The sequence below is a fragment of the Acinetobacter sp. 1207_04 genome (assembly GCF_052850415.1).
In genome coordinates this window covers 1-115,343 of record NZ_VXCQ01000004.1, presented here as the reverse complement: position 1 = coordinate 115,343, position 115,343 = coordinate 1, and the positions used below count along the sequence as shown (strand labels likewise).

The 115,343-nt window shown below is 37.7% G+C and carries 103 protein-coding genes, 9 tRNA genes, 1 other RNA gene and 1 riboswitch (1 of these 114 running past the window's edge); of the genes, 52 read left to right on the top strand and 61 right to left on the bottom strand.

Translation table 11 applies throughout. The features are described 5' to 3' along the window. Nucleotides 1–519, bottom strand: the 5' portion of a protein-coding gene (locus FW754_RS05065; protein WP_409512373.1) for a histone deacetylase. Its footprint begins 357 nt before the window's first position; the window shows 519 of its 876 coding nt (coding positions 1–519); it begins with the start codon at nt 517–519; its stop codon lies off the left edge, out of view. A 15-nt stretch (nt 520–534) separates the two neighbouring features. Then, nucleotides 535–1,506 (bottom strand): hypothetical protein, encoded by a 972-nt coding sequence (locus tag FW754_RS05060; protein WP_446324037.1) that lies wholly within the window; start codon nt 1,504–1,506, stop codon nt 535–537. A gap of 436 nt (nt 1,507–1,942) precedes the next feature. Here FW754_RS05060 and FW754_RS05055 point away from each other — a divergent pair, with 436 nt between their 5' ends. Then, on the top strand, nt 1,943–3,598 hold the full coding sequence (locus FW754_RS05055; RefSeq protein ID WP_446324036.1) for a poly alpha-glucosyltransferase: 1,656 nt from the start codon (nt 1,943–1,945) through the stop codon (nt 3,596–3,598). Between the two features lie 25 nt (nt 3,599–3,623). After that, nucleotides 3,624–4,688: a YheC/YheD family protein gene (locus FW754_RS05050; protein WP_409512376.1), complete on the top strand. Its 1,065-nt coding sequence runs from the start codon at nt 3,624–3,626 to the stop codon at nt 4,686–4,688. A gap of 216 nt (nt 4,689–4,904) precedes the next feature. Here the strand turns inward: FW754_RS05050 and FW754_RS05045 are convergent, their stop codons facing one another. Further along, nucleotides 4,905–5,879 carry an alpha/beta fold hydrolase gene (locus FW754_RS05045; protein WP_446324035.1) on the bottom strand — a complete coding sequence of 325 codons (975 nt, stop codon included), beginning with the start codon at nt 5,877–5,879 and terminating at the stop codon, nt 4,905–4,907. A 121-nt stretch (nt 5,880–6,000) separates the two neighbouring features. On the opposite strand from FW754_RS05045, the gene FW754_RS05040 reads away from it, so the two are divergent. Continuing rightward, nucleotides 6,001–6,312, top strand: coding sequence for an MGMT family protein (locus tag FW754_RS05040; RefSeq protein ID WP_419348880.1), 312 nt, complete (start codon nt 6,001–6,003; stop codon nt 6,310–6,312). Nucleotides 6,313–6,393: 81 nt separating this feature from the next. On the opposite strand, the gene FW754_RS05035 is transcribed toward FW754_RS05040, so the two are convergent. Continuing rightward, entirely contained in the window at nt 6,394–6,840 is a 447-nt protein-coding gene (locus FW754_RS05035) for a universal stress protein (RefSeq protein ID WP_409512379.1), read from the bottom strand. 360 nt (nt 6,841–7,200) lie between these two features. Here FW754_RS05035 and FW754_RS05030 point away from each other — a divergent pair, with 360 nt between their 5' ends. Then, the gene (locus FW754_RS05030; RefSeq protein ID WP_446324034.1) at nt 7,201–8,604 is read left to right on the top strand and encodes a KAP family P-loop NTPase fold protein; all 1,404 of its coding nucleotides are present in this window, start codon (nt 7,201–7,203) and stop codon (nt 8,602–8,604) included. Here the strand turns inward: FW754_RS05030 and FW754_RS05025 are convergent. From FW754_RS05025 to carA, 5 genes are all read right to left on the bottom strand, one after another. Continuing rightward, the gene (locus FW754_RS05025) at nt 8,552–9,202 is read right to left on the bottom strand and encodes a CatB-related O-acetyltransferase (RefSeq protein WP_446324033.1); all 651 of its coding nucleotides are present in this window, start codon (nt 9,200–9,202) and stop codon (nt 8,552–8,554) included. The two genes, FW754_RS05030 and FW754_RS05025, sit on opposite strands and share 53 nt — an antisense overlap. Before the next feature lie 54 nt (nt 9,203–9,256). After that, on the bottom strand, nt 9,257–10,132 hold the full coding sequence (locus FW754_RS05020) for a class I SAM-dependent methyltransferase (protein WP_446324032.1): 876 nt from the start codon (nt 10,130–10,132) through the stop codon (nt 9,257–9,259). A gap of 153 nt (nt 10,133–10,285) precedes the next feature. Further along, complete coding sequence (greA, locus tag FW754_RS05015; protein WP_409512382.1) at nt 10,286–10,762, bottom strand: transcription elongation factor GreA; 477 nt, start codon at nt 10,760–10,762, stop codon at nt 10,286–10,288. A 94-nt stretch (nt 10,763–10,856) separates the two neighbouring features. Then, a complete protein-coding gene (carB, locus tag FW754_RS05010; RefSeq protein ID WP_409512383.1) occupies nt 10,857–14,090 on the bottom strand; it encodes a carbamoyl-phosphate synthase large subunit in 3,234 nt (1,077 codons plus the stop codon). Nucleotides 14,091–14,104: 14 nt separating this feature from the next. Then, a complete protein-coding gene (gene carA / locus FW754_RS05005; RefSeq protein WP_409512384.1) occupies nt 14,105–15,247 on the bottom strand; it encodes a glutamine-hydrolyzing carbamoyl-phosphate synthase small subunit in 1,143 nt (380 codons plus the stop codon). 316 nt (nt 15,248–15,563) lie between these two features. On the opposite strand from carA, the gene FW754_RS05000 reads away from it, so the two are divergent. Next, nucleotides 15,564–16,082, top strand: a complete 519-nt coding sequence (locus FW754_RS05000) for a hypothetical protein (RefSeq protein ID WP_446324031.1) — start codon at nt 15,564–15,566, stop codon at nt 16,080–16,082. An 81-nt stretch (nt 16,083–16,163) separates the two neighbouring features. On the opposite strand, the gene FW754_RS04995 is transcribed toward FW754_RS05000, so the two are convergent. Both FW754_RS04995 and yhbY read right to left on the bottom strand, forming a co-directional pair. Beyond that, complete coding sequence (locus tag FW754_RS04995) at nt 16,164–16,703, bottom strand: DOMON-like domain-containing protein (RefSeq protein ID WP_409512386.1); 540 nt, start codon at nt 16,701–16,703, stop codon at nt 16,164–16,166. A 21-nt stretch (nt 16,704–16,724) separates the two neighbouring features. After that, nucleotides 16,725–17,048, bottom strand: coding sequence for a ribosome assembly RNA-binding protein YhbY (gene yhbY, locus FW754_RS04990; protein ID WP_409512387.1), 324 nt, complete (start codon nt 17,046–17,048; stop codon nt 16,725–16,727). 199 nt (nt 17,049–17,247) lie between these two features. On the opposite strand from yhbY, the gene rlmE reads away from it, so the two are divergent. From rlmE to FW754_RS04965, 5 genes are all read left to right on the top strand, one after another. Continuing rightward, nucleotides 17,248–17,898, top strand: a complete 651-nt coding sequence (gene rlmE / locus FW754_RS04985; RefSeq protein ID WP_419348894.1) for a 23S rRNA (uridine(2552)-2'-O)-methyltransferase RlmE — start codon at nt 17,248–17,250, stop codon at nt 17,896–17,898. Between the two features lie 134 nt (nt 17,899–18,032). Further along, nucleotides 18,033–19,922, top strand: coding sequence for an ATP-dependent zinc metalloprotease FtsH (gene ftsH / locus FW754_RS04980; RefSeq protein WP_409512389.1), 1,890 nt, complete (start codon nt 18,033–18,035; stop codon nt 19,920–19,922). 151 nt (nt 19,923–20,073) lie between these two features. After that, a complete protein-coding gene (gene folP, locus FW754_RS04975) occupies nt 20,074–20,946 on the top strand; it encodes a dihydropteroate synthase (RefSeq protein ID WP_446324030.1) in 873 nt (290 codons plus the stop codon). Nucleotides 20,947–21,249: 303 nt separating this feature from the next. Then, nucleotides 21,250–22,905, top strand: coding sequence for a vWA domain-containing protein (locus FW754_RS04970; RefSeq protein ID WP_446324029.1), 1,656 nt, complete (start codon nt 21,250–21,252; stop codon nt 22,903–22,905). An 89-nt stretch (nt 22,906–22,994) separates the two neighbouring features. Further along, entirely contained in the window at nt 22,995–23,309 is a 315-nt protein-coding gene (locus FW754_RS04965; protein ID WP_409512392.1) for a DUF5713 family protein, read from the top strand. Nucleotides 23,310–23,513: 204 nt separating this feature from the next. Here FW754_RS04965 and FW754_RS04960 read toward each other — a convergent pair. The 4 genes from FW754_RS04960 to FW754_RS04945 form a co-directional block, all read right to left on the bottom strand. Then, nucleotides 23,514–23,599, bottom strand: a tRNA-Leu gene (locus FW754_RS04960). Nucleotides 23,600–23,723: 124 nt separating this feature from the next. Continuing rightward, nucleotides 23,724–24,455 carry a hypothetical protein gene (locus FW754_RS04955; RefSeq protein WP_446324028.1) on the bottom strand — a complete coding sequence of 244 codons (732 nt, stop codon included), beginning with the start codon at nt 24,453–24,455 and terminating at the stop codon, nt 23,724–23,726. Between the two features lie 833 nt (nt 24,456–25,288). Then, nucleotides 25,289–25,374: transfer RNA gene (locus tag FW754_RS04950), tRNA-Leu, on the bottom strand. A gap of 11 nt (nt 25,375–25,385) precedes the next feature. Then, nucleotides 25,386–25,459: transfer RNA gene (locus tag FW754_RS04945), tRNA-Cys, on the bottom strand. 152 nt (nt 25,460–25,611) lie between these two features. On the opposite strand from FW754_RS04945, the gene folD reads away from it, so the two are divergent. Further along, the gene (gene folD, locus FW754_RS04940) at nt 25,612–26,460 is read left to right on the top strand and encodes a bifunctional methylenetetrahydrofolate dehydrogenase/methenyltetrahydrofolate cyclohydrolase FolD (RefSeq protein WP_446324027.1); all 849 of its coding nucleotides are present in this window, start codon (nt 25,612–25,614) and stop codon (nt 26,458–26,460) included. Between the two features lie 142 nt (nt 26,461–26,602). After that, complete coding sequence (locus FW754_RS04935; RefSeq protein ID WP_419348912.1) at nt 26,603–27,283, top strand: class I SAM-dependent methyltransferase; 681 nt, start codon at nt 26,603–26,605, stop codon at nt 27,281–27,283. 33 nt (nt 27,284–27,316) lie between these two features. Here FW754_RS04935 and FW754_RS04930 read toward each other — a convergent pair whose 3' ends face one another. Beyond that, nucleotides 27,317–27,745 (bottom strand): hypothetical protein, encoded by a 429-nt coding sequence (locus tag FW754_RS04930; protein WP_419348915.1) that lies wholly within the window; start codon nt 27,743–27,745, stop codon nt 27,317–27,319. Between the two features lie 233 nt (nt 27,746–27,978). Next, complete coding sequence (locus tag FW754_RS04925) at nt 27,979–29,313, bottom strand: MFS transporter (RefSeq protein ID WP_446324026.1); 1,335 nt, start codon at nt 29,311–29,313, stop codon at nt 27,979–27,981. Between the two features lie 770 nt (nt 29,314–30,083). Here FW754_RS04925 and glpD point away from each other — a divergent pair. Continuing rightward, nucleotides 30,084–31,613 carry a glycerol-3-phosphate dehydrogenase gene (gene glpD / locus FW754_RS04920; protein ID WP_446324025.1) on the top strand — a complete coding sequence of 510 codons (1,530 nt, stop codon included), beginning with the start codon at nt 30,084–30,086 and terminating at the stop codon, nt 31,611–31,613. 76 nt (nt 31,614–31,689) lie between these two features. Here the strand turns inward: glpD and FW754_RS04915 are convergent, their stop codons facing one another. From FW754_RS04915 to rpoD, 7 genes are all read right to left on the bottom strand, one after another. Further along, nucleotides 31,690–33,075 (bottom strand): APC family permease, encoded by a 1,386-nt coding sequence (locus FW754_RS04915; protein ID WP_409512400.1) that lies wholly within the window; start codon nt 33,073–33,075, stop codon nt 31,690–31,692. Between the two features lie 262 nt (nt 33,076–33,337). Then, the gene (locus FW754_RS04910; protein WP_446324024.1) at nt 33,338–34,522 is read right to left on the bottom strand and encodes an iron-containing alcohol dehydrogenase; all 1,185 of its coding nucleotides are present in this window, start codon (nt 34,520–34,522) and stop codon (nt 33,338–33,340) included. Nucleotides 34,523–34,525: 3 nt separating this feature from the next. Then, on the bottom strand, nt 34,526–35,059 hold the full coding sequence (locus FW754_RS04905; RefSeq protein ID WP_409512402.1) for a hypothetical protein: 534 nt from the start codon (nt 35,057–35,059) through the stop codon (nt 34,526–34,528). Between the two features lie 79 nt (nt 35,060–35,138). Next, nucleotides 35,139–35,798, bottom strand: a complete 660-nt coding sequence (gene lipB / locus FW754_RS04900) for a lipoyl(octanoyl) transferase LipB (protein WP_446324023.1) — start codon at nt 35,796–35,798, stop codon at nt 35,139–35,141. Nucleotides 35,799–36,081: 283 nt separating this feature from the next. Continuing rightward, nucleotides 36,082–36,369, bottom strand: a complete 288-nt coding sequence (locus FW754_RS04895) for a YbeD family protein (protein WP_409512421.1) — start codon at nt 36,367–36,369, stop codon at nt 36,082–36,084. Between the two features lie 151 nt (nt 36,370–36,520). Next, nucleotides 36,521–36,808: a YbeD family protein gene (locus FW754_RS04890; RefSeq protein ID WP_409512422.1), complete on the bottom strand. Its 288-nt coding sequence runs from the start codon at nt 36,806–36,808 to the stop codon at nt 36,521–36,523. Nucleotides 36,809–36,934: 126 nt separating this feature from the next. Continuing rightward, entirely contained in the window at nt 36,935–38,866 is a 1,932-nt protein-coding gene (rpoD, locus tag FW754_RS04885) for an RNA polymerase sigma factor RpoD (protein WP_409512404.1), read from the bottom strand. 344 nt (nt 38,867–39,210) lie between these two features. Here rpoD and FW754_RS04880 point away from each other — a divergent pair, with 344 nt between their 5' ends. Together FW754_RS04880 and FW754_RS04875 are read left to right on the top strand one after the other, a co-directional pair. Beyond that, nucleotides 39,211–39,420: a PA3496 family putative envelope integrity protein gene (locus FW754_RS04880; RefSeq protein ID WP_409512405.1), complete on the top strand. Its 210-nt coding sequence runs from the start codon at nt 39,211–39,213 to the stop codon at nt 39,418–39,420. A 66-nt stretch (nt 39,421–39,486) separates the two neighbouring features. Next, on the top strand, nt 39,487–40,011 hold the full coding sequence (locus FW754_RS04875; protein WP_409512406.1) for a YecA/YgfB family protein: 525 nt from the start codon (nt 39,487–39,489) through the stop codon (nt 40,009–40,011). A gap of 56 nt (nt 40,012–40,067) precedes the next feature. Here FW754_RS04875 and FW754_RS04870 read toward each other — a convergent pair whose 3' ends face one another. The 3 genes from FW754_RS04870 to FW754_RS04860 all read right to left on the bottom strand — a co-directional run bounded on the left by FW754_RS04870 (nt 40,068) and on the right by FW754_RS04860 (nt 41,827). Beyond that, nucleotides 40,068–40,493, bottom strand: coding sequence for an ABZJ_00895 family protein (locus FW754_RS04870; protein WP_446324022.1), 426 nt, complete (start codon nt 40,491–40,493; stop codon nt 40,068–40,070). Nucleotides 40,494–40,595: 102 nt separating this feature from the next. Further along, nucleotides 40,596–41,204, bottom strand: coding sequence for a DedA family protein (locus tag FW754_RS04865; protein ID WP_409512408.1), 609 nt, complete (start codon nt 41,202–41,204; stop codon nt 40,596–40,598). Between the two features lie 128 nt (nt 41,205–41,332). Beyond that, nucleotides 41,333–41,827 (bottom strand): DUF2938 domain-containing protein, encoded by a 495-nt coding sequence (locus FW754_RS04860; protein WP_419348939.1) that lies wholly within the window; start codon nt 41,825–41,827, stop codon nt 41,333–41,335. A 63-nt stretch (nt 41,828–41,890) separates the two neighbouring features. On the opposite strand from FW754_RS04860, the gene FW754_RS04855 reads away from it, so the two are divergent. Next, entirely contained in the window at nt 41,891–42,316 is a 426-nt protein-coding gene (locus tag FW754_RS04855; RefSeq protein WP_409512410.1) for a helix-turn-helix domain-containing protein, read from the top strand. Between the two features lie 31 nt (nt 42,317–42,347). Here the strand turns inward: FW754_RS04855 and trhO are convergent, their stop codons facing one another. Next, nucleotides 42,348–43,280 (bottom strand): oxygen-dependent tRNA uridine(34) hydroxylase TrhO, encoded by a 933-nt coding sequence (gene trhO, locus FW754_RS04850; RefSeq protein ID WP_419348942.1) that lies wholly within the window; start codon nt 43,278–43,280, stop codon nt 42,348–42,350. Nucleotides 43,281–43,394: 114 nt separating this feature from the next. Between trhO and FW754_RS04845 the strand changes: the two genes are divergently transcribed. The 3 genes from FW754_RS04845 (at nt 43,395) to FW754_RS04835 (ending at nt 45,059) form a co-directional block, all read left to right on the top strand. Beyond that, nucleotides 43,395–43,880: a DUF1289 domain-containing protein gene (locus FW754_RS04845; RefSeq protein WP_409512412.1), complete on the top strand. Its 486-nt coding sequence runs from the start codon at nt 43,395–43,397 to the stop codon at nt 43,878–43,880. An 18-nt stretch (nt 43,881–43,898) separates the two neighbouring features. Then, a complete protein-coding gene (locus FW754_RS04840) occupies nt 43,899–44,519 on the top strand; it encodes a LysE family translocator (RefSeq protein WP_409512413.1) in 621 nt (206 codons plus the stop codon). 141 nt (nt 44,520–44,660) lie between these two features. After that, nucleotides 44,661–45,059 carry a DUF2750 domain-containing protein gene (locus FW754_RS04835; RefSeq protein WP_446324021.1) on the top strand — a complete coding sequence of 133 codons (399 nt, stop codon included), beginning with the start codon at nt 44,661–44,663 and terminating at the stop codon, nt 45,057–45,059. A gap of 118 nt (nt 45,060–45,177) precedes the next feature. Here the strand turns inward: FW754_RS04835 and ribB are convergent, their stop codons facing one another. Next, complete coding sequence (gene ribB, locus FW754_RS04830) at nt 45,178–45,837, bottom strand: 3,4-dihydroxy-2-butanone-4-phosphate synthase (RefSeq protein ID WP_446324020.1); 660 nt, start codon at nt 45,835–45,837, stop codon at nt 45,178–45,180. Nucleotides 45,838–45,942: 105 nt separating this feature from the next. Then, a riboswitch (FMN riboswitch) is annotated at nt 45,943–46,100 on the bottom strand. Between the two features lie 130 nt (nt 46,101–46,230). Here ribB and FW754_RS04825 point away from each other — a divergent pair. Next, the gene (locus FW754_RS04825; RefSeq protein ID WP_446324019.1) at nt 46,231–48,015 is read left to right on the top strand and encodes a DUF2157 domain-containing protein; all 1,785 of its coding nucleotides are present in this window, start codon (nt 46,231–46,233) and stop codon (nt 48,013–48,015) included. Continuing rightward, complete coding sequence (locus tag FW754_RS04820; protein ID WP_446324018.1) at nt 48,012–48,587, top strand: GDYXXLXY domain-containing protein; 576 nt, start codon at nt 48,012–48,014, stop codon at nt 48,585–48,587. Before FW754_RS04825 ends, FW754_RS04820 begins: the two co-directional genes overlap by 4 nt. A 49-nt stretch (nt 48,588–48,636) precedes the next feature. Here the strand turns inward: FW754_RS04820 and panD are convergent, their stop codons facing one another. From panD to FW754_RS04765, 11 genes are all read right to left on the bottom strand, one after another. Beyond that, entirely contained in the window at nt 48,637–49,017 is a 381-nt protein-coding gene (gene panD / locus FW754_RS04815; protein WP_004722504.1) for an aspartate 1-decarboxylase, read from the bottom strand. A 149-nt stretch (nt 49,018–49,166) separates the two neighbouring features. Next, nucleotides 49,167–49,745, bottom strand: coding sequence for an aminoacyl-tRNA hydrolase (pth, locus tag FW754_RS04810; RefSeq protein ID WP_409512418.1), 579 nt, complete (start codon nt 49,743–49,745; stop codon nt 49,167–49,169). A gap of 20 nt (nt 49,746–49,765) precedes the next feature. Then, nucleotides 49,766–50,062: a 50S ribosomal protein L25 gene (gene rplY, locus FW754_RS04805; RefSeq protein WP_409512419.1), complete on the bottom strand. Its 297-nt coding sequence runs from the start codon at nt 50,060–50,062 to the stop codon at nt 49,766–49,768. A 98-nt stretch (nt 50,063–50,160) separates the two neighbouring features. Beyond that, entirely contained in the window at nt 50,161–51,114 is a 954-nt protein-coding gene (locus FW754_RS04800) for a ribose-phosphate pyrophosphokinase (RefSeq protein WP_409512423.1), read from the bottom strand. 37 nt (nt 51,115–51,151) lie between these two features. After that, nucleotides 51,152–51,226: transfer RNA gene (locus tag FW754_RS04795), tRNA-Gln, on the bottom strand. Between the two features lie 91 nt (nt 51,227–51,317). Beyond that, nucleotides 51,318–51,392: transfer RNA gene (locus tag FW754_RS04790), tRNA-Gln, on the bottom strand. Nucleotides 51,393–51,420: 28 nt separating this feature from the next. Next, nucleotides 51,421–51,495: transfer RNA gene (locus FW754_RS04785), tRNA-Gln, on the bottom strand. Between the two features lie 38 nt (nt 51,496–51,533). Beyond that, nucleotides 51,534–51,608 (bottom strand) — tRNA-Gln (locus FW754_RS04780). A 4-nt stretch (nt 51,609–51,612) separates the two neighbouring features. After that, a complete protein-coding gene (gene ispE / locus FW754_RS04775) occupies nt 51,613–52,452 on the bottom strand; it encodes a 4-(cytidine 5'-diphospho)-2-C-methyl-D-erythritol kinase (RefSeq protein WP_446324017.1) in 840 nt (279 codons plus the stop codon). 27 nt (nt 52,453–52,479) lie between these two features. Next, nucleotides 52,480–53,085 carry a lipoprotein insertase outer membrane protein LolB gene (lolB, locus tag FW754_RS04770; protein ID WP_446324016.1) on the bottom strand — a complete coding sequence of 202 codons (606 nt, stop codon included), beginning with the start codon at nt 53,083–53,085 and terminating at the stop codon, nt 52,480–52,482. 8 nt (nt 53,086–53,093) lie between these two features. Next, nucleotides 53,094–54,806 (bottom strand): tetratricopeptide repeat protein, encoded by a 1,713-nt coding sequence (locus FW754_RS04765; RefSeq protein ID WP_446324015.1) that lies wholly within the window; start codon nt 54,804–54,806, stop codon nt 53,094–53,096. A 78-nt stretch (nt 54,807–54,884) separates the two neighbouring features. On the opposite strand from FW754_RS04765, the gene hemA reads away from it, so the two are divergent. Further along, a complete protein-coding gene (gene hemA, locus FW754_RS04760) occupies nt 54,885–56,171 on the top strand; it encodes a glutamyl-tRNA reductase (RefSeq protein ID WP_446324014.1) in 1,287 nt (428 codons plus the stop codon). Nucleotides 56,172–56,302: 131 nt separating this feature from the next. On the opposite strand, the gene FW754_RS04755 is transcribed toward hemA, so the two are convergent. Both FW754_RS04755 and FW754_RS04750 read right to left on the bottom strand, forming a co-directional pair. Further along, nucleotides 56,303–58,222 (bottom strand): DNA primase, encoded by a 1,920-nt coding sequence (locus FW754_RS04755; protein ID WP_446324013.1) that lies wholly within the window; start codon nt 58,220–58,222, stop codon nt 56,303–56,305. A gap of 158 nt (nt 58,223–58,380) precedes the next feature. Next, entirely contained in the window at nt 58,381–59,424 is a 1,044-nt protein-coding gene (locus FW754_RS04750) for an outer membrane protein assembly factor BamD (RefSeq protein ID WP_409512069.1), read from the bottom strand. A 71-nt stretch (nt 59,425–59,495) separates the two neighbouring features. On the opposite strand from FW754_RS04750, the gene rluD reads away from it, so the two are divergent. The 4 genes from rluD (at nt 59,496) to FW754_RS04730 (ending at nt 63,891) form a co-directional block, all read left to right on the top strand. Next, nucleotides 59,496–60,545, top strand: coding sequence for a 23S rRNA pseudouridine(1911/1915/1917) synthase RluD (gene rluD, locus FW754_RS04745; protein WP_419348149.1), 1,050 nt, complete (start codon nt 59,496–59,498; stop codon nt 60,543–60,545). Nucleotides 60,546–60,654: 109 nt separating this feature from the next. Further along, the gene (pgeF, locus tag FW754_RS04740) at nt 60,655–61,395 is read left to right on the top strand and encodes a peptidoglycan editing factor PgeF (protein WP_409512071.1); all 741 of its coding nucleotides are present in this window, start codon (nt 60,655–60,657) and stop codon (nt 61,393–61,395) included. A 40-nt stretch (nt 61,396–61,435) separates the two neighbouring features. Continuing rightward, a complete protein-coding gene (locus FW754_RS04735; RefSeq protein ID WP_446324012.1) occupies nt 61,436–61,993 on the top strand; it encodes a flavodoxin family protein in 558 nt (185 codons plus the stop codon). A gap of 407 nt (nt 61,994–62,400) precedes the next feature. Continuing rightward, a complete protein-coding gene (locus FW754_RS04730; RefSeq protein ID WP_446324011.1) occupies nt 62,401–63,891 on the top strand; it encodes a hypothetical protein in 1,491 nt (496 codons plus the stop codon). Nucleotides 63,892–63,958: 67 nt separating this feature from the next. On the opposite strand, the gene smpB is transcribed toward FW754_RS04730, so the two are convergent. Further along, nucleotides 63,959–64,435, bottom strand: coding sequence for an SsrA-binding protein SmpB (gene smpB, locus FW754_RS04725; protein ID WP_446324010.1), 477 nt, complete (start codon nt 64,433–64,435; stop codon nt 63,959–63,961). Nucleotides 64,436–64,574: 139 nt separating this feature from the next. Here smpB and coaD point away from each other — a divergent pair, with 139 nt between their 5' ends. The 4 genes from coaD (at nt 64,575) to FW754_RS04705 (ending at nt 65,882) form a co-directional block, all read left to right on the top strand. Continuing rightward, nucleotides 64,575–65,066: a pantetheine-phosphate adenylyltransferase gene (gene coaD, locus FW754_RS04720; protein WP_409512075.1), complete on the top strand. Its 492-nt coding sequence runs from the start codon at nt 64,575–64,577 to the stop codon at nt 65,064–65,066. A gap of 1 nt (nt 65,067) precedes the next feature. Next, on the top strand, nt 65,068–65,331 hold the full coding sequence (locus tag FW754_RS04715) for a YfhL family 4Fe-4S dicluster ferredoxin (protein WP_409512076.1): 264 nt from the start codon (nt 65,068–65,070) through the stop codon (nt 65,329–65,331). A 26-nt stretch (nt 65,332–65,357) separates the two neighbouring features. Next, nucleotides 65,358–65,733: RNase P RNA component class A (gene rnpB, locus FW754_RS04710), an RNA gene on the top strand. Between the two features lie 72 nt (nt 65,734–65,805). Next, a tRNA-Met gene (locus FW754_RS04705) sits at nt 65,806–65,882 on the top strand. Nucleotides 65,883–65,989: 107 nt separating this feature from the next. Here FW754_RS04705 and FW754_RS04700 read toward each other — a convergent pair. Then, complete coding sequence (locus FW754_RS04700; protein ID WP_446324009.1) at nt 65,990–66,394, bottom strand: hypothetical protein; 405 nt, start codon at nt 66,392–66,394, stop codon at nt 65,990–65,992. A 161-nt stretch (nt 66,395–66,555) separates the two neighbouring features. On the opposite strand from FW754_RS04700, the gene FW754_RS04695 reads away from it, so the two are divergent. Beyond that, nucleotides 66,556–66,632: transfer RNA gene (locus FW754_RS04695), tRNA-Met, on the top strand. Between the two features lie 353 nt (nt 66,633–66,985). Here FW754_RS04695 and FW754_RS04690 read toward each other — a convergent pair. The 4 genes from FW754_RS04690 to FW754_RS04675 form a co-directional block, all read right to left on the bottom strand. Then, nucleotides 66,986–68,050, bottom strand: coding sequence for a hypothetical protein (locus tag FW754_RS04690; RefSeq protein WP_446324008.1), 1,065 nt, complete (start codon nt 68,048–68,050; stop codon nt 66,986–66,988). 5 nt (nt 68,051–68,055) lie between these two features. Next, the gene (locus tag FW754_RS04685; protein ID WP_446324007.1) at nt 68,056–69,681 is read right to left on the bottom strand and encodes an NAD+ synthase; all 1,626 of its coding nucleotides are present in this window, start codon (nt 69,679–69,681) and stop codon (nt 68,056–68,058) included. A gap of 418 nt (nt 69,682–70,099) precedes the next feature. Further along, nucleotides 70,100–70,612, bottom strand: coding sequence for a hypothetical protein (locus FW754_RS04680; protein ID WP_409512080.1), 513 nt, complete (start codon nt 70,610–70,612; stop codon nt 70,100–70,102). Between the two features lie 78 nt (nt 70,613–70,690). Then, nucleotides 70,691–71,518 (bottom strand): alpha/beta fold hydrolase, encoded by an 828-nt coding sequence (locus FW754_RS04675; protein ID WP_446324006.1) that lies wholly within the window; start codon nt 71,516–71,518, stop codon nt 70,691–70,693. 327 nt (nt 71,519–71,845) lie between these two features. Here FW754_RS04675 and FW754_RS04670 point away from each other — a divergent pair, with 327 nt between their 5' ends. From FW754_RS04670 to FW754_RS04655, 4 genes are all read left to right on the top strand, one after another. After that, complete coding sequence (locus tag FW754_RS04670; protein WP_446324005.1) at nt 71,846–72,805, top strand: metal-dependent hydrolase; 960 nt, start codon at nt 71,846–71,848, stop codon at nt 72,803–72,805. 489 nt (nt 72,806–73,294) lie between these two features. Next, nucleotides 73,295–74,251, top strand: a complete 957-nt coding sequence (locus tag FW754_RS04665) for a metal-dependent hydrolase (protein WP_419348172.1) — start codon at nt 73,295–73,297, stop codon at nt 74,249–74,251. 27 nt (nt 74,252–74,278) lie between these two features. Further along, nucleotides 74,279–75,124, top strand: coding sequence for an SDR family NAD(P)-dependent oxidoreductase (locus FW754_RS04660; protein ID WP_446324004.1), 846 nt, complete (start codon nt 74,279–74,281; stop codon nt 75,122–75,124). A 92-nt stretch (nt 75,125–75,216) separates the two neighbouring features. Further along, the gene (locus FW754_RS04655) at nt 75,217–76,911 is read left to right on the top strand and encodes a flavin-containing monooxygenase (RefSeq protein ID WP_446324003.1); all 1,695 of its coding nucleotides are present in this window, start codon (nt 75,217–75,219) and stop codon (nt 76,909–76,911) included. Between the two features lie 64 nt (nt 76,912–76,975). Here the strand turns inward: FW754_RS04655 and FW754_RS04650 are convergent, their stop codons facing one another. Further along, entirely contained in the window at nt 76,976–77,584 is a 609-nt protein-coding gene (locus tag FW754_RS04650) for a DUF2306 domain-containing protein (protein WP_409512086.1), read from the bottom strand. A gap of 166 nt (nt 77,585–77,750) precedes the next feature. Here FW754_RS04650 and FW754_RS04645 point away from each other — a divergent pair, with 166 nt between their 5' ends. After that, nucleotides 77,751–78,389 (top strand): YARHG domain-containing protein, encoded by a 639-nt coding sequence (locus FW754_RS04645; protein ID WP_446324079.1) that lies wholly within the window; start codon nt 77,751–77,753, stop codon nt 78,387–78,389. Nucleotides 78,390–78,440: 51 nt separating this feature from the next. Beyond that, complete coding sequence (locus FW754_RS04640; RefSeq protein WP_446324002.1) at nt 78,441–79,091, top strand: hypothetical protein; 651 nt, start codon at nt 78,441–78,443, stop codon at nt 79,089–79,091. A gap of 77 nt (nt 79,092–79,168) precedes the next feature. Here FW754_RS04640 and FW754_RS04635 read toward each other — a convergent pair whose 3' ends face one another. Next, a complete protein-coding gene (locus FW754_RS04635) occupies nt 79,169–80,971 on the bottom strand; it encodes an aminopeptidase P family protein (protein ID WP_446324001.1) in 1,803 nt (600 codons plus the stop codon). Nucleotides 80,972–81,068: 97 nt separating this feature from the next. Then, a complete protein-coding gene (gene gltA, locus FW754_RS04630; RefSeq protein WP_409512089.1) occupies nt 81,069–82,343 on the bottom strand; it encodes a citrate synthase in 1,275 nt (424 codons plus the stop codon). Between the two features lie 1,088 nt (nt 82,344–83,431). On the opposite strand from gltA, the gene sdhC reads away from it, so the two are divergent. The 9 genes from sdhC to sucD all read left to right on the top strand — a co-directional run bounded on the left by sdhC (nt 83,432) and on the right by sucD (nt 95,210). After that, a complete protein-coding gene (sdhC, locus tag FW754_RS04625; RefSeq protein ID WP_409512090.1) occupies nt 83,432–83,821 on the top strand; it encodes a succinate dehydrogenase, cytochrome b556 subunit in 390 nt (129 codons plus the stop codon). Next, nucleotides 83,821–84,186: a succinate dehydrogenase, hydrophobic membrane anchor protein gene (gene sdhD, locus FW754_RS04620; protein WP_409512091.1), complete on the top strand. Its 366-nt coding sequence runs from the start codon at nt 83,821–83,823 to the stop codon at nt 84,184–84,186. The genes sdhC and sdhD overlap by 1 nt, the downstream gene beginning before the upstream one ends. A 12-nt stretch (nt 84,187–84,198) precedes the next feature. Continuing rightward, on the top strand, nt 84,199–86,097 hold the full coding sequence (gene sdhA / locus FW754_RS04615; RefSeq protein ID WP_409512092.1) for a succinate dehydrogenase flavoprotein subunit: 1,899 nt from the start codon (nt 84,199–84,201) through the stop codon (nt 86,095–86,097). Nucleotides 86,098–86,111: 14 nt separating this feature from the next. Beyond that, entirely contained in the window at nt 86,112–86,822 is a 711-nt protein-coding gene (locus FW754_RS04610) for a succinate dehydrogenase iron-sulfur subunit (RefSeq protein ID WP_409512093.1), read from the top strand. Nucleotides 86,823–87,386: 564 nt separating this feature from the next. Beyond that, nucleotides 87,387–90,224 (top strand): 2-oxoglutarate dehydrogenase E1 component, encoded by a 2,838-nt coding sequence (locus tag FW754_RS04605; RefSeq protein WP_409512094.1) that lies wholly within the window; start codon nt 87,387–87,389, stop codon nt 90,222–90,224. Beyond that, a complete protein-coding gene (gene odhB / locus FW754_RS04600; RefSeq protein ID WP_446324000.1) occupies nt 90,224–91,438 on the top strand; it encodes a 2-oxoglutarate dehydrogenase complex dihydrolipoyllysine-residue succinyltransferase in 1,215 nt (404 codons plus the stop codon). The genes FW754_RS04605 and odhB overlap by 1 nt, the downstream gene beginning before the upstream one ends. 99 nt (nt 91,439–91,537) lie before the next feature. Next, a complete protein-coding gene (gene lpdA, locus FW754_RS04595) occupies nt 91,538–92,971 on the top strand; it encodes a dihydrolipoyl dehydrogenase (protein ID WP_409512096.1) in 1,434 nt (477 codons plus the stop codon). 169 nt (nt 92,972–93,140) lie between these two features. Beyond that, nucleotides 93,141–94,307 carry an ADP-forming succinate--CoA ligase subunit beta gene (gene sucC, locus FW754_RS04590; protein WP_446323999.1) on the top strand — a complete coding sequence of 389 codons (1,167 nt, stop codon included), beginning with the start codon at nt 93,141–93,143 and terminating at the stop codon, nt 94,305–94,307. A gap of 12 nt (nt 94,308–94,319) precedes the next feature. Continuing rightward, nucleotides 94,320–95,210 carry a succinate--CoA ligase subunit alpha gene (gene sucD / locus FW754_RS04585; protein ID WP_446323998.1) on the top strand — a complete coding sequence of 297 codons (891 nt, stop codon included), beginning with the start codon at nt 94,320–94,322 and terminating at the stop codon, nt 95,208–95,210. A 93-nt stretch (nt 95,211–95,303) separates the two neighbouring features. Here sucD and rsmD read toward each other — a convergent pair whose 3' ends face one another. Together rsmD and mrdA are read right to left on the bottom strand one after the other, a co-directional pair. After that, complete coding sequence (gene rsmD, locus FW754_RS04580) at nt 95,304–95,852, bottom strand: 16S rRNA (guanine(966)-N(2))-methyltransferase RsmD (protein WP_409512099.1); 549 nt, start codon at nt 95,850–95,852, stop codon at nt 95,304–95,306. Next, on the bottom strand, nt 95,852–97,894 hold the full coding sequence (mrdA, locus tag FW754_RS04575; RefSeq protein WP_409512100.1) for a penicillin-binding protein 2: 2,043 nt from the start codon (nt 97,892–97,894) through the stop codon (nt 95,852–95,854). The genes rsmD and mrdA overlap by 1 nt, the downstream gene beginning before the upstream one ends. Nucleotides 97,895–98,150: 256 nt before the next feature. Here mrdA and FW754_RS04570 point away from each other — a divergent pair, with 256 nt between their 5' ends. From FW754_RS04570 to FW754_RS04555, 4 genes are all read left to right on the top strand, one after another. Further along, complete coding sequence (locus FW754_RS04570) at nt 98,151–98,669, top strand: hypothetical protein (protein ID WP_419348197.1); 519 nt, start codon at nt 98,151–98,153, stop codon at nt 98,667–98,669. Nucleotides 98,670–98,729: 60 nt separating this feature from the next. After that, a complete protein-coding gene (locus FW754_RS04565; protein ID WP_409512102.1) occupies nt 98,730–100,046 on the top strand; it encodes a hypothetical protein in 1,317 nt (438 codons plus the stop codon). 80 nt (nt 100,047–100,126) lie between these two features. Continuing rightward, nucleotides 100,127–100,780, top strand: a complete 654-nt coding sequence (gene adk, locus FW754_RS04560; protein WP_409512103.1) for an adenylate kinase — start codon at nt 100,127–100,129, stop codon at nt 100,778–100,780. A gap of 104 nt (nt 100,781–100,884) precedes the next feature. After that, nucleotides 100,885–101,157: a hypothetical protein gene (locus FW754_RS04555; protein ID WP_446323997.1), complete on the top strand. Its 273-nt coding sequence runs from the start codon at nt 100,885–100,887 to the stop codon at nt 101,155–101,157. Nucleotides 101,158–101,258: 101 nt separating this feature from the next. Here FW754_RS04555 and nth read toward each other — a convergent pair whose 3' ends face one another. Together nth and FW754_RS04545 are read right to left on the bottom strand one after the other, a co-directional pair. Next, on the bottom strand, nt 101,259–101,966 hold the full coding sequence (gene nth / locus FW754_RS04550; protein WP_446323996.1) for an endonuclease III: 708 nt from the start codon (nt 101,964–101,966) through the stop codon (nt 101,259–101,261). Nucleotide 101,967: 1 nt separating this feature from the next. Next, nucleotides 101,968–102,762: an RnfABCDGE type electron transport complex subunit B gene (locus tag FW754_RS04545; RefSeq protein WP_409512106.1), complete on the bottom strand. Its 795-nt coding sequence runs from the start codon at nt 102,760–102,762 to the stop codon at nt 101,968–101,970. Nucleotides 102,763–103,106: 344 nt separating this feature from the next. Between FW754_RS04545 and gdhA the strand changes: the two genes are divergently transcribed. Beyond that, entirely contained in the window at nt 103,107–104,450 is a 1,344-nt protein-coding gene (gene gdhA, locus FW754_RS04540; RefSeq protein WP_409512107.1) for an NADP-specific glutamate dehydrogenase, read from the top strand. A gap of 62 nt (nt 104,451–104,512) precedes the next feature. Here the strand turns inward: gdhA and FW754_RS04535 are convergent, their stop codons facing one another. The 6 genes from FW754_RS04535 to FW754_RS04510 form a co-directional block, all read right to left on the bottom strand. Further along, nucleotides 104,513–105,280, bottom strand: coding sequence for a DUF4377 domain-containing protein (locus tag FW754_RS04535; RefSeq protein ID WP_446323995.1), 768 nt, complete (start codon nt 105,278–105,280; stop codon nt 104,513–104,515). A gap of 156 nt (nt 105,281–105,436) precedes the next feature. Beyond that, nucleotides 105,437–106,213 carry a dioxygenase family protein gene (locus FW754_RS04530; RefSeq protein WP_446324078.1) on the bottom strand — a complete coding sequence of 259 codons (777 nt, stop codon included), beginning with the start codon at nt 106,211–106,213 and terminating at the stop codon, nt 105,437–105,439. Between the two features lie 101 nt (nt 106,214–106,314). Next, a complete protein-coding gene (gene rlmH, locus FW754_RS04525; protein WP_446323994.1) occupies nt 106,315–106,797 on the bottom strand; it encodes a 23S rRNA (pseudouridine(1915)-N(3))-methyltransferase RlmH in 483 nt (160 codons plus the stop codon). Nucleotides 106,798–107,341: 544 nt separating this feature from the next. Then, entirely contained in the window at nt 107,342–109,771 is a 2,430-nt protein-coding gene (gene lon / locus FW754_RS04520; protein WP_446323993.1) for an endopeptidase La, read from the bottom strand. Nucleotides 109,772–109,897: 126 nt separating this feature from the next. Next, nucleotides 109,898–110,503, bottom strand: a complete 606-nt coding sequence (locus FW754_RS04515; RefSeq protein WP_446323992.1) for a 5-formyltetrahydrofolate cyclo-ligase — start codon at nt 110,501–110,503, stop codon at nt 109,898–109,900. Between the two features lie 342 nt (nt 110,504–110,845). Next, a complete protein-coding gene (locus FW754_RS04510; protein ID WP_446323991.1) occupies nt 110,846–111,265 on the bottom strand; it encodes a hypothetical protein in 420 nt (139 codons plus the stop codon). A 155-nt stretch (nt 111,266–111,420) separates the two neighbouring features. On the opposite strand from FW754_RS04510, the gene FW754_RS04505 reads away from it, so the two are divergent. Continuing rightward, nucleotides 111,421–115,343 (top strand): Ig-like domain-containing protein (locus tag FW754_RS04505; RefSeq protein WP_446323990.1); only part of this gene is annotated, 3,923 nt, incomplete at its 3' end.

Below are 115,343 nucleotides of genomic sequence, written 5' to 3'. Positions count from 1 at the left end.
AAAAGCTAAACCATAAATACTAAAATTATAGAGGTTTTTCATGGTCAGTGAATATTCGGCTGTACCATTACCGCCATGTTGATCGCAATCGAGAATAAAGATTTTTTTATGCGGGAATTGTTTAGCGATTAAAGCTAAACCATTAAACGTACAATAGGCATTGCCGTGGGCATAGACGGCATGATGAAATCCTTGAGCGATATTCGCTGAAATACCATTTTTGAGTGCCAAACTCGTTGCCAATAATTGACCTGCTTGAATGGATAAAATGGCTTCCCGAAATTGTGGTGACCAATTTTTAAAACCTTGCATAGTCGCAAGTGGGCGTTTTCCTGTTAAAAATGCGCGAACATAAGCTGGATCATGAATTGAGTATAAAATACGTGGATCAATACTTTCAGGGTCGACCAAATCAGCTAGTTGATCTTGTTCAAGTACTTCGGCAACAGCAGTGAGCTTTTCCATGCTATTTGTGTGCGTAGTCGCATAATATCGTGAGGAATAACATGCTTTCAGCATAAGAGGGCACCTACATTAAATTTGTTCTTCAGCAATTTTCGTTAACTGTTCTAGCAGCGTTGTACCTGGGCTAAAAAGTCCATTATCAACTTGCTGTTTATAATGTGCATTGAATGCTCTTGCACGATTTTCTGGAGAAATAGACAGAGTAGTTAATCTTAAGAACCAAAAACCATCGACTTCAGAAATGGGTATAATATAACCTTTATAATGTTTATTTGCATTTTTGTGAAGTAGTTCCTCATTGTATTGTACTGAAAAAAGGCTACCAGATGGAATTCGAATCCCATTCATCATAACAGGAACGAGGTTAATGCATGAATGATCATCACCCATTTTGAGTTTTTCCATCAAAATAGGTCGATTATTATCATCAGTAAAAATATTGATTAACCCTTGACGTAATAGACGACCATGTGCGATTTTTAAGAAAAAATTTTCCGCCATTGGGCAGGAACCAACTTTGGGTTTTTCATTTAAATTCTTAAGTTCAAGTAAACCAGTTTCTTTTTGTGTTTTTCTTAAAATAATATCTTCTAAAAAGTTACACAGTAATTTGCTTTCTTCAAACTCAACACATTGATGAATATTATTCAAATCTTGTTGAAACTTAAACTCTTTTTGCAGAGCGTCAGTGAAAAAATCTTGCTTGGGATATGTGTTTAGAAAATTGATTACATTTGCTTGTAAATGTAGATTGCGCCAACCATTTAATTCTAAGTCATATGATTTTGCTGAGGATGTTATCGTTCTTAGTGCACGAGTATCATAATCTTGAAACATACGAAAATCTTTAAAATCAGTTTCTTCACGTTCCTGATTGATAAATTCAGCAATCACACGAGTTGCTTGTGTGAAACCACATCCGCGCCTTTCAGTTTGATGACTGAAGTGTTCGTTGAGCATTTCTGTTAAATTATTAGAAAGTGGAATAAGTTTATTTTTAAAACACGTTAAAATTTCATGATTTGTGATTTGTTGTGACATCCCTTTATCCCCATAATTTTTTAGATTTTTATTGTTCATCTTTGAAAAATAATTATAGTGAATTAACATCAAAAATAAAGTATTTTTCAATAATAACAAAGGATATATTGAATTTGCATAAATATATGTGAAATAAGAAAAGCGATAAAAATTAAAGATGTAAGTATATTCTTGTGTTAAGCCGAATGAGCAAATTGAATGAGTGTACTGGCGTAGGTCTTAAAGGTAAGACGTATAATTTTGCGAATTTTTTAATATCAGAAATGATGAAGGTAACACTAAAAAAGTTTTAAACGATAAGAAATTGTTTTTTATGATGAAAAACATATAAGAGAATATGATTTGTTAAATCATTTTTATATGTGAAAAAAATATAAATGAAAAAATGTGATATATTTAACATTATTTAATAAAACCATGTGAAATGGCGAAAACAATGACACTGAAATATTTAGAACAAATTGAATTTAAAAGAAAACTAGTTGAGTGGATTGAACAGAGATTCACAAACAATAATACGTTTAAAACATTATTTATTTCACTCGGCAATGCTGAAACTCGTTGCAAGGTTTGGTCAACAACTGATGTGGATTTAACCAAAGTAATAAAAAGAGCAATTGTTTATATTGATAAATCATTTTCAAAAAGTAATGCGAGTATTGAATACATTAAACTTGATCTTGTTCAAAATATAAAAGAAAAGGAATGGGGGGATGTTGTTACAGAAATTGAAACTCAAGTACATAATAATCATTTTCGTAAAGGGATTAGCTTTGATGCGCAGTTTGGAATTTGCTTACTTGAACAAGAAATATATGGAAGATCCGTAATTCGTGGAGTTATTTATAATGAGCCTAATTTTATTGACGAAAAAAATTTAAAAACGACTCTAGATAAAAAATATGGAAAATTAACTGAAAAATTTGATTTTAAAAAAATAAAAAAAGTTTACTTATTTGATACTCAATCTGCTATTTACGAAAAGCAGCAGTTTATTGAGCTTCAAACAGGTGGTTGCCAAAATGGTGTACGTTATATTGATGAAAATAATAATAAAGATCATATTATCCAAATGATTGAAAAAAATGCAGCATTTCTACATGATCAAATTAAGGATAATGGTCGCTTTATTTATGGGTACTTTCCTGCATATAACCGTGAAATTAAAAGTTATAATACAGTACGCCATTGTACTTCTTTATATGCACTTATTGAGACATTTGAGATAAATAAGCAAGAACAATACTGGTTTAAAATTCATCAATCGATAGATTATGCTTTAACGCATTTTTATAAAGAGCCACAATTGGGTACAGCATACATGATCGATGGGTTAGATGATGAACCTGAGATTAAGTTGGGTTCTAATGCTGCCGCTATTTTAATGCTGACAAAATATCAAGAAATTACACAAGATAATCGTTATCAAAAATATGCTGAATCACTTGCAAAAGGTATTCAGACGATGATTGATGAGCAAGGTGAAACGACTCATATTTTGAATTATCCATCATTAGAAATAAAAGATAAATTTCGAATCGTGTATTACGATGGTGAAGCAGCATTAGCATTGTTACGATTGTATCAAATCAATAAGAACACAGTTTTATTAGATACAGTTAAATTGATGTTTGAACATTTTATTTCGAAAAATTATGATAAATATCATGATCATTGGTTAAGTTATTGTACTAATGAGCTGACAAAAATATGTCCTGAAGAAAAATATTTTCAATTCGGTTTAAACAATTATTTAAAGCATATGGATTTTATACGTAATCGTCAAACTGTATATGCGACACTCTTAGAAATGATGATGTCTGCTTATAAAATGCTAGTACGTATGGAAGAGCAGGGTTTTACTGAGTTATTGAAGTCAGCAAAATTTGAAGAATTAAAAGAGTTAATTCAATTACGCGTTGAATTTCAGAGAAATGGTTTCTTCTATCCAGAAGTTGCAATGTATATGCAAAAACCTAAAAATATATTACATGGCTTTTATGTTCGGCATGATCGTTTACGTACACGTATAGATGATCAAGAGCATAACTTGTCGGGTTATGTGGCGTATATTAATTATTTTGATATTTAAAATAAAATTAATTAAGGAAATAAAAATGATTTTTGGTATTTTAAAGCCGAATAGAGCTGTAACAGAAGTTGAACGTATATTTATTAATGTTGCACATGAACATGGACATGAAGCTTATATTTTTACGGCCGCTGATGTTGACTTTGAAAATAAAAAAATAAAAGGTATTACTTTAGAAAAAAATGAAATAATCAAAGGTTTTTTTGACTTTCCTGTAGTTATTCAAAATAGGCTTGCTGTAAAAAAAGAAGATGTAGCTATATATAATAAACTTTCTGAAATAATACCATTTACAAATCACCGTATAGGAACAAAGCAGCAAGTTTATGACAGAATGAAACGAGTAGATAATTTTAAAAAATATTTACTACAAGTAATTAATATCACAACATTAGAACATTTTATTGAATTTATTACATTACATAAAAAAATTATTGCTAAGCCAGGAGCAAGTAATCAGGGCAAAGGAATATATACTATTGAATTACAAGAACAAGGATATTTAGTTAAACATTTGTCTGAAGAAAAAAATATTAAAAATGAAGGTATTGAGAGTTTTTTTAATGATATCTTGAAAAAAGGTAAAAGTTTTAATTTTAGTCCATATTTTTTAAGTGAAACAAATTTAGGACATGGGACAGTCTTTAGAATGCATATAACTCGTGGTCAAAATGGGCAATGGCAATTAATTAAAATATTTCCGTATGTTAATTTAAGCAAGGCATCAGATATTACAAATGGTATGCAAGGTGCATTAATTACGACAAGAGAACAACTTTTTTTAGAGCAGTTTTATCCTAAATGTTTTAAGGAAATTAATGAAGAATTAAAAAACTTATTCAAAGTATTTACTAACCAATTTCAAAAACTTTATGCATGGCGTCTTGATTCGCTTGGTTTAGATTTAGGGATTTCACAAGATGGTGAAGTTATGATCTATGAAGTGAATTCTGGCCCTGGTATTGGTTTTATGGCTTATCCGGTGGCTTGTGCTCAAGTGAAATACTATGAATGGTTAGCTGTTAATGCAAAATTACCATTCTTGAATAATTTTCTTCCACTTAATTTGAAAGATGAAAAGTCCTTATGAGCAGATCATGGGCTGTGATATGCGGTAATATTCGTGATGAATTAAATTTTAAACTTACGTTTCAAAAATTATTACCGTTACTAAAAGATAAAAAAATGATCATATTTTATTGTCTATTTGGAAAATGCAACATTACAAGGTACTAGTTTTTATTATCATATGAATGGAATCCAACAAAATCCCGTTGGCTAAAAATCAACGGGATTTATCATAATATTATTTAACCGTACTCAAAAAATCTAAATACGGCTTAACCAGCAATTGTTCTTGTTCCAATAATGGCATATGACCTACACCTTTTAAGATAATTGGGTCTTTTGAATTTTTGAGTAAGCCTTTTAGTTCTGTAGCAGCTTCAACGTTAATAATTTGATCCTTTTCACCCCATGCTATTAGTACAGGTTGATCAATACTACGTGCAGCTAAAGCAAAGGTATCCGGCGTATAGACTTTTGACATCAAAATTAATTGTTCAACCAATTTACTGGTATTGGCAGATTGAGAAATCATTAATTTTTCCTGAGAGTCTTTCAATTCTTTAGGAATAAATGGGGGTATATTGGTGGCAATTTTAAGTAAACGATCTAAATCGCCTGGCTTTGAAACAATCATATTACGTAAAGACGTTGGGTCTTTTAAATAAGGTGTATTTGCTGATTTAAAAACACCAGCACTATCGATTAAAAACAAAGACTTACTATCAACGGGGTATTGTGCGGCATACAGAAGAGCAATTGAGCCGCCCATTGAATGACCTGCAACATGTAAGCCATTTTCAATTTTAGCGGCTTCTGCAAAACGGCGCAGTTTTTCAGTCATATTCGGAATAGAATAATCAAAGTCTGCAGTAACTTTACTGTCACCTTGTCCAGGTAAATCTGGAATAATGACATGATAATAAGGCGTTAAATAGCGTGCTAAACGATTCCAATTGTCTCGACTACCAGCAAGACCATGTACAAGCATAAGCGTTGGTTTACCAACTTGACCACCTTCACTATAAGCCCAATCAATGTCAGCTACTTTTAAGCGTTTACTTTGTAAACCAGCCCAAGTACGCTCTTGTTGTAAAACACTTTGGATATCAATAGTCGCAGAAGCTGCGTGTGTTTGGTTGATTAGGCTGATGCTACCTACAGTTCCCATGCTTAAAGCAATGGAAAGAATAAGTTTTTTGAATGTCCGTTTCATGCTAATTACTCTTGTTGTTTTTAATATGTGTTTTATTAAGTTAGTAGAAAATGATTCTAATTGCATTCGCTTGAATTTAATTTTAACCTAAATATTATGCCAATGCAGATGAGATTCAAAGATGTCGAATGAACTTGCACAAATGATTTTAGCTGTAGTTAGCCAAATTCCAAAAGGTAAAGTTGCAAGTTATGGACAAATTGCAAAATTGGCAGGCTTGCCAAAACATGCACGATTGGTTGGACGAGTTTTAGGACAGATTGAGGATAGGACAGCTATTCCTTGGCATCGTGTGATCAATTCACAAGGGAAAATGAGTACAACTCAACTGACTGAACATGGTGATCATCTTCAACAGATCTTATTGCTCAGCGAGGGTGTTGTTGTACTCAATGGTCGAGTAAATTTAAAGCAGTTTGCTTGGTTACCTTAAATACTTTTTATTTATCCTCAGAATTTAGTAAAAATAATACGTGATCCAAATAGAATGAAAATACTTAAGATCACGTTTTGATTAAGCTGATTTTTTGATGATCATGACAGGCACTGTTAATTCTGTTACAAGTTTTTGTGCAACACTACCTAAAATAAACTTTTGAAAGCCTGAACGACCATTCGAGCTTAAAATCACTAAATCAATATTGAGTGTATCAATGGCTTTAGTAATAGTTTTATGGATGCTTTCACCTTCAAGAATCTGTGTCTGAACATCCACACCAGCATCTACAAACTTTTGTTTGGCTGTATTGAGATTATCTTCAATAAATTTACGGGCACGTTCAATCAGCATATTACTTTGCTGACCTGATAGGTACTCGGCAGCAATATAGGGATCAAGTGTCATGACTTCTGCAACAATCACTTTACTGTTAAATGCTTTTGCAAATTCAACAACATGAGGAATAACGGATAGTGAAGTTTCGGAGCCATCAATCGGTACAAGAATTGTTTGATAAGTCATGGATATTCTCCTAATTTGAATGTAAATAATTTTTATACAGTTCTGTTCTAAAACTGTTTATACATTCATCATAACTTGAATATGATAAGAATAAAACCACGTAAATTTATCGGGATTTATTTATTTTATTAATAGAAATAACAAATAAAATTAGTTACTTGAATTTATTTGTAGAATGATTATTTAAATTTTTAATTCAATTTGTGATGAAAAATACATTTTTATGATGTGTTAAATTATATGGCGTGTATGTTGGTTCGAAAAGCTGAGAAACTTTTATTTGAGTGCAGTGGTAAATATTTATTTAATATGAATTTAATTTGGTCATAATAGATTTAATCTAATGATAATGAATAACTAATGACTGATCAAAATCAACTCAATTGGCAACGTACAAATCTAGATAATATTGAACAGGCATGGGATGGTGATCTTTGGGATCGGAAGCGTTTAGGTGTGCAACTCACTAATTATGTTGATCGTTTAAATTGTGGCGCTGTACTGGCTTTAGATGCTCGTTGGGGCGAAGGGAAAACTTGGTTTGTTCGACATTGGAAGAAGCATTTAGAAGAAAATCACAACGTAATTTATTTAGATGCTTTTGCAAATGACTATTTGGAAGATCCTTTTTTAGTAATTTCTTCTGAGATTACAAGTTGTTTATCCAAAGATGGTGATGTTGATCAAAGTCATATTAATACCTTTAAAGAAAAAGCAGCCGCTGCCTATCATGCATTGTTACCAAGTTTACCAAAAGTACTTTTAACACTAGGATTAAATCTAATTAGTGGTGGAGTATTGGGAACTTTAGCGCAACAGATTCATGAATCAGGTGAAAAAGTTATTGAATCTGCAACTGATCAGCTCGGAGATAAAATTAAAGAAAGCATCGAAGCAAAAATTGAAAATCATGAAGCTGATAAAAATACATTACATGCATTTAAACAAGAACTAGCGAAATTAGCTGAAGAATTAGATAGACCACTCGTTTTTATTATTGATGAACTTGATCGTTGTCGTCCTGATTTTGCCATTCGTTTAATTGAGCGGATTAAACATTTTTTTGATATTCCTAAAATAGTTTTTGTTTTAGTGATGAATAAGCCCCAATTATTACAGTCTGTAAAAAGTTTTTATGGCTATGACTCAGAAATGAATGGTGATTACTTAGAAAAATTTGTAGATTTCACCATAAAGTTTGCTGAAATTAATGACTCAAAAATGTATGAATACATAATTAAAGAACAGTTATTTAGAATTGATGAGTTGGAAAGTGTAGAAATTGTAAATCAGTTTTACTTTTTAGTACTTGGATTACAATTATTGAAAAAACTGAATTCTCGTGAGTTAATTAAAAAAATTAATCAGTATGCTTTATTAAGAACCAATAATAATATGATGAACATGCTTTTAATGGTTTTGTTATTTGATCAAACATTGAGTACAAACTTATTAAATTTTAATAGTATAGTCGATATTCTTTTCACCTATTTTCGAGGGGATGATAGATATGTGACAAAAGAGCACTTTATCCGTACAAAACTATCTTCTGAATTTAATATTAATCAAGTTTTTTTCTTGGATTATTTAGAGAAAATACAAAGTTTCGATAGAAATTATAATACAGCAGGGCAAAGGGAAGATAAGGAAATTGTTTTAAAAAGATTTCTTGAACAATATTCAATAAAGAAATTAGAGAATTCAGCTTATTTTATTCGTGATTGGAAGCAATATATTCAAAATGGAGTTTTTGGAGATGCTTGATTAAGTATTGAGTATCCTCCGTTTGCAACACATCCCGCATCTTCAAAAACTGCTTTTCATCCATTTCATACAGTTTGAGGGAAAGCAGTTTTTCTATATCTTCATCAGAAAAACGATACTTAATCACTTTGGCAGGAACGCCACCAACGACAGCATAAGGCGGAACATTTTGCGTGACTACTGCACCTGTAGCAACTACAGCACCTTCACCCAGTGTTACACCTTGCATGATCATGGCACGGCTGCCAATCCAACAGCCATCAGCAATGATTGTATCGCCTGCGGGTACAAAACTACGCGTATCAAAAGGAAAAGTAGAAATCCAGTCTGGGCGATGTAACTGATTACCGCCCATCATAATTACACATTCAGCACCGAAACAGACGAAATTTCCAATATAAAGCTGATCAATCGGTTTCTCTGTGGTTGCAGGTTTATCATGCAGATAGCGCACTACACAACGCTCAAATCCTTGATCCCAATAAGCAGAATAATAAGAATAATTTCCTTTAATGTGAATATTTGGATTTTTCACTGTTTTGGAAATAAACTCAAATTCACACCAATGTTTCACTGGTGAATTAATTGAATCAGTCATATAAAGCGCGGCAGGAGGAGAGTATGCTTATTTTATATGACTGCGCTCAAAAGTCTAAACAATCTGTAAATGAATTAAATGAGTTGCTTGCGTATGACGAATCTGATCAGCACGTTGATGAAAATAACGTTTAGTAATCTCTGTCCCAGATAAATCTTCCAAAACGACATAACCCATTTTTTCAACGGTTTGGTGTAAATGTTCCGATGTAAAAGTACCGATTAAAGGCTCTTTTAAAAAACGTGTAAATTGTGCAATTGCAAAACTACCGATTCGTTCAATCCCCTGCAACTGCTTATAATCAATCGAATAATCCATCACAACTTCACTGTTTAAGTGTGCGATAGAGGCAATATTTTGTAAAGTTGCCAATGTTGTTTCGGGTTTTAAATAGTGGGTGGTGCCTAACCACGAGAAGAATGCGGGCATTTTGCTGTCATATGAACTACGAAGAAGGGCGTCAGATATTTTTTCTTTTTCAAAATCAATACTGACAAATTCAACATTACTTGGAATTGTGCCTAGTTTTTTTAATTTATGAATTTTGATTTTTTGTGTGTCAGGATGATCAACTTCAAATATCTTTAATTCAGGATATTGTTCAGCCATGCGTAATACAAAAGAATCCAATCCTGCCCCGACTAAAACATATTGTAAAATTTCTCCTCTATCCAATGCTTCCAATAGCCAATCTTCTGCATATATTGAGCGCCCAACGACCTGAGCCGTGAGTCTACCTAGAGATTGATTGAGTGGGGCAGAATTTAAAAATTTACAAAAAATCGGATTAGACAATAATTTGCGCCAACGGCCATTGGTCATTTCAAAAGCATAAGGGTCTGAAAAAACAGGATTTGAGCTATTTTGATGATGATTGGCACGTAATGCGGCTGCGGCTTCTGCTGTGCGGCTGATTCGTCCTGCTTTCATATTCGTCCTAGATTGTTGTTATTGGTAAAGACTTTAATGTAATGTAGAAATTTAACAATGACTGATATGATATAAAAAAATGCATTTTATGGTCATATAAAAAACAAAACCCCTCAAAAGAGGGGCTGAAATTGGAATTTTTATGCTTAAATATTAAAGATATTCAACTTTCACAATTTCGTATTCAACTTCACCATTTGGTGTTTGAATTTTTGCTTCATCGCCTTCACTTTTGCTTAAAAGACCACGCGCAATGGGTGAATTCACTGAGATTTTATTGATTTTAAAATCTGCCTCATCATCACCAACAATCTTATAAGTCTTTTGTTCTTCGGTGTCTAAGTTTTCGATCGTCACAGTCACACCAAAAACCACACGGCCATTTTGCTCAAGTGTTTTCACATCAATTTCTTGAACTGCACCGAGTTTGCCTTCAATGTCTTGGATGCGACCTTCACAGAAACCTTGTTGCTCACGAGCAGCATGGTATTCAGCATTTTCTTTCAAATCCCCATGTTCACGTGCTTCTGCAATGGCAGCAATAATACGTGGACGATCAACACTTTTAAGTTGCTGTAATTCTTTCTCTAGGGCAATTTTGCCTTCAGGAGTCATAGGATAACGTTTCATAGTTGTCCCTCAAGTTTTGGTATTTTAAAAATACAGGTTTATAAATGAAAAAAAGCCCGCCACCGAGAGGTAGCGGGACTTCTCGGTAAACGAATTAACCTACAGTTTGTAAATCTTGCAAACGATAAACATCCATTGGTAATTTAATCGCTAAAGCTTGGCAAACTGCATCGGCACCATTCAAAGTCGTTGTATGGTAAACCTTGCCTTGAAGTGCAGAACGGCGGATTGAGAATGAATCCTGTTGCGCTTGTTTGCCTTCAGTTGTATTGATAATGAGGTGAATTTCGCCATTTTTCAAGCGGTCCACGATGTTTGGACGACCTTCAGTGACTTTATTTACACGTTCACATTCAATACCAGCTTCTTGGATAATATCAAAAGTACCACCAGTCGCAAGAATTTTAAAGCCAAAACCTGCAAGTTGTTTCGCAATACCTACAGCACGAGGCTTATCTGAATCACGAACAGAAATAAATGCGTGTTTTACTTCACCTTCTGTTGGAAGACCTGGTAAACGCTCGTTTGCGCCTAAAACAGCTTTGTAGAATGCTTCACCAAAAGTTTTACCCACACCCATCACTTCGCCTGTAGATTTCATCTCAGGGCCAAGAATTGGGTCAACACCAGGGAACTTATTGAAAGGGAATACTGCTTCTTTTACTGAGAAATATGTAGGGATAATTTCTTTCGTGAATCCTTGAGATTCTAAAGATTGACCCGCCATACAACGTGCAGCAACTTTCGCTAATGATTCACCGATACATTTAGAAACGAACGGTACAGTACGTGATGCACGTGGATTCACTTCTAAGATGTAAACGTCAGTGCCTTTTACAGCAAACTGTACGTTCATCAAACCAATTACGCCAAGCTCTTTCGCCATAGCAATGGTTTGACGACGCATATCATCCTGAACTTCTTGAGATAAAGAGTACGGAGGAATAGAACATGCTGAGTCACCTGAGTGAATGCCTGCTTGTTCGATATGCTGCATGATGCCGCCGATCACAACGTCTTTACCGTCAGATACGCAGTCTACGTCAACTTCAATTGCATCATCTAAGAAACGGTCAAGAAGAACAGGTGCTTCATTTGATGCTTGAACCGCATCACGTAAGTAGCGTTTAAGTTCATCATCGTTGTATACGATTTCCATCGCACGACCACCAAGAACGTATGATGGACGTACCACAAGTGGATAGCCAACTTTCGCTGCTTCAGCCATACCTTCTTCAGCAGATTTAACAATGCTGTTGTTTGGTTGACGAAGTTGCAGACGTTGAATCATTTGTTGGAAACGTTCACGGTCTTCTGCGCGGTCAATTGCATCAGGTGATGTACCGATAATTGGAGCACCAGCTTCTTCTAAAGCACGAGCCAATTTTAAAGGTGTTTGACCGCCGTACTGCACGATAATGCCTTTAGGCTTCTCGATGCGTACAATTTCCAATACATCTTCAAGTGTAATCGGTTCGAAGTACAAACGATCAGAAGTGTCATAATCGGTAGAAACAGTTTCAGGGTTACAGTTCACCATGATTGTTTCGTAGCCGTCTTCACGCATTGCAAGTGCCGCGTGTACACAACAGTAATCGAACTCGATACCTTGACCAATACGGTTAGGACCGCCACCGATCACCATGATCTTGTCTTTAGTCGATGGATTTGCTTCACATTCATCATCGTAAGTTGAATACATATACGCTGTGTCAGATTCGAATTCAGCAGCACACGTATCAACACGTTTGTAAACAGGGGTAACACCCAAGTTCCAACGATGTTTACGGAATTGTTTTTGTGAAATACCCATCAAGTCTGCAATACGAAGATCAGACAAACCTTTACGTTTGAACGAACGGATGTTGTCCGCATTCAAATCACCAAAACCTAGAGTTTTGATTTGTTCTTCAGATTTAATGATGTCTTCGATTTGAATCAAGAACCAACGGTCAATGTTTGTTGCAGTAAACACTTCATCTAGAGTGAAACCGTGACGGAATGCATCTGCAACGTACCAAATACGCTCAGCACCCGGAACACGGAGTTCTTGAAGAATTTTTTCGCGTGCTCCTTCAGTACCCACAGCGATCTTTTCATCAAAACCAGATACACCGACTTCAAGACCACGAAGTGCTTTTTGTACAGATTCTTGGAAGTTACGACCAATCGCCATTACTTCACCGACAGATTTCATCTGAGTCGTCAAAGTTGCGTCAGCTTGCGGGAATTTCTCGAAGTTAAAGCGAGGAATTTTCGTTACAACATAGTCAATTGCAGGTTCGAATGACGCAGGTGTTGTACCGCCAGTGATGTCATTTTTCAATTCATCAAGGGTATAACCAACAGCCAATTTCGCAGCAATTTTCGCAATTGGGAAACCCGTTGCTTTAGATGCAAGTGCAGATGAACGTGATACACGTGGGTTCATCTCGATCACAACCATACGACCTGTATTTGGACAAATACCGAACTGTACGTTTGAACCGCCTGTTTCTACACCAATTTCACGAAGTACTGCTAAAGATGCATTACGAAGTAATTGGAATTCTTTATCTGTCAATGTTTGTGCAGGAGCAACAGTGATTGAATCACCTGTATGCACGCCCATTGGGTCAAAGTTTTCAATGGTACATACAATGATGCAGTTGTCGTTTTTGTCACGAACAACTTCCATTTCGTACTCTTTCCAACCAATTAAAGATTCATCAATCAATAACTGTTTAGTCGGAGAAAGATCGAATCCACGTTCACAGATTTCAATGAATTCTTCTTTATTGTAAGCAATACCGCCACCTGAACCACCCATGGTGAATGATGGACGGATAATCACTGGGAAGCCGAAACGTGCTTGAATTTCTAAAGCTTCTTCCATTGATTCTGCAATATCAGCTTTTGGACATTCAAGACCAATTTTACGCATTGCGATATCGAACAGTTTGCGATCTTCAGCTTTTTCAATCGCTTCTTTGCTCGCACCGATCAATTCAACATTGAATTTTTCTAAAATGCCATTTGCATCAAGTGCAAGCGCACAGTTCAATGCTGTTTGACCGCCCATTGTTGGAAGAACAGCATCAGGGCGTTCTTTCTCAATAATGGCTGCAACAGTCTGCCACGTAATCGGTTCGATATACGTTGCATCAGCCATTGTAGGGTCGGTCATAATGGTCGCTGGGTTAGAGTTCACTAAAATAACACGATAGCCTTCTTCACGAAGGGCTTTACATGCTTGAGCACCTGAGTAATCGAACTCACATGCCTGACCGATGACAATCGGACCTGCACCAATAATTAAGATGCTTTTAATATCTGTACGTTTAGCCATGATCGCTTCCTTAATTACTTCTTAGATGCTTCGATAAGTTCGATGAAATGATCGAACAACGGTGCGCAGTCATGTGGACCAGGGCTTGCTTCAGGGTGACCTTGGAAGCTGAACGCAGGTTTGTCTGTACGATGAATCCCTTGAAGAGTTTGATCGAACAATGATTTGTGCGTAGCTTTCAAGTTTGCAGGTAATGTTTCTGCATCCACTGCGAAGCCATGGTTTTGAGAAGTAATCATCACTGTACCAGTTTCAATATTCTGTACAGGATGGTTTGCACCGTGGTGACCGTGAGGCATTTTCACAGTTTTAGCACCAGATGCTAGGGCAAGAATTTGGTGACCCAAGCAAATACCAAATACAGGTACATTGCGAGCATCTTCAACGATTGTTTTCACCGCTTCAATTGCATAATCACATGCTGCTGGATCGCCAGGGCCATTAGACAAGAACACGCCATCTGGATTGAGTGCCAATACATCAGCAGCAGGGGTTTGTGCAGGTACAACAGTCAACTTACAACCGCGGTCTGCAAGCATACGTAAGATGTTGGTTTTGACACCATAATCGTATGCAACAACATGGAACTTCACTTCAGGTTGGGAGAAACCTTGACCTAAAGTCCAAGAACCTTCAGTCCATTCAAAACCGTCAGGATCACAACATTCTTTAGCAAGGTCTAAACCATTTAAGCCACCGAATGCACGTGCTTTAGCAATTGCTTCTTCTTCAGTGATATTTTCACCTGCCAAGATGCAACCATTTTGAGCACCTTTATCACGTAAAATACGCGTTAATTTACGTGTATCAATATCAGCAATCGCAACGACATTATGTTGTTGTAAATATTCGCCTAAAGATTGCGTGGCACGGAAATTACTATGAAGGAGGGGGAGGTCACGAATGATTAAACCATTCGCCCATACTTTATGAATGCGACCAGACTCAACGTCTTCGTCATTACAACCAGTATTACCAATATGAGGATAAGTTAAAGTTACAAGTTGCTGTGCATAACTCGGATCAGTCAAGATTTCTTGATAACCAGTCATGGCAGTATTAAAAACGACTTCACCAGTCGTACTTCCCGTAGCGCCGATCGATGTACCTTTAAAAACGGTACCGTCAGCTAGGGCTAAAATTGCTGGGGTGCTCAAACCAAAGCTCCTGAACTAAAACCACAAAAATAGGGCTGTAAAAAAGCGAGTAGACGAAAAAAAAGGAAGGTTCATTAAATCCTACCCTCCTCATGTCTGCTCGCTTGTAACTTAACACGGCATTATACGCAGTAAACCTTAATAAGTCCATTGTATTTCTATTGAAAATACGAGATAAAACCCTTGCTATTTATCTTTAACTGTTTTCTATAACTAAGTGTATAAAATGTAAGAATTTAAGAATTGTTAGACAAATCAAAATCTAAAATTTATCTAATCGGGATATGCTAAAGGCTCATATCACAGGGGAAATAATATGAGTATCTCAAAAGAAAAGGTCGGTCAGGCTGTTGTCGAAGCAAAAGAAGTCGTGGCTGAAAAAGTAACAAAAGACGTTGCTGCAATCAAAGAAGTTGTGCTTGAAACTGCGGAAAATTTAGAAAAACTTGGTAAAGAAACACAACAAAAAGTAGTGGGTGTTGTGAACGAAACTCAAGCGAATTTAAAAGTTGAAGCAGAACAACTAAGTGAACAAGTGCAAAATGTGGTTCAGGAAGTGATTCAAGAGCCAGTGCAAGAGATTAAACGAGATGCATCACAGCGTTTAGAGATCATCAAAAAGCAATTTTCAACATCAAAAAGTGATTTGTTTGAGTTCGCTCAATTTTTGAAAGCAGAATGTGGTGTGTTGGTCAAAGAATTGACTGAGGTGACTCAAGAAATTCGTGAAGATGTTGTACAAATTTCTTTAAAACATAAAGAAAATTTAGTTGAAACATTAAAGCGTTCTAAAGCCAATACATTAGATGTTTGGAATAAAGTAACTGCAAAATAATGATTGACGAATACAAAATAAAAAAGTGGGGTCAATGACCTCACTTTTTTATTTCTAAGTATGCACAAAACAAATTGTATATTAGAAGGTATGTAACCAATCACGCTTGTTATGAAAATCGGCTTGTTGACCACTATGCTGCATCGCATAAAATTGATCACCTTGTGTGGTTTTTAACACAGCAGACAAACCAATATACACATCAGTCCATTTTAACTTATGTGTCAGCATAAACTCAGTTAAATCTACGCTGACATTTAAACCGTAATGCGTTCTTTTTAGTTGATTCAGCTCAATGTCGTAGGCAGGTTTAGGCGGCATGTCTTCAGGGTAGCGATATTCTTCAAACTGATAAGCCTGCCATGCTTGGGAAGGGGAGAGATTAACTTCCCGATAAGCGTCATCGCCCTGAATACCAATAAAGATTTCATAGCAGGTTTGTTCCCATAAAAAATCTTGTCGAGGGTTGGACGCAACCATTTCAGGATAAATCATAAATTGATTTGGATCGCGTAACCAAAAACCGACATTTAATGTAAATGGGGTTGCCTGCTCAATTGCACCGACTAAGGAAATGCTTTGAAAGCGGCGGTCAAATGCATTGAGTTCATAACTTGCCATAATCGATCGTCAGCTCAGCAATTAGTTAGAAAGATTTGCGTGACGAACAAGATTAGACAATTTCGCATTTTGTTTTGCTGCTTTTTTATAAAGCAATGCAATTTTACCAATAGTTTGCACAACTTCAGCCGTTGTTTTGTTGGCAATCTCAGCAATCATTGCTGTACGTGCTTCACGATCTTCAGCTGAAATTTTAACTTTAATCAGTTCGTGATCTGCAAGAGCACGGTTAATTTCTTCAACGACATTTTCAGTCAAGCCTTGTCCACCTGTCATTACAACAGGATTAAGCGCATGACCAATTTGACGTAAACGTTTGCGTTCTTGTATAGATAGAGCCGCCATATTAAAGATAACCTAATTTTAAAAACGACTTAGTATAACAAAAGCCATATCACTGCGCTGTAAATTCTGTATAAATAATCGATTAAGATGATTTGGAAAAACGTATAGATTAGGATGCATTTATATACATATGCATACTGCAATGCGTATATTTTTCACGTACAATCAAGCGTTGACATCAATTATATTTTAGAGAGATATGGCTACACGCATTACCAACCAGAAGTTATCCAAAAGTAGTCGTGTGTGGATGAGAGAACACCTCGATGACCACTTTGTAAAGAAAGCACAAAAGGAAGGTTACCGTGCTCGGGCAGCTTATAAACTGTTAGAAATGCAGGAAAAATATAAAATCATTAAGCCTGGAATGACCGTTGTGGATTTGGGTGCTGCACCTGGAAGTTGGTCGCAAATTGCTGGTAAATTGGTCGGTGATAAAGGTTTGGTGGTTGCTTCTGATATTTTAGAGATGGATGCATTACCCGATGTAACTTTCCTTCAAGGCGATTTTCGTGAAGAAGAAGTCTTCGAAAAATTGTTAAATATTTTAGATGGACGGGTTGTAGACGTTGTAATTTCAGATATGGCCCCCAATACATCAGGTAATAAGGCTGTTGATCAACCACGTCAGATCTACCTTTGTGAGCTAGCACTCGATTTTGCAAATAAAGTGTTATCACCAAAAGGTCAGTTTGTCGTTAAAGTCTTTCAGGGCACAGGTTTTGATGAGTTCCGAAAACAGGTTGTCGATAGTTTTACTGTGTTGAAGACAGCAAAACCTGCAGCTTCACGCGCACGTTCTAAAGAAGTTTTTTTAATTGGACAAGGCCGTAAGAAGATTTCTCCATAAAGTTTACTTGCCAAGTAGCTAAAAATTGTGCATTTTGTACCTTTTTATACTTTATTGCGAAATTCATTACTCGCTTTTTGTTAAGGATCTTTCGCTTCTGAAAGATCAAATTAGATTGATATGGGAATAAAGCTTTGAGCGATCTCTTCAAAAATGCCGTACTGTGGCTTGTTATTCTTGGTGTGCTGATATTAATTTTCAGCAACATTAGCGACCGTAACAAACCTGATGCTATGAATTATTCACAATTTGTAGCAGAGGTAAATGCGGGTCAAGTTAAGCAAGTAACAATTGACGGTCTGCAAATCAGCGGTGAAAAAACCAATGGTACTAAGTTTGAAAGTGTTCGCCCTGCGGTAGAAGACCCTCAGCTTATGCCAAGTCTACAAAAAAATAATGTGGTTATTGAGGGTACAGCACCTCAACGTCAAAGCGTGTTGATGCAATTATTAATTGCAAGTTTCCCTGTACTTTTAATTATTTTATTGTTCATGTTCTTTATGCGTAACATGGGCGGTGGTGCAGGCGGTAAAAATGGGCCAATGAGCTTTGGTAAATCAAAAGCAAAATTGCTTTCTGATGATCAAATCAAAATTACCTTTGCTGATGTTGCTGGTGCTGACGAAGCGAAACAAGAAGTTGTTGAAATTGTCGATTTCTTGAAAGATCCTTCTCGCTTTAAACGTTTAGGTGCAACGATTCCTCGTGGTGTCTTGATGGTTGGTCCTCCTGGTACGGGTAAAACGTTGCTTGCTAAAGCCATTGCAGGCGAAGCGAAAGTTCCGTTCTTTAGTATTTCTGGTTCTGACTTTGTTGAAATGTTTGTGGGTGTGGGTGCGTCCCGTGTTCGTGATATGTTTGAGCAAGCGAAACGTCATGCGCCATGTATCATTTTTATCGATGAGATTGATGCAGTCGGTCGTCACCGTGGTTCAGGTACAGGTGGTGGTCACGATGAGCGTGAGCAAACCCTAAACCAAATGCTTGTAGAGATGGATGGTTTTGAGGGTAATGAAGGTATTATCGTTATTGCTGCAACAAACCGTGCAGATGTACTCGATAAAGCATTACTTCGTCCAGGTCGTTTTGACCGTCAAGTGATGGTGGGTTTACCTGATATTAAGGGTCGTGAGCAAATTTTAAATGTGCATCTTAAAAAGTTACCTTCGGTAACGGGTGTGGATGTAAAAGTGCTTGCACGTGGTACACCTGGCTTCTCGGGTGCGCAGTTGGCAAATCTTGTAAACGAAGCGGCATTGTTTGCTGCACGTCGTAATAAGAACACTGTCGATATGCATGACTTTGAAGATGCGAAAGATAAAATTTACATGGGGCCTGAGCGTAAGTCGATGGTCATTCGTGAAGAAGAGCGCCGTAATACGGCTTATCATGAGTCTGGACATGCGATTGTTGCAGAAGTGCTTCCGGGTACAGACCCTGTGCATAAAGTAACGATCATGCCACGTGGTTGGGCATTGGGTGTGACTTGGCAGCTACCTGAGCAAGATCAAATCAGTAACTATCGTGACAAAATGTTGAATGAAATTTCAATCTTGTTTGGTGGTCGTATTGCTGAAGAAATCTTTATGGGGCAAATGTCTACAGGTGCATCAAACGACTTTGAGCGTGCGACTAAACTTGCTCGTGCAATGGTGACAAAATACGGTATGTCTGAAAAGATGGGCGTCATGGTTTACGAAGAAGAAAACCAAAATGGTTTCTTTGGTAACATGGGTAACCGTACAATTTCTGAAGCAACGCAACAACAAGTTGATCAGGAAGTGCGTCGCATTTTAGATGAGCAGTATAAAGTCGCTTGGAATATTCTTGAAAGTCACAAAGATATTGCTCATACCATGGTGAAAGCCTTGATGGAATGGGAAACGATTGATCGTGATCAAATTCGTGACATTATGGAAGGTCGTGAACCACAACCACCAAAAGTTTATATTGCTGAAAATCCAGTGGCAGATGTGATTCCTACCGATGGTCCATCTACACCACCACCATTACCAGCAAGCTAATGAGTAAAAAGTAGATAAAGTAAAAAGAGTCCTGTAAAGGGCTCTTTTTTTTTGCCAATTTTTTGCTAAAAATTTATTGTTTTGAAAAAGATCTAATATGTCAAAAGCAGAATTGGGTAAAATACGATAATTGATGAATGCTGGATGAATGATGCAACTTAAGCCATTAGCTCAAAAAACGTTGAAATGTGGGCAACTTACGCTTGATTTATCACAACCCCATATTATGGGGATTTTGAATGTTACTCCTGATTCATTTAGTGATGGGGGGCAGTATAACGAGGTGGCACAAGCTATTGCTCATGCTAAGCAAATGATTGCAGATGGTGCAACAGTGATTGATGTGGGTGGCGAGTCTACACGTCCAGGAGCATCCGCTGTGGCTATTGAGGAAGAAATTCGCCGTGTTGTACCTGTGGTTACGGAGGTTGCAAAATTAAATGTTGTGATTTCGATTGATACCTCAGCCCCTGAGGTGATGCGTGCAGCGGTTCAAGCGGGTGCCCACATTTGGAATGATGTTCGAGCATTGTCTAGACCTAATGCACTGCAAACAGCGGCAGAATTGGATATTCCTGTGATAATTATGCATATGCGCGGTGAGCCGACCACTATGAATAATTTGGATCAATATGACAACGTTACACAAGATGTAATAATTGAATTGCAGCAGCGTGTAAATGATGCTTTACACGCAGGTGTGCGTTCAGAAAATATCATGATTGATCCGGGCTTTGGTTTTGCGAAGAATGCACAACAAAATTTACAGTTGTTAAATGAATTTTATCGTTTAACGGAACTGGGCTATCCGATTCTTTCAGCATTGTCACGGAAACGTTTTATTGGTGAAGCATTGGGTGGAGTTGATGCAGGAGAGCGTGCTGTGGGCTCTGTTACCGCACATTTACTGACTATTCAGCAGGGTGCGTGTATGGTGCGAGCGCATGATGTCAAAGCTATGCATGATGCCGTTTTGGTGTGGAAAGCTATGCAGAATCCAAAATGCAGTCTAAGTGGTAAGTAGTATCTAGGAAAAGCCTAAAACAAAAGTTTAAATTCATCTCTGTGGTGTTTTTGTATACACAGAGATGATTGGATACGAGAATAATATACAACTATGTGGTTTATTACAGAAAAACCATAAATCTATGTCAACCAAATAAATTGTTTTATTCTAATCGTTATAATATAACAAAATGCTAAAATGTGCTTCAACGTGGATATATCTGAAATCTACATCTGAGAAATCACACTCGAAGCATCTAATAATTTAAATTTTCATGTATTTTTCTGTGTAAAGTCTTAAAAGTAACCTATAGGTGTCAAAATGAAAAATCAACAATTAAAAAATACCCCATCCTGTAAAGCGGTACTGGCATTGTCAATTACAGCAGTATTGCTGACTGCATGTAGCAAAGATCTAATGGTATCAAGTGATATGGCTGAAACCTCTGCTAATGTTGCAAGTGTAGAAGCTATTACAGTGAATTCGACAGCTAAAATGGTTTCGCCTGCTCCATCACCGAGTATCTACGGGACTGAGGGGAATACTGAAAACTATCAAAAAACTGAAACAAATTCGGTGAAAAGTGTAGGGCAAGCACCTATTTCTACTTTTAGTATTGATGTGGATACTGGAAGTTATACAAATGTGCGACGTTTCTTAAATGAAGGAAATTTACCGCCTAAAGATGCTGTGCGTATTGAGGAAATGGTAAATTATTTTGATTACCAATATCCAAATCCAATAGGGGGGCATCCATTTTCAGTCAATATTGAAACTGTAGATTCTCCTTGGCAAGCCAATGCAAAAGTCATTCGTATTGGTATTAAAGCAAAAGATATTGATTCAAAACAATTACCACCTGCCAATTTGGTTTTTTTGGTTGATGTTTCGGGCAGCATGAGTGACAACAATAAATTGGCATTGGTGAAAAAGACTCTGAAGCTTTTAACCGAGCAATTACGTTCGCAAGATCAAGTCACACTTATCACCTATGCCGATGGTGAGAAAATGATTCTTGAGCCAACATCTGGATCAAATAAATCAAAAATTCTTGCCGCAATTGATACTTTAGAGGCGGGCGGTGCAACGGCGGGTGAGCAAGCCATTCAAATGGCATATAAATCTGCACAAAAATCATTTGTGAAAAATGGCATTAACCGTATTTTACTGGCAACAGATGGTGATTTTAATGTGGGGGTTACCGATTTTGACACCTTGAAAAATATGGTGGCTGAAAAGCGTAAATCGGGAATTTCTTTGAGTACTTTTGGTTATGGCTCAGGAAATTATGATGAACAGTTAATGGAGCAATTGGCGGATGCTGGTGATGGTAACTACAGCTATATCGATAGTGAAAAAGAAGCTAAGAAAGTCCTACAGCGTCAATTGAGTTCTACGCTTGCCACGGTGGCACAAGATGTCAAAATTCAGGTGGAATTTAATCCTGCAACGGTGAAGGAATATCGCTTGATTGGATATGAAAACCGCATGTTGAAAAATGAAGACTTCAATAATGATAAGGTTGATGCTGGTGATATTGGTGCAGGGCATACGGTGACTGCACTATATGAAATTATTCCTGTTGGGCAAAAAGGTTGGTTATCTGATTCTCGTTATGCTAATGCTACAGCATTGGGTAAAAATGCCAAAGAATATGCTTTCGTCAATTTACGTTATAAACAGCCAGGGCAAAGTCAGAGTATTTTACTCAGTCAGCCAATTGCTGTGGGTTCGAAGGCGTTGAATCAAGCCAGCGCAGATACACGTTTTGCGCTTGCAGTCGCTGCTTATGGACAGCAGTTACGTAGTCCTGAGTATAATGCTGCAATGCAATGGAATGATATTATTGATTTGGCACAATCGGCGCAAAAACAAGATGCTTTTGGTTTGCGAGCGGAGTTTGTTGATTTGATCAAGAAAGCTAAAAAACTAAGCTCAAATCAGCCAATACAGAAAACTATAAATAAGAGCCAATAAATGTAGATCGTACAGATGAACTTGGTGTTTTGTATACTTTATGTTATATAATCACCCGTTCATGTGCTGATATTTTTATCTGGACTGTTATGTTTAGTGATTTACTCCTCCCAATGTTTGATGATGAATATTATCCAGATATTCTAGTTGCTGAAGTTAGGCAGCATATTGAGCAATTTGCAAAACGACTTGCAAAAAAATCATGTTCTGAAACAGAAGTTTATCTTCTTGCGGGGCAGGCTGTTGTTGAAATTAATGAGATGAAACCACAGTTTGAAGATCTTGATTCTTCACTCGATGATACTGCTGCTGATTATATTGCTGAAGCAATGATGATGGTGGTACAAGATCAGGGATATATGGAAATTGAAATGGAAGAACTTGTATCTAATAGAGAGTGGTAATGCTTTTTGTAGATGTGGGTTGTTTCAAAAATAAATGCCTTTGATTAAGCTGAAAATTTTTTTAATTTTAAAATTTTGAATGTGAAGATTGAAGGTATTTTTTTGCCTGTAATTAAGTGATTCATTATTTTTATTAAATTTTAGGCATAAAAAAACTAGCAAAAAGCTAGTTATTTTATTGCACCATTTTAAGAAGTATTAAAATGGTGCCCGAGGCCAGACTCGAACTGGCACGCTTTGTGGGCGGGGGATTTTAAATCCCCTGTGTCTACCGATTTCACCACTCGGGCATGAGCGCAATAATAAAGGAGTGATTTTATCTTGGCAAGGTGCAATGCTTCGATTTGTTGTATTTTCAATCAAATGATACGTTAAAAGTTTAAAATATCTGCATTTTAATGAGAATTACTTTATTTAAAGCATGTCGTCGACATATTCATCAAGGTCGACAAACTTGTAAGACTGCGACATTTTATTTTCATATTTAAGAAGTTCGAGGTGTAGATCTAAGTCTTTGACTAATTTTTGCTGTAAGGCTTCATATTGATCTGTATCTTTTTTGCTTAATGTTAAGCGAATTTTGGTTTTAATGACTTGTTTATATGACCAAAAACAGACTCTGCGTATTTGTTGTAAGTTGTAATAGTCAATATTTGATGCAGACTCACGAAACATATTTTCTTTATAAAATTTGATAAAGCCAAAACTCAAGGCAAAGAAAAATAATAGACCTTGTAAGAGGCTACTGTCTAAATAAGCAATATTGAGGGTTTGCAGTACGATCAGTACGGCAAGTTTCATTGGGGTATTGCTGAGTTGTTGGTATAGGTGTGTTGAGCTATGTTTCATCTGTTTAATGATTAGAGGAACGGTAAACATGAGGAATAACATAATGCACAAGATAGCGATGCCAAAAGCTTGTGTCTGATCAAAACGAGGAAATGAAGATTCAACTAAGCTGCCTAATGCGAAAGCAGTACTGACAAAAATCATCATTGCCAAAATCCAAGGAATAAACTCTTTTAATTCATCGAGTAGACCTTTGGCTTTGAGTTGACCATACAATAGAAAATTTCTTTTAAATGCCTGAGGGTACTGTTGTTCCAGTTGTTGCAGGTATTGTGTTGCTTGCTGGGTCTTGATCATAAGGCTCTTTACAGAATAAAACGGCAGACGCTGAATGTTCAGTATCTTTTCCTTGAATGTGAGTATTGTAAAGCAAATTTGAAATCATGTAGAGGGTAAGCATGGATCTAGTCAATTGCATCACAATGATTGGAGGGTTCTTTTAATACGTCTGCGTATTGATTATTAAATGAATATTTCATTGCTGGAGTGGATTGAGTATTTTGTTCGGGAGGATTTTTACTCAAATTGTATTTTTTAATGGTGAGTTTTTTGGCTTGATAAAAGGCTTGTTTAAATTTCTCAATTTTTTTTGATTTGGTGTCTTTAAAGGGATTGGTAAAAACCTGTTGGTCTAAAAAAATTCCATGCGTTGATCATCGTCAGTCATTGAGCTAAATGCATCGACACCATTAGCATCTTTAATTAAAAAGAACGGTTTTTCATTCAGATTTACGCAATTTAAATTTAAGCGAATATTTTCACCTTGCATATTGAAATTAAAATTAATGGCAGAATTTGGTGGGGGGACTCACTTGAGAATAGATTGATCCAATGATTTTTGTTGAGATAAGGTTTTAAGTCTGTATTTCCATTCATATTTGGAAAGTTTTTTGCTAAATCTAATCTGCTCTGACTGCTCGATATAGTAGATGAATTTTCTGATAAGTTTGGTTGTGGTAGATTTTGCAGGTGATTTGAAATATTGCTTTGACATGCACTGAGTATTATTGTGCTGAGGATGGAAAGAGCGCTGATAATAGTTGTATTTTTATTCATATTATAAATTTTAGGTATAAAAAAACTAGCATAAAGCTAGTTGTTTTATTGCACCATTTTAAGAAGTATTAAAATGGTGCCCGAGGCCAGACTCGAACTGGCACGCTTTGTGGGCGGGGGATTTTAAATCCCCTGTGTCTACCGATTTCACCACTCGGGCTTTACAAGATATGGAGGTAGGAGCCGGAATCGAACCGGCATTTACGGAGTTGCAGTCCGCTGCATCACCATTCTGCCATCCCACCATCTCTTGGTGATGCGTATATTAGCAACCTTTGAAAAAAAAACAATACTACAATTCATGCATATGCACATAAAACCAACATATAGAATAAAATTGTTCAAATAATCATGTATTATTTGCAAAATTGATTCATATCTACTTTGGAGATGTGCCGTGGCATTAGTTTTAGATGGTCGCGCATTAGCGAAACAAATTGAAGCAGACTTGTTAACCCGTGTTGAAGCGATAAAAGAGAAAACAGGTCGTACCCCAATTTTAGCGACTATTTTAGTCGGTGATGATGGTGCATCTGCCACTTATGTACGTATGAAAGGGAATGCATGCCGTCGTGTTGGTATGGATTCTATAAAGGTTGAGTTAGGTGCTGAAACCACAACTGAACAATTGTTGGCTGAAATTGAAAAATTAAATGCTAATCCTGACGTACACGGTATTTTATTACAGCATCCTGTACCTGCTCAAATTGATGAACGTGCATGTTTTGATGCCATTTCACTTGCAAAAGATGTCGATGGTGTAACATGCCTCGGTTTTGGTCGTATGGCGATGGGTGAAGCAGCTTATGGTTCTGCAACACCTGCAGGTATCATGACCATTTTAAAAGAAAACAAAATTGAAATTGCAGGTAAACATGCAGTTGTTGTCGGTCGTTCTGCAATTTTAGGTAAACCAATGGCTGCAATGTTATTGGAAGCCAATGCAACCGTAACAATCTGCCATTCACGTACGCAAAACTTAGCTGATTTTGTAAAACAAGCAGACATTATTGTCGGTGCAGTCGGTAAAGCTGAACTCATTCAGAAAGATTGGATTAAACAAGGCGCTGTTGTTGTCGATGCAGGTTTCCATCCACGTGATGGTGGTGGTGTAGGTGATATTCAACTTGTCGGTATTGAAGAAGTTGCTTCTGCTTATACGCCTGTTCCAGGTGGTGTGGGACCAATGACGATTACGACTTTGATTCGTCAAACTGTGGAAGCTGCTGAAAAGGCTTTGGGTTAATAGAATTCCTCCCCTTGCAAAGCAATACTTCTCATCTTTGAAAAGGGAGGGGTTGCATATTTTCAATTTGCAGTGGGTTCCCCTCTTTTTAAAGAGGGGTTAGGGGAGATTAAATGATTTATTATGAATTAAAAGAAATCATATGAGCTGCACTTTTCAACTGCCTAAAGCCCCAAAAAACCTACTTAATGCATTGCATGAAGTAATTCCAAACTGTGAATTGCTTGCACAGCAATTGCCTGAAACGCCAATTTCTTTATGGCTCATTCCGCCTGTATTTCCGACTGATCGCTTAGATGATGAAGTGATTCGCCGTATTTGGAATGAAACACCGTATTGGATTTTTTGTTGGGCTTCAGGTCTAGCAATGGCACAGTGGTTGCTTGCTGAACCTCATCATGTGAAAGATAAAGTTGTTTTGGACTTTGGTGCAGGGTCAGGTGTTGTGGCGATTGCAGCGAAAATGGCAGGGGCAAAACGCGTTATTTGTTGTGATATCGACAAAGTAAGTTTAGATGCATGTCGTGAAAATGCATTGCTGAATGATGTTGAGCTTGAATATTTGGATGATTTGTACCATTTAGAGCGAACAGCAGAGCAAGTTGATGTGTTATTGGCTGCCGATGTTTTATATGATCAATGTAATCGTTTTTTCTTAGATGAATTTTTAAAATTTGCACCCGAAGTTTGGGTTGCCGATAGTCGTGTGAAAAATTTTAGTCATCCAAAATATCAAAAGTTGGAAGAGCGTAGTGCAACGACTTGGCCTGACTTAGATGAATCAAAAGAATTTCGTAACGTGAGTTTTTATAAGACGCTTTAAAGCGTCTTATTTTTTATAATCAATTTATAAATTTTAAGAACAGGTATAGCGAACGACATGTAGAGTACTTGGACGAGTTTCTAAAGCTTGGCGTGTTGCATAATCTTCACTGTTGTTTAAGCTTGGTGTATTTGAAAGTCCGAAAGAAGTACGACTATGACCCAATTGAACACCTGTTTTATCATCTGAATTGATCTGTGGGTTGATAATTTCAGTACTGCTTAAAACAGCAAGTTTATAGGTCTTATTTTCACCAAGAACTTTTTTACAAGCACGTTGTAATTTATCGACATCTAAGTCACGATCTGCACGACCAGACAATGTATAGACCAATGTTGCTTGATTCTCGGTTTTACTTTCAATTTGATAACCCGTTGTTCCATTAAACGAACGCGGTGCGGTCTGACACGCTGTTAGCATTAAAATAGTCATTGCAAATGCTGTTGCTTTAATTATTTTCATCTGTGATGTTCTCTTAAGGGAATGTACTATGTGCAGTATGGCATAAAATAGAGTTGAACAAACTTGCTATAAAGATAAAAAATGAAGATATGAGCATTGTTATGTTCTTTTTTGTATATAAACTAGTTTTAAATGTTAGGTAAATCATGTGTTTATATTATTGATGTTTAAGTGATACAAAAACAGCGCTTAATTTGAGCGCTGTTTTTGTATCTAAAAATATCGTTCAATAATTAGGCATCTGTAATGAGACTATGTTTTTTAGTATCTTTCATAAAGATATAGGTGATTAAAGAAAGACCAATCATAAAGGTGATGTAGTAAAAGAAATAATTTTCATGACCCGCATTTTTAAAGCTTAGAGCAACCAACTCTGCAGTACCACCAAACACGGTGTTGGCAAGTGCATAAGGCAAAGCAACGCCTAATGCACGAATATGTGGTGGGAATAACTCAGCTTTTACTACAGCATTGATGGCAGTATAACCAGTGACAATGACCATACCACTCATACACAACATAAACGCAGTGGTTGGATTGGTTGTAGAACCTAAGCCATTGAAAATAGGAATGGTAAATAGCACACCTAAGACACCAAAAGTGATCATAATCGGTTTACGACCAATCTTATCTGACAATGCACCAACAGCAGGTTGAATGAGCATAAAGACAAAAATTGCGGCTGTGGTAATTTCAGTAGCAGTGGTTTTTTCAAAACCTGAGGTATTGACCAAGTATTTTTGTAAGTACGTGGTGAATGTATTGAATGCTAAAGTACCACCCGCAGTCAGCATAATGACCGTAAATGCCTGTTTAGGATATTTGGTAAATAACGCTAAAGCCCCAGATTTTTCACCCCCATTTTTGGCTTGCTCTTGTGCCTTTTTCGAAGATTCTGTTTCAACTAAACCACGACGAATCCAAAATACTACAATAGCCAATAATGCACCAATGAAGAACGGAATACGCCATCCCCATTCACCCAAAGCTTGTTCGGAAAGGTTGCGTTGTAAAATAATCAGTACGCAAAGCGCAAGTAATTGACCTGCAATGAGGGTGACATATTGGAAGCTTGAGAAGAAACCACGATGATTTTTTCCTGCCATTTCTGTCAAATATGTTGCACTTGAGCCGTATTCACCGCCAACACTTAAACCTTGAATTAGTCGGGCGAACAATAAAATTGCAGGGGCAAGCATACCGACAGAATCATAAGTTGGTGCGCAGGCGATCATCAATGAACCAATGCACATTAATGATACGGAAACGGTTAAGCCCGCTTTACGACCTTTACGATCAGCATAAATGCCCATTACCCATGCGCCAATTGGGCGCATTAAAAAACCTAGTGCAAAGACAGCTGCTGCTTGTAATAATTTAACTGTGCTGTCGCCATCAGGGAAAAAACGTGGGGCAAAATATAAGGTAAATGCGGCATACACATACCAATCGTACCATTCAACGAGGTTTCCTGCAGAACCTCCCAAAATAGATTTAACTCGAGTTTTACGATCAAGGGATGGGGTTTGGCTTTCGGAGGATATATTTTTAGAAGATGCATTAGACATCACAGTTCTCCAAATAATTTAGGCAAAACGCATGCATACATTTCAATAAATGCTATTGAAAAAATGTGAGATCATGTGCTGTGGAAGAAAGGAAATTGAAAGAAACAAAACATTACAAAGTACTTATACGCTTGGGTTTTCTATGCTTTTATTAGACTTTGGTCGTAAGTTGATGTTGTTTTATGCATTAAAAAAGTGCAAAAAATATTTTTTTATCTTATTTTGAGTCTAATAACATATCAGCATGCCTGTTGATAGAAAATAAGTATTTGTAATAAAAATAAAAAAATGAATAAATATAATATTTAGTTTTGAAATACATCTATTTTTGAGTGCGATTAAAATAAAGACATTTACTTCAATATCAATAGAGGCTTGGTTGTAAATACAGCATATTTTCTCATCAATAGTTGGGAAAGTGCTAAGTTGATTTGAGTAGCCATAAATTATTTGATGTGTGCTTTGATCTTTTTATAGTTGAATGGCTAGAAGTGGTTTATAGTTTTTAGATTAAGTATTGATCGAAAGATCAATACTTTGAAGCTGTATCGGTATTGTGGAAAAGTCATTTAAAGTTTTTATGGTGGAATTCAAAATTATCAACGTATTGATAAAACTTTGAATATATAAAATGAATATTTTAATTTGGTTGTTGGTCATATATTTAAATTGTTTAATGATTAGATAAAATCAGAAATATTTATCTATATCAAACAAAATATAAGGGCAAAGAACAAGAAAAATTAAAACAAACGGGTGAGGAATAAAATATGCAAGAACTTCACGAATATTCGAAATGTTATGACCTTGTCGTGATTGGGGGAGGAATCAATGGCATTGGTATTGCAAATGATGCTGCGGGGCGAGGATTATCAGTTTTTGTCTGTGAAAAAGATGATCTTGCTTCACATACCTCATCGGCAAGTAGTAAGCTCATTCATGGCGGTTTGCGCTATTTGGAACATAAAGAATTTCGTTTGGTACGTGAAGCATTAGCAGAAAGAGAAGTTCTGTTAAATAAAGCACCGCACATCATTCGTCCTCTACGTTTTATTATGCCTCATCGTCCACATTTACGTCCTGCATGGCTTATTCGAACAGGGCTATTTTTTTATGATCATTTGGGTAAAAGAGAAAAATTAGCAGGCTCAAATTTAGTGACTTTTGATGGTTTAGATAGTCCATTGCATCCCGATATTCAACGTGGTTTTGAATATTCAGATTGTGCAGTAGATGATGCACGATTAGTCGTGCTGAATGCCATACAAGCAAGAGAGCATGGTGCAAAAATCATGACTCAAACCCAATGTATTTCTGCAGTGCAAATTGAGGGCTTATGGCATGTGACGCTTGAAAATGAACATGGTATTTTTCAGGTTAAAGCCAAAGTTCTAGTCAATGCTGCTGGGCCTTGGGTGGCACAATTTATCCGTAAAAATTTAAATTTGAAATCACCTTATGGTATCCGTTTGATTCAAGGTAGTCATATTATCGTACCGAAATTATATGAGGGTGAGAAAGCCTTTATTTTACAAAATGATGATCAGAGAATTGTTTTTACTATTCCGTATTTACAACGGTTTACTCTTATTGGCACGACAGATTGGGAATATACAGGTGATCCGAATTATGTTGAGATCAGTGCTGAGGAACGGGCTTATTTACTTGATGTCTGTAATGATCATTTTAAACAGCAACTGACTGAAGCTGATATTGTCAGTACCTTCTCTGGTGTGCGTCCATTGTGTGATGATGAGTCGGATAATCCATCTGCGGTCACCCGTGACTATACTTTGGCATTGAGTGCTGAAAGTACTGCGCATGCACCATTGTTGTCGGTCTTTGGTGGGAAATTAACGACTTATCGTAAATTGGCAGAAGCTGCTATGGATCAGCTCAAACCATTTTTTAACAGTATGAAAAAGGAATGGACAGCCACGGCATTGTTACCTGGTGCTGAGCATTTTAATTCTATAGATGAGCTGAAAGATCAAATTCAACAGCAAATTAAAGGTATTGGTGAAGCGACAGCAGAACGTTGGGCACATGCTTACGGCACTCGTACGATGCATTTTTTGCAACATAGCAATTCAATTCATGAATTAGGACAAGACTTTGGGCATGGTCTATTTGCACAAGAAGTTGATTATTTAGTGGATCAAGAGTGGGCGATCACAAGTGAGGATATTTTAAAACGCCGAAGTAAGCTGTATTTGGATTTTAATCAAGATGAGATACAAATTTTAGAAATGTATTTACACGTATTACATGAGCGCCGTTTACGTCAAAACGTGGCATAAGCTTTTTGATGGATTAGTAAAATCAAAAAAGGCGCTTTATGCGCCTTTTTTGAATGAATTAGATTCAGTTTAAATCTTATTCATGTTCATTATGTTGTGGAGCAGGATAACGGAAACCTTTGGTTTTATAACCCAAATACATAATACCGAACATTGCCCACCATAGACCCCATTTCAAGGCAGTTTCTTCAATCTCAAGCCACATTGCAAAGATACTAAAGAAGCCAAGTAATGGAATAATAATGAAGTTAATGATGTCTTTGATATTTTTGGTACGCCCATCACGCAATGCATAACGAGAAATCACCGACAAGTTTACGAATGTAAACGCAGTTAAAGCACCAAAACTGATCATTGAAATCACAATATCAAGATCCATGAAGCCCGCAGTTAAAGCAACGGCACCCACAATCAAAATATTGTAAGAAGGAGTAAAGTTTTTAGGACTGATATGACCGAAGATCTTTTTATTGATTACGCCATCACGACCCATCACATACATTAAACGTGATACACCCGCATGTGCAGAAATACCAGAAGCCATCACCGTCACAATTGCAAAATACAGAACGACTGTCTTAAATGCTGCGCCACCCACTGCAAGAAGAATATCGGGTTGTGTTGCAGCAATATCTTCAAAGTAAGTTTTTGGATCATTCGGGAAGTAAATCTGCATGAAGTATGTGCTGATAATGAAGATTACACCTGCAAGTAATGCCGTCATAAAAATGGCACGTGGCAGCGTTTTCTCAGTATCTTTGGTTTCTTCAGCAAGCGAACTCAGTGAGTCAAATCCTGTAAATGAGAAGCATAATAATGTTGCACCTGTAACGAGTGCACCAATAGATGTCATTTCATTCCAAAATGGTTCAAGACTCCACAATTGATACTTAGCATCGACCAATGAACCATCCGCATTGACACCACTTGAAAGCAGTTGATAAACCATCCAAACAAAGTAGGCGATAACAGCTAACTGAACAAAGACGATTAAACTGTTAAAGTTAGCAACAAAACGCGCACCACGTAAGTTTACAGCAGTCATGATTGCAGTGAGTGCAATAACCCAAACCCAATGATTTACTTCAGGAAAGAGTGCTTCTAGATAGATCACTGCCAAGATGATATTCACCATTGGAGACAGTAAATAGTCTAACCAAGAAGACCAACCCACCATGAAACCGACGTTTGGATGGATGGATTTTTGTGCATACGTGTATGATGACCCCGACGATGGATATCGACGAATCATGTGTCCATAACTGATAGATGTAAGTAAAATTGCCACTAAAGCAATAATATAAGACGTTGGAACGTGAAAGTGACTCTCTTCTGATACAAGACCAAAAGTGTCAAATAGCGTCATTGGTTGGATATATGCCAAACCAATAATAATGATGTGCCAGAAGCCAAGTGTTTTTTGCAATTTAGCTGTCGATTGAGTCCCAGTGTTAATTGTCAACGGCGTTGTCCTCTTAATCGTTGATCAAGGATCAGTCATTTTTAAGGATCGTTTGAGACGAACGATCCCCCCTACGAATAAAACAAAAGTGCGCCAATCTACTTCAAAAAGCCACCCTTGTCAGTAACTTTGTTGGTTTTTTTAGCAGAAATTGTGCCACTTTGATTGAAAAGTGAGTGACCAACTATTCTGCATGATAAAAGCCCGATATTTATGTAAATATCAGGCTCCTTTAAAACTATATTGGATTATTTTTAAGCAATTACCAAGCTTTTTCCAAGATTGATTTTAAATCTTTGAATGTTGCTTCTTTTGGATTGTAAATAATAGAGCCATCGTTGAGGGCTTTATCTGCAACTTCATCAAGTTGTTCTTTTGAAATTTTACCTGTTTCACTGAGTGTACGTGGCAATTTAGTGAGTGCATATAAACGATCACGCATAGTATTGAGTGTTGCAATCACTTTATCGGCACGTTGGTTCGCAGGTGTTTGTGCGTAAATATCGGGACCAGCAAGTGGCAATAATAATTCTGCAATTTTATCGCCATTCACATCTTTATTGTATTCAAGTACGTAAGGTAAGAATAGATTCATGCATAAGCCATGGGGTAAATGGGCAACTGAACCTAAAGCGTGTCCTAGTGAATGTACAATACCGACCATTGAGTTTGAAAATGCAATACCTGCCATTGTAGATGCTTGAGCAAGTTCTAAACGACCATGTGCATCGGTTGGATTGTCTAAAACATTGAATAGGCTATTGCTGACTTTTTTCACAGCCGCCGTTGCATAAGCATCTGAAATTGGATTGGCTGCCATACAGGTATAGGCTTCAACAGCATGCGTCATTGCATCCATCGCAGTCATTGCCGTTAAATGTGGTGGCAAGGTTTGTGTCATACGTGGATCTAAGATGGCTGCATTTGGCATTAAATAGTTCGATGCAAATGCCAATTTCACATGTTTCTGATTATCTGAAACGACAGCCACCATGGTGACTTCTGAGCCTGTGCCCGAAGTAGTTGGAATAACAAAGAATGGTTTAAGCGGATGAGGTAAGTTGTGTGCACCTGAATATTTCGTCAGGTCATCACCACCTTCAGTCACCAAAATATTGGTTGCTTTGGCCGTATCAATGACTGAACCACCACCCACAGCTATAATCGCATCACAGTTATTTGTACGGTACGCTTGCGCCGCAGCACGAACGGTTTCTAAACTTGAGTCAGGTGGTACATCATCATAGACAAAACCAACCTCAACATCGGTTGATTCAAATGCGGCTTCAAGTGGCACTAGTAGGTTATTTATACGCACACCTTTGTCTGTAATAATCATTGGGCGTTTTGCGCCAAGTGAAGATAATTCAAAAGGAATGTGTTCAAGTGCAGCATGGCCTGCAATCACTTTGACGGGGCAAAAAAATTCGTAATATGGTTTAGCCATGTGTTAAGCACTCCCTTTAATATATGACTGTGCAACTTTAAGATAAATATTTGCAGCACCTGATAGTTTTTCTTTTAACGATAATTCACGTGGATATTCTTTGACTGCCAACTCTGCAACCAATTTTGGCAAAATTAGTGCTTCCATTTTATTGAGGCAACGTACTAAACGAATGGCATAAGAGAGATCACCATCGGCAATCATACGGTCATTGGCAAATGCTTGAGAGGTACTTTCTTGGAAAGAAAACACCAAAAACGCATGATGTAAATGCTTAAACGTGATGGTTAAATCAGGTTTTTCATCTAAGTTTTTAACCAATTCTAATTGGTGTTGTTCATTGACACGGGCAATAAATTTTGACCCGTTTGGATAAACTTTCATAGACAAGGTTAAGCCGATTGGAAATTTTGAAACTTCATGTTTAATTTCATCATCGACTTGGCTTGCCATCACCAAGCCTCTGCCAATCACGTCCATCATGAGTTTGACATAATTTTGTTCCAAAGCAGGCTTTACAGATTTGGTTGAAATCACTCGCGTATCCCTTCTGCAAATTGTATTTATGTTTTTAGAGTAATTACTCTATTTTATTTTTCTTGAAAAAGAAAGTCTTTTAATGAGAAATGACTTGGACGTCATTAAAGTAACCACTCTGTTGAAAATATTCAATGATATCTGCATATAACTCATTGAAATCAGGATGATTCTCAATTAAATCTTGTATTCTGACCATTTCAAGTCCTGCATAACCACAAGGGTTAATGGTATGAAAACCATGCAAATCACAATCGATATTTAATGCCAAACCGTGATAACTACGACCTTTACGAATTTTGAAACCAAGTGAACCAATTTTACGTTCATTGACATAAACGCCTGGTGCATCGGGTTTGGCATAGGCTTCAATGCTATATTTTTTCAGCAAATCAATCATCAATTGTTCAGCATAGCTGACAAGTGTGCGTACGTTCCATTTCAGACGGTTCAAATCAAACATGAAATATACGACCATTTGCCCTGGACCATGCCACGTGACTTGCCCACCACGATCGCTTTGTACCACAGGAATATCGCTTGGTATCAAAATATGTTCAGGCTTTCCTGCTTGCCCCTGTGTGAGTACCTCGTGATGTTGTAAGATCCATAATTGATCAGGAGATTTTTCATCACGCTGTTCAGTATAGCTTTTCATTTCCTGAAAGCGTTCGCTATAAGGGGTTAAGTCGTGATAATGACGAATAATTAACTGTGGTTTTATAACAACATCATTCACAGATCGACATCTCTAAAATGGAAGAATAGTTTTTATTATAAATAAATTTACGTCAAATAGGGGATTGGCAAGTACAGTGAAAAATATCTTTTATATGTTTATCAGATTTGTAACAGTTAGGCATTGCGCTGATCTGGTAAATTTGCCAATAAGTCTTTTTTCGATGCTATATGCATTACTTAAATATAGGAATGGGATTCAGTTGCTGTTTTAATTTTCTTAACTTTCAAATCTATTTATAAACGTAAAAAACACGCTATATAGCGTGTTTTTTATTTCTAAATTATAAAGCAGTTTTAATATGCTCACATGCTGCAAGATCTGCATAAAGTTGATGAACTTGCTCAAGCTCTATAAAGCGTAATTGTGCAGTAATAGAGTCATATTTACCTGTGCGAGATGCTTGAACTTTCAAAGTTTCAGCATCAAAATCAGGGAAGTGTTTAACCAAAATTTCGATGACTGAGACACGCAGTTGCTCGCCTGCATCACCAATGAGTTTAATCGGGTAGTCCATAGGAAAAACCCAAAGATCTTCACGAAGTTCACGAGATGGTGTACGGTCTAACATAGTCATGAGTGACAGCCTTTCTATTTAACATGAGCCCAGAGGCTGATGTTTATTATTTCATACCATATAAAATGGGGACTGAGTATTTAACTTCAAGCCCCCATCAGTATGCTGATGAGAAATATAATCCTATCAGCAAGATTAATAATTATTATAAAGCAGTTTTAATATGCTCACATGCTGCAAGGTCTGCATAAAGTTGATGAACTTGCTCAAGCTCTATAAAGCGTAATTGTGCAGTAATAGAGTCATATTTACCTGTGCGAGATGCCTGAACTTTCAAAGTTTCAGCATCAAAATCAGGGAAGTGTTTAACCAAAATTTCGATGACTGAGACACGAAGTTGCTCACCTGCATCACCAATGAGTTTAATTGGATAGTCCATAGGGAACACCCAAAGATGTTCTTGGAGTTCACGAGACGGTGCACGATTAGTCATATCAGTCATGGGAAACCTCTTTATTAAAAATACCTGCTAAGTGCAGGTATTTTGAGTTATTTGCTACATGCTTATAATATGGGGTATGACACTCCATATTCAAGCTTTCACTGTCCTAAGAATGATTTAGTCATTCTCAAGGAATGAACGTAAATGTTCTGAACGTGAAGGATGGCGTAATTTACGTAAGGCTTTCGCTTCGATCTGACGAATACGCTCACGTGTTACATCAAACTGCTTACCGACTTCTTCCAATGTGTGATCCGTTGGCATATCAATACCAAAACGCATTTTTAAGACTTTCGCTTCACGTTCAGTTAAGTTTTCTAAAACTTCACGTGTTGCTTCTTTTAAGCCTTCTGATGTTGCTGCATCAATTGGAGAGGTAATATTACCATCTTCAATGAAGTCACCCAGATGCGAATCTTCATCATCACCAATTGGCGTTTCCATCGAAATCGGTTCTTTGGCAATTTTTAATACTTTACGAACTTTCACTTCGTCCATTTCTAGACGTTCGCCTAATTCTTCAGGTGTTGGTTCACGACCCATTTCTTGAAGAAGTTGACGTGACACACGGTTGATTTTATTGATTGTTTCAATCATGTGTACCGGAATACGAATCGTACGTGCTTGATCGGCAATTGAACGTGTAATCGCCTGACGAATCCACCATGTCGCATAAGTCGAGAATTTATAACCACGACGGTATTCAAACTTATCTACAGCTTTCATTAAGCCGATGTTGCCTTCCTGAATTAAATCGAGGAATTGTAAGCCACGGTTGGTGTATTTTTTCGCAATCGAAATTACAAGACGTAAGTTAGCTTCAACCATTTCTTTTTTTGCACGGCGAGCTTTGGCTTCACCAATCGCCATACGTTTAGAAATGTCTTTGATATCTCGAACGTTTAAAGAAAGCTCTTTTTCAATATCGGCAATTTGCTGTTGGAATGCAGTGATATCTGGACGAACTTTTTCTAAATAACCACGCATTTCTGTTGGTGCTTTCGCAATTTGCTCATCTAACCATGCAAAATTTGATTCTTGACCTGGGAATGATGTACGGAATTGCGTACGATCCATACGACCACGACGTACAGCATAGCGCATTACTTCACGTTCAGAGGTACGAATTTGTTCATGTGTACCACGAATCATTTCTGAAATGATGTCAAAAAGACGTGGGGTGAATTTAAACATCATGAACACAGTTGCCAATGCTTCCATTGCAACTTTGCCTTCTTCGCTGTTACGACCGTGTTTTGCAATCGTTTCTTTTGACGTTTGCCAAACAGCCGTTAATTCATCAAAACGTGCTTTTGCAATTTCAGGATCAGGACCAGATTCACCTTCAGATTCGTCATCACTTTCAGACTCTTCTTCTTCTTCATCGTCATCTAGTTTTACATCTTTAGTTGGCTTTTTCGCAGCATCTTCTTCTTCATCGACTTCTTCAGACTCTTCTTCCAATACTTCTGGAATAACTTCATCTGATTCAGGATCTAAATAACCTGAAAGAATGTCGGCAAGACGGCGTTCACCCGCTTCATATTCTTTATATTCATTTAAAACGACTTCAACCGCATTTGGCCAATATGAAATTGAATGAAGAACGTCACGAATTCCTTCTTCAATGCGTTTTGCAATGCTAATTTCGCCTTCACGGGTTAACAGTTCAACTGTACCCATTTCACGCATATACATACGGACAGGGTCAGTAGTACGACCTGGTTCACTTTCTACTGAAGCCAATACTGCAGCAGCTTCTTCTTCAGCAACTTCATCGGTTGCTTCGCTGCCACCTTCAAACATTGTATCGTCAGTTTCAGGCGCACGTTCATGAACCGGAATACCCACGTCTTGAATCATCTGAATGATGTCTTCAATCTGTTCGCTTTCAGTGATTGAGTCCGGCAGATGATCGTTAACCTCAGCGTAGGTTAAGTAACCTTGTTCTTTGCCTCGGCTAATCAGCGCCGCTACTTGTGAAGTAGGGGATTGCATATCGCTCATCTTTGCTCTCTTCTCGTTGAATTTATGGCGGTAAACGTACATTTGTTGTACGCATGACGAATCAAATGTGAATAAACCACCATTTCATCAAAAAGTACGCAACTTGTTTTGATAAAATTAGGTTATTCAAATTCTGTAATAAATAATGGGGAGTGATGTTGTTATTTTCAAGATCAGCCCATGCGTGTTTTTTAATCTGTAGCGTGAGAATTCACAACAAAACAGAAAAACGCAGGGTGGATTATATCATTGCATAAAATAAGGCTTTTTAAAAGCCTAAAAAATCAATTTAAATGTAAAAAAACAAATAAAACTTGACAAGTTTTCAGAACAAAGATAAATAGCGCCTAGACCCATTCAAATTTTTTCCTTATGAGGTAGTTTTAGTGTCTTCTACAGATTTTGAACTAGATGATAACTACGGTGGAGATGATGATGCTGGCTTTGAAGAAACATCAAGTAAAATCACAGCGAAAGAATCTCTTGAAAAGCGTCGTTTAATAGACGATTTGCTTACACAACGCCGTTTAGATCGTGAACTGAAAGATTATGACTATGATCTAGATGATGATGACGATTTCGATGACGAAGATTAAAAATACATTGGGCATAGTGTCGGAAAATGCTATGCTTAAACTCGATACAAATTTATTGGAAACAAAATGAGTGCTTTAGATTTAGACCTACTACGCGACTATTTAGATGGCGACCAAAATGAGTTTGGTCTAGATTTCGCAGCGACACATGGTTTTTTAAGTGCTACTGCTGTTGGTCCTCATTTTGAAAAATGGCTTGATGAGCTATTTGACAATAATCAAAAGAAAGTTCCAGCAGAAATCATTGCACAAGTGAAAGCATGGTTAGAAGCACTTCGTCAAAATTTAGCCAATGAAGAAGGCATCGCATTTCCTTTTGAAATTGAAGAAGCTGATGTTGAATCAAGCCTTGGTGATTGGAGCGTTGGTTTTGTTGATGCCATGTTCTTAAATGAAGATGCTTGGTTTTCACCAGAACATGAAGAACAAGTGGTTGATTTAACTTTACCAATGATGGTTTTCAGTGGTGTGGATGATGAAGATCCACAAATGGAATCTTTCCGCCGTAATGGTCAGTTGATGGATGAAATTGCTGAAGAAATTCCAGAAAACCTCAATGAAATTTATTTAATGTTCCATACGCCTGCATAATTTTATGATTGATAAAATTTTCACGTCTATATGAATATTGTGTAATAAAAAACACCTCATTTGAGGTGTTTTTTATTAAGTCCATCTAAGCATTTTCGGGCGAACCATCCATAACTAAAATAAAATACTGCAAATTCAATTAATGTAATAAATGCAATCGCAATCAACCAAATCCATATTGGAACTTGTTTGGCAATATCAATAAAAACCTTCGTTGTTCCTGTCTCAATATTCATTAATAAGAAGAAAACAGCAAAGACGATAAAAGTACAAGCAATAGAGCCCCAAATGAGTTGTATTCTTTCATCGTCAGAAGGGAGGCGTTTTTCACGATTGACAAAATGCCATGCAGTGAAAAAACCACTAAGAATGAGTGTAGATACAATACTAGAGCTTCCTGAACTAAGCGCAGCGGTAAGTAAACCGATGAGAAAAGTGGAAACAATATAAATTCCAGTAAAGACAAGTAAATAATATTTCATTGCATCATTTCCCCAAATATATGCGAATTATTTATTTCAATATAAAACATCATTTTATTAAGATTGGAATCTTTTCTATGTAAAAAATGTGAATTTTATTGCTCAGTATTTATTTTTCTTTTGCCATTTTTTGTGGAAAAACCAAAGTGCGATGATAAGCAAAATGATAATAATCACATGACCGACTCGACTAAAAATAAGATGCATCAACTCAGGATTATTACCAAAGTAAAAACCAACACATGCTAAAAAAGTCGTCCAAATAATGGTACCCAATGCGCTATACAACATAAATTTCCAAAAGGGCATACGGCTCATGCCTGCTGGAATACTAATGAGTGAACGTACAGCTGGAATCATTCGTCCAAAAAAAACAATCCGATGTCCATATTTTTCAAACCAATCGAGTGCAGTTTGTACATCTTGGCGTTTGATAAATAAATATTTACCATATCGATCAACCCAATGAAAGAGTCGATCATGTGGGATTATGCGTCCAATACCATATAAAACCGCTGCTGCAATCAGGGAACCTAGACAGCCAGCAATAATGACACCACTGAGTAATAACTTTCCCTGTGATGCTGTAAATCCCGCAGAGGGCATAATAATTTCAGATGGAATGGGAGGGAAAACATTATCGAGAAACATCAGTAGGGCAATACCGAAATAGCCCAATTGTTCCATAATGGCAATTATCCATTGAGTCATGTAATTTATTTCTCAAATATTTAAACTATCGTAGTTTTGAATTACAGATACTTACAGTATGATTTTGTATCTTTTAGATAAATAAGAAAATAGTTAAAATATTGCACAAACTCAATATGTTTTAAACTTTATATAAGGTCGAATAAATGGAGCAAAATAGTTGAGAAATAAAGCCCTAAACCAAACATGAAATGTGTACTTATACTTTTTAACCGTGCAGACCTTGGAAACGGTGTTTGGCTTGCTGCTATTCCGAAACCTAAACAAGGTTGCATTAAAAAAAATGGGAATATGACTGTGGAAGTCCCAAAAAATAATGCAGGAAATAGTTCAGGTGATATCAACCAATTTTTGCCGACAATCATGATAAATAGCGCACTAAACATCATCCCAATAACATAATGACTGAACCAGCCGATATATTTTTCAAAACGAACATTCGGACTTTGCATGATTTTATGATGTACAAATTGTCCATGTGAAATACCGACTAGCCAACGTCCAATAAATTTATAGTTTAAAGAGGTTATATTGAAATAGCGTTGTAAGATAAAAGCATAGAAATCGATAAAAATGGTTGCACTCATTCCGATAAAAAGTACATGAAGAAGATACTCTTTCATAATTTAATCAACTTGGATTATAGTGTGAGTGAGTTTAATAGTTGAAGTTAACTTCAAGTCAATATGAAAGAACTAAGTATTTCTCAAGTTGTACGGCAGACGAAAATTCCGAGTTCAACAATTCGTTATTATGAAAGAATTGGGTTAATACATTCGATTGGTCGAAACGGGTTGCAACGAATTTTTAATGAGCAAGTGATTGATCAATTGTTGTTAATTTCACTTGGGAAACAGGCAGGTTTTTGTTTAACTGATATTCAAATAATGTTGCAAAATAAGCTTATGCCTATCGATAAAGATAGACTTGAGCAGCGTGCATGTGAGATTGATCAGCATATTGAACATTTAGAAACACTCAGGCAGGGATTACGTCATGTTGTAAATTGTTCGTTTGAAAATCCATTAAATTGTGCAAAGTTTCAAAAAATATTACATCATTCTAAGCCAGTATCCGTGGTAAAAAAGCAGAATAAAAAAGCCAAACTTTAAGTTTGGCTTTATATTGATTAATGAAATAAAATTATAAACGTTTACGTTTTGCCGCTAAAATTTGTGATTGGCGCATACGGAAACCGTCTTTTTGTTTTTCAGTTGTTTTATCGATGCAGTATTTGCAAGATACGCCATGCTCATAGCTTAGTTGATCAACTTCTTCTGGGAGTAAAGGCCATCCACATGCGTGACATTTAATATTTGCGCCTTCTTCCATGCCGTGCGTGACTGCAGTACGACCATCAAAAACGAAGCATTCACCTTCCCACATACTTTCATCAGCAGGAGTTTCTTCTAAGTACTTCAAAATTCCGCCTTTGAGGTGGTAAACCTCATTGAAGCCTTCTTGAAGAAGTAGTGATGTAGATTTTTCACAGCGAATACCACCTGTACAGAACATCGCAATTTTTTTATCTTTATGCTGTTCAAGTTGGTTCTTTACATAATCAGGAAATTCACGGAAAGTTTCAGTTTGAGGATCGAGCGCACCTTTGAATGTTCCTGCTTTAAACTCATAATCGTTACGTGTATCGACTAGAATCACGTCATCACGTGCAATCAAATCATTCCACTCTTTAGGATCAAGATAATGTCCAACAAGATCGCGTGGTTTAACTTCAACGCCTAAAGTTACAATTTCTGACTTCAATTTAATTTTCATTTTACGGAAAGGTTTTTCAACACTTTCAGATTCTTTATATTCCATTGCAACGAAGCCTTCATCAAGTAAAAACTGATGAATCTCATCGATTGCTTTACGGTCGCCTGCAACCGTGCCGTTAATTCCTTCTCCTGCTACAATAAGAGTACCGCATAGGTTGATGGTTTTTACCAAGTCTAAAAGACGTTGTTGAAGATCTGCAGGATCTTGAACTTCTTTGAATTGATAAAGTGCTGCAACAACCCAACCAGAGGTCGCTTGCTGTTCTACAGGTGCAAGCTGTTCTACAGTAGCGTTCATGGATACTCCAAATGTATTAAGATAAGTTAAAATTTCAGGCGCATATTTTAGCGCGTATTTTTGAAATAAGCGAGAATTCCATAACTTAAATATGGTTTTATTGAGGATGTTACTTTGAGTCAAGATAGAAGGATTCCTTCTTTAACCCCATGTGCAGGACGTTGTTCAACTGTATTTGGTGATGCTGTTTGTCGGGGTTGCCGACGTTTTAACCATGAAGTGATTCAGTGGAATACTTACAACGAAGCACAGCGCTTAGCGGTGTGGAAGCGTTTAGATGCACAGCTTGATCAGATTTTAGTGCCGATGTTACCACATGCAAATGTACAGCATATTGAAGGCTTTATCCGTAGTAAGCGCATTCGTGTACTTGATAATGCAAGTCGTGGACGTAAGTTTTATCATGCTTTGAAACTTTGTGAAAAAAATAAAAATCTTGCTCATGATAGCGGTTTGGGGATCCATAGTGATCAAGTTAAACCACTTTGGACAGAGTTTGAGCGCCGTGTACTCGCATTAGCGACAGCAAGTTATGATTTTGCATGGTTACGTGCAGATGGAATTAGTCAAAACTTGTTGCAAATAATTGATGATGAATGATATGGATGTTTTGAGTTAATGAATATTTCAGAATATGCACTGTACTGTCTTGCTGTTGTGGTGATGATTGCAACACCTGGCCCTGTGATGTTATTGGTGGCAAGTGCAGGTTTAAAGAGTGGTTTTTCTAAAGCTTTACAGACAATTTTTGGGACTAACTTTGCCTCTTTAGTTTTGATTGGTCTTTCAATTTTGATCTTGAAAGGGTTTTTACAGATTGGGGAGCAATGGTTCGCCTTAGTAAAAGCTTTAGGGTGCTTGTATATTTTGTATTTAGGTATACAAATTATTCGTGAGGTGATGCTTGAGCAACCAGTAGCACTCAATACAAACTCATCGCTCACTGGTGGGTTTAAACAAGGTTTCTTAGTGGGAATATCAAACCCGAAAGATATTATTTTCTTTGCTGCATTTTTCCCACAATTTGTAGGTATTACATCAAATTTAAATTTAAGTTTGAGTATTTTAACCTTAAGTTGGATCATCCTTGATTTCTTAACACTTTCATTGGTATATCTATCATTTAAGCGTTTATCAGGTTCAAAGATTTATTCTAAAATCTTAGGATGTTGTGGTTTGATTTTAGTTTTAATTGCAATATATGGAATATCTACAGTTTTTTCGGTATTTTTGAATTAAGATAAGTTTATAATTTAACGTAGAATGATTTGAAATTCGAGTGTTGAAAAATAGAATATCTACTCGTATTTTTTAAACTGCAACAATAACAAACAGAACAGATTGGATATTAAAAAGTCCAATATAAAATAAAGGTGTGTAATGAGCATTGATCCTAAAGAAATAGAAACGGTTTTACTTTTAACAGCCGAAGATCGTTACGAATTTTTCCTCGACCAAGTATCTGAAAATGGCATCCTGTGGGCGCTTTGTCATGAAACGCAAGGTTGGCCAACATTTCAAGATGATGAGCAGGGATATACTTTATTTCCTCTATGGTCAGATGAAGTTTTTGCACAACAATGTGCGGTAGGTGAATGGGAGGGTTTTGCACCAAAGTCATTTACTATTCAACAGTTTATAGATGAGTTAGCAGCACAATTAGAATCGGGGAATTTGATGGTTTCTATTTTCAAAAAGCCAGATGATTCAGGATTTATTATTCCGCCACAGCCATTGCTCACGATTTTTCAATCTTTTGTTGTTCCCAACAAATCTTAAGTCGATTTAATTTTTATCACTTAAATATGATTGATACAAAAAGCCACTGAATGATTCGGTGGCTTTTTGCGGGTCTCTCTATAAATCATACAGAGACTATTTTGATTTATTGTAGTATTTAAACATTGTGCTGTACGCGATACTGCACAAGTTCCTCAATGGTAATGAGGGTTAAATCATGTGTTTGGGCATAAGACAACACTTGAATACCTGAAGCCATGCTGCCATCAGGGTTGGTCACTTCACATAACACACCTGCGGGCTTTAAGCCTGCTATGCGTGCAAGGTCAATTGAACCTTCTGTATGCCCACGACGAGTAAGCACACCACCATCACGCCCACGTAAAGGAAAAACATGCCCAGGACGGTTGAGATCACTTGCAATCGCACCATCTTTAATTGCGGCATGAATGGTTGTTGTACGATCTTTGGCAGACACACCTGTCGTTACACCTTGGGCAGCTTCAATAGTAATGGTAAATGCGGTTTTGAATTGACTTGAGTTGTCTTCAACCATAGGTGGAAGTTCAAGATGATTTGCCAATTCGTCAGTCAAAGTTAAACAAACAATACCTGATCCATCACGAATCATACGTGCCATGGTTTCGACATTCATTGTTTCAGCTGCAACAATGAGGTCAGCTTCATTTTCACGGTCAAAATCATCCATGACCAAGACCGGTTTGCCTTGGCGCATGTCTTCTAAAGCTTGTCGAATACGTTGCTCAGCAGGAGGGAGTGCTGAAAAGAAAATTTCGGGTTGAATTAAACTAGACATTGAAACGCTCTCGTAAAAAATAGATACGGTTGAACATTTCAGGACATGAGAAATAGTGGCGTTACGAAACAGCATCATACTGCAAGTATAATGTGTTGAATGTGACGTCGTCTTCTTTCATCCGGACTATACCGTCGGCTCTGGAGTTTAACCAAATCTGCAATAACTTCAATATCGAGGTTATTGCTCGTGGGCTTGTTATTACAAAAAACTGTCAGATAACTTACCACCGGTGGGGAATTACACCCCGCCCTGAAGCGATGTACAATCATTATAGCCCGTTTTACAGTCTATATATGTTTTTAATTTAGAATGATCAGTAATATAGATAGAACAAACTGTGCTAAAGCGCAATTTATAAAAATATTGAATAATAAAGACGAGGTATCGGTATTGATCAGGACTCAGCAGAGTGTATTTTCATGGCAAAATCATAAATTTGTACAGCATTTACAGATCTTTGGTTTTATTTTAATCGCGGTCAGTGTTTTATATCTTGTGGCTGCAAATTGGTTTATGTTGCCTCAATTTGTGCAGTTAGCGGTTCCACAAATTCTATTGCTATTAAGTGCGATGACTAGTGTTTTTCTGGTAAAAAATGATTCTTTAATCCAGTGTTTACATGCTATTTGTGGCTTGATGATCGGGCTGAGTATGGCAGTCATTGGACAGATTTATCAAACAGGTGCAGATAGTTATTTGCTGTTTTTAAGCTGGTCTGTGCTGCTATTGCCTTGGTTGTATCGTTCCAATATCGGCATCTTTTTCTTGTTGTGCATTGTGAGTCAGATCGCTTTATTCTTATTCTTTATTCAAACCTTTTGGGGTGATGAATCTCCTCAATTTTTTTTACTGTCTATCCATTTTTTAGCTCTGTTACAGTTTTTATTCTGTCTTAAATATTACCCAAAAATAAGATATTTATTCATCGTTGGGTTCGCCATGCTTTCGGTGTGGTCTATGGTGATGTACTTATATGTGGATAAAGGATTAATCTATTTTATTTGTTCATTTGCTTTATTGAGCATCGCATTTATTTATTTTTATAAAAAAAATGATCAATTATGTAGTGTACTGGCTGCTGTCGCTTTAGGTGTTACATTCACTTTAATGATTGTGGAATGGCTTGGTGATTTATTTAGACAATCAGAAGTGATGGGATTGTTGATTATTGCTATGATTATTTTCGCATGGTTTGCACTGATTACTTTTTTACTGATTAAATTTATTCCACACAGCCGTTTCAATAACATTCCTTTGGCTGTTGGCGCATGGATTTCTGGGGTTGTACTGGCTTCATTGATGTTGACATTTTGGGGGAGTTTTTCCTTAATTATGGGCATTGTTTTTGTGGCGTTTGCAGCCTATATGCTTAAAGCAAAGCAAAATTTATTTTTAAGACAGCTTGCTTACTGTTTATTTATCGCAGGGCAGGTCGCTATCCTATTTCATACTTATGATTTAACTGAGAAAGTCTATCCGCTGTTATTGATTCAAATCATTGGATTAATCATTTCATATTGGGTCAGAACCCACTGGTTTTTTATTGTCATTCAGTTATCTGCGCTCTATGCTGTAGGTGTTGCCATGATCTGGCAGGATAATTCAGCCCATTTCTGGATGGGACAGATTGAAAATTTTGCTTATTTGATTCTGCTTAATTATGTTTTCTATATGAGTCTGTTGTGGATTCAAAAGATTCAACCGCAACAATATCAAAGAAGTTTGATGCTTACTAATCTAGCTATCACTATTTTTGCCGCCGTTTTTTATGCTGTTTTAGGTAAAAGTGAATTCGCTGATATTCAGCTTATTTCTATACTAACATTTGGTCTTCCTATTTTGTGGTATGTGTTCTTTTTATTTTTACATATTCGAAATCAGTTCAATCTTTTAGCGCAATGCATTCTAGCGGTCTTTGGCGCAGTCCTGATTTATTATGGCTATTTTGAAATATTTATTGTTCTGGCTGTACTGTCTTGGGCTTTAATGAAAAATGATAAATTCATCTCTGCTTGCGCATTATTGACCTTAATAGCTATTTTATGGTGCTTATATTACTCACTGGAAGTGACCTTTTTGGTGAAAAGTTTGAGTATTTTTATTTCAGGTATCATGCTGTTATTGCTTAGCTCGTGTTTAATGACTTTTAAAAATCAGGCGGGGATTGAAAAATGAAGAGAATCATTCCTTTAGTCATCGCCATTTTGAGTGTTGCATTTTTTGTGGGACTGATTCTGAAAAATGAGCAGCATTTAAAACAAAGTGACAGTATTTATATACGACTTGCACCTGTAGATCCACGTTCTCTGATTCAAGGAGATTATATGGCGCTTAATTATGATTTGGGCTTCTGGGGGCTTCCTGAACAAAATAATCAGACAGATATACCGTTGAATGATACCGTGATTAAAAATAAGTCTTCGGTTATAGCTTATGTTGCATTGGATGCACATCGCCGTGTGGTGAAAACCAGTTTTGATCCACGATTATTGGAAATGTATCCATCAACTAGCCATCGTATTGTGCTTAAAAATCCAGATAACCGTCTAGATAGGCTCTATCCTGCATCGAACAGTTTTTTGTTTGCTGAAGGTTTAGCTGAATGCTATGAGGCAGCTCAATATGCTGAGTTTAAAGTGGATCAGCAGGGTAATGCTATTCTTGCATCTTTACGTGGTGGGGACTTAAATACTTTAGGTTGTGAGAATCATAAGAAGTGGTGGAGTGGCGAAAAGGCTAGGTCTTAATTGTTAAAAAACCCGCATTAAGCGGGTTTTTTAAATCTTGGGTACTGAATTAAGCCACTTGAACAGGAATACAGTTCGCTGTGTGATTTACAGTATTATCTGGATTAGCATAAACAAGACGTGGTTTATGCGCATCAGCTTCTGCATTGGTAAAATCACCAAAAGTTGCAATGATCATTAGATCACCTACGTCAGCTTGCAATGCAGCGCCACCGTTTACAGAAATAATGCCTGAACCTTCTTCACCACGAATGGCATAAGTTGTAAAACGCTTACCATTGGTTACGTTCCACATGTGAATTTCTTCGTATTCACGAATACCAGCTAAATCAAGCAAAATGCCATCAATTGCACAAGAACCTTCATAATGCAATTCAGCTTGTGTCACAACACAACGGTGGATTTTTGCTTTTAATAAACGAGATAGCATGATTTGCGTCTCCAGATAAGCCCTTACGATTGTTATTTTGTAGTTAATTAACAATTTTTAACAGGCGGGTGCATTTGAAAGCGCATTTTGCTCTTAAAAAAGTTACTCTGCAAGAAAAATTGTTTAACAACATGATTAAATAGAATCAATTATGGTTTGTATGCATTGATTTTATTCATTGCTTGTTGGATCTCACCATTAACCAGAAGTTTAGTACAACCCAATGTATGATGAATCGCATCATCCATAAGTTTTTGTTCTGAGGATGGTGCACGTCCAAGCACATGCCCAGATACTTTCTCTTTAGAACCAGGATGACCGATTCCAATACGCAAACGATGAAAATTAGAACCAATATGAGGAACGATGTCACGCAGACCGTTATGACCGCCATGACCACCACCTGTTTTAAGGCGAATGATTCCTGGATTCATATCGAGTTCATCATGTGCGATGAGAATTTCTTCAGGCTTGATTTGATAGAATTTTGCGAAGGGGACAACACTTTGACCAACAAGGTTCATAAATGTTGTAGGTAATAGTAGACGAACGTCTTGACCTTCGATATTACCACGACCACTGATTCCTTTATATTTTGAATCAGTCTTTAGGTTAATGCCATATTGTTCTGCAAGGCGTTCTACGAACCAGAAGCCTGCATTATGGCGAGTCTGGGCATATTCCGAACCCGGATTACCCAGACCAACAATTAGTGAAATTTTACTCACTCATTTACACCATTGAACACTTATGCGCGTTTAAAGTCAGCGTGCATAGGTGTGTTTTTAGCAGGGTGACGTTGTAAAGCTTGGATTTTAACGCTTTCAACTTTACCATCGATGTTGATTTCGATTACTTCTTCAAAAAATTCTTTGCTTTCAAGTGCTTTAACAAGTTGACGAAGTGTTAGAGTCACAGCTACAGGTTCAGCAGCACCACCATAGATGATTGCTGGAACTTGTTCTTGAAGACGAAGGCGGCGGCTCGAACCTTTCCCTTGAACTGCTTCTTCACGTGCTACTGCATTTAATACGAAGTTTGCCATGATAGACATCCTAATTTAAGTTAATTGACTGAACTCTCGACCAGTCCAGTGATAGAAAGCCCTATCTTCAAGATAGGGCTTCGAAAATTTCGCGCTAATTATAGATAAGAATCGAACATTGCGCTAATAGATTCTTCGTTGTTAATACGACGAATTGTTTCAGCAACCATGCTGGCAACTGAAACTTGGCGAATCTTACCAAGTTTAAGAGCTTCTTCTGAAAGAGGAATGGTGTCTGTTACAACCAATTCATCAATCACAGAATTTTTCAGATTTTCAAGGGCTTTGCCTGAAAGTACTGGGTGAGTTGCATAGGCAACTACTTTACGAGCACCGAAAGTTTTCAATGCATCAGCAGCTTTACACAACGTACCTGCGGTATCGACCATATCATCGACAATCACACAATCACGGTCACGTACATCACCAATCAAATGCATCACTTGTGATTCATTTGCTTTTTGACGGCGTTTATCGATGATTGCAAGATCGATGTCACCCATTTGTTTTGCAACAGCACGTGCACGAACGACACCGCCAACGTCAGGTGAAACCACCATCAAGTTGTGATGTTGTTGTTGACGTAAGTCAGCAAGCAAAGCAGGTGTACCGTAGATGTTATCTACGGGAATATCGAAGAAACCTTGGATTTGGTCAGCGTGCAAGTCGATCATCACAACACGGTCAATTCCCACCGTCGTTAGCATATCTGCAACAACTTTAGCGGTAATAGGTACACGAGTTGAACGAGGACGACGGTCTTGACGCGCATAACCGAAGTAAGGAATCACAGCAGTAATACGACCAGCACTTGCACGACGCAATGCATCAGCCATTACCAAAACTTCCATTAGGTTGTCATTGGTAGGGGCACAAGTTGGCTGAACGATGAATACGTCTTTACCACGCACATTTTCAGTAATTTCGACAGTGATTTCACCATCAGAAAATTTACCTACAGCAGCAGCTCCCAAAGGGATGTGCAAGTGGCTAACGACTTTTTGGGCGAATTGTGGATGCGCAGACCCACTAAAAACGACAAGATTGGGCATGAAGCACCCTTGGCGGTTGGCAGATTTTAAAAATAGATGGCAGGGGCGGCTGGATTCGAACCAACGGATGCCGAGATCAAAACCCGGTGCCTTACCACTTGGCGACGCCCCTAATGCGGCAGAACTTTACTATTTTGACGACTACATGTCAAGGTAAATTGAAATGTAATTGAAAAGTTTGCTCTGTCTTTTTTGAAGATAGATGGCAGGGGCGGCTGGATTCGAACCAACGGATGCCGAGATCAAAACCCGGTGCCTTACCACTTGGCGACGCCCCTAATTTGATGTGTTGTTTTTTATAAGTAATGGCAGGGGCGGCTGGATTCGAACCAACGGATGCCGAGATCAAAACCCGGTGCCTTACCACTTGGCGACGCCCCTATTACTTAGGTGAAACAAACATCTACAGATGAAAATGATGGCAGGGGCGGCTGGATTCGAACCAACGGATGCCGAGATCAAAACCCGGTGCCTTACCACTTGGCGACGCCCCTATCATTACACTTTAAACTGAATTAGTGGAGATTCATTCAAACTATTGACCAAATAGGCTTTATAGGGAGAATGATTTAACACTTCACTTACATTCATTTTTTCAGTGACTTCAACAAAAACACAAGCACCTGTACCTGTAAGCTTTGCTGTACCGAACTGATCTAAGTACCGCATCGCTACATCAACTTCTGGATATAAACTTCGTGCCACTGGCTCAAAGTTGTTTCCAAAACTGGATGGCTTAAGCTGATAGGCGCAAAATTTAGTAGGCTTTGTATCTCTTGTCAATGTTTTTTGTGAAAATAGCTGTTGGGTGCTGATAAAACACTCAGGTTTGATGATTATGTATTGTTTTTGATCTAAGTCTATGAATGATAAGTGTTCACCAATGCCTTCTGCCCATGCATTGCGTCCATGAACAAATACAGGTACATCCGCACCGAGTTGCAGACCTAAAGCAGCCAATTGATCAATACTTAATCCGCATTGCCAAAGTTGATTGACGATTATGAGGGTTGTTGCTGCATCAGATGAGCCACCACCAAGTCCTGCACCCATTGGAATATTTTTTTCGAGGCGAATATTTAACCCTGTTTGTGCTTTAGCAAAGGGTTTAAGTATTTCGACTGCTTTGTAAATTAAATTTTGCTGTAACTCAACGCTGTTTAATCCATCAATGTGAATGGCATCATTTTCACTTGAATATTCTGTTTGTTCAAATTCAAGCCAATCGAACAAATCAATAAGCTGAAAAATAGTTTGTAGCTCGTGATAACCATCTGCACGACGACTGGTAATGTGCAAAAAAAGATTCAGTTTGGCAGGGGCAGGGACTCTGATCATGGATGATATATTCGATATAAAGGTGAATTAACGATTTTGTATTACCATTGTAATACGGTTTTCTTTACCACCTTCAAGTTGCTGTTTTAAAATTAACTTGTTGGGTAATGTGGCTTGATCGGCATAACTCAATGTAACATCCCAGCCATCTTCCTGAATTTGGTTGATACGTTGAAAGTCATCTTTGTTGATCTGTGCATCAGTCGTCGCAGGGCGTGCTTGTACCCAACTCACAATATGCCTAATTGGGGCAATCCAGCCTGTTGCTCGTTCAAGTAGTTCTTCTGGACTATCCGCAGTAATTTCGCCTGTTTTAGAGCTGTTTAAGGTCACCTGATTGGCATCACCTTCAATAATGGTTTTCCCAATACCTAAAATTCCAGTGAGTTGTATTTCGAATTTTTCTGCATGTTGCGTCCATGTGAAAAATGCACTGCCTGATTGTTGCGGGGTTTTAACGCCGATTTTACCTTGAAGATCAAAATTATTCTGAATGACTTCAGATGTACCAGACTCTGTGCCGAGTGGAGGTGTTACAGGTTGAATCGGTGCTTTAGTCACAGTTTGACAACCACTGAGGGCTAAGCCTGAAACAGTGGTTAAAATAAAAAGGGTATGGCGCAATGATGGCATGAATGAAATTAACTCTTTTTGCTGTGAGGGACTAACAATAACGAATCAAGTTGTTGTAATTGAGGATCGTCAGGTTGATTTTGTTTTATTTTTTGTAAAACAGATTCAAACTCATCTAGTGCACCTTGCATATACAACGCTTTGGCATAGCGTACGCCAATGGCATTGCTACCGCTGATTTGCCATGCTTTAGCGAGGACTTGAGCTGATGTATCAAAATCATTTTGTAAAAATGCAATATAACCCAAGGTATCTAAAATAGAGGCTTGATCGGGTGCAAATTCAAGTGCTTGTTCTGCATACTGTCTAGCCTCATCTAAACGTTTGTTTTGTAAGGCAAGTGTATAGGCGTAAGCGTTGAGATATGTGGGGCTGTTCGGCTCTAAAATGAGTAGTTGATGTAAAGAACGATCAAGTTGTTCACTTTGAGTAAAGGGATCTAATAGTAAGACTTCTGAATATAAAATTTCAGGATCATCGGGTAGATTTTTAACAGCCTCAGTCAAAAGTCGCAATGCTGCTTTTTTATTGTTCATCCGTTTTAAAATTTCAGCTTGTGCCTGATAAAGAAAGCTCGCATGTTGCGGATAATTGACTCGTTCCTGTGTGAGGAAACGTAGAACATCATTGAGTTTATTTTGTTTTTCATAAATCGAGATCAAGTTACGCCGAGAAACGGTATATAAATTTCCATCGACCAAACGATAATAGGCTTTTGCTGTTTCTAGATGCTCTTTACGCTCAGCATTGACTGCTAAATAATAATAGGCTTCATTTTGATAACGTGCCGAATAACGCAGTTCAACTAAGTATTGTTCAGCGAGATCGTATTTTTTCAAATCAATCGCGGTTAAACCTGCAATGAACAGAGCTTCCTCTGCATCAGGCCATGTTTTGATGATTTTTTCGAGTTTTTCGAGTGCTGACTCAGCTTGATTGGTCTTAATTAAATAGCGAACTTCAGCAAGGCGTACTTCTAAATTATACTTATGCTTTTTACTACTTGTTTCGTACCATTTGAGCGTGGCTTTATCATCGCCTAAAGCCATAAGTAAATTGGCTTTCATGAGGATAAAGCCTGTTACTTTAGGACGTTTTCGGAGGGCTTTATTGACGGTTTTTAATGCGAGTTCAATCTCATTGTTCTGTGCTTCAAGACCCGCAATTAAAATTAAAACAGAAGGATTTTCTCGCTCTTTACTGGTGCGTAAAGTGTCAAGTAGGTTTTGACGATCTTCTTCAGACTCAGGTGAAATACCTTCTAGAATTTTTTCTAAGTCAGCATTGGCATCGAGGGTTAAAATACTATCGAGTGTCTCGGCAGCAAGTTCATATTCGTGTGATTTTAGCGCAATATGTGCCAAATAAAATTTGGCAGGAACGTCTTCTGGTTCTTGAACAACCCAGTGAGTGGCAATATCGAGTGCAGATTGTAAGTCATTTTGTTCAATCGCAATATTTAAAGCACGTTGTTTAACTGAAGTTGAATTACTACGAATTGCCAAGACGGTATAGTTGTGCAATGCTGTTGCAGTATCATGGTAAGCCAATGAAAATTCAGCAATCATGCTTTGTTTAATGGCATCTGTATTTGAACGAGCATGAGAAAACTGTTCGGATGCTCGGATATGAGCACTCGAAGCCATGCTACCGACAAGTAAGAATGTGGTAGAATACTGTCTAATTGTCGTGCCGGTACTTCGGCTATTCATTTGACGCAATTTTTGTTTATCCAAGTAATGCTTTTTATGACACCTTTATTGCACAATAGCATAATTTTAGTGAATTGATGATCTGATATGTCTTTCTTTGCATTGGGCGTCAATCATCAAACTGCTTCAGTTGAGCTTCGAGAGCAGATCGCTTTTAATCCTGAGCGACTAAAAACGTTGCTTGCGGAGCAGAGTCAGTGCGCCCATTTAAATGATATGGTCGTGGTTTCTACCTGTAACCGCACAGAAGTCTATGCCATGGCAGATAATGCCGATATGGTATTAGATTGGCTCGCCCAAACCAATGGTGTTGATGTCAAACAACTTGCCAATCATGTTTACCGCTATGAAAACACCGAAGCTGTTTCACACTTAATGCGTGTTGCAAGTGGACTCGATTCACTGATGCTAGGTGAGCCACAAATTCTAGGGCAAGTAAAAACAGCATTATCACTTGCCAAAGATGTTGATACTGTTTCGCAAGATTTAAATAAAATTTTTGAATATGCTTTTTATGCTGCCAAACGAGTGCGCTCAGAAACAGCAGTAGGAAGTCATGCAGTTTCGATGGGTTATGCGGTTGCACAGTTAGCATTACAAGTCTTTAGTAAACCTGAAAAATTGACAGTGATGGTCGTCGCTGCAGGGGAAATGAATAGTCTTGTTGCTAAACATTTAGCAGAAATGGGTGTGGCTAAAATTTTGATTTGTAACCGTGGGCAGGAACGTGCTGAAGCATTGGCACAAGAAATTTCTCATCGTGTTTCAGTAGAAATTATTCCATTTGATGAACTTGCAAACAATTTACACCGTGCAGATGTGATTTGTAGTTGTACCGGAAGTTTGCATCAGGTGATTGCTTTTACAGATGCCAAAGTGGCTTTAAAGAAACGTCGTTATCAGCAAATGCTTATGGTCGATTTAGCTGTACCTCGTGATATTGACCCCAAAGTAGATAGCCTAGATGGTGTCTATTTATATGGTGTAGATGATTTGCAATCGGTGATTGATGACAATCTCGCACAGCGTAGACAAGCAGCTGTAGAAGCTGAAATAATGGTGAATCAGTTAGTGACACAATTGGTGACACAACAAAAAATTCATCAGGCAGGTGGCGTGATTAGTCACTATCGTGAGCACGGAGAACAACAGGCACAGGAAGAGTTGGCTTTTGCTTTGGAACATTTAAAAGCAGGTGAGTCAGCAGAAAAAGTGCTTGAAGACTTTGCACATCGTTTGACACAAAAACTTTTACATCCAACGTCTATGTTGTTACGTAATGCGGCGCAAGATGAAGATCCATCGCATTTGGAATGGTTGCAAGAACATCTGAGTGAAATTTTTGATCATCAGCGTAAACCAAAATCGCATTAAATTTTTGATTGATCTATAAGAATAAGTACAAAGAATATGCAATATAATAAAAAGCTTAATCATAATAAATTTATGATTAAGCTTTTTATTATGACTCGTCTTTTTATCAAGCCAATAAGATGATCTATAATTTAGCTTAATGTCAGTTTTAGCCCGATCCGTTTGGTGAGGTTATTGAGCTGTTGACGTAAATTACGCTTTTCAATCAGTGTAGTCGATGCCTTTATTTTTAAACGTAGATATTTTTCTTGTAAAGCAAGTGAGTATTCAGAGGCTAGATTATCTGCGATTTCGGGTGCATCAATGAGTGTTTCAATGTTGGTACGTTGAATAATCGCTGCAAGTTCATGCTGATACGCACTACACGCACCTAAAATGTAGTAGGTTGCGAGTTCTTGGTCATTGGGTAAGTGATCAAAGATAGTGTCAAAAATAGCTAAAATATGCGACAGTAGCTCATCTGTTGGTAGTAATGCACGTAGCACTTCAAAATGAATGTATAAAAATGGATGATGCATCAATGTAGCGATTGCAAAGTCTTCATCACGCATACTGATGTTGAATGACAGCGATGCATCAACGCTAGCGGGTGGTTGCCATTTTTTGTTAAAACCAAGTTTTTCTCTAAAAAACTGACGTAATAAATAAAGATATGAACCCTGTTTAGGAAGGAGCTCAACCAGTGGGTTGAGCTCAGCCATTACCTGACTTTTACCTTCAGGCGTGGTGATGTCATAATTTTGACTGAGCAAAGCAAACATAAAGTCTGATAATAGTGGTGAGCCTTGCCAAAGTTTATGAAAGGTTTCGATGCCTTCTTTACGAATTAGAGAGTCAGGATCATGCTCTTTAGGTACAACAAAGAACTTTAATTCACGACCATCATTGAGTAATGGCAGTGCAATTTCAAGTGTTCGCCGTGCGGCTTTTTGTCCTGCAGCATCACCATCAAAGGCAATTGTAATTTGATTATTTTGCTTAAATAACGTGGTTAAATGCTCAGCATTACTTGCTGTACCGAGTGTTGCCACTGCACCATAAATGCCATATTGCTGTAGCGCAATAACATCCATATAGCCTTCAACCATCAACCATTGATTGGCTTTTTGCTTACGACCTTCAAATAGACCGTATAACAACTGATTTTTATGAAAAACTTCGGAGTCAGGTGAGTTGATATATTTAGGTTTTATTTCATCATTCAGCGCACGACCACCAAAGCCAACGACACGACCTTTGACATCACGAATGGGGAAAATGACCCGTGCACGAAGTAAATCAAACTCTCGACCATTGTCACTCGTACGAATTAAGCCAACCAGTTTGAGCCCTTCAATATCTTGAGGAAAGGCTTTTTCAAGATGTTGCCAATCTTCAGGGGCATAGCCTAAGCGCCAATATTGAATGGTTTCAGAACTGAGCCCACGCTTTTTAAAATATTGCTGTGCAATTTTGCTCTGTGGTAATTGTTTCTCGTAAAATTGAGCGACATTTTCAAGTAAATCGTAAAGATTTCCTTCCTGTTGTATTTGTAGCTCAGCATTGAAATCATGCTCATACATGCCATCATAATCAGGCGTGTTTTGAAAAGCCTCAAAAGGATCGATCTCAAAAAAAGATGTTGATGATATATCTACAGGTTGGTTTTGCGGTACGGTTTTTTGAGCACTGCTATTTTGTGTGTTGTTATTTGCTGTAATCTGTGTCTTTGGTTTCGGTGCTTCACGTTTATACGATAGCTTTTTATTATCGACATTGTCTTTTGGCAGTTCGATACCAGTTTGGCTCGATAAATCTTTCATCACATCAATAAAGTTGCGATGATCAATATCCATCAAAAAGCGAATGGCATTACCGTTGGCTTGACAACCAAAACAATGGAAATACTGTTTGTCTTGATAGACATGAAACGATGGCGATTTTTCCTGATGAAAAGGGCAGCAACCTGAGTAGGTACGTCCTGTTTTTTTCAATTTCACACGCTGACCAATAAGATCGACAATATCTGTACGATCAAGAATTTGGTCAATAGTGTGCTGAGGAATTGCCATAAATATAAAGCCGAATGAACAAAGTTAAATTGGGATGGTCAGTTTAACAGAAAAAGAGTTCAGCCCATAAAACAAAAAAGACAGGTATATTGCCTGTCTTTTTTTGGTACTTATTTTGAACAACGATGTTTTAAATCACCATTGAATGCATCGAATGTTTAATTCTGCGGTCGTTGTTTGTCATATAGACTTTCACCCGCAGGTGCATAATCACTTGGTGCTGTACTTTGATCAGGACGATCAAGTAAACCAAAACTCATACGATTTAAAAAACTTGGATCTGTGCTTTGAGTACTCGGTGCTTTTGTACCACTATTCACTACAGTTTCTGCTGTATTTACGTTTTCAGCTTTTTGACCCAAAATACCAAGCGTTGCTTTATTCCACCAACTACCTTCATTACGTGCAGCACGTAAATTCACTTCGCCATTAGATTTAACCAAGCGAGGATAGTTGAGTTTGAGTGTTTCAATATATTGTTGAGCTGTTGCTTTATCGCCTAATTTTTCATAGCCATAAGCCATTGTTGCCAAAGCTTCTGGTATTTGTGGAGATTGTGGATAATGTTCAATCACCCACTGAGCGCGTTCAATTGCAGCCAAATATGCTTTACGTTTTATGTTAAAACGTGCGGTATTCATTTCACTTTCAGCAAGTTCCTGACCAATGAATTTCATCCGTTGCGCAGCATCTACAGCATACTGACTACTTGGATAACGGCGAATAAAATCGACAAAGTTCTGATAAGCGACTTTCATATAGCTGACATCACGGTGCGATTGTTGCAATGATGTATAACGTAACAAGCTATCGTAGTTCATTTCCATATTTGCCACACCACGAATGTAATACGCATAGTCAGCATTTGGGTGTTGTGGATTTAAACGAATGAAACGATCTGCAAGGGCAATTACGCCTTCATAATCTTTTTGCTTAAATTTTGTATATAAAAGTTCAAGCTGTGCTTGCTGTGCATAATTCCCCGTTGGGTAATATGTATCAATGGCTTCTAATGATTTTACAGCATCGCCATATTGCCCTTTACTGAGGGATTTCATCGCACTATCGTAATAAATTTTTTCACTAGATTGTGGCCCAGTGTCAACGATCTCTTTCTTTGGATTACTGCTACAGCCGACTAAAGCCATTGCTAAACCCAAAGATACAGCGAGCATCGTAACTTTATAACGTGGTAGCGACATAAAAATTCCTCTGTTTATACGGGCAATAGGCTACAATTGCGCTATTAAACCACTTTTGTCCGAATGAGCAAATGACTTCAGCACAATCTTCTAATTCTAACTTTTCAGAAAATGACTTCTTACTCGAAGATTCTGAGGATGCAGATAATCATAATTCCGCTTCAACTGCAACACGTTTATCGTTGCAATTTCAACTGGATGAAAGCTATCTAGGGCAACGTATTGACCAAGTGGCAGCACTAGTTTGGAATGACTTTTCTCGTGAAAAACTCAAGCAATGGATGAAAGACGGCCATTTGTTGGTAAATGGTAACATCGTTAAGCCAAAATATAAGTGCGAAGGCACTGAAATGTTAACGCTTGAAGTTGAACTTGAGGTACAAACTGCAGCGCAGCCTGAAAATATTCCATTGAATATTATCTATGAAGATGACGATATTATGGTCATCAACAAGCCTGTTGGTATGGTTGTACATCCAGGGGCGGGTAATCCGAATGGTACACTTGTCAATGCCTTGCTCTATCACTACCCAAAAGCTGCCGAATTGACGCGCGCAGGTTTGGTACATCGTATCGATAAAGACACAAGTGGTCTTTTGGTTGTGGCTAAAAATCTCGAATCTCAGTTTTCACTTAGCAAACAATTGGCTAGAAAAACGGTTTACCGTATTTATGATTTAATTTGCTATGGCAACATTATTGCGGGTGGCACCATTGATGAGCCGATTAAACGCCATCCTGTAGACCGCATTAAAATGGCGATTCTACCGGGTGGACGTGATGCGGTAACGCATTTTAATGTCAAAGAGCGTTTTCAAAACTTTACTCGTGTGCAGGCGCAACTTGAAACGGGACGTACCCATCAAATTCGTGTGCATTTTAGTTATTTAGGTTTCCCATTGGTGGGTGATCCTGTGTATATGAGCCGTGTAAAAGTGCCCGCAGGCGCATCTGAAACCTTAACGGATGCATTGCGTGGCTTTAAACGTCAGGCATTACATGCAACTAAACTGGGCTTAGTTCATCCTAAAACTAAAGAGGAAATGATGTTTGAAGCGCCTTGGGCTGAAGACTTCACTGAATTTTTGGAAATTTTACGTACTGAAAATAAAGCCTATTGATACATAGTTTGAATGTAGGTTTGGAATGCCATTCAATGAAAATGGCATTTTGAAAAGGACATGGATAACATCAATTGGGATGCATCCATCACATCATCAGGAGATTGATATGCAATTTGTTCAAGGGTTGCCGAAAGGGGTCTATGTAGGGCAAACACAGATTCAACATGCCAAAGCATTAGAAACAGAACAGCCTGAACTCGCAGGATTTAATCTTGCATTGCATGTCAATGACTTGCCTGAACGTGTACAGCAACATCGGATGATTTTACTCGATGATTTTGCTGAATACGGTGTGAATAAAATCACTTGGATGACTCAAACACACAGTACTATTTGTCATACAATTAATAATGAAATATGTTTTGAAGCCTTAATTGGCGATGGTTTGGTGACACAGTCTGCGCAACATGCCTTAATGATGATGACAGCCGATTGTTTACCTATAGTTTTAGGCAATGCTGATGGTACAGAAATTGCCAATTTACATGCAGGTTGGCGTGGTTTAGCAGGTGGTATTATTGAAAACACCATTACTGAAATGAAGAGCCAGCCGACTTGGGCATGGATGGGAGCGGCGATTAGTCAACCATGTTTTGAAATTGGTGCAGAAGTAAAAACGGCTTTTTGTCATAAATATCCTGAACTTGAAACTGCGTTTAAAGCAGGTGAACAGGATGGAAAGTTCTATGCAGATCTTTATGCAATTGCTCGTTATATTTTAAATTTACAGGGTATTACAATGGTATTGGGTGGCGATCAGTGCTCTTATGGGCAAGATCAAGACTTTTATTCATATCGCCGTGATGCCAAGACAGGGCGTATGGCAACATTCGTCTTTATGCAATAATTAATGTTAAACTGAACTAAATTTGTTTATTTTTATTGATATGTCCTTATCTTCCCGTTCAGTTGCAATCGTTTATCACAGTCCCTATGGTCATACTGAAAAAGTTGCACAATATATTGCACAAGGTGTAACTCAGTCAGGAATGACTGTGCATTTAATGCAAATTGATGCGGTTGATTGGGGCGCTTTAGATCAATCAGATGCGATTGTTCTCGGCTGTCCAACGTATATGGGGAGTCTGACCTCAAATTTAAAACAATTTATGGAGCAGTCTTCAAAGCGTTGGTTGGCACGCTCATGGCAAGGTAAACTTGGAGCAGCGTTTACCAATGGAGGTGGATTAAGTGGTGATAAACTAGCAGTTTTACAGCAAATTAATCTTTTTGCCATGCAACATGGTATGTTATGGACAGGCTTACCCATGATGCCAACAGGGCGTAGTGGGACAGATTTAAACCGTATGTCGAGTTTTCTAGGCTTGATGACTCAATCGGACAATGCATCTGCTGAAGTAACACCACCATCGGGTGATTTAGAAACAGCAAGGTATTTTGGTGAGTATATTGTTCAAGTCTTAAATAGAATAACCCCATTATGAATAATCTTACATGAGATCAATGAAATAAGTGGTTAATCATTATTGTATGATTCAAAATATCAATATATGAAAAGCGAGGATTATCCTCGTTTTTTTGTTCTTATTTGGTTGTCAGATAAGTGGTATGTCATAAAATGCTAATAAGAAAAATTAAACAATAGATTGTTAAAACTTTAATTCAATTGAAATTTTATCAAATAAATAATTTTTAAAGATGTGTGTTTAAGAATAAAGCGTGATTGGATTATCAATTATGTGTTTTCTTGCCAATGCTGATGTTATATTGTTGCTTGATAATTATTCAATAAAACTAAAATTAAGCTATAAAAATAAAATGGAGTGTTATTTTAATGGTTAGACATACAACATTTAAACTTTCATTTTGCGCTTTTCTCGTATTGGGAGGGATGCAAAATACTTTCGCTGATGCAAAACAATTAACTGAATTATCTGATAAAGAAATGTCACAAGTAGAGGGGCAAGCTTTAATGAGTCTGTCTTATCTTGCACCGACTGATGCTAAGAACCCAATGAAAAATATTACGGGTAATAATATTGGGTTTTATAAATTGGGGATGGAGGCTGAACTTGAGCTTAATGCCAATATTAAAAATCTACAATTGGGTTGTGGTGGTGTAAATGGTGCAGGTGCTTGTGATATTGATATTAAAAATCTAGCCTTGAGTGGTTTGCCTAGTTCTTATGACGGCAATGGCGTACCTGTATATGACAACGGACGTGCAGCAACGAGTGGGAAAATTACCAATCCATTTATGGAGTTTGCAATTAGCAACCCGATGTCATCTTCAACTCGCGAAATTAAAGGTCTACGCTTTAGTGCAGAAAAAATTAACGCCTTACTTTCTGCAGGATTAGAAAATAATTCAGTTGCATCTACAACAGACGGGATTCAACGATTAAGTGGATTTATGCAAATTGCGGGGACGACGGGTACAGCCTATACACAACAAACTACATTTGGTCTAACTCAGACTCAGCAATTGGGTGGTGTAGCAAGATTATGTGTAGGGTTAATCGGGGGGTGTGGATTAGCCGATACCGATATTAATTTTAGCAGTAAGCCAACATCTACAGCTTCAACAGGGATTACAGTTCCTTCGGTTTCAACAGATTTCACGATTAATCCATTCACGATTAATGGCACACGCCAGACAAAAGCAATGGTGAATGACATTAGAACAGTATTGAGTAAAATTCCAATTGCAGCTGATAGTGCAGGGCAATACTCATCGAGCTTATTTACAAATGATGTTTTGGAAGTCGATTTGAATTGTAATAACGTGAGTGGTCGAGGTTGTGGTCTTATTACAGCATTGAAAGATACAGCCAAATTTAAAATGGGCAAAGATTCAGCGATTACAAATTTAAATTTAAGTATCGACTTTGAACAATCTTTAAGTATGTTTCACAATATTCCATTAACAGGTACAGGCGGATACTTATCTTTACAATCTATTGCATTATTGTGGCCAGGAGCAACTGTGAGTACGGCAGATGCTGGTAAGATCAGTCTAAGTCAAATGAGTGGTAATACTGATGTGGCACAAAAAGGGTGGTGGATGTCTTTTGCAGATCCAGTACAACTTGGTAAGTTAAATGTTACACAACCGATTATTCTTGATGATGCAATTTTAGCTCAGGTTGCTCAACGCGTTACACAAACCTTAACACCTGATTATGTCAATAAGCCTAAAGCCAATGCCAGATATTTAACTGATGTAATAAGTTTATTGGCAGATAACCCACTAACATCAACAATTCAAGCTGACTTAAATTCCTCTACTTTAGTCAATCCTGTCTATTTTAAGTTACAAAATCAACAATTGGGTAACCAAAAAGTAGTATCGAACTGCTATGGTGGTTTAAAGTTTTGCTAAATTGATTATCTAAAAACAAAAAAACTCCGAATTTTGGAGGTTTTTTGTTTGAAAGAGTGATTTAAAATTACTTGTGAAATAAACGGGCTTTATCACGTTGCCAGTCACGGTCTTTTTCAGTTGCTCGTTTATCATGCAATTGCTTACCTTTTACCAAAGCAATTTCAAGTTTCGCCAAACGACCCTTCCAATAACATGCAAGTGGAACGCAGGTATAACCTTTTTGGTTAATTGCGCCCATGAGCTTTTCAAGTTCACGGCGAGAAAGAAGCAGTTTACGTGTACGTGTCGCTTCAGGTACGACATGTGAAGATGCCGTTAACAATGGTTGAATTTGAGCACCAAAAAGATACGCTTCATTGTTTTTAAAAGTAATATAACTTTCAGTGATGGTCATGCGTCCAGCACGTAACGATTTGACTTCCCAACCTTGTAGTGAAAGTCCTGCTTCAAATTTTTCTTCAACGAAATAATCGTGGCGTGCACGTTTATTCTGTGCAATTGTGCCACCATTATTTTTTTTAACGACAATATTTTTCGACATAATACAAAAATTCCAGGAATGTCTTATTGTGCCTCAAACTTGCTCCGAGGTGAAGTCATTTCAATTGTCGTAGATAGTTCGCTAAGTGCATAGTTTTTGATAAACTATAAGTATACATAACAAAGCAGAGTACAAATGGATGTCTAAAACTCGTGTCATCTATCCAGGAACATTTGATCCAATTACCAATGGTCATGTTGATTTAGTTGCCCGTGCGGCAAGAATGTTTGATGAAGTTGTTGTGGCGATTGCCATTGGACATCATAAAAATCCTGTGTTCAGTTTAGAAGAGCGGGTTAATTTGGCAAAAATATCACTTAAACATTTGCCTAATGTTGAGTTTGTTGGCTTTGATGGTCTGTTGGTTAATTTTGCTCGTGAACAAAATGCTACAGCTGTGTTACGTGGTTTGAGAGCGGTTTCTGATTTTGAATATGAATTTCAGCTTGCAAATATGAACCGTCAATTAGACCATCATTTTGAAACGGTGTTTTTAACACCATCTGAACAATTTTCTTTTATTTCTTCAACGATGGTACGTGAAATTGCTCGTTTAAAGGGTGATGTTAATAAGTTTGTACCACCCTGTGTTGTAGAAGCTTTTGCACGTAAACATCAACAAGGCTGGTGAAGTGTCTTTAATCATTACCGATGAATGTATCAATTGCGATGTCTGCGAACCTGTGTGCCCAAATGAAGCGATTTTTATGGGCGCAGAGATTTATGAAATTCATCCAAATTTGTGTACTGAATGTGTAGGTCATTTTGATCAACCGCAATGTGCATTATTTTGTCCTGTTGACTGTATTCCGAACGATCCTGATCATGTGGAAAGCCAAGATGAGTTAATGGATAAATATAAAAAGTTAATTGCTCAAAAAAGCACAAGCAATTAAGTAAAAAATTTGGTAGCATACGCCCCGAAGTGAGCCAGACGATCGCTGCTGTGTAGATCTCCGTGATTGAAACAGGGGAGGAAAGTCCGGGCTTCGTAGGGCAGGGTGCCAGGTAACGCCTGGGCGGTGTAAACCGACGGCAAGTGCAGCAGAGAGTAGACCGCCTTCGTATCGTTTCTTTTCGGAGAAATGGAAGGTAAGGGTGAAAGGGTGCGGTAAGAGCGCACCGCGTGTCTGGTAACAGTTCACGGCAAGGTAAACCCCACCAGAAGCAAGACCAAATAGGAATCCTGAGGCACGGCCCGTGCTGGATTCGGGTAGGTCGCTTGAGCGTATGAGTGATTGTACGCCTAGAGGAATGATCGTTCTCGACAGAACCCGGCTTATCGGCTCACTTCGTTAAATTTTGATCAATTAGACGCAGAAGTACTTGACGTTAATGCAAGGAAAATACATAATGCGCGCACAGTTTACGGCTATGTAGCTCAGTTGGTTAGAGCACCGCACTCATAATGCGGGGGTCACAAGTTCAAGTCTCGTCATAGCCACCATTTTTATAGACCACGTTTCATAACGTGGTCTCTTTTTGTCTGAAATTTGAGTTACTTAAAATTATTAATGCAAATTATGATTCATTTTAAAATATATTTTAAAAAAATTATTCACATTGAATCATTGAACTATCAAGTTTGATCTTCGGAAATTCTTGCTCATATTTTTTTAAGATTTTTTCTTTTTGTTGTTCATCAAAAATTTGATTTTGTAATTGATCTATTTGTTTAGCACTGAGATGTAGATGCGCACAATGTAGTGCAATTGAATTTTCTTTACTAATCCTCAATTTTTGGTCATCTGGAATTGTGTCGATACGAACTAATTTTTGCTGAGCTTTACTGAGTTGAGCCATACTTCGTTTTTGCTGCATACTCAGGAGTTGGTGATTGTTAATCCATTTTGCCACATCCATACGTACACCATTGTAATCGACAAAAATGGGGCTAATGAGCTGACAAGCACCAAGCATTGGAATAAACATGGCAATAAATAAATATTGAATACGCATAAGATTATCTCGTTGGATTATTTTACTATTGTGCATCGTCTTTAGAGTAAATATGTATTAATTTTAAACATTTGATTGTTGGTTGTTTAAACTATGATCATTGTGTTTAAACAAGACTTGACGCATGGAGCAGAAATTTAGATAATGCGCCCACAGTTTACGGCTATGTAGCTCAGTTGGTTAGAGCACCGCACTCATAATGCGGGGGTCACAAGTTCAAGTCTCGTCATAGCCACCATTTTTATAGACCATGCTCACTGCATGGTCTTTTTTTTGCATTATTTTAAAATTAAAAATATTGTTTAATATTCGTCGGATAGACTCAATTTACTTAGTAGTTCGTTTTGTCAGCGAGTAAAATTTTTAATTGAATGCGTTCGCATTGTTCAGTGCTTAAACAAAAATAACCATCAATGACGGTTCGTCATCGTATTCTTCCAAAGTGTCTATAATTGCAAGATATAGGTGGTTTTTTCTTAATAAATTTGCCTGTTTTTATATATCTTGTATATGTTATTGGGCATTGATCATTAAATTCATGATTCAAATTTTTAAAATAGGTTATTGTTAAAAAAATAAAAACTTTAAATACTATTCAATAGATTTGTTTGAAGCCAAATAGTTTTCAATGAATTGTTGCGTCGCTTGATTGTGATAGAAAGGTGCAATCAGCGATTGAATAATGTCATCGAGAAGGTTGTGCGTATCGAGAGCACCCAAGCAATACGGTATAAAGCGATCTGCTTCTATAAAAAGGTCATTTTCATTTAACCCAACAGAATGCAATAATGCTTGTAGGCTGTATTCGCCAAAATACTCATAAAATGCTGCAACAACATTCAAAATGAGGGCTTGCATGAAATCAGTTTGGCGTAGCTCTTTCCATGTTTCATAAACTAAAATAAAGAACTCTTCAAAGTCGATAGACTCAACTTGAGAAAGCATTTCTTTGAGCGAGTGTTGTTTCACTTCATCCCAAATATAGGTTGCAATATCTGCTAAATCTTCAGATGGTAATAAAATGATTTGGCTGACTTGTTTGCGAATAGCAGTTGCAAGTTGTTGTTCGAGCTTTAGTTCAATATTTTGTTGTTGATCCTGAATGAAGCTTAGTACTTTACTTCCAATATTGCTTTGTTTGCTATTGTATTGGCGCAGTTGATTGAGCCAAGGAGTATTACTTTCTAGAATTTGATTGGCAAGCTGTAAGCTGACATGTTGAATTTGGGGGTTATGTTGTAAATTGTCTTGAATATAATCTTTGAGTTGCTCTAATTCTAAAATTTTAAATAACCATAATTCAAAACTTTCATCGGACAATAAGTCATGCAAAATAGTATGACTGTTGACTGAAAATTTATGAGTCTTTTGAGCGACAAAACCAATAAACTCAAGAATGTCAGCACCTAAATTGAGTTTAAAAGCATACTTTTCAACTACAGCATTGAGTTGTTCAAGCTGAATAATATCTTTAAGTAAAATTTGATCTGCATGGCGATAAGATTGAGAAATAAAATTTCGAATATATGTTTTATTTTCAGGCTGTAAGAGTTGTTGTTTGATGAAACGAACTTGCTCAAGCAAAAGTGCTTGAGCAAGATTCTGTGCTAGGTTCTGAGTAAAACCTGTAGGAGAAGGGGAATTACTCATTACCATAGACTTTATACTCCAGCTTTCCAACCATTGACGATTGGGTAGCGACGTTCACGGCTAAATGCGCGTGAAGTAATACGTGGACCAATTGCACCTTGGCGACGTTTATGTTCGTTGCGATCAACAAGAAGAATGACTTTCTCAACTAAATCTTTGTCAAAACCTTTGGCAATGATGTCGTCTTGGCTTTGATCTTCTTCAATGTATGCATACAAAATTGCATCGAGTACATCGTAAGCAGGTAGAGAATCTTGATCTTTTTGATCAGGACGTAATTCTGCAGACGGTGGGCGAGTAATCACACGCTCAGGAATGACAATAGTATCACCGACAGTATTACGGTATTTTGCCAATTCAAAAACAATGGTTTTATACACATCTTTGAGAACTGCAAAGCCACCAACCATATCGCCATACAGTGTGCAATACCCGACAGCCAATTCGGATTTATTGCCTGTAGATAGAACTAAATTACCAAATTTATTTGATAAGCCCATCAATAATGTACCGCGAGCACGTGCTTGAAGATTTTCTTCAGTTGCATCGGCAGGTGAGTTACCAAAGAATGGGAACAGCGTTTGCATAAAGCTATTTACGATAGGATGAATTTCCGCAATACCAAATGTCACACCCATACGTTTTGCTTGCTCAGTGGCATCTTCAACGCTAATTTGTGAGGTATAGGTATAAGGCATCATCACGGCTTGTACTTTGTCTGCACCAATCGCATCAACAGCAATGGCTAAGGTCAAAGCAGAGTCAATACCCCCTGATAGACCTAAGATTACACCTGGGAAGCCTGAGCGTTGAACATAGTCACGTGTTGCCATCACAAGGCTTTGGTAGATTTCTGCCATAGTACCAAGTACAGGAACTGCTTCAGAAAGTTTGTAGGCTTTGTTTTCAATTTGATATTCAGCAATGCTTAAACTTTCTTGGAAACTTGGCGCTCGTAGTGCAACATCACCTGAATTGTTGATGACAAAACTTGTGCCGTCAAAAATTAGATCATCTTGACCGCCAACTTGGTTGGTATAAACCAAGTGCAAGTTAAGTTGCTTGGCTAATTCTTGTAATGTATCAATACGATGTTGTGGTTTACCAACTTCATAAGGAGAAGCGTTGAGTACCAATACTGTTTCAACATTGAGTTGTGCAAGTTGTTGTGCTGTTTGTAGTGACCAAACATCTTCACAAATCAGTACACCAAATTTGTGCCCAAGGTATTCAAAGACAAGGTGTTGATGACCTTCTGTGAAATAACGTTTTTCATCAAAAACGCTATAGTTTGGTAAGTTTTGTTTATTATAAACACCCAAAACTTGTCCATCTTTCATCACAGCGGCAGCATTATGGCGTTGACCATCTTCGGTTTGATTGACAAAACCAAAAACCATCACAATATCTTTTACTGTGGCAAGTTGTTCAAAGGCTTGCTGAGTTCGTTTGTGTAAACTTGGGCGAAGCAGAAGATCCTCTGCGGGGTACCCAAGAACTGATAATTCAGGAAAAACAATCAGTTCAGCATTTTGTGCTTTTGCCGCATTGGCTTGTTCAATCATGCGTTGAACATTAGATTCGATATTGCCGATATACGGTGAAAATTGCGCTAGAGCAACTTTAAAGCTTTTCATTTACAGTTAGTCCTATTCCAATAGGGTTTATACACAATTTGATGATATTTATGGAAATTATTTTTTCAACAATGTGTATTTAGATACAAAAAAATATTAAAATGTGCAATAAGTAATCAAGAAAATAATCAGTAAATCTTTATTTTCTTGCGAGGTAAAAATTACAGACCTTGACTATTCTAACGAAAATAAAAACAGATGCTATCAGTAACTTGCAAGTAATCTGCTAGAAACCAATATATCACTGAATTTATAATATTTTTATATTTATAAATAAAGATTTTTTGTAGAAAAATGCTAAATTTTATTCAGTGATGTTTGAAAATAGAACATTTATGTAAGTGTTAGTTTTTTTACGGGCTTGATGGTCTTTTACGCGAGTTTGTTAGATGAATTGAGGTAATGAATATTTGTGCATTTAGACCACAGATGAATTTGATGTCTTGGTTGATAAAATGATGTTATCAATACGTTTAAGGAAAATATCTCGAGCAATATCACCTTGTTGTTCAATATTATAAGCGGAGTAAGGTTTATTTGTTTTTAACTGATATTTATATGGATTGTATTTCCCAAGGCTTAAATACAGCGCCGATTGAAGTATTGCACCTTTGAACAGAACATTAATTTTTTGTTGGTGTTGGTAGATATGTGCCATTTCATGGATAAACAGTGCTTGATCAATTAAAGGCTGTGTTGAAAAATCGTCGCAATAGTCAGGATCTTTGAGATAAATCCAACCGTCAGGTGCCATACACATCCCAACAGGTTGCCATGGTAGGTATGGGTGATTCATCACAATTACTTGATCGTAATCAATTAAATTTGCAAATACACTTTGGCAAATTTGAATTTCGCCAAGCGTGAGTTTACGCCATTTAAAATTTTCTAAATTAAGCCATTTCATGTAACGAAGAACAAAGTTCAACATGGTTATTGTCAAAGTGTACAAGAGATTCATTTATTATAGAGAAACTGTCCGTTTTAGACAGTCTCTGAAATGCAATTTCTAAACTTGCTCATTTGCTGTGTGATTGAGTTGCGTAAAATCAGTCAATTTTTCTAGGAATTGAGTAATTATAGCTAACACTTCTTCAGGTTTTTCTTTATGTGGCATGTGATGGGTATTTTCCATGATATATAACTGTGAGGGAGCGGGACTATTTTTAATATATTGTTGTGGTTGGTTGAGAGAACCATATTCATCAAGTTCACCGTGAATGACGAGCATAGGACATTGTATTTTTTGTAAATATTCATCTAATGTCCAATGTTTAAATGCTTCAGATAGCCATGTTTCAGTCCAAGCATCTAAAACCCATTGTGCTTTTTCACCATGATATTTTTTTAAGCGATCTAATTGTCCATATTGTTTAAATATTTCCTTAGCTTCACGAATGCCTGAAAGTGTGAGCTCTTCGACCATAGATTGTGCAGACATGGTGATTAATGCTTTGCAACGGTCTTGATAATAGGCTGCACAACAACTTGCCATACCACCACCGACACTATGCCCCATGATCATAAAATTTTGAATATTTAATTGTTGTAAAATTTCAGCAAAAGCCTCAGTCGCTTCAGTAGAAACAAAGTCTACTGCTAAGGTATTGGTGTGGATTGAAGACTGTCCAAAACCTAATCGATCATAAGCAATTACTTTTTGTTCAGTAACCTTTGCCAGTTCTTCAGGAAAATCTCGCCAAAGTTGTACTGAACCTAGTGAATCATGGAGCAGGATAATGGGTGTATCACTTTTAAATCGCTCAGGTTGCCATACTTTTACATAAAGTTTTGCATTCATTGTATTTAGGTCGATCCATGATTCACTTATTTGCATTTTTATCTCTATTTTATCGTTTAAAACGTCTGAATCACCATAACGATTATTTAAAGTACTATTCAAGTAATGTAGCGTGAAAATCATTGTTCTCATGGGTCACGTACAAAAGACAATTGTTTTTTAATATGATTTTAAAAAGACTTATTTGTTAGACAAACTAAAAAAGGCATTTATTGCTAATCAATTGACCTAAATTGCTAAAGGTATTTCAGACGAGATGTTTTAGTTTTGTGGGGAGTGAAACATGGTTTTTCTGAAAGTGTGAGTTTTGGCATTAGCGCAATCAAGTATCCATGACCTATCGAAAAATAAAGAGAATCTCCTATGTTGTTAGTCAAACCAGTCAAAAAAGTATTCGCAAAAATTTTTCCAACAGTGATTCCAGATTTAAAAGATCGCATGGCGGATATTCCTATTCGCCATTTTAATTTCAATTTTAAATCCGAAGAAATTGATGTTAAATTTTTCATGCAAAAGGAGTGGGCGACAGCGTATTTTGCAGCATTGTCGATATTTTTGACCTATGGTGAAGAGTTGGTTATTGAAACTGCACGTCATCATCGTGATCAGATTAAAGACCCTGTGCTTAAACAACGTCTAACTAGCTTAATTGGTCAAGAAGCGATTCATTCAAAAGTTCATGATGAATTTAATGATGCCTTAATTCCACGCAATATGCCTGTGCGATTGTATCGATTTTTGGCAGAGCAAGTATTTAATTACGGGCTTCTGAAATTTCCACAACCACTCAAATTGTCTATGATGGCAGGTATTGAACATTTCACTGCTGTATTTGCAGAATATGCCATGAATAACGAAGAAATATTTACAAGCTCGCTTGATGATAAACAGCGTGGTTTATGGATGTGGCATATGCTTGAAGAGTCTGAACATAAAGATATCGCATACGATACTTATCAAGTACTTTCAGCAAACTACCCATTACGTGTAGCAGGCTTTTTTATTGCATTAATTGTATTGGGTGTAGGTGTAGGGGTGGGTGCATTATTCCTTCCATTTTTACGCCATCCATTAAATACTGTCAGCCCAAGTTTTTGGAAAGAAGCTAAAGGGAGTTGGGATTTATTATTCGGTTTAAAAAATGGGGTTTTTGGAAGTAGCTTAGGACATATATTTGATTATTTACGTCTAGATTTCCATCCTAACGATCATGATACAACTACACTATTGGAGCATTACAAAAAAGAATTGCTAGATCCTGAAACAGGGACTTTAACTCCTTTTTTTGTGAAAGAGTTTACTCCACCAATACGTTTATCCTAAATTGACTTAAGTGATGATAAAGCCCAAATATAAAATTTGGGCTTTATCATTTAGGGAGTTTGAAATTCATTTATATGCATTTTTGTATTAGGTAGATTTGATTATTTTGCCGAAATACTGAGGTTGTAATAATAGTCATGTTTGTATCAAAAAAAGTCGTTTAGATTATCTTGATCGCTAAATGATGAATACATTTGAGGTAATTTCATAGAATGTCAATTCAGCTAACTTTTTAATATTAGCTGTATTTAAATTTATCAAATGAGGTCAATTATTGTTATTAAGAGCAAGTAAGAAGACGATTGTCTAACAGTTTGGTTGAATAGGCATAAATTGCTAATGTATTGACCTAAATTGCTAATGGTATTTCATAAACCTTAGCTTATTTTTATTATAACAAAGTAGATTTTTTACTCAAAAGGCGATCTATTTGGCTACATTAAAATAGTGAAATGGATTTCCAAATTCAACAAATAAAGAGTATTTGCCATGTTATTTACTAAGCCTATTAAGAAAGCTGTTACTAAAGCTTTTGCTGCAGCACCTTTTAGTTTGGACAAACAATCGCCGATTATTCCAATCCGCCATATGAAGTTTGATTTTGATCCAAAATTGCTTGATCCAAAATTTTATATGAATGCTGAGTTGGCAAGTGCATATTTTGCATCATTGTCTATTTTTTTAACGCGTGGCGAGGACTTGGTCATTGATACAGCACGTTATCACCGTGACTTCATTACCGACCCATTGTTAAAACAACGTGTGACTTCACTGATTGGTCAAGAAGCGATTCATTCCAAAATGCATGAAGAGTTAAATGACGCTTTTTTAGAGCTTGATTTGCCTGTGAAATTATTTCGTTTTCTAGCAGGTTATGTGTTTGAGTATGGCTTTGAGCGTTTACCACAACCGATGAAATTATCGCTTATGGCAGCGATTGAGCATTTTACAGCGGTACTTGCTGAATACATGATGAATCATGAAGAAATATTCTTTCGTTCACAAGATGAAAAGCAACGTGCGATTTGGATGTGGCATATGTTAGAAGAATCTGAGCATAAAGATATTGCTTTTGATGTTTATCAAACCTTGTCAAATAACTATGCATTACGTATTGCTGGATTCTTTCCTGCCTTAATTACAATTTTAATGCTGATTTCTGCCGCATCTATTTTAGTGCCGTTTTATCGTAAACCATCAAATTTGGTCAGTCTAAAATATTGGAAAGAAATTCCATATAACTTCCGTCTGATTTTTGGTTTAAAAGATGGTGTATATGGCAGTACATTGGGGCATATTTTTGATTATTTACGTCCTGATTTTCACCCAAATGATCATGATACAAGTGAATTTTTGGCATATTACAAAGAGAAATTATTGAACCCTGAAACAGGTGTTCTTACGCCATATATGACGAAAGAATTTTATCCTGCACTACGTTCTTAAAATAAAAAAGATGGATGATTAGAAGATATGGGTATTTTTTCAAAAAAGCGTTTACCAAGTCAAAATGCGTATGCTGTTGTAACGGGTGCAGGTAGTGGAATTGGTCGTAGTTTTGCATTAGAACTTGCAAAACGTGGTGGAAGCGTTGTTTGTGCAGACATTAACTTGGATGCTGCGAAAGAAACAGTCAGTTTGATTACGTCACAAACTTCTGGAAAGGCATTTGCTGTGCAATGTGATGTGACTGATAAAGCTCAAGTTCAAGCTTTATCTGAGCACGCCGAAGAGTTATTGAAACATTCCGTTAGTTTAATTATTAACAATGCGGGAGTTGGCTTGGGTGGTAAGTTTGATGAAGTTTCTCTTGAAGATTGGCAATGGTGTGTAAACATCAATCTTTGGGGTGTTATTTATGGTTGTCACTACTTTGTACCAAAGTTTAAAAAGCAAGGTTATGGTGCAATTATTAACGTTGCTTCGGCAGCAGGTTATACCGCTGCGCCTGAAATGACGGCTTATAATGTGACCAAATCTAGCGTATTGGCGCTGTCCGAAACACTGTCTGCGGAACTGCGTAAAGATAAAATTAGTGTCAATGTACTTTGTCCAACACTTGTACCAACCAATATTATGAAAAATGGTCGCCTACCAAAGCAATATGCAGGTTTAGCAGATGATTTACTAATGAATCATGCTTTTACAACGAGTGATCAAGTTGTAATTAAAACTTTGAATAATTTGGATGCAGGCAAGCTTTACACCATTCCACAACCTGATGCAAAACTGTTCTGGCTGTTGAAACGTGCTTCGCCAAGTTTGTATGCAAAAGCATTGGGTGTGGGATATCCTGTGTTTAATAAGTATTTTAAATAAGACATTGAATAATGGCACGAATATTTAAATAACGTCATTATTTAAAACAACCACAAAAGTATTTTGTACGAATAGAATATGAGTAAAAAAGCATGAGCAATGAAGCGACACAAGATGTATTGTTGGCAGAGAACACGACAGATAAACCAAAACCAACACGGAAAAAGACCATAGAAAAAGCGACTGAAGCTGTCGTAGCAAAATCAGAAGTAAAAGTTGAGCCAAAAGCTGAAAAGTCAGTAGAAGCGATAGCGAAAACTGTACAAAAAGCTGAAACGACACAAAAATCTGAAGTTACAACTGAAAAAGTACCTGTGACTAAAACTGAAAAACCTGTTCATGTGTATGACACCATTGTTATTGGTGCGGGGATTTCGGGTATTGCTGCTACCTATAAAATGAATCAGGCAGGGTATCACGATTATATTGTGCTGGAAAAAGCAAGTCGCGTTGGTGGTACATGGCGTGATAATAATTATCCAGGTTGTGGCTGTGATGTTCCTTCTGCGGTTTATTCATTTTCTTTTTCACCAAGCCACAAGTGGAGCCACTTATTTGCCAAGCAACCTGAAATTTTAGATTATTTAGAAGAGGTTGTAGCGAAATTTAATTTGGGTGGAAAAATCGAATTTAATAATGAGTTGCTAAGTGCAAAGTGGGATAAAGCCAATCACATTTGGAATCTAGAAACCTCAAAAGGTCTATATCAAGCAAAAACTGTCGTGTTTACGACAGGTCCAATTACAGAACCATCGATGCCAAAAATTAAAGGTATTGAGTCCTTTAAGGGGGAAATGTTCCATTCTGCGCGCTGGAATCATGACGCTGACCTGAAGGGCAAGCGTATTGCTGTGATTGGTACGGGTGCATCTGCAATTCAGTTTATTCCTCAAGTTCAGCCTTTGGCAAAAGAATTAATTGTATTTCAACGTACTGCTCCTTGGGTGTTGCCAAAAGCAGATATGGACTTGAGTCACAAAGCGAAAGGTTTAATTGGAAAATATCCTGTTATTCAGGAAACATGGCGTAAAAGTATTGTCCAAATTTTAAATGGTGTTAACTTTGGCTTGCGTAATCCGAAAATATTAAAACCGATTAATGTGTTGAGTCGTCAGTTGTTACGTTTGCAAATTAAAGATGCAAAATTACGTAAAGACGTTACGCCGAATTTTGATATTGGTTGTAAGCGTCTATTATTCGCAAATAATTATTACCCAACTTTGCAACAAGACAATGTAAAACTTGTGCCACATGGTTTAGTTGAAATAGATGGCAATACCGTCATTTCTGCCAATGGTGAACGCCATGAAGTCGATGTGATTATTCTTGGAACTGGTTTTGAGGTGTCACATCCTCCGATTGGTAAGCGTGTTTATGATGCCGATGGCAAAGTCCTTGCAGACCGTTGGAAAGATACTTCACCTGAGGCATTTTTAGGAGCAAGTCTTGAAAATGTACCTAATGCCTTTTTGGTATTGGGTCCAAATATTTTGGTTTATGATTCATTTATTGGTATTGCAGAAGCACAAATTGATTACATTGTCAGTGGTTTACTGAAAATGCGTGATCAGAAAATCAAACGTTTTGACATTAAAAAAGATGTCATTACAATGCATAATATCAAAGTACAAAAGCATTTGAAGACTACAGTATTTAATGCGGGTGGTTGCAAGTCTTATTATTTAGATCAGAATGGTCGTAACTTTGCTGCTTGGCCATGGTCTTTGCAAGAGTTGAAAAATCAACTGAAAGATCTAGATTTAAATAAATACAATGTTGCGTCTTAATATTTGAATGCTATAACTCAACAGTCTAAATTGATGTATAAAAACCTGAATTTATTTGGGTTTTTTATATGCTGATATTTGGTGTTGAATGGCGCATTTTTGAATGGTGCAGTTTCCAAATAATAATTTCTGCAAGACATAAATTAATTACCCAACCTAGCCATGATTCAAGCTGGTAAATGTGAATCGGTGTTAGCCATTCAAAATAGGGTTGCAGTTCATAGAGAAGCATTTTCCATGATCTTAAACTTAAGGCTGAAAGACTTAACGCAAAGCTACGGATCATCCAATCACGGTGTAAAATCCATTTTTCTTTCAATGCAAAATAGAGCGCCGATACGGTTGAAATTCCCCACAAAACACTGAGTAAAACAAAACTAATTTGTGTGCTTAAACCGCCTGCTGCTGAAAGAGCAAGGATAAATCCACTAGGTAGGGCAAAAGCTAAAATAGTGATGATATAAAGCCAACCACTGCTACGATGTAGTCTAGGAAATTTAGTTCGAAAAATACGGAAAAATTGTGTAAATCCTGCAATTAAGATAAAACTACTAGTAATAACATGGATTTTAAATGCAAATTGCCAAGGTTGAGTATTGACCACATCCTGTTTTAATAAAAGAAAATTTTGATCATCTTGCCACGGAAAGTATTGTAGACAGATCATTGCCATGAGATAACACAGATAAATATAGAGCAATAAAATCACAATTGTGAAATAAAACTTGGCTATTTTTTTTGTTATTTTAAACATAGTCTTTAGGTTTTATCATTTGTTAATGAAATCATTACAGGAAATTATAATGAAGAAAAAATATCAAATCTATGCTTTATCTTGTATGACCTTGTTGTTTTCGAGTATGGCGACTGCGGAGGATATTAAGCAGTTTCAGCGCTCTTGGACAGGTTTATACGATGAGCGGAAAATATCTGTTTTTATTCAGTCTATTGATCAAAAACAAGTGAAAGGTTATAGCTTGCTTGGTGCAAATAAACAAAATTTTAGTGGTGCAGTCAAGGCAACGCCAAAAGGTTATAAAGTCACAGCAGTTGAAAGTGGCGCTAAAAATAGTAGTGGTACTTTTATTTTTACATTAAACAATCAGCAACCAAATTTGATTGATGTCAGTTGGGAGTCTGCGACAGGACAAGTGAAGCCAAAATATTTTGATTTAAAGCCACAACAATGTCGTTATCAAAAAAATGAAGGGGATTATCCTGAAGCATCTCAACGATTATTGAAAGATGCTGATTTACAGATGTCACCTGAGGCTTTGGACTACATGCGAAATGAAATCTATGCCCGTCATGGTTATTCTTTTACCAATAAAGAATGGGCGCAGTCTTTTGCACATTTAGAATGGTATATGCCCTGTAGTACCAATGTTGATGCTCAATTGACGAGTATTGAAAAGACCAATATTGATCGTATAAAGAAAATTCAACCGTATATGTCAAAAATGGAGTGGGGGCGTTAAGTCTTTTATCATTGACTTAACGTAGATTTAACTCAAAATTGAGCATGTAGAATGAAAATTTTATCTAAATTATTAATGTTAAGTGTTTTATTCACATTTCCTATTTCAAGCGGTTTTGCTTCTGTCCCTAAAGTTCAAGAGATTATTGATCAATTGATCAATTTAGATGATTCACAGGCGACACCTTCAAAAGCCATTTTGGTTGATCATACACAAGCTGTAACTTTACGTTCAGGTGAGCATGCTTATTTGTCAGGTGTTTCTTTTGAAAATGCAGGACGTAATTTTTGGGCAGGCTATATTATAACAAGACCGACATTAAAACAGTCAAAAATTTTGGCTGATTTCGGTGGTCAATCGAATACCTTTAAAGTTTATTCCGCATTGAGTCAAACTCAACCTGTGCAATTGGTTGAAATAGAATCGGCAGGTTCAGGGCAAGGTATATTGAGTAGTACTTTGGATTTGGTTTATTTTGATGGATGGAATGCAAAAGTAATTGCTACAGTAAATTCTAATGATGATCCCGGTCGTTATAACGAACAACTCGGTGAGGAGGATTGTCGAACGGGTGAAATTATTGAAGGAAAAATTGATGTTTCATTGGTGCGTAAAGAAGTAATTAAGACTGTTCAATCATCCAATGCATGTAAAAATGCTAAAAAGACAACGAAGATCGAAAAAATTAAAATTTTGATGTAATCGTTTTATAGATATTTGATCCATAAAAAGCACTTCATTTTATAGCGAAGTGCTTTTTATGTTTTATAGGAACGGGATTAAATCGCTTGAGTATTTTCAATTAACCAATTAAGCACTTTACCTTGTAGATGAGGAGCTAATCGTTCACGAACAGTTTGATGATATTCATTCAACCAAGTTATCTCGCTTTCAGTCATCAACTCTAAAGCAATACAGCTTTGATTGATCGGGCAAAGGGTCAAAGTTTCAAATTCTAAAAATTCTCCATAGGTTGAATCTGTAAACTTTTTAGTTTGATTGACCACTAAGTTTTCAATTCGGATACCATATTTTCCTTCGTGATATAAGCCTGGCTCATTGGATGTGATCATACCTTCACGCATTTTTGTTTGTGGTAGGGTGGGTGCATAGTATGAAATAACTTGTGGTCCTTCATGTACATTCAGAGCAAAGCCGACACCGTGACCTGTTCCATGACGATAATCAAGTCCATATTTCCATAAGGTTTGGCGTGTAATGGCATCAAGTAAAGGTGAAGCTATACCTTCAGGGAATACCGTTTGTGCAAGTGCAATATGGCATTTTAAAACAAGGGTATAATCACGTTTTTGCTCGGTGCTTGGCGTACCAATTGGAATAACTCGGGTAATATCTGTTGTCCCATCATGATATTGCGCACCTGAATCAATGAGTAATAAACCATCACCTTGAATTTGACTATAACTGTCTTTAGTCGCACGGTAGTGTGGCAAAGCACCATTGGCATTGAAGCCTGCAATGGTTGAAAAACTTAAACCAATAAAACCAACTTGTTCTGCACGAAAGGCAGTAATTTTTTCATCAATGGTCAGTTCATTGATGGGTTGATTTTGTGTGAGAGCGGTTTCTAACCAATAAAAAAAATGACTCAGCGCAACGCCATCTTTAGTCATAGCATTGCGAATGTGTGTAATTTCAGTAGCATGTTTGCGTGATTTAAATAAAGTACTAGGATTGATATCCTGCACAAGCTGATTATTTTTTTGAATGCTTTGTGTATGTAAAATAGATACTTTCGCAGGATCAATTAAGACATGTTGTTGTGAAAGTTGGCTTAAAAAAAATTCGGTCTGTGTATAAGGTAAAACTGTAATTTGATCTTGTGCTAAAAGTTGGTGTAGTTCCTTGGAGAGTTTTATATCATCAATAAAAAGAACCGTACGTGATGTATCTATAAATAAATGTGCAAGAAAAACAGGATTATATTCTACATCTTGTCCACGACAGTTGAGAATCCACGCAATATCATCAAGTGCTGAAATGAAGTGCGCTGATACATTTTTTGTATTTAATGTTGAGCGAATGAGCGATAGTTTTTCTAAACGTGTTTGTGCATTTAAGCCATTCGCCATTTGCCAAACTACTTCTTGGGGTAAAGCAGGTCGGTCTGTCCAAATTTCATTGATGATGTCAAAAGGGGTTTGAATTGTAAATTGGTGTTGTTGAGCAATTTGATTGAGTGCTTCAAATTGTTGTACAGAAAGCGTTTGTCCATTGACTGAAATCGTGGCATGTAGAGGCAGGTTTTGAGCGAGCCAAGCTAGATGTGTCGATGCTGGCTCAGTGGTTTGTTTTTGTAAAACAAAGCCTGTATTCTCAAGTTGTTGCTCTGCTTGCACCCAATAACGACCATCGACCCAAAGCCCTGCAAAATTTTGCGTGACCACCACTATGCCTACCGAGCCAGTGAAACCTGTGAGCCACAGTCGAACTTGCCAATACTCAGGTAAATACTCGGACATGTGCGGATCTGCACTCATGGCAATAAAGGCGTCAAGATCGTGCTGTTGCATCTGTGTTCTTAAATCATTCAAACGTTGTTGAGCAATCATCGGATTCATTGTTTTACACTTAATTGTATTTAAATTATATTTTTAACTTAGCATAAAAAAACCACCCAAAAGGGTGGTTTCTTGTTCAGTCTAAACGCGTAACGAATTAACGTTGGATATCGCGTTGAGTTTCACCCGTATAAAGCTGACGAGGACGACCAATTTTGTAAGCTGTGCTGTGCATTTCTAACCAATGGCTGATCCAACCAACAGTACGTGCAAGCGCGAAGATTACAGTAAACATTGCAGTCGGGATACCAATCGCTTTAAGGATGATACCTGAGTAGAAGTCTACGTTAGGGTATAAATTACGTTTGATGAAGTATTCGTCAGAAAGTGCAATGCGTTCAAGTTCCATAGCAAGTTCAAGCTGTGGATCGTTGATACCAAGTGCAGTTAGCACTTCGTCACAAGTTTCTTTCATTACTTTCGCACGTGGATCGAAGTTTTTATAAACTCGGTGACCGAAGCCCATAAGTTTAACTTCTTTAGTTTTTACTTTTTCCATGAAGTCAGCAACGTTTTCTTTCGTGCCGATTTCATCAAGCATTTTAAGAACAGCTTCGTTCGCGCCACCATGAGCAGGTCCCCAAAGTGCAGCAATACCCGCAGCGATACATGCATATGGGTTAGCGCCAGTAGAACCAGCTAAACGTACTGTAGACGTCGATGCATTTTGTTCGTGGTCAGCATGAAGTGTAAAGATACGATCCATTGCTTTAGCAAGAATAGGGTCAACTTTGTAATCGCGATCTGCTGGAGTAGCAAACATCATATACAAGAAGTTTTCTGCGTAGCTTAAGTCGTTACGTGGGTAAACAAACGGTTGACCGATTGTATATTTGTAAGTCCAAGCAGCTAGCGTAGGAATCTTAGCAACCAAGCGGATTGCAGTGATTTCACGGTGATCAACATTTTCAACGTCAAAACCGTTGTGATAGAACGCAGATAATGCACCAACAACACCACACATCACCGCCATTGGGTGAGCATCACGACGGAAACCATTGAAGAAACGGCTAACTTGGTCGTGAACCATAGTGTGGTTACGTACTTTAGCGTCAAATTCAACTTTTTGTTCAGCAGTAGGAAGTTCGCCATTTAAAAGTAAATAGCAAGTTTCTAAATAGTCTGCTTGAGTCGCCAACTGAGCAATCGGGTAGCCACGGTGTAAAAGAACACCTGCGTTGCCATCGATGAATGTGATTTTAGATTCACATGCAGCTGTCGCCATAAAACCAGGATCAAAAGTAAAGTGACCTGCGGCCAACACATCTTTAACGTCGATTACATCTGGGCCCAATGTACCACTGTAAATTGGTAATTCAATTGCTTTGCCATCAAGTTGTAATACGGCTTTTTTGCCAGTTGCTTCAGACATTCAATAGATCTCCTGTCCTGGTGAATGTTTTATCCAATCTGTTTATCATTTTCTAATGCACAGACTGAATGGATCAAAAATTGCTATAAGCTTAGTGAGTACTGAAATTTTGTCAATTATACTTATGGATGAAAAGTAACGATCGCACAGAGGCTTAGTTAAAAAAATCGAAGTAAATTGGATTCAGCATTTTCGCTTCGGTCAGTATAATAAGGTAAATTGAACAAGAGGTGCAGAAAAATAATTACAATAGCGCATAGCTAAATGACAGTTTTTACCAATACTACAGCTTAATTGTAAAATTTTATTCGAAAATAAAAACAGCTAAAACTATATATATTTCATTGCTTACCAATATTATGTAATGACAACAGAATGAAAAATAATCATCCAAGATATTGAAATATTTGTTTTCATTTTAATGCCTATTTGATTAAAAAATAGCAATAATAATTAGAATATTGATTAAAAATAAAACAATAGGTGCGCAAGAAAGAGAGTCCTTAGTATAAATAAAGTACTTGATATTACAAATTTAGTTGTGAATTAGATCAATAATTTTTGCTAAGTGTTTCATTCTAAAATAAAGACTAAAGTTAAATAATGTAAAATTGATATTCGTTATTTTAAAATAAAATAATGGTGCTATATAGTTAAAGAAAATAGTTGCATTTGTTTTAAGCAGTAGAAGCTATATTGATAAGCAATATTAATATTTAAAATATTGATGGACAATGATGTCCGTTATGTTGTGCTTTAGTCTAAATTTAATGCATATTATTTCAAATATTAAATTGATTATTTTATTTCGTGTAATTTGATATAAATTAATAAAAAACAAATAAATAGAGTTGTGTTAAGAATATGATTATAATGTTTGAAAGAGTCGAATTTTGTAAATGATTCTTATTTGATGATTTTTTCACTGAAATGCTAAAGAGCATTGTTTGTATTTTGATAATTCAAGTCTTATAATTCAGTGTCGTTTAAAAGTTCAGGCAAGATCATTTGTCTGACAATATGCTAGCTTTCCTTCGAATTAATTCCAACAAACTCCGGATGGAGTTTTTACTTACAGGATGCCCGCTGTGAAAAGCAACAGACCTGTCAATTTGTCCATGGGTCAAGTTTTAGACGTAAACTTAAAATCCCCTGTGGCTATTGCATCAATTCTACACCGTCTTTCAGGTGTTATCGTATTTTTACTCGTACCGGTACTTTTGTGGCTATTAGACAAGTCTTTGTCTTCTCCAGAAGGTTTTGCGCAAGTTCAGGCAATCTTTGGTGGCTTCATTGTGCGTTTCATCGTATGGGTGTTTGTAGCCGGTTTACTATTCCATTTCATTATGGGTATTAAACACTTGTTTGCTGATCTTGGTTTTGCAGAAGAACTAGAGAGCGGTCGCTTGGCAGCTACTATCGCATTAATCTTGGCTGTGATCGCTGTTATCGCATCATTTGTATGGATTGTTCTCTAATGAAAAGTGCTACAGGTTTAACGGGTTCAGGCTCTCGTGACTGGTATATCCAGCGCGTAAGTGCTGTTGTACTTGCTGTTTATACTGTTGTGATTTTAGGTTGGGTCCTATGCAATAGTGGTTTCGGCTATGAACAGTGGCATGGCTTTATGATGACGACGCCAATGAAGATTTTATCTTTATTGTCAGTCTTATCTCTTGTTGCGCATGCTTGGATTGGTATGTGGCAAGTATTCACTGATTATGTAACGACTCGTTCAATGGGTCCTTCAGCATCAGGCTTACGCCTTGTACTTACTACAGCAGTGATTCTTGCTGTATTTGCATATGCAATTTGGGCGATCCAGATTTTTTGGGCGAATTGATAGGAAATAATCATGGGCGCTATAACCCCTAAAGAAGATTACACAAATATTCCACATGAAACTTTCGATGCAGTCATCGTAGGTGGTGGTGGTTCGGGTATGCGTGCTTCTTACCAACTTGCTCAAGCTGGTTTGAAAGTTGCTGTACTGACTAAAGTATTCCCAACACGTTCTCATACTGTGGCAGCACAGGGTGGTATTGGTGCATCTCTTGGTAATATGCAAGAAGATAATTGGCACTACCATTTCTATGACACGGTTAAAGGTTCAGATTGGTTAGGCGACCAAGACGCGATCGAGTTCATGACGCGTGAAGCACCTCAAGTTGTTTATGAACTTGAACACATGGGTATGCCATTTGACCGTAATGCTGATGGTACAATTTATCAGCGTCCTTTCGGTGGTCATGCTGCTAACTATGGTGAAAAGCCAGTTCCGCGTGCATGTGCTGCTGCTGACCGTACAGGTCACGCACTTCTTCATACGCTTTATCAAAGCAACGTGAAAATGGGTACACAATTCTTCGTAGAATGGATCGCTCTTGATCTTATTCGTAACGAGGCAGGCGATGTGCTTGGCGTAACGGCAATCGACCAAGAAACGGGTAAAATTGCAGTATTCCAAGGTAAAGCAACATTGTTTGCAACTGGTGGCGCGGGTCGTGTTTACCGTGCATCAACCAATGCGTATATCAATACGGGTGATGGTCTTGGTATGGCCGCTCGTGCAGGTATTCCATTACAAGATATGGAATTCTGGCAGTTCCACCCAACAGGTGTGGCAGGTTCAGGCGTATTGTTGACAGAAGGCTGTCGTGGCGAAGGCGCAATCCTTCGTAACAAAGATGGCGAACCGTTTATGGAACGCTATGCACCTACGTTAAAAGATTTGGCACCACGTGACTTCGTATCTCGTTCAATGGACCAAGAAATCAAAGAAGGTCGTGGTTGTGGTCCTAAAGGTGATTATATCTTACTTGATATGACTCACTTGGGTGCTGATACGATTATGAAACGTCTTCCATCTGTATTTGAGATTGGTAAGAAATTCGCAAACGTAGATATTACGAAAGTGGCTATTCCTGTGGTACCAACAATCCATTATCAAATGGGTGGTATTCCAACGAATATTCATGGTCAGGTTGTGCTTCCTGAAGGTGCTGAAACTCAAGCATTTGATGCAAATTACAATAAAGAAACAGGCGTGTATTCACACAATGGTGGCGAACGTAACTTCGTTAAACCTGTAAAAGGTTTCTATGCAATTGGTGAATGTTCTTGTGTATCTGTACATGGTGCAAACCGTTTAGGTACAAACTCACTCCTTGATTTGGTTGTATTTGGTAAAGCTGCTGGTGAACACATCATCGATTACGTGACTAAACACCACGGTGATGAATACACACCACTGCCAACAACTGTTCTTGAGAACACTATGAAACGTATTGCTCATCTTGATGACTCTACTTCAGGTGAAAATGCACAAGAAGTTGCTGATGCAATTCGTGATATCGTTCAAGATCATGCAGGTGTATTCCGTACTCAAGCATTACTTGACGAGGGTGTGAAGCAAATTCTTGCGATCGAACCGCGTGTACGTAACATTCACTTAAAAGACAAATCTAAAGTATTCAATACTGCACGTATTGAAGCATTAGAAGTTGAAAATATTTACGAAGTGGCGAAAGCAACGTTGATTTCAGCTGCTGCTCGTAAAGAATGTCGTGGTGCACATACGGTTGTAGATTACGAATTGTCTCCAGATCATGCAGATTATCCATATGGTCGCCGTGATGATGAGTGGATGAAGCATACATTGTGGTTCTCTTCTGATAATCATTTAGAGTACAAGCCTGTACGCTATAAGCCATTAAAAGTTGATCCAATTCCACCTAAACCACGTACATTCTAATTGGGAGAAATAAGATGAGTAGAGGTACACGTACATTCGAAATCTACCGCTATGATCCTGATAAGGATAAAGCACCGTACATGCAAACTTTTAAACTTGAATTGACTGATAAGCACCGTATGTTGCTTGATGCACTTCTTGCTTTAAAAGTGGAAGACGAATCTTTGACTTTCCGTCGTTCATGCCGTGAAGGAATCTGTGGTTCTGATGGTGTAAATATTAACGGTAAAAATGGTCTTGCTTGTTTAGTGAACTTAAACGATTTACCAGAAAAAATCGTGATTCGTCCACTTCCAGGTTTGCCAGTGGTTAAGGATTTAGTTGTGGATATGAATCAGTTCTACGATCAGTATGACAAAATTCAACCATTCCTAATCAATAATCAACCTGCGCCACCTAAAGAGCGTTTACAGTCTCCAGAAGATCGTGAGCATTTAGATGGTTTGTATGAGTGTATTCTTTGTGCATGTTGTTCAACATCATGTCCATCATTCTGGTGGAATCCTGATAAATTCTTAGGTCCATCTGCATTGTTAAATGCATACCGTTTTATTATCGATTCACGTGATACAGCAACTCAAGATCGTTTATCTCGTCTTGACGACCCGTTCTCGTTGTTCCGTTGTAAAGGTATTATGAACTGTGTATCAGTTTGCCCTAAAGGTCTAAACCCAACAAAAGCGATCGGTCACATCCGTAGCATGTTGCTTGATCAAGCAGGTTAATATCTGAGAAGGGGCGCACGCCGAAAAGGTGTGCGCCCTTTTTTTATATGTAATTTTATTGGTTTTTTCAAGATCAGACTTGAAAGTTGAAGAAATGACGTCATATGCTAAACTATATTTTGGTACATGTATTTCGCTGTGTTATAGGTGGTATGTGTCAAAAAAATCAATTCAACATGGAGTTCATGTTAGCATTTAACAAATTGCTCTATTTATCAAAATCGAACGGGAAAAATGTACATTTTATCAACACATAAAGTCATTTGAAGCGTTTATAAATAGTTTTATAGTTGTTTTAGAAAAGTTAAATCGACGATTTTATTTTTCTAAGCCGATTTGCAAAAAAAATTGCTCGATTTAATCGAGTATGGAAAATGAGTGATGATGCCAATGAAGGCGTTATGATTCATTGAATGCATTGAAAAGTTTCAATGCATAAAATTCTTTTTGATGATTGAAATCAAAAAGGGTGAATGTCAATTTACCAATTTGGCATGATCAATCATGGGTGTGCTTAAAAAGAGCATCCTGTAATGTTTTTGCAATAGGAAAATGGGTCCACAAATGCAAGAAGTTGCTGACGCATTGCGTCTTGACACTGAACTTTCAGCTGATAGTGCAGCGTATATTGAAGAGCTTTACGAACAATATCTAGCTTCTCCAACATCTGTTGGTGATGACTGGAGAGAATACTTTGATAAATTTCCAAAAGGTGATCAGCCTCACGGAAATATCCGTGAACAGTTCTTATTATTAGGTCGAAATTCAAATCGTGTTCAACCTGTTGTTCAGAGCGAAGTCAGTACTGAACATGAACGTCGTCAGATTGGTGTTTTGCAACTTATTGCGGCTTATCGTAACCGTGGGCATCAAAAAGCAAAACTTGATCCATTAGGTCTTGCGAAACGTGAAGATGTACCTGATCTTGATCTTGCAACACACGGTTTAACTAAATCTGATCTTGATACTGTATTTAATGCAGGTAATCTTGCGATTGGTAAAGCTGAAGCAACTTTAGGTGAAATGGTTAACGCAATGGAGGCAACATATTGTGCTTCTGTTGGTGTTGAGTATATGCATATTGTTGATACTAAAGAAAAACGTTGGATTCAGCAGCGCTTAGAAAGTGCACGTGGTCAATTTGGTTTTTCAGCAGATCAGAAAAAGCATGTACTTGAACGTTTGACTGCTGCTGAAGGTCTTGAAAAATTCCTTGGTAATAAATACGTTGGTGCAAAACGCTTTGGTGTGGAAGGTGGTGAATCTTTCATTCCTATGGTGAATGAACTAATTCAACGTGCAGGTTCTGTAGGTTGTAAAGAAGTTGTGATTGGGATGCCACACCGTGGTCGTCTAAACCTTCTTGTTAATATTATGGGTAAAAACCCAGCAGATCTTTTTGGTGAATTTGAAGGTAAATCAATTCATAAAAAAGGTTCTGGTGACGTTAAGTACCATCAAGGTTTCTCATCTAACGTGATGACTCCAGGTGGCGAAGTTCACTTGGCATTGGCATTTAATCCATCGCATCTTGAAATCGTTGGACCTGTTGTAGAAGGTTCGGTACGCGCACGTCAAGTACGTCGTAAAGATATTGGTGGTGATGACGTATTGCCAGTCATCGTTCATGGTGATGCAGCATTTGCAGGTCAAGGCGTAAACCAAGAAACATTCCAGATGTCACAGACTCGTGGTTACACAGTCGGTGGTACAGTTCATATTGTTGTGAACAACCAAGTTGGTTTTACAACATCTGATCCACGTGATGCACGCTCTACAGAATACTGTACTGACATTGCAAAAATGATTCAGGCGCCAATTTTCCATGTGAATGGCGATGATCCTGAATCTGTATTGTTTGTTGCTCAACTTGCACATGATTTCCGTCATACATTCCGTAAAGACGTTGTGATTGACATGTTCTGCTACCGTCGTCGTGGTCACAACGAAGCTGATGAACCTGCTGCAACACAGCCAATGATGTATCAAGTCATCAGTAAAAAAGCGACTACACGTACATTATATGCAGACCAATTGGTTCAGCAAAATGTACTTGATCGTGCTGCTGCTGATGCAATGGTTGAGCAATACCGTGAAGACCTTGAAGCAGGTCGTCATGTTGCCAATGCACTTGTTCTTGAACCAAACGAAAAAATGTTTGTCGATTGGACACCATATTTGGGTCATGAATATACAGACAAATGGGATACAACATTCCCAATCGAACGCTTAAAAGAACTTGGTCGTAAAATGCGTGAGTTGCCTGAAGGCTTCGTGATGCAACGTCAGGTTTCTAAAGTAATTGATGACCGTCTGAAAATGCAGACAGGCGAAATGCCATTAAACTGGGGTGCTGCAGAAGTTTTAGCTTATGCATCAATTCTTGATGATGGTTACTTGGTTCGTTTAACAGGTGAAGACGTAGGTCGTGGTACATTCTCACACCGTCATGCGAAACTTCATAACCAAGCAGATGGTTCAGTTTATATTCCATTATGTAACTTGAAAGAAAACCAACCACGTACTGCAATTTATGACTCCTTGTTGTCAGAAATGGCAGTATTGGCATTTGAATATGGTTATGCGACTACATTGCCAAAAAGCTTGGTAATTTGGGAAGCTCAGTTCGGTGACTTTGCAAACTGTGCACAGGTTGTGATCGATCAGTTCATTTCATCAGGTGAAACGAAGTGGGAACGTGTGTGTGGTTTAACACTTCTTCTTCCACATGGTTTTGAAGGTCAAGGTCCAGAGCATTCATCTGCACGTCTTGAGCGTTTCCTTCAGTTGTGTGCTGAAGAAAACATGCAAGTGATCACGCCGACTACACCTGCACAGATTTATCATGCAATGCGTCGTCAAGCACTTCGTCCAATTCGTAAACCAATGATCGTGACTTCACCGAAGTCATTGCTTCGTCACAAGCTTGCGACATCAACTTTAGATGAACTTGCAAATGGTACATTCCAAACTGTGATTGATGAAGTGGATCAAATCAATAAAGCAGACGTAACTCGTCTTGTACTTTGTGGTGGTAAGGTTTATTACGATTTACTTGAAAAACGTCGTGAGCAAAATCTTAACATTGCAATTGTACGTGTTGAACAATTGTACCCGTACCCAGAACAACGTCTTGCGGAAGTTCTTGAATCTTATCCAAACATCAAAGAGTTGGTATGGTGTCAAGAAGAGCCGAAGAATCAAGGCGCATGGTTATTCATTGCTCCTCGTTTATATGAAGGCGTAATGGCTTCTGGTCAACATATTAAAATTAGCTATGCAGGTCGTGAAGCTTCTGCTGCACCTGCATGTGGCTCACCTTACTTGCATGCAAAACAACAAGCTCAGCTGGTACAAGACGCATTAGCGATCGTAGCTGATCAATCAGGAGAATCTAAATAATGGCAACCGAAATTAAAGCACCGGTATTTCCAGAATCAGTTGCTGACGGAACAATTGCAACTTGGCACAAACAACCGGGTGAAGCTGTTGCACGTGACGAAGTGATCTGCGATATCGAAACAGATAAAGTTGTTTTGGAAGTTGTTGCTCCTGCTGACGGTACAATCTCTGTCATTATTAAAAATGAAGGCGATACTGTTTTATCAAGCGAAGTGATTGCTCAATTTGAAGAAGGTGCTGTTTCTGGCGCAGCTGCAACTGAAGCAGTTCAATCTGAAGCGCAAGTTGAACAAGCTGCTGCTGTAACAGAGGCGGGTGCTGCACCTGTGGTTGAGCGTACTCAAGTTGCTGATCAAGCACCTGCTGTACGTAAAGCATTGTCTGAAACAGGTATTGCTGCATCTGATGTTGATGGTACTGGTCGTGGTGGTCGTATCACGAAAGAAGACGTTGCAAATCATCAAACTAAACCAGCAGCTGTTGCTACAACACCATTAAGTGTTGCTGTAGGCGAACGTATCGAAAAACGTGTTCCTATGACTCGTCTTCGTAAACGTGTTGCTGAACGTCTTCTTGCTGCTACGCAAAACACAGCAATGTTGACAACGTTCAACGAAGTGAACATGAAACCTATCATGGACATGCGTGCGCAGTTTAAAGATGCATTTGAGAAGCGTCATGGTGCGCGTCTTGGCTTCATGTCATTCTTCGTTAAAGCTGCAACTGAAGCACTTAAGCGTTACCCAGCTGTAAACGCTTCAATTGATGGTGAAGATATCGTTTATCACGGTTTCTATGACATCGGTGTGGCTGTTTCTTCTGAGCGTGGCTTGGTTGTTCCTGTACTTCGTGATACTGATCGCATGAACTATGCTGAAGTTGAAAACGGTATCCGTGCATATGCTGCTAAAGCGCGTGACGGTAAGTTAGGCATCGAAGATATGACTGGTGGTACATTCACCATCACTAATGGTGGTACTTTCGGTTCATTGCTTTCAACACCTATTTTAAACACGCCACAAACTGCGATTTTGGGTATGCATAAAATCCAAGAACGTCCAATGGCTGTAAATGGTCAAGTTGAAATTTTGCCAATGATGTACTTGGCATTGTCTTATGATCACCGTTTAATCGATGGTAAAGAAGCTGTAGGTTTCCTTGTAGCAATCAAAGAATTGTTAGAAGAGCCTGCTCGTCTTATCCTTGATCTTTAATTTATTCAGCATAAATCTCCCCTAACCCCTCTTTATCAAAGAGGGGAATCTGCCCCCTTTATCAAAGGGGGATTTAAGGGGGATTGTTTGGAGATACAAATGTCTCAATTTGATTTAGTTGTAATTGGTGGTGGACCAGGTGGTTATGAAGCAGCCATTCGTGCGGCTCAGCTTGGTTTTAAAGTTGCGTGTATTGAAAAACGTGTACATAAAGGTAAGCCATCTTTAGGTGGTACATGCTTAAACGTGGGTTGTATTCCGTCTAAAGCATTGCTTGATTCTTCTCACCGTTATGAAGATACAGTTCATCACCTTGATGATCATGGTATTACAACAGGTGAAGTGAAGTTTGATCTTGCAAAAATCATTGCACGTAAAGATAAAGTTGTAGATCAATTGACTGGTGGTGTTGCTCAATTACTTAAAGGTAATGGGATTGAGTGGCTACAAGGTACGGGTAAATTACTTGCAGGTAAAAAAGTAGAATTCACTCCACTTGATGAAGGTGCTGTACAAGTTCTAGAACCTAAGTATGTAATTCTTGCATCAGGTTCGATTCCTGTAAATATTCCTGTAGCTTCAGTTGATGAAGATTTAATAGTTGATTCTACGGGTGCTTTAGAGTTCCTTGAAGTACCTAAACGCCTTGGTGTGATTGGTGCAGGTGTAATTGGTCTTGAACTTGGTTCGGTATGGCGTCGTCTTGGTTCTGAAGTTGTTGTATTTGAAGCAACAGATTCATTCTTACCAATGGCTGACAAAGCACTTGCAAAAGAATATCAAAAAATCTTGACTAAACAAGGTCTTGATATTCGTTTGAATGCAAAAGTTGCAGGTACTGAAATTAACGGTCGTGAAGTGACTGTTCAATTTAACCATGCAGGCGAAGACAAAACTCAAACTTTCGATAAATTGATTGTTTGTGTAGGTCGTAAAGCTTATGCAGAAGGTTTATTGGCAGCAGATTCTGGCATTAAATTGACTGAACGTGGCTTAGTTGATGTGAATGATCAATGCTTAACATCTGTTGAAGGTGTTTATGCGATTGGTGATTTGGTACGTGGTCCAATGCTTGCGCATAAAGCAATGGAAGAAGGCGTAATGGCAGTTGAGCGTATTCACGGTCATGCTGCGCAAGTAAACTATGACACAATCATTTCAGTGATCTATACACATCCTGAAGCGGCTTGGGTTGGTTTGACAGAAGAGCAAGCAAAAGAAAAAGGTCATACTGTTAAAACAGGTCAATTCCCATTTGCGGTGAATGGTCGTGCTTTAGCTGCTGGTGAATCTGCAGGTTTTGTAAAATTCGTTGCAGATGAACAGACTGACCGTCTTTTAGGTATGCATGTGATTGGTCCTGGTGCTTCTGATATCGTTCACCAAGGAATGATCGCACTTGAGTTTGTATCTTCTGTAGAAGACTTACAATTAATGACATTTGGTCATCCGACGTATTCTGAAGTGGTTCACGAAGCGGCTCTAGCTGTTGATGGTCGTGCAATTCACGCTATTCAGCGTAAGCGTAAATAAGATAAAAAGAGAGCGGTTTAGGCCGCTCTTTTTTATAATGATGGTTGTAATTATTTGAACAATCATCTAAAAGTATAAGAACTAATTTTAATAATTGTCGTGATTTGGTGTGATGGAAGACCAATGAGTGATGAGTAATAACAACGTGAAAAGTAGTAAAAGGTAAAAAATGAATTTACATGAGTATCAAGCCAAAGCGCTGTTAAAAAAATATGGTATGCCTGTTCAAGAAGGTATTTTGATTAAAACACCTGAAGAAGCTGCTTCTGCATTCAACCAAATTGGTGGCAAATTTGCGGTGATGAAAGCGCAAGTACATGCGGGTGGTCGTGGTAAGGCTGGTGGTGTAAAAGTTGTAAAATCTGCCGATGAAGCCGCTGAATATGCAAAAAATCTATTGGGTACGCGTTTAGTGACGTATCAAACAGATGTTAATGGGCAGCCTGTAAATAGTATTTTGGTCTGTGAAGATGTTTATCCCGTAGAACGTGAGTTGTATTTAGGGGCTGTGGTAGATCGTTCTAGCCGTCGTGTGACCTTTATGGCATCAACTGAAGGTGGCGTGGAAATCGAAAAAGTTGCCGAAGAAACTCCTGAAAAAATTATTAAAGTTGAAGTTGATCCATTAGTTGGTTTACTTCCTTTTCAAGCACGTGATGTAGCATTCCAATTGGGCTTAAAAGACAAACAAATTGCTCAATTTGTGACAATCATGTCAGGTGCATATAAAGCATTTATTGAAAATGATTTTGCATTATTTGAAATTAATCCATTGTCTGTACGTGAAAATGGCGACATTCTTTGTGTCGATGCAAAAGTTGGTATTGATTCTAATGCTCTGTATCGTTTACCTGAAATCGCAGCAATGCGTGATAAGTCACAGGAAAATGAGCGTGAATTGAAAGCCTCTGAATTTGATCTGAACTATGTTGCACTAGAAGGTAATATTGGTTGTATGGTTAATGGTGCTGGTCTTGCAATGGCAACCATGGATATTATTAAATTGTACGGTGGTCAGCCTGCAAACTTTCTTGATGTCGGTGGTGGTGCAACCAAAGAGCGTGTGATTGAAGCATTTAAAATTATTTTGTCTGATACGTCTGTAAAAGGTGTATTGATTAATATTTTTGGTGGAATTGTACGTTGTGACATGATTGCTGAGGCAATTATTGCAGCGATTCAGGAAGTCAATGTAACTGTACCTGTTGTTGTTCGCTTGGAAGGGAATAATGCTGAGCTAGGTGCAAAAATCCTTGATGAATCAGGTTTGAAATTAACTTCTGCGAGTGGTCTATCGGATGCTGCAGAAAAAATCGTTGCTGCGGTAAAAGCTTAAGGGGTATCAATCATGAGCGTATTAATTAATAAAAACACAAAAGTATTGGTACAAGGCTTTACAGGTAAAAATGGTACTTTTCATTCTGAACAAGCTTTAGCTTATGGTACAAAGGTTGTGGGAGGAGTAACACCAGGTAAAGGTGGTCAAAATCATATTGGTTTACCTGTATTTAATACCATGAAAGAAGCTGTACGTGAGACACAAGCAGAAGCTTCGGTGATCTATGTACCAGCACCATTTGTATTGGATTCAATTGTGGAAGCTGTAGATTCTGGTGTGGGTTTAATTGTTGTGATTACTGAAGGTGTACCCACAATTGATATGCTAAAAGCAAAACGTTACCTTGAAACTTACGGTAACGGTGTGCGTCTAGTGGGACCAAATTGTCCAGGTGTGATTACACCAGGTGAATGTAAAATTGGTATTATGCCAGGTCATATTCATCAACCTGGTAAAATTGGGATTATTTCACGTTCTGGTACATTAACTTATGAAGCTGTTGCACAAACAACAAAACTGGGTTTAGGTCAGTCAACGTGTATTGGTATTGGTGGTGATCCAATTCCAGGTATGAATCAAATTGATTGTTTGAAATTGTTCCAAGAAGACCCACAAACAGAAGCAATCATTATGATTGGTGAAATTGGTGGTACTGCAGAAGAAGAAGCGGCAGAGTATATTCAATCAGATGTGACGAAGCCTGTGATTGGTTATATTGCAGGTGTGACTGCGCCGAAAGGTAAGCGTATGGGACATGCGGGTGCAATTATCTCAGGTGGTAAAGGTACTGCCGACGAAAAATTTGCTGCATTTGAAAAAGCAGGTATGGCATATACACGTAGTCCTGCAGAATTGGGCTCAACGATGCTTCAAGTGTTAAAAGAGAAAGGTCTTGCTTAAGCTAAGCCAAGATTAAAAAAAGGAGACCTTATTGGACTCCTTTTTTTATGCTCATTTAAGATGTGTATTTTATTGGGTAAATATACGCTTATTTTAAGCTTGTTTTTGATAAAGCCCTGCACGGACTGCACCTGCTTTGGTTTCTTTCATAAGAACCCAATTGCTCGGTAAAACTAATTTTGATAAATAACAATCTGCTTCAACATAAATATAAGCCTCATTTTTAATGAGAGGATCAGCCTTTTCAGCAAGCTCTTGCCATAAATTTAAACCATAGGGCGGGTCAAGAAAGACTACATCAAACTGAGTATTTAACCCAACTAATGCTTGTTGTGCAGTCATCACTTTGAGTTGGCAGTTTTCTGCTTTGAGTAGACGAATATTGTCTTTTAAAAATTGGGCTTGATTTGAATTGGGTTCAATCATTGTGACGTGCGCTGCACCACGCGATAAAGCTTCAAAACTTAAAGCACCTGAACCGGTACATAAGTCGAGTACTTGTGCATTTTGAATATCCCACATTAACCAATTGAACAGTGTTTCACGAACTCTGTCAGGGGTAGGACGTAATCCGTCAACACTCGCAAAAGGAAGCATACGACGCTTCCATTCACCACCAATAATGCGTAATTGATTTTTCACTATTCAGTTATATCCGCTTGATTTGCTGTATGGTTTGTATTTTGAGAGGGCTGTTGTACAGTATTTTGTGTTGTACTTTGAGCCGGTTTAGACCTATTTACTGTATTTGGATTGGTTGATGTATTTGTTTCATCACTTGCTAATTCACCGGGTTTAATTCCCGCAGTCATTAGACCGCCACTGATTTGATGATTCTGTGGTAAGAGTGGATTTTTCTTACGAGTTAATAACCAATAATCAAAGATAGGGCGGGCAAGTTGTGCGGCTGAGCCACCATGTTTACCATTTTCCCAAATGACAGAAATTGCGATTTCAGGGTTCTCCGCAGGTGCAAAACCAACAAAAAGACCGTGATCGAGCTGACGTTCAGTCAGTAATGATTCATTATAGCGTTTACCTTGCGCAATACTTTTAACCTGTGCTGTTCCTGTCTTTCCTGCAATTTGGTACATAGGTGTACGAATACCACGTCCAGTACCAGATTGAATCACATCGACCATTGCATCACGCATTTTTACCCAGTCAGCATCTGTGCCACTAAAGTTAATTTTCCCTGTAGGCGCATTAATAATTTTGTGTTCTTTTGCGCCTTTGGTTGCACGTAATACATGTGGTGTAACATGTGCACCATGATTGGCTGTAATAGCTGTTGCCATTGCCAGCTGAAGTGGTGTTGCAGTAAATGCACCTTGACCAATACTGACTGAAATCGTTTCACCTTTGAGCCACTTGGTTTTACGAGTACGCATTTTCCATTCTTGGCTCGGATATAAGCCTTCACTTTCACTCGGTAAATCTACGCCTGTTTTAGCACCAAAGCCAAACTGACGCATCCAATCATTCATACGATCGATACCAAGCTGATAAGCAAGAATATAGAAGTAAGTATCACAGGAGATCACAATAGATTTGTGCATGTTGACACTACCATGCCCAGTTTTTTTCCAGTCACGGAACTTGTGTGAATCACCTGGTAAATGGAAATAACCTGGATCTGAAATTGCGGTATTCCAATCTACAGTTTTATAATGAATACCGCCCAAGGCTTCCATTGGTTTAATGGTTGAACCCGGTGGGTAAGAGCCTTGAACAGCACGGTTATATAAAGGCTGATCTAGATTGTCACGTAAAGCGCTATAGTCTGCATGCCCAATACCCGTCACAAAAAGATTTGGGTTAAAACTTGGACTTGAAACTAAGGCTAAAATTTCACCTGTACGTGGGTCAATTGCAACAATTGCACCACGACGTCCTGCGAGTTGTTCTGACGCAATCGACTGTAGACCGTAATCAAGGGAAAGATATAAGTCATTGCCACGAGTAGATTCTTTACGTCCGAGATGACGTAAGATATTACCGTGTGCATCGGCTTCAATGGATTCATACCCTGGAAAACCATGTAGTAGATCTTCATAAGATTTTTCTACGCCAATTTTACCAATCAGATTTGTACCTGCGTAACTGTCTTTATCAATACTTTTTAATTCTTTATCGTTGATACGACCGACATATCCAATGACATGGGCAAATAATTCACCATGTGGATAATAACGTGTCATTTGAGTTTCAATTTCTACCCCTGGAAATTGAAACTTTACCTCACTAAAACGAGCAATATCTTGTTCAGTCAAATTGAGTTTTAGCGTGACACGTTCAGTTTTACGTGATGCTTTTACACGGCTATTAAAACCATCGATATCATCTTCGGTCAAATTGATAATAGGCGTTAAACGCTTTACGGTATCATCCATGTCCTCAATATCTGCTTTACTGAGTGTTGCGGTAAATACAGGATAATTGTCTGCAAGTAAAATCCCATTACGGTCATAAATATAACCTCGCGCAGGGGCAGTCGGTTGCAAACGAATTCGATTTTTATCTGAGGCTTCAGTAAATTCTTGATGATGGAAAACCTGAAGATATGCATAACGTGCCACAAGCAGCAACAAGAAAAAACTCACAATTCCAATAGAGACAAAAACTCGACTGCGGAAAATACGCTTTTCTTGCTGAACATTTTTAAGTGGAAACTGCTGCTTCATACGTGGTCGGCTTATTTAAAACGGATTGATGGGGGATAGGCAAGGCGCAATATTTTACCCTAGAATGTATAGATTAAACGTTAAAAATTGAAAAAAATACAATTGATGACTTGGCTGACTATAGCTTAATTTGACCTTGTAGACAGTAATTTTCCCCTCATCAGTATATGAGCAAAGCAATAATTCTGTTAAAGTCAAAAAATTAAGGATAATTAGATTAGATTTGCCCGGAAAAATAGGGACTATGGAGAAAATAATGAAAAAAATCGTTCCCTTACTCATGTTAATGACAGTAGGAAGTTTGACACATGCGGAGTTTAAGGATTACTTACCTGAACCTAAATTAAAGTCTGAAGGGTATTCTACTTGGAATGCGGGTGCAGGCATGACCATGAAACTTGCCCATTTGAATGGCGAATGGGTCAACCCGTATGGTATTGGGTATGCCAAAGTGGGTGCGTTTATCAATGGTGACCATGAAGTGGGTACACAATTTGGTTTTCGCATGCCTGTAGTACTGACAGGTACAGATTTAAACGGCTATTATCTTGGTGTTTATGCTGGGCATTTGAAGAGTAAGAAAGTCAATGCAAACCGTGATGATACACAGGTTGGTGGTGGCGTTGATCTTTCCTATGTATTATTGAGTAAAGAACGAATCAGTACATTTAGTGTAGGTATTGGTGTGGGAGATGAGTCGAAAAATGGTGATGATATTGTTTTTGAAACTAAGCCACAGATTCAGTTTGCTTATACTTTAAGTGTTGGTTTTTAAATCAGTTCAATGTTTTTAAAATTATTCGACCACACATAGAAATAAATACGAGATGCTTGAATGTTTGAATATGTCATTGATTTGTGGCAAGGCTTTTTTAATCGACCTGATCATTTAGCAATACTGAGTATTGTTCCTGTGACAGCATTTGTGACTTGGGCACACGTGTGGATGGCACTGAAAATGGTGTTCTATCCGATTAAATTTTGGGGTTTTCATCTTGGGCCATTGCCTGTGGGGTGGCAGGGAATTGTCCCCCGAAAAGCAGGACGAATTTCGGGCATCATCACCGATAACACACTGTCCAAACTTGGTTCGCTCAATGAGTTTCTAAATGCCATGGAACCCGATGACATGGCGCGGATCATTGGCGAGCAAGTGGGACGTGATTTAGAGCATTTGATTGATGAGGTAATGATTGATCGTAATGCAGTATTGTGGGAAAACTTACCGTATTCACTGAAACGTAGAATTTACGCACAAGCACAGAATCAGATGCCTGAAATTCTGAAAGGATTAGTGACTGAACTGACCATGAACGTCGAGTCACTTGTTGACATGAAAGAAATGATTGTCCGCCAGATGGAAGGCGATCGCAAACTCATGGTACGTATGTTTCTGAAAGTCGGGCAAAAGGAAATTAACTTTATTTGGCATATTAGTGCCTTGATTGGTATTTTCTTCGGTATTATTCAAATGTTTGTTTATGTATTTGTACCACAGCATTGGACAGTACCATTTTTTGCCGCAATTTGGGGTTTCTTGACGAACTGGATTGCAATTTGGATGGTCTTTAATCCTGTAGAACCACACTACATACGCTATCCACAGTTCTTTGAACTTAAAAAAGATCGTAAATTCCCTTGGATTAAACCTGTTATTCCTCGTATTGGTACGTATAATATTCAAGGCGCGTTTATGAAGCGTCAGGAAGAAGTTTCCGACGTTTTTGCGAGTGTTGTGACGGAAGATTTAATTACGTTAAAATCAATCATGACTGAAATGATGTATGGAACACGTAAAGATAAGACCCGTCGAATCATTAAACGACATGTTAATGTAATTATGGAAACACCGCTGATTCGTACTGCATTACAGTTGTCAATAGGACCAAGTGAGTATGCTAAACTCAAGACGGACTTGATTGATCGTTCTATAGAAATTACCATGGTACCTGTAAGCGACCCAGCTTTTAATGCGAGCCGTGCACAGAAAATCTTTAAAATGTTTCGAGATCGAATTAGTGAGTTAACCCCGAAAGAGTTTCAAAATTTATTACGTCCTGCATTTCAGGAAGACGAATGGATTTTGATTGTACTAGGTGGTGTCACTGGATTTATTGCTGGATTAATACATTTATTTTTGGTTTTCATATAATTAGATGCTTGAATGTTACCGATAACTTATTGGTAGGTTGAAAGTGTCATACACTTTGTTTTACATGAGGATGTTTTTTTATGCGCATTATTTTACTCGGACCACCTGGAGCTGGCAAAGGCACTCAGGCTCAGTTGATCTGTAAGCGCTACAATGTCCCACAAATTTCAACCGGTGATATGCTCCGTGCTGCAATTCGTGAAGGTACTGAACTCGGTCTTAAAGCTAAAAGTGTCATGGAGTCTGGCGGTTTAGTGTCTGATGAGTTGATCATTGGTTTAGTGAAAGAGCGTATTGCGCAGCCTGATTGCGTAAACGGTTGTATTTTCGATGGTTTCCCACGTACGATTCCGCAAGCTGAAGCACTTGAAAAAGAAGGCATTAGCATTGACCACGTGATTGAAATTGATGTACCTGATGAAGAAATTGTAAAACGTTTATCGGGTCGTCGTCAGCATGCTGCATCGGGTCGTATTTATCATACAATTTACAATCCACCGAAAGTGGAAGGTAAAGACGATGAGACAGGCGAAGATTTAGTTCAACGTCCTGATGATTTAGAAGAAACAATTCGTAAGCGCTTAGGTTCATATCATACTGAAACTGAGCAATTGGTTGGTTTCTACCAAAGTCGTGCGGCTTCAGGTGAAAATGCACCGACTTATGACAAATTGAATGGTCTTCGTGCCATTGATGAAGTCCAAGCAGAACTCTTTAATATTTTAGACAAATAATTCCAAAATTAGATGACTTTTAGCCCTGAGGGTTAATTTAGAGCCAGACTTTTTGGAAACTTTGACTTTAAAAGAGACCTGATTCATATTAGGTCTCTTTTTTTATGTTGGAATATATAGCACCAATGAAAATCGCATTAATTGCCCTCGTCATTTTAAGTGTTATCGTTATTTTGGGACTGATTGTTTTTAGTTTTAAATTGCTACGTAAAACGCAAAAAGAAGAAATCGCACAGCGCCGTGAAATTCGTAAAAATGCACAGTATCAGGTACATCCTGGTGTGGCGAAAGAACATGAACGTATGGCGACGTTGAAAAAAGAATTGGTTGAAAAAGAACGATTAGAGCAACAACAAAAAGATAATAAGCAAAAATAACCATTCAAAATCAAAAAATGATGCTAAATTTCAGCATCATTTTTAACAAAAGAGAGATATTTTTGAACGCAATGTTCATAAAATATAGATCATTTCTTGGCTTAGGGATTTACTGTATCTTCAATTGTCTTTGTAAGGATCGCTTTATTTCGTGGTGCACCGAACTCAAAACGATCAGGCCAATGGCAGATATCAGATACGATGCATTCTGCACATTTCGGTTTGCGAGCAATACAGGTATATCGTCCGTGTAAAATCAGCCAATGATGTGAGTCGAGTATAAATTCTTTTGGAATGACTTTGATGAGACGCTGTTCAACTTCAAGTACATTTTTACCAACAGCGAGCCCTGTACGATTACCCAAACGGAAAATATGCGTATCAACGGCCATCGTTGGTTGACCAAAGGCGGTATTAAGTACCACATTTGCTGTTTTACGCCCAACTCCTGGTAAAGCCTCAAGATCAGCACGGTTTTGTGGCACTTGACTACCATGCAACTCTATCAGCATTTTACAGGCTTTAATTACATTTTCGGCTTTGGAATTATACAAACCAATGGTTTTGATATATTCCTTTAAACCATCGACACCCAATGCATAAATGGCTTCAGGCGTATTGGCAACAGGAAAGAGTTTATCTGTAGCTTTATTAACACTGACATCGGTGGCTTGTGCAGACAATGTAACCGCAACCAATAATTCAAATGGATTGGAAAAATTGAGCTCAGTTTCTGGGTGTGGGCGTTGTTCACGTAAACGTTCAAAAAAGATTTGAATCTCTTTTCGCGTCATATTTTTAACGCTCATTTCATACTCCTTGTAACTGACTCAATTGTGTGTTGAGTGATTCAAGTAATTCTTGCTTTTTTGCATCGGGGCGGACGCTAAGTTGTTTTTCAAGTTTTTTAATTTGCGTACGAATTTTTGCCAATTCGATCGTGGTTTTTGCATCGATAGATGGTGGTATTTCATTTGATTTTTCAATGATTTGAATTTCAGGCAGTTGGTCTGTTTGTGCAGAAAATTGTGCAAATAATTCGGTATCAATTTCAGCACGAACGACAGGGCCTTTACGGTGAATGCGACGTTTTTCCTCACGTTGGATATGCGCATAGTAACGTTCACGTAAATCGGTTTGTTCAGCAATGCGTTGAGATTCTTGCGGTAAATCCTGTAAATCTTCAATTAGATCAATACAGTCGACAGGGCAGGGTGGAATGCATAGCTCACAACCCGTACATAAATCCGTGAGAATGGTATGCATCAATTTACCTGCGCCAATGATCGCATCGACAGGGCAAGCACTAATACATTTGGTACAACCAATACATTCATCTTCACGAATGACCGCTTTCATACGCTGTGGACGACCATCTCTTTGTATAGCCCAAACACTTTCTTCTGCTTGTAATTTTGGACGGCTCAATAATTCTGCTAATGCATCGGCAACAGGTTGACCACCGGGTACACATTTGTTGGCATCTTCACCTTCAGTGATAGATTTGGCATAAGGAAGGCATCCATCACGATGACCACATAGACCACATTGGGTCTGAGGCAGTAAAGCATCAATAGATTGAATGAGAGAGATTTGCAGATTCATGTATAGCCACAACAGCTCAATTTGAGCCTTAAATTGAAAAATAACATCATTGAATTGTGAATTTTAGCATGAAAATCAGGATTTGCGGTGTGCACAATTTGAGCGCACAAGTCGCCTCTTTTTATGGCATGAATTTTCTTTAAGTCTTGATATAGATCAATTTTTAGGATTGCCTAATTATGTTTTATAATAAAGATAACTATTTGTTATTAAATTAATTTTAAAGAATTTGAAAATAACTATTGCCGATTGGTTACAAAAGATATTACATTGTTTGCGCCAAAATACATCATCGATTGAAATTTTGACCGATTTTGATCCACCAAACTGCTGAGGATTAAGCGTTGAAATATAACAGCCTTAACGACTTCCTAAACTACGTTAAAACACGTGATTCACATCAACCAGAATTTCTACAAGCTGTAGAAGAAGTGATGACGAGCTTATGGCCGTTCATTGCAAAAAATCCGCAATATGCTGAACACGGGTTACTTGAGCGTCTTGTTGAACCTGAACGTGCAATTCAATTCCGTGTTTCATGGGTTGATGACAAAGGTCAAACGCATGTGAACCGTGCGTTCCGTGTACAATACAATTCGGCTATTGGTCCATTTAAAGGTGGAATGCGTTTCCATCCATCAGTGAACCTTTCAATTCTTAAATTCTTAGGTTTTGAACAAACATTTAAAAATGCTTTAACCACACTGCCAATGGGTGGCGGTAAAGGCGGTTCAGATTTTGATCCTAAAGGTAAATCTGAAGGCGAAATCATGCGTTTCTGCCAAGCTTTAATGATCGAGTTATATCGTCATTTGGGATCGAATACTGATATTCCTGCGGGCGATATTGGTGTTGGTGGTCGTGAAGTTGGCTATATGGCCGGTATGATGAAGAAATTAAGCAACGATACTGCGTGTGTATTCACAGGTAAAGGCTTAACTTTCGGTGGGTCATTGGCTCGCCCAGAAGCGACAGGTTACGGTACTGTGTATTTCGCTGAGGAAATGCTTAAGGCTCGTGGCGAAAGCTTCCAAGATAAAGTTGTAACCATTTCAGGTTCGGGTAATGTTGCACAGTATGCTGCTGAAAAAGCAATGTACTTAGGTGCAAAAGTTGTTTCTTTATCTGACTCTGCGGGTACGGTTTACGTTAAAAATGGTTTTACCACTGAGCTTTTATGTGAAGTGATGGAACTTAAAAATGTGAAGCGCGGTCGTATTTCAGAATTCGCGTCTAAACATGGTTTTGAATACCTTGAAGGTAAATGCCCTTGGGGAATCAAATGTGACATCGCGTTGCCATGTGCAACTCAAAATGAGTTAAATGGTGATGATGCTGTAACACTTATTGCAAATGGCGTTATTTGTGTAGCTGAAGGTGCAAACATGCCTTCTACACTTGATGCTGTTGAAAAATTTGTTGAAGCGAAAATTCTTTATGCACCAGGTAAAGCGTCGAATGCTGGTGGCGTAGCAACATCAGGTCTTGAAATGTCTCAAAATGCAATCCGTTTGGGTTGGACATTTGAAGAAGTTGATGAACGTCTTCATGCAATCATGAAAGAAATTCACCGCAACTGCGTGAAATACGGTACAGAAGAAGATGGTACTGTAAACTACGTAAACGGTGCGAACATTGCAGGCTTCGTAAAAGTTGCTGATGCAATGCTTGCTCAAGGTGTATTTTAAGTTTTAACTTAGAATCACTAAAAAAACCGATGCAAATGCATCGGTTTTTTTATGCTTAAATTTTATTTTACAGTTGCATTCATTACAGTCATATCAAATACATAAGCATATTTAGATTGATCAGCAGCAGGGTTTTTAATTTCATAACGTTTTACACGGATAATTTTATGTGCTTTTGGATCGTGCTCAAAACCTTCAATGTGGTTATAAAATAACGTCCAATCTTTATCTTGATAGGTTTTTACACCATTTTCAGCATATTTGATTTCTTTGACTTGTAAGCATGTTTGTGGAGCAACGCCAGTACATTGTTTTGTTTCAGGTGAAATTTCAAGGAAAATCGTTTCGCCTTCACTTTGATATTTTGTTTCAGGTGTCATTGTTCCTGTAAATTCAACCTTCTCACCATTTGTTGCAACAATGGTCAGTTTAGGTTGATCAGGATTACTCATATCTAAAGTAAACGGAGCTTTACGGTTACTAAATAAGTTTGCTGCAACACCTTCTTGTACCATTGCATTTGCTTCACATGCCATTTGTGTTGCCGCTAAATTACCTGAAACAATCTGATTATTTTCTACTTTCCAACCACCCATTAGATTATTACAGCTGGTTGAAATGGCTAAACGACCTTGAGCATCAAAATTTAAAACTAAAGGTTTAGGCGCATTTGCAGTATTTGCGCTCCATTGATATGCAGTTAATGTTTTATTTACATTTTGTTGTTCTACAACGCTCACTGTTGAATCTCCAGTTTTTTGAATGCCATTTGACTGACAAGCGGCAAGAGCAAGAGGGAAAAGGGCAATTGCTAAATATTTTAATTTCATGGGATAAACAGTTCATGCTATGGATAACATTTTGAAGGATAACGTATTTATTTAAAAAAAAATGGATACATATGCGCTTTTTGGGTAGCAAAATGTATCCATTTATAATTTTTTGTTACTATATTGATATATTTTATCTATAAATGGATATGTGTATTAATCAAAGCGATAAATATCCATACCAAGTGAACCCATACTAAAACTACTATGTACAATACTAAAACGATGACCTGTACCCATAGCAAAAAATAGTGGTGCGAAATGTTCTAAAGTTGGATGATTACGTTCGATAAAAGGCAAATTCTTCCAATCGAGCACCGCATCAAAATCTTGATGATGGAGCTTACTCACTACGGTATTACGGAAAGTTGATGCCCATTCAGGCACATTGGCATTTTCACCTTGCCAAGAAAGTTCACGTAAATTATGCGTAATACTGCCTGAACCCATCAATAAAATTTGCTTTTCACGTAATACTGCTAAAGTTTGTCCAATCTTATAAATTTCTTTTGCAGAAATATTCATAGGTAGTGAAATTTCTACCACAGGTATATCCGCTTGAGGATACATGTGCAACAAAGGCATCCATACGCCATGATCACGTGGGCGAGTACTATTAGCATGGGCAGTAATATGTGCTTCAGAGAATAGATGCAAAATTTCTTCAGCAAGTTGCGGGTCGCCCGGTGCAGGGTAGCGTATTTCATAGAGTTCAGGTGGAAACCCACGAAAATCATGCCATGTTTCAGGGCGGACACCTGTACTTACTTCTAAAGCATTACTTTCCCAATGTGCTGACATCACTACAATTGCTTGAGGTTGTGGCAAATTTAGACCAAGTCGGTTTAAAGCAGGGCCGACTTGTTCAGGATTAAGCGCAAGCATGGGTGAGCCATGAGAAATAAATAAGCCGGGCAAGGTTTGTAGTTTCATACTGCGCTGTTTATCCCATTGTAAAAAGTGATCTTGAATGTTGTTCAGTAACTTCAACATACTGTTTTCGAAATGAAGTAACTCTTATCGTGCCTCAAATTTTATCCTGCGCGGTGGTAAGGATGATTATTGTTGATACTCATTGCACGATACAGTTGTTCAATGAGCATCACACGTACCATTGGATGTGGAAGGGTGAGTTTAGAGAGTGACCAATGCCAAGCCGCGGCTTTGCGAACGGCTTCTGAGTGACCATCAGGTCCACCAATCGCAAGAGCGATATCGTTACCTTCAAGCATCCAACTTTTCATGGTTTCAGCTAACTTTTCTGTACCGAACTCACGACCACCGACTTCAAGTGCAATGAGAACTTCATTTTGTTTGAGCTGTGCCAAAATGCTGTCACCTTCAATATTTCGGTATTTTAAAATATCGGCTTCTGAATCATTTTTTCCTCGCTTTGCCATAGCTAGCTCAATCACTTGGGTTTGAACAAAAGGTTGAATACGTTTGAAGTAATCTTCAAAACCTGTAAGTATCCAAGCTGGCATTTTTTGACCAATAGTCAGAATACGAATTTTCATAGCATGCATTAAATGATGAGAGTTTAATGGTAAGTATAGCGTTATATGGATAATCGTTCAGGTTAAAATAAATACGCCTAAAATAGGTTGTAAAGAAATAAGAGCAGAAAAATGATGAGATAAAAGAAGTAACATTGGGAACGAAAAGTGAGAAACATCATGTTGATATTGATGCAGCACAAAGAATTAATTCATTTAAAAAGGGATGTATTGACGAGGATTTTTATAAATAAAAAGTATAGATAAAAAAATGCAGTCCATGAGGGGTAGTAGGACTGCATGCGGATTTCTATCTATCTGGAGATTTGATAGAAACCACTAAAAAGTAAGTTTTGGTCTTAAGTTAAATCATCATGAACCACAATTTCTTTATTTATATATGATGTCCATGTTGTATTTTTCAAGGGTAAAATGAGGTTTTGATCTTCATTTTTTTAGTTAACAATCTGATTTGAGCTTTTATTAGGTTGAAATGAAATATGGGGATAGTAAGTATAAAAAAGAGCGCCGTAGCGCTCTTTTTTATATGTAATTACTTGAGTAATTAATGACGAGCAGCTTTGCTTTCACCTGTTGTTTTCACAATTGGTGCTTTAACCAATGGCGTTGGTTGTTCAACTAAAGCAAGTGGCAGAATCTCATCGATACTTTTCACAGCTTTAATTTCCAAACCTTCTTTCACATTGTCAGGAATTTCAGCTAAATCACGGACATTTTCTTGTGGGATGAATACGAGTTTTACACCACCACGATGTGCAGCGAGTAGCTTCTCTTTCAAACCACCAATACGCATCGCACGACCGCCAAGGCTTGTTTCACCTGTCATTGCAATATCAGGGCGAATTGCGATGCCTGTGAACGCAGATACAAGTGCAGTCGTCAATGCTAAACCTGCAGATGGACCATCTTTCGGTGTAGCACCTTCAGGTAAATGGACGTGAACATCAGTTTCTTCAAAACGCGAAGTTTCAATGCCAAGCTCATCTGCACGGGTACGAACAACTGTCATTGCTGCGGTAATTGATTCTTTCATCACATCACCGAGTGAACCAGTAGTAATGAATTTACCTTTACCTTTGACTGCTGCAACTTCGATAGTAAGTAACTCACCACCAACAGATGTCCAAGCCAAACCATTAACACGACCGATTTGCGCTTCTTCTTCCGCCATACCAAAGTCAAACTTGTGTGGACCTAAATATTCTGGGAGATTAGCGGAGGTCACTTCAAGCTGAAGATTTTTAGACTTCTTGCTCACGGCTTCTTTCACGACTTTACGTGCAATTTTAGACACTTCACGCTCAAGGCTACGAACACCTGCTTCACGGGTATAACGCTGTACGATGTCACGAATTGCTTCTTCGTGAACAGTCAATTCTTTAGCACGTAAACCATTGTTCTTAATTGCTTTTGGAACAAGGTAACGCTCTGCAATATTGACTTTTTCATCTTCGGTATAACCTGGTAGACGAATCACTTCCATACGGTCAAGCAACGCTTCAGGAATATTCATGCTGTTTGCAGTACAGATGAACATCACTTCTGAAAGGTCAAGATCAAGATCTAAATAGTGATCACTGAACTTATCATTTTGTGATGGATCTAGCACTTCAAGCAATGCAGAAGCTGGATCGCCACGATAGTCTTGTGCCATTTTGTCAATTTCATCGAGTAAGAATAAAGGATTCTTTACGCCTACTTTAGTCAATGATTGCACAATTTTACCTGGCATCGCACCAATATAAGTACGACGGTGACCACGAATTTCCGCTTCATCACGTACGCCACCGAGTGCCATACGAACGAATTCACGCCCCGTTGCTTTAGCAACCGATTCACCAAGTGACGTTTTACCAACACCTGGGGGACCGACTAAACAAAGAATTGGACCTTTGAGTTTTTTCACGCGTGACTGTACTGCGAGATATTCAACAATACGGTCTTTTACATCGTCTAAGCCATAATGATCAGTATCTAAAATTTCCTGAGCTTTTGCTAAGTTAATGCTGACTTTACTTGCTTTATTCCAAGGCGTATCTAAAATCGCTTCGATATAGTTACGAACAACAGCAGCTTCACTTGATGCAGGTTGCATTGCTTTTAACTTACGGAATTCCGCTTCAGCTTTTTTACGCACATGTTCTGGTAGATCAGCTTCTGCTAAACGACGTTCAATTTCAGCAACATCATCTTCTGCACCGCCATTCATGTCAGAAAGTTCACGCTGAATAACCTTCATTTTTTCATTCAGGAAATATTCGCGCTGATTCTTTTCCATTTGACGTTTTACAGAGTCATGCAAAGTTTGTTCAACTTGTTGCTCTTCTGACTGCTGTAATAAATAGCTCATGAGTTCTTGTAAATGCTCTTCAAACTGATCATGTTCTAAGAACTTTTGCTTTACATCAATATTCAACGGTACACGTGTTGCAACGAAGAATAACAGTTGTAGAAGATCGTCAATTTTGTTTGCAGCCGCAATTAACTCACGTGCATTACGTAGTTTCGTTTCAGCATATTGTGCAAATAGAGCACGTAATTCTTCAACACGTAATGCTTGAGTGTTTGAATCGACGGTTGCAACACTCATTGGGCTTAACGCATGTTCAGCCGATAAATATTCATCATTGTCGATGATTTCTACAAGCTTAGAACGGTGTAAGCCTTCAATTAGCACTTTAATACAGTTTTCATCATTTTCATGATTTACGACTTGGACGATCTTAGCGACAGTACCGTATTGATATAAATTGTCGTGATCAATTTCTTCTGTGAGAGAATCTTTTTGTGCAACTACAAATACGAGATTATCGCTGTTGCGAGCGATATCAACGGCATTGATCGATTTTTCACGACCGACAAAGAGTGCAATTTGCATATGTGGATAAACCACAACATCACGCAAAGCTAAAAGTGGTAATACACTCGGAACGTTTTGCTCAAGATTTTCTTGATTCATAATATTTTCTGACATGGGCACTCCTAGTGAGTAACAACATTGTTGCCATGAATTTTATAGTGATGGGTATTTTAAAAATTACAAGGGCCTTGCTCAATAAAAAATATAAAAAAGCGCAAGTATCTAAAATTTAGAAGGGCTTTAAAGCCTGAATAAACTTGAATGCCGACTAAAACGATAGACTTTTGATGGTGTAATCAGCACATCTAAAGGTTGATCCCAAGAATTTCGCTGTAATGGTTCACTTAAAAGTTGAAAGTCATGGGCGATTCCTACTCTATAAGGGCGTTTGGGCGCAGTTGCAAGGGTACGGTCATAAAAACCTGCCCCCATACCCATACGGGTACCGAGTTGATCGCAAGCCAGCAAAGGTAAAATGAGAAAATCTAATACGGAAACATGAAAACCACGGCTTTTCATCGGCTCTAACATGCCTAAACGATGCATCGCAAAACGCTTGCTTCGATATTGATGTTGAGTAATTTGAATCCAAACAAGTTTTAAACTCATATTGCAAATCATCGGTAGAAAAACGTTTTTACCCTGTTTAAAGCAGTACTCAATGAGCTTTTGGGTTTGAACTTCGCCAAATGCGTGTAAATAAATGCCGATTTTTTTTGCATGATAAAATTTTGGTTGTTGAATCATTTGATGCAGGATTTGCACTTCAATTTTTTTTTGCATGGTCGAATTTAATGCACGACGTTTTTTTTTGAGGAGAGTTCTAAGTTCACGGTTTTGTTGCATAAGGCAGATAAAACAGTACAAGAGAGGTGGAAAAGTATACATGGAATCAGTGAAATTTATACATTTGAATTATTTCTATGAAACAAAATTTATACCACTTAAATAAATCCATTTTGATCTGGTAAAAAATAAACACATTTATTAAAAATTTAATATTATTAAAAAATATTAGGTTTTTTTTATTAATATATTTTTTATATTATGTAATAGAAAAATTGAATTTAATGGAGTTATTTTTTCAAGAAAATAGAATAAATTTAATCTATGTTTTATTCGTTTAATGTGATTTTTTGCACTAAATTCAACCCGAAATTTATCACGAATTTCGGGTTGAATATTATACTATGATTTTTTGTTGATAATGAATGGTTTTCCATTTTCATCAATAGATAATACCAAAGTTACTAATGGTAACTTTTCGTCAATTTGTATTTTAGTGTGATTAGTAACGCAATTTTCTTTACAGTTTTTGACGGTCAATGTGTACTCATTTGGCTTTAAATAGTACGTTGCTGTGTTATGAATATAGAATTCACCAGCTTTAAAATCATCAATAAAAAACTTGATTGGGCAGTTTTGATCGTCTGCTTTATCACCATCACAAAGGCGTTCATCACGCTGTACTTGAACAGGTAGTGAATTTATCTCTTTGTCTATAAATAATAAATGGGTTGGTTTTTCGAAAGTAGCTTTATGTTGTATAGATGAACATGCACTTAGACCAAGAACAAGGCTTAAACAAAGTAGCGAACGTTTCAACATGAATTTATCCTGCGGTAAAAAGACTGTGTTGGTTGAATAATAGTCAAAAAAATGATTGATTAATAGAATTAAAAACACTATGGATTTATTGTACAAAAAATATCGCTCTGTTAATATAGTTTACTGACTGTTACATTAGAAAATGGCTTTTTATTATGCAAAAAATTATTGTTATTGATAAGGCGACAATGGAGAAGGTGGAAATCGATTCTAATATAATTAAATTAGAAAAAGGATCGATTATTCAAACAAAAATTCTTCGTGAAGATGTTGCTGAAATTATTCAAGATGGTAATAATTTAATTATTAAAATGAAGGATGGTGAAATACTCACTATTGAAAATTATTTTGTAGTGGATGCAGAAGGAAATAATACAGCACTCGTTTTTGAAGGGACTGAATGTGCTTTCTTATTGCTAGATTGGCAAAATGGTGTCGCAGGTTTTAAAGAGTTAGCAGGCTTAGAGGAATTACTACCGATTGCTGTAGGTGGTGGGAGTACTGCATCTAATTTACTGCCATGGATTGTCGGTGGTGCGCTCGTTGGTGGTACAGTGATTGCGGTAGATGGTTCAAATGGATCATCGAAAGATCAACCGAAAGTACCTGAAGTACCAATTGCACCTGTCGTCACGATTAATCCCGTTGTTCCTGATAAGGATGGAACAACCACGATTACAGGTACAGTAAATAATCCAAATGCAGATGTGATTGTGACGCTTGATGGAAAAGAATATAAAGCTAAAGTTGATCCAACACCGAATGCGGATGGTACATATAATTGGACAGTGGATGTACCAACATCGGCATTGCCTCCACAAGGTGAAGAAGTTCCTGTAAAAGGAACAATCACTGATCCGAATACTGGTCTAGTTTCTCCTCCGGGGACAGATGAAGCACCCGTAATTTTGCCACCTAAAGCACCTGTAGTCACAATTGATCAAGTTGTACCAGACAAAGATGGAACAACCGCGATTACAGGTACAGTAGATAATCCAAATGCTGATGTGACCATTACCATTGGCGGGAAAGAATATCCTGTAAACGTTGATCCAACACCTAACGAAGATGGTACATATAATTGGACTATCGATGTACCCACAAATAAATTGCCCCCAATCGGGCAAGAAATTCCTGTCAAAGCGACTGTGACTGATCCAAATACAGGTTTAATTTCAGAGCCAGGTCAGGATGAAGCACCTGTTGTAGTTCCACCAAAAGCACCTTATGTCACGATTGATCCAATTGTTCCGAGTGAAGATGATACAACAACGATTACGGGTACAGTTGATGATCCAAATGCTGATGTGACAGTGACTGTAGGTGGGAAAGAATACCCTGTAAAAGTTGATCCAACACCTAATGATGATGGTACATATAATTGGATAGTTGATGTGCCAACAGCAGAATTACCTCCTGTAGGTCAAGAGGTTCCTGTTAAAGGGACTGTGACTGATCCAAATACAGGTTTGGTTTCAGAACCAGGTACAGATGAAACACTGATTCCAAATACAGGTGTGATTCCTGCACCAAAAGTTGAAATTACGACAGATATTAATAATGATGGTGTAATCAATAGCGCCGAGTTAGGTCAGGGTCCTGATGTATCTGTAAAAATTACTATTCCAAAAGAAGCCAAAATTGGCGATACACTCACGATTATTATCAATGGTGGTGAACCTACAGACATTATTATTACCGATGATATGTTGAACAATGGTTATATTACGTCTGTTCCGCCACAAGCAAATGGCAAGGTTGATGTCGCTGCAACTATTACAGATCAAACAGGTAATACCTCAGGTAAAGGTGGTGATACAGCAGTTATTGATACAAAACCTCCGGCTGTTATAGTCATCATCAATGACGATGGCACTGTAACTTTTAAGTTTAATGAACCAGTTAAAAACTTTGATTTGTCAGATATTGTCATTTCCGGTGGTAAGCTCAGTAACCTTGTTGAAAATAAAGATGGTACATGGTTTGCTGACCTTACAGGAACGAAGCAAGGTATTACGGTTAATGTAGGTGTTAAAGATAAGAGCTATACAAACCTTGCGGGTAATGAAGGTTCATCTGGCACTGATAAAAAAGTAACCGTAAAAATTGATTCGATTATACCAGATGGCAATACAGCTATTATTTCAGGAACAACTGAGCCTGGTAATAAAGTCACAGTGACTTTACCTGATGGTTCAACACTTGTTTCTGAACCTGCTGATCTAGATGGTTATTGGACAGTGACCACAGATAAACCACTTGTCGATGGCAATACAGTTGAAGCCGTGACCGATGATCAAGATGGCAAGCCAACTTCAGATGATGTTTTACTTCCATTTGTATCGATTGGTATTGTGGGTGGTGATGATATTATCAACGAAGGTGAGTTGGCGGAACTAACTGATTTTGATGGTAATATCACTATTACTGGCACTGTAAGCAATCCATCTGCATCAATGACCATTACATTTAACGGTAAGGTTTATTCAGGTGATCAAGTGACTGTTAATGCTGATGGTACATGGAGTATTAAGGTTCCTGCATCAGATGTTTTATCAAATAATGATATTAAAGCGCAAGGTAGTGTCGTTGGTGCAGATGGTACGCTAATTGAGTCAAATGTTGCTGAACGTCCAGTTGGTCAAGACTTAACACCACCAAACGTAGATGTAGAAATTACAGCTAAAGCTGAAATCATCATTCAGTTTGATCCTGACGTTGATCCGTCAACAATTGATCCAAAAGAATTTATCATAGTTGATAAAAACGGTAATCCTGTAAAAGTTGAACTTATACCATCAAAAGATGGTTTGACGTGGACGGGTAAAGTTCCATCAGGTGTGGATGGTGATATTAAAGTAACCGTTCCTGAAAATAGTTATAAAGATTATGCGGGTAACTTAGGCGGCCAAGGTACAGCAAATAAAGATGTTGATACGACCGCACCATCAGTTGAAGTCGATATTATTGCCAATGCAAAAGATGAAACCTCTGCGACAGCAACATTTACATTTAGTGAAGATATTGATCCAAGTACATTCTCATCGGCAGACTTGAATGTAACGGGTGGTCGCGTTGTTGGTGAGCCAAAACAAAATGCAGATGGTACTTGGACAGTTGAATTAAAAGTTGAACCAGGTCAAACAGTTAAAGTCGAAGTTAAAGATGATAGCTATACAGACCTTGATGGCAACAAAGGTTCAGGCAATGATGACAGCTTAATTACGATCAAAATCAATCAAGTTACACCAAGTACAGATGCAAATGGTAAACCAATAACCAACATTACAGGTCAAACAGAACCAGGCAATGAAGTTGTTGTGACTTTACCGAATGGCACAAAATTGCCACCTGTAATCGCGGATAAAGATGGCAAGTGGACTGTAACCACGGACATTCCATTGAACGATGGTGATGATATCGATGCGACAACGACCAACCAAGATGGTAATCCAATTGATGATGCGGTGTTATTACCACTGATTTCAATTGATGTTATTGCAGGCGATGACGTTGTAAATGAAAAAGAATTAATTGATCTTACAACAGATGGCTTGTTTACCATTACAGGAACAGTCAGCAATCCCAATGCTGATATCACGGTCACGTTTAACGGCAAAGAATATAAAATTCCTGCCAAAGATATTACGTCTGATGGTAAATGGTCACTTAAAGTTCCTGCGAATGAAATAGGTACGAGCAACAGCATTACAGCAGTTGCAAAAACAGATGTAGTAGAATCTGTACCAGCGATTCGTAATCCTGTTTTAGACAATGAGCCGCCAACGGTTCAAGTCAGTATTAATGACAAAGGTGAGATTACGATTAAGTATGCACCTGACGTTGATCCATCAACAATTGATCCAAAAGAAATTGTGATCAAAGATGAAGATGGTAAACGTATTAAGGTTGAACTTACACCTTCAGAAGATGGTTTAACGTGGACGGGTAAATTTCCTACAGGTATTGATGGCAATGTCAGTGTGACGGTGCCTGACAACAGTTATGCTGATAAATCGGGTAACTTAGGCGGTCAAGGTATAGCAAATAAAGATGTTGATACCACGCCACCACAAGT

What these genes read in the sequence shown, in the direction of transcription:
- FW754_RS05060 (WP_446324037.1), bottom strand. Translation starts at nt 1,506, where the DNA reads ATGTCACAACAAATCACAAATCATGAAATTTTAACGTGTTTTAAAAAT.
- FW754_RS05055 (WP_446324036.1), top strand. Translation starts at nt 1,943, where the DNA reads ATGACACTGAAATATTTAGAACAAATTGAATTTAAAAGAAAACTAGTT.
- FW754_RS05050 (WP_409512376.1), top strand. Translation starts at nt 3,624, where the DNA reads ATGATTTTTGGTATTTTAAAGCCGAATAGAGCTGTAACAGAAGTTGAA.
- FW754_RS05045 (WP_446324035.1), bottom strand. Translation starts at nt 5,879, where the DNA reads ATGAAACGGACATTCAAAAAACTTATTCTTTCCATTGCTTTAAGCATG.
- FW754_RS05040 (WP_419348880.1), top strand. Translation starts at nt 6,001, where the DNA reads ATGTCGAATGAACTTGCACAAATGATTTTAGCTGTAGTTAGCCAAATT.
- FW754_RS05035 (WP_409512379.1), bottom strand. Translation starts at nt 6,840, where the DNA reads ATGACTTATCAAACAATTCTTGTACCGATTGATGGCTCCGAAACTTCA.
- FW754_RS05030 (WP_446324034.1), top strand. Translation starts at nt 7,201, where the DNA reads ATGACTGATCAAAATCAACTCAATTGGCAACGTACAAATCTAGATAAT.
- FW754_RS05025 (WP_446324033.1), bottom strand. Translation starts at nt 9,202, where the DNA reads ATGACTGATTCAATTAATTCACCAGTGAAACATTGGTGTGAATTTGAG.
- FW754_RS05020 (WP_446324032.1), bottom strand. Translation starts at nt 10,132, where the DNA reads ATGAAAGCAGGACGAATCAGCCGCACAGCAGAAGCCGCAGCCGCATTA.
- greA (WP_409512382.1), bottom strand. Translation starts at nt 10,762, where the DNA reads ATGAAACGTTATCCTATGACTCCTGAAGGCAAAATTGCCCTAGAGAAA.
- carB (WP_409512383.1), bottom strand. Translation starts at nt 14,090, where the DNA reads ATGGCTAAACGTACAGATATTAAAAGCATCTTAATTATTGGTGCAGGT.
- FW754_RS05000 (WP_446324031.1), top strand. Translation starts at nt 15,564, where the DNA reads ATGAGTATCTCAAAAGAAAAGGTCGGTCAGGCTGTTGTCGAAGCAAAA.
- FW754_RS04995 (WP_409512386.1), bottom strand. Translation starts at nt 16,703, where the DNA reads ATGGCAAGTTATGAACTCAATGCATTTGACCGCCGCTTTCAAAGCATT.
- yhbY (WP_409512387.1), bottom strand. Translation starts at nt 17,048, where the DNA reads ATGGCGGCTCTATCTATACAAGAACGCAAACGTTTACGTCAAATTGGT.
- rlmE (WP_419348894.1), top strand. Translation starts at nt 17,248, where the DNA reads ATGGCTACACGCATTACCAACCAGAAGTTATCCAAAAGTAGTCGTGTG.
- folP (WP_446324030.1), top strand. Translation starts at nt 20,074, where the DNA reads ATGCAACTTAAGCCATTAGCTCAAAAAACGTTGAAATGTGGGCAACTT.
- FW754_RS04970 (WP_446324029.1), top strand. Translation starts at nt 21,250, where the DNA reads ATGAAAAATCAACAATTAAAAAATACCCCATCCTGTAAAGCGGTACTG.
- FW754_RS04965 (WP_409512392.1), top strand. Translation starts at nt 22,995, where the DNA reads ATGTTTAGTGATTTACTCCTCCCAATGTTTGATGATGAATATTATCCA.
- FW754_RS04955 (WP_446324028.1), bottom strand. Translation starts at nt 24,455, where the DNA reads ATGATCAAGACCCAGCAAGCAACACAATACCTGCAACAACTGGAACAA.
- FW754_RS04935 (WP_419348912.1), top strand. Translation starts at nt 26,603, where the DNA reads ATGAGCTGCACTTTTCAACTGCCTAAAGCCCCAAAAAACCTACTTAAT.
- FW754_RS04930 (WP_419348915.1), bottom strand. Translation starts at nt 27,745, where the DNA reads ATGAAAATAATTAAAGCAACAGCATTTGCAATGACTATTTTAATGCTA.
- FW754_RS04925 (WP_446324026.1), bottom strand. Translation starts at nt 29,313, where the DNA reads ATGTCTAATGCATCTTCTAAAAATATATCCTCCGAAAGCCAAACCCCA.
- glpD (WP_446324025.1), top strand. Translation starts at nt 30,084, where the DNA reads ATGCAAGAACTTCACGAATATTCGAAATGTTATGACCTTGTCGTGATT.
- FW754_RS04910 (WP_446324024.1), bottom strand. Translation starts at nt 34,522, where the DNA reads ATGGCTAAACCATATTACGAATTTTTTTGCCCCGTCAAAGTGATTGCA.
- FW754_RS04895 (WP_409512421.1), bottom strand. Translation starts at nt 36,369, where the DNA reads ATGTTAGACCGTACACCATCTCGTGAACTTCGTGAAGATCTTTGGGTT.
- FW754_RS04890 (WP_409512422.1), bottom strand. Translation starts at nt 36,808, where the DNA reads ATGACTAATCGTGCACCGTCTCGTGAACTCCAAGAACATCTTTGGGTG.
- rpoD (WP_409512404.1), bottom strand. Translation starts at nt 38,866, where the DNA reads ATGTACGTTTACCGCCATAAATTCAACGAGAAGAGAGCAAAGATGAGC.
- FW754_RS04875 (WP_409512406.1), top strand. Translation starts at nt 39,487, where the DNA reads ATGAGTGCTTTAGATTTAGACCTACTACGCGACTATTTAGATGGCGAC.
- FW754_RS04870 (WP_446324022.1), bottom strand. Translation starts at nt 40,493, where the DNA reads ATGAAATATTATTTACTTGTCTTTACTGGAATTTATATTGTTTCCACT.
- FW754_RS04865 (WP_409512408.1), bottom strand. Translation starts at nt 41,204, where the DNA reads ATGACTCAATGGATAATTGCCATTATGGAACAATTGGGCTATTTCGGT.
- FW754_RS04860 (WP_419348939.1), bottom strand. Translation starts at nt 41,827, where the DNA reads ATGAAAGAGTATCTTCTTCATGTACTTTTTATCGGAATGAGTGCAACC.
- FW754_RS04855 (WP_409512410.1), top strand. Translation starts at nt 41,891, where the DNA reads ATGAAAGAACTAAGTATTTCTCAAGTTGTACGGCAGACGAAAATTCCG.
- trhO (WP_419348942.1), bottom strand. Translation starts at nt 43,280, where the DNA reads ATGAACGCTACTGTAGAACAGCTTGCACCTGTAGAACAGCAAGCGACC.
- FW754_RS04840 (WP_409512413.1), top strand. Translation starts at nt 43,899, where the DNA reads ATGAATATTTCAGAATATGCACTGTACTGTCTTGCTGTTGTGGTGATG.
- FW754_RS04835 (WP_446324021.1), top strand. Translation starts at nt 44,661, where the DNA reads ATGAGCATTGATCCTAAAGAAATAGAAACGGTTTTACTTTTAACAGCC.
- ribB (WP_446324020.1), bottom strand. Translation starts at nt 45,837, where the DNA reads ATGTCTAGTTTAATTCAACCCGAAATTTTCTTTTCAGCACTCCCTCCT.
- FW754_RS04820 (WP_446324018.1), top strand. Translation starts at nt 48,012, where the DNA reads ATGAAGAGAATCATTCCTTTAGTCATCGCCATTTTGAGTGTTGCATTT.
- panD (WP_004722504.1), bottom strand. Translation starts at nt 49,017, where the DNA reads ATGCTATCTCGTTTATTAAAAGCAAAAATCCACCGTTGTGTTGTGACA.
- rplY (WP_409512419.1), bottom strand. Translation starts at nt 50,062, where the DNA reads ATGGCAAACTTCGTATTAAATGCAGTAGCACGTGAAGAAGCAGTTCAA.
- FW754_RS04800 (WP_409512423.1), bottom strand. Translation starts at nt 51,114, where the DNA reads ATGCCCAATCTTGTCGTTTTTAGTGGGTCTGCGCATCCACAATTCGCC.
- ispE (WP_446324017.1), bottom strand. Translation starts at nt 52,452, where the DNA reads ATGATCAGAGTCCCTGCCCCTGCCAAACTGAATCTTTTTTTGCACATT.
- lolB (WP_446324016.1), bottom strand. Translation starts at nt 53,085, where the DNA reads ATGCCATCATTGCGCCATACCCTTTTTATTTTAACCACTGTTTCAGGC.
- hemA (WP_446324014.1), top strand. Translation starts at nt 54,885, where the DNA reads ATGTCTTTCTTTGCATTGGGCGTCAATCATCAAACTGCTTCAGTTGAG.
- FW754_RS04755 (WP_446324013.1), bottom strand. Translation starts at nt 58,222, where the DNA reads ATGGCAATTCCTCAGCACACTATTGACCAAATTCTTGATCGTACAGAT.
- FW754_RS04750 (WP_409512069.1), bottom strand. Translation starts at nt 59,424, where the DNA reads ATGTCGCTACCACGTTATAAAGTTACGATGCTCGCTGTATCTTTGGGT.
- rluD (WP_419348149.1), top strand. Translation starts at nt 59,496, where the DNA reads ATGACTTCAGCACAATCTTCTAATTCTAACTTTTCAGAAAATGACTTC.
- pgeF (WP_409512071.1), top strand. Translation starts at nt 60,655, where the DNA reads ATGCAATTTGTTCAAGGGTTGCCGAAAGGGGTCTATGTAGGGCAAACA.
- FW754_RS04735 (WP_446324012.1), top strand. Translation starts at nt 61,436, where the DNA reads ATGTCCTTATCTTCCCGTTCAGTTGCAATCGTTTATCACAGTCCCTAT.
- FW754_RS04730 (WP_446324011.1), top strand. Translation starts at nt 62,401, where the DNA reads ATGCAAAATACTTTCGCTGATGCAAAACAATTAACTGAATTATCTGAT.
- smpB (WP_446324010.1), bottom strand. Translation starts at nt 64,435, where the DNA reads ATGTCGAAAAATATTGTCGTTAAAAAAAATAATGGTGGCACAATTGCA.
- coaD (WP_409512075.1), top strand. Translation starts at nt 64,575, where the DNA reads ATGTCTAAAACTCGTGTCATCTATCCAGGAACATTTGATCCAATTACC.
- FW754_RS04700 (WP_446324009.1), bottom strand. Translation starts at nt 66,394, where the DNA reads ATGCGTATTCAATATTTATTTATTGCCATGTTTATTCCAATGCTTGGT.
- FW754_RS04690 (WP_446324008.1), bottom strand. Translation starts at nt 68,050, where the DNA reads ATGGTAATGAGTAATTCCCCTTCTCCTACAGGTTTTACTCAGAACCTA.
- FW754_RS04685 (WP_446324007.1), bottom strand. Translation starts at nt 69,681, where the DNA reads ATGAAAAGCTTTAAAGTTGCTCTAGCGCAATTTTCACCGTATATCGGC.
- FW754_RS04680 (WP_409512080.1), bottom strand. Translation starts at nt 70,612, where the DNA reads ATGTTGAACTTTGTTCTTCGTTACATGAAATGGCTTAATTTAGAAAAT.
- FW754_RS04675 (WP_446324006.1), bottom strand. Translation starts at nt 71,518, where the DNA reads ATGCAAATAAGTGAATCATGGATCGACCTAAATACAATGAATGCAAAA.
- FW754_RS04670 (WP_446324005.1), top strand. Translation starts at nt 71,846, where the DNA reads ATGTTGTTAGTCAAACCAGTCAAAAAAGTATTCGCAAAAATTTTTCCA.
- FW754_RS04665 (WP_419348172.1), top strand. Translation starts at nt 73,295, where the DNA reads ATGTTATTTACTAAGCCTATTAAGAAAGCTGTTACTAAAGCTTTTGCT.
- FW754_RS04660 (WP_446324004.1), top strand. Translation starts at nt 74,279, where the DNA reads ATGGGTATTTTTTCAAAAAAGCGTTTACCAAGTCAAAATGCGTATGCT.
- FW754_RS04655 (WP_446324003.1), top strand. Translation starts at nt 75,217, where the DNA reads ATGAGCAATGAAGCGACACAAGATGTATTGTTGGCAGAGAACACGACA.
- FW754_RS04650 (WP_409512086.1), bottom strand. Translation starts at nt 77,584, where the DNA reads ATGGCAATGATCTGTCTACAATACTTTCCGTGGCAAGATGATCAAAAT.
- FW754_RS04645 (WP_446324079.1), top strand. Translation starts at nt 77,751, where the DNA reads ATGACCTTGTTGTTTTCGAGTATGGCGACTGCGGAGGATATTAAGCAG.
- FW754_RS04640 (WP_446324002.1), top strand. Translation starts at nt 78,441, where the DNA reads ATGAAAATTTTATCTAAATTATTAATGTTAAGTGTTTTATTCACATTT.
- FW754_RS04635 (WP_446324001.1), bottom strand. Translation starts at nt 80,971, where the DNA reads ATGAATCCGATGATTGCTCAACAACGTTTGAATGATTTAAGAACACAG.
- gltA (WP_409512089.1), bottom strand. Translation starts at nt 82,343, where the DNA reads ATGTCTGAAGCAACTGGCAAAAAAGCCGTATTACAACTTGATGGCAAA.
- sdhD (WP_409512091.1), top strand. Translation starts at nt 83,821, where the DNA reads ATGAAAAGTGCTACAGGTTTAACGGGTTCAGGCTCTCGTGACTGGTAT.
- sdhA (WP_409512092.1), top strand. Translation starts at nt 84,199, where the DNA reads ATGGGCGCTATAACCCCTAAAGAAGATTACACAAATATTCCACATGAA.
- FW754_RS04610 (WP_409512093.1), top strand. Translation starts at nt 86,112, where the DNA reads ATGAGTAGAGGTACACGTACATTCGAAATCTACCGCTATGATCCTGAT.
- FW754_RS04605 (WP_409512094.1), top strand. Translation starts at nt 87,387, where the DNA reads ATGCAAGAAGTTGCTGACGCATTGCGTCTTGACACTGAACTTTCAGCT.
- odhB (WP_446324000.1), top strand. Translation starts at nt 90,224, where the DNA reads ATGGCAACCGAAATTAAAGCACCGGTATTTCCAGAATCAGTTGCTGAC.
- lpdA (WP_409512096.1), top strand. Translation starts at nt 91,538, where the DNA reads ATGTCTCAATTTGATTTAGTTGTAATTGGTGGTGGACCAGGTGGTTAT.
- sucC (WP_446323999.1), top strand. Translation starts at nt 93,141, where the DNA reads ATGAATTTACATGAGTATCAAGCCAAAGCGCTGTTAAAAAAATATGGT.
- sucD (WP_446323998.1), top strand. Translation starts at nt 94,320, where the DNA reads ATGAGCGTATTAATTAATAAAAACACAAAAGTATTGGTACAAGGCTTT.
- mrdA (WP_409512100.1), bottom strand. Translation starts at nt 97,894, where the DNA reads ATGAAGCAGCAGTTTCCACTTAAAAATGTTCAGCAAGAAAAGCGTATT.
- FW754_RS04570 (WP_419348197.1), top strand. Translation starts at nt 98,151, where the DNA reads ATGAAAAAAATCGTTCCCTTACTCATGTTAATGACAGTAGGAAGTTTG.
- FW754_RS04565 (WP_409512102.1), top strand. Translation starts at nt 98,730, where the DNA reads ATGTTTGAATATGTCATTGATTTGTGGCAAGGCTTTTTTAATCGACCT.
- adk (WP_409512103.1), top strand. Translation starts at nt 100,127, where the DNA reads ATGCGCATTATTTTACTCGGACCACCTGGAGCTGGCAAAGGCACTCAG.
- FW754_RS04555 (WP_446323997.1), top strand. Translation starts at nt 100,885, where the DNA reads ATGTTGGAATATATAGCACCAATGAAAATCGCATTAATTGCCCTCGTC.
- nth (WP_446323996.1), bottom strand. Translation starts at nt 101,966, where the DNA reads ATGAGCGTTAAAAATATGACGCGAAAAGAGATTCAAATCTTTTTTGAA.
- FW754_RS04545 (WP_409512106.1), bottom strand. Translation starts at nt 102,762, where the DNA reads ATGAATCTGCAAATCTCTCTCATTCAATCTATTGATGCTTTACTGCCT.
- FW754_RS04535 (WP_446323995.1), bottom strand. Translation starts at nt 105,280, where the DNA reads ATGAAATTAAAATATTTAGCAATTGCCCTTTTCCCTCTTGCTCTTGCC.
- FW754_RS04530 (WP_446324078.1), bottom strand. Translation starts at nt 106,213, where the DNA reads ATGAAACTACAAACCTTGCCCGGCTTATTTATTTCTCATGGCTCACCC.
- rlmH (WP_446323994.1), bottom strand. Translation starts at nt 106,797, where the DNA reads ATGAAAATTCGTATTCTGACTATTGGTCAAAAAATGCCAGCTTGGATA.
- lon (WP_446323993.1), bottom strand. Translation starts at nt 109,771, where the DNA reads ATGTCAGAAAATATTATGAATCAAGAAAATCTTGAGCAAAACGTTCCG.
- FW754_RS04515 (WP_446323992.1), bottom strand. Translation starts at nt 110,503, where the DNA reads ATGCAACAAAACCGTGAACTTAGAACTCTCCTCAAAAAAAAACGTCGT.
- FW754_RS04510 (WP_446323991.1), bottom strand. Translation starts at nt 111,265, where the DNA reads ATGTTGAAACGTTCGCTACTTTGTTTAAGCCTTGTTCTTGGTCTAAGT.